This is a genomic window from Pontibacter diazotrophicus, assembly GCF_003367245.1.
Classification (GTDB): domain Bacteria; phylum Bacteroidota; class Bacteroidia; order Cytophagales; family Hymenobacteraceae; genus Pontibacter; species Pontibacter diazotrophicus.
This window is the reverse complement of the sequence record NZ_QRGR01000009.1, coordinates 115,343-230,685: the sequence shown is the minus strand read 5'-3', so window position 1 is coordinate 230,685 and position 115,343 is coordinate 115,343. Positions and strand designations below refer to the sequence as shown.

The window sequence follows — 115,343 nt, the reverse complement described above, 5'->3', positions numbered from 1 at the left end:
TACGTCAAATTTATCCGCAAGACTTTCTGGATTTGAATATGGCGTCAAAATAATCAGACTATCCCATTTAAATTGGGTTAACTCATTGAAGTCTAAGGTCTCTTGTCCAGATGATACATTTTGTTGAATAGAATTTTCTAAAGATTTATCCGATTCAAGTTTCTCAGGTCCGCTGCAGGACAAAGTAAACATTGTCAGAATTACGATTAGAGAGAAGTTCTTCATTTTTTCAAATTGTGTACAACTGCCAACTATACAGAGTTATTCGGCCTATTTGCACTATGTATGGGAGTGGTTTATCCTGTTCTGTGGTTGTTTTGAAGCGTCTCTACTCTATTTGAAATCATAGTGGAGGGTATTTTTTATTTCGAACTAAGATAAGAAACATTGACCAGGGCTTCTAACGCTGTAGGCTTTATATACTTCAGTTTGATGCTCTTCCTTCTTCAGTAGAGCTGAGAGCTTTTATAGCTAAGTCATTACAAATCAAAATCTACTAATTTACTCCCAATTCAAAATCAACTGGATTGATCTCCTTGTTGATTATTGTAATCTCTCAAACTCAGCCTTCGTCACTTTAAAGATACTGCCATGGCGCATGCCTTCGGGGAAGGAGATTTTGTCTGAAAAATCAACCCAGTTTTTCAGGTCTTCTGACTGCACCGCACCCATGCTGTGGTCGATGTACTTATCAAAATAGACAAGCCATTTGTCATCAAGCTTTAACGTGGTGGGGCCTTCTGCCCAGTAGCTACCGGTAATAGGTGGGCTGGCGGCACTATAGGGGCCTGTTAAGTTGTTGCTGTAGGCTACCTTTATATTCTTCTGGGCCGGCTCACGGGTCTCGTCTTTCAGAAACATCACATAGCGGTTATTGTCTTTTACAATCGAGGCGTCTATCACGTTAAAGCCCGGCTCATAGAGCAGCTTAGTATCGCTGAAAGTTTCAAAGTCTTTTGTAGTGACGTAGTACATGCGGTGGTTGTAGGCATCGTCTTTTTCAGACTGTGTTTCCGGGTAAAGGCCCGTGATTGTTGTGGCCCAGTAGATCATGTATTGCTTCTTCTCGTCATCGTACGTCACCTCCGGAGCCCAGGTATTGCGGGCATTTGGCTCATGCGCCATCACGGGTATAAACTGCTGCTCTGACCAGTTAAGCAGATCTTCTGAGCTGGCGTATCCAAGTCCTTTTTCATTCCAGCTTACCGTCCATACCATATGAAATCTGCCGTCTGCTCCGCGAATGATGCAGGGGTCGCGCATGAGTTTGTCGTTACCGGCGGTAGGTTTCAGGAAAACAGAGTCATTTTTGAGTGCTTTCCATTCGTAGCCATCCATGCTGTAGGCTAGGTGCAGGCCGTCTCCATTTCCTTTGAAGTAGGAGAACAGGTATACGTCGTCTTGCGCAGTTTGCTCTTGTGCAACAGCACAGGAACTGAAGGAAAATACTAATAAAACAAAGTACAGTAGTTTTCTCATATTGTGTCTGCTAGGGCAGTTTTAAAAGGTGTTAGCGTGTGCTTTGGTGGAAAGCTATTAACTCAACTATAACATGAACATTAGAATTACCGCAGTATAAAAATGATATACTTGAAAAACAAGGAGTGTGGAGGGGAGATGGAAAAGGATAGAGAGGTTTTGTGCTCATATGAATTGGTTGATGAGCAATAAAAAATAAATTCCTGGAAGCGAAATTTCCATCTTTGGAGGGGCTAGGATAGGCCAAAGCTACAATCACATTGCAATTGAATATCCTGATAATTAGCAGCTAAGCCATAACCGTATTGTCCCGCTTCTCATAAACTTAGTTCTATCGCATCTTTTAATTTGTAAAACGGAAAACGTGTGATTCTGTCTAAGCTGCCGTTGTTATAGTTTATCCAGCGGCATCAAGCCTATTGTTGCATTGTTTCTCTCTGAACTCTCAAGACCGAGAGGCCTCGTCTTGGGGGAAGGGGCTCAACCCAAAGACTGGAATCAGACTCACTTAGTGCTGACGGATAAAAGCAAAGTTCCTATTGCTTCTCCTTAACCTTGCCCTTATCAATTAGAAATAACTTTAACTTAATCTTATACCTTTATGCTCAGGCAGCGCAGCTGATTAATCACTTTCTTTGTAAGAAATTGTGTATTAAGGCTTTTGTTTCTCGATATTACCTCTAAATTTGAATATATAATTGGTAAATGGATATTAGGAATAAACCAAATAGCTGTTTTCAACTTATTTGCTTTGTCTGTTATTGACCTCTCTTAGAAGAGCAATAACAGAAATTTGCATGCATATGCCTGGTGGTATGGTGGCAAGAGAGAAAGACATGACAAAATTAGTAGAGGGAAGAAGTCTTATCTGATAGAAGTCTTACTCAAGCGATGTTTAGGTGTACAGTACTCTACGCAATACGCACAGAAACCCCAGTCTACCCTCAGGAACGAAGCCATCAAGAAGTGCGGTGCGTGTGTACGTTGCAAGAAACATACGAATGATCCGGTTGACTCCCTTTCAATATGTCGGCTACTCCTAACCAACAAAAAGGGGCAAAGGCAGACGCCTACCCTTACTCGCTTTTAAATGAAAAATAGTGATTTGTATTTTGTAAACCTTGGGTAACCCAAATAACAACCAGTATATGATTAAGAATAGAACAGCGCCCATCCGTGGTGTATTACTGGCGGGTTTAGCCTTGATATGCAGTACAGGCATGTCGCTGGCGCAGTCAGCGGCCCCACAGACATTGGAAATTCCCCTCACCGATATGTCGGCTTTCCAGAGTGCGGGCAAGAGCTGGCAGATAGCCGGCGGCGTGACGGCCAGGATGGACAAGGATAACGTGCTGAATACAGTGAATGGCACCGGCGTGCTGGTAAACGAACCCAGCCGAAGAAACAAGGGCGCCGACCTGGTGACGAATTTCGAGCACGGCGACATGGACCTGGAGCTGGATTACATGATGGCCAAAGGCTCTAACTCCGGTATTTACCTGCAGGGCAGGTATGAGGTGCAGCTCAACGACAGCTGGGGAGCCACGAAGGCCTCCTCAGGTGACAACGGCGGCATCTATGAGCGCTGGGACGAGAGCCGCCCCAATGGGCAGAAGGGCTATCAGGGCTACGCCCCGCGCCAGAACGTGAGCCGGGCGCCGGGCCTGTGGCAGCACCTCAAAATCTCTTTTCAGGCGCCCCGCTTTGATGCCAGCGGCAAAAAGATTGAAAACGCCAAAATCCTGCGCGCCGAGCTCAACGGTGTGACCATACACGAGAACGTGGAGCTCTTCGGTCCCACACGCGGTGCCATGGGAGGAGACGAGGTGGCCTTGGGGCCGCTGCGCCTGCAGGGCGACCACGGTGCTGTGGCCTTCCGCAACATCAAAGTCACCGACTACGGTAAGCCCCGCCCGGAGCTCGTGAACCTGCAGTACAAAGTGTACAAAGGCAAATACGAGGGGGAGCCGCAGTACGACAGCATCCCTCCGGAGGCCGAGGGGACCTCGGTGGCCCTTACCTCAGACATAAGCCCCTTCTCAAACGATTTCCTGGTGCGCTACACCGGCACCCTGCGGGTGACGGAGCCGGGGGAGTATACCTTCAACCTCAACCCCAGCGGTGGGGGAGGGATGATGAAAATCAACAACAAGGTGGTTATCCCGCCGGGGGAGAGAAACCTGAGGGCCTCTGTGGACCTGCCCGCAGGCGACATGCCCTTCGAGCTGGTGTACTCCAAGATTGTGGAGTGGGGCCGGCCGGGCATCGGCATCGCCGTGGTAGGCCCCGGTATCCGGGAGTACCTCATGGGTGACCCGGTGGCGGGTGGCAACGACAACTCCCAGGGCCCGATTCTGGTGGACGCCCCGGTGAACACCATCCTGCGCAGTTTCATGGACCTGCCGGTCCCGAACAAGGACGGGAAAAGAAGCACCCGGGTGGTGCACGCGGTGAACGTGGGGAGCGCCGAGCAGGTGCACTACACCTACGACATGGACAAGGGCAACATGGTGCAGGTGTGGCGCGGCGGCTTCCTGGACGCCACGCCCATGTGGTACAGCCGGGGCGACGGCTCTTCCCGCCCGGTGGGGGCCGTGCAGCACTTCGGGCAGCCTGCCTTTGCGCTGGCGAGACTGGCCTCCCCGCAGGCGGCATGGGTGGCCGACACAGCGGGCACCGGCTTCCGCCCCGAGGGCTATGACGTGGACAAGGCAGACCAGCCCACGTTCAGCTACAGGGTGTACGGCAGCGCCGTGCAGGACGCCATCCGGGTGCTGGAGGGCGGCAGGGGGCTTCGCCGCGAGCTGACGGTGCAGAACCCGGTGCAGAACCTGTACGCCCGCCTGGCAGGCGGCAGCACCATAGAGGCGGTGTCCAGAGACACCTACCTGGTAGACGGCAGGGCCTATTACAGGGTAGATGATGCCGGCGGCGCGAAGCCCGTGGTGAGAGACGCCGGTGGCCGGAAAGAGCTGATTGTGCCGGTACGGGGCAAGGTGGCCTATTCTATCATATTCTAACCTCAGACCTTTTGACTCATGAAACATACAAATAGAAAATACCGACACGCCGCGCTGGCCTTTCTGCTGACGGCGGCAACCGCAACAGGCATCAGTGCCCCTGCCATGGCCCAGGAGTCGCCCATGGAGGAGGATTACTTCAGGATTATGGGCATGCCTTCACCGGAAGGCGCCTTGCTGGAGGTGGGAGGGCTCACGGTGCTCCCTTCAGGCGACCTGGGGGTTTCCACGCGCCGGGGGGATGTATACATCGTGGAGAACCCCACGAGCCAGCGGCCCTATTTCCGCAAGTTCGCGTCCGGGTTGCACGAGATTCTCGGCCTGGCCTATAAAGACGGTGCCCTGTATGCGGCACAGCGCGGGGAGCTGACAAAGCTCATCGACACAGACATGGACGGCAAGGCAGACAAGTACAAGACCGTCTACTCCTGGCCGCTCTCCGGTCACTACCACGAGTACAGCTTCGGCCCTAAAATAGCGCCCGACGGCGACTTCTTCGTTACCGGCAACGTGGCCTTCGGGGATGAGGAGTGGTGGCGCGGGGAGAGCCGGGTGCCGTGGCGCGGCTGGACGATGAAAATCAGCGAAGACGGCAGGATGGAGCCCTGGGCCACGGGCATGCGCTCGCCGGCAGGACCCGGCCTTATTGACGGGGAGCTGTTCTACACCGACAACCAGGGCGAGTGGATGGGCTCCGGGGGCCTCTGGCATGTGCCGAAAGGCGCCTTCACCGGGCACCCGGCCGGCTTGCGCTGGACCAATATGCCGAACTCCCCGGTGAAGCTGACAACAGAGCAGATGTACGCCAAGCTTGACCCGCGCCAGGAGAAGAACGAGCAGGGGCGCTACATCAAGCCGGAGAACATCGTGGAGGAGGAGCACGTGGCCATGTACGAGATGAAGGAATCCTTCCCGGAACTGCGCACGCCTGCCGTGTGGCTGCCGCACGGCATCCTGGGAATCTCCAACTCAGAGCCTGTCAAAATACCGGAGGAGAACTTCGGCCCTTTTGGAGGCCAGGTGCTGGTGGGGGACCAGGGGATGAGCCTTATCTCGCGCGTGTTCCTAGAGCAGGTGAACGGCGAGTACCAGGGGGCGTCCTTCCTGTTCCGGACAGGCTTCCAGTCTGGTGTACTGCGCCTGGCCTGGGCAAAGGACGGCTCCCTGTTTGTGGGGGAGACGAACCGCGGCTGGGGTTCGGCCGGCGAGGCCAACTACGGCCTGCAGCGCCTGGTGTGGAACAACCGGGTGCCTTTCGAGATGCGGGCCGTGCGCGCCATGCCGGACGGGTTTGAGATAGAGTTCACCAGGCCTGTTGACAGGAAGTCGGCGGAGGACGTTGCCTCTTACTCCGTGTCGAGCTTCATCTACAAGTACCACCCGGTTTACGGCAGCCCGCCTGTCGAGACAGAGGAGAACCTTATTAAGGGCGTAAAGGTGTCAGAGGACGGCATGAAGGCCCGCATTGTGGTGGACAACCTGCGGCGCTACTATATCCACAACATCACCGTTGGCGGCGTGCGGGAGCGTGATAATTCTTACTCACTGGTGCACCCTACGGCTTACTACACGCTCAACAACATCCCGGAAGGGCAGAAACTGTCGCTGAGCGAGCTGAGCGCTGTTAATTCTGCCGCCGCGGCAGCGAATAAGGCAAAGGCGGCTACAAATGCATCCGCAAAAAAAGCGGCAACGGCAAAACAAGCCGCTGCCGCTACATCAACTGCCGGCAAAAAGACCGTTAAGGCTGCTGCCCCAACCTATGACGAGGTGAAGGGGCTGCTGGCCAAGCACACCTGCCTTGCCTGCCACAACACTGACAAGAGGCAGGTAGGCCCGGCCTATGTGGATGTGGCCAAGCGCGGGTACACGCCCGAGAAAATCGTGGAGCTGATTCACAACCCGGAGCCGCAGAACTGGCCGGACTACGCCACCGAGATGCCGCCCATGCCGCAGGTGCCCAAGGAGGACGCGCTCAAGATTGCCAGGTGGATTAATTCGCTTGCTCCTGCCGGTAGTGCCTCCTCTAGATAGCTGCCTGCACACGTAGGATGTAGCTGGCATTGAAACCAGTCTTGCTCCTCCAGAGAAAGGGTTTTCTAAACATTTCATTCCCTGGAAGGGCAAGAGTTGGTTGCTTATACCATGCCGCAGGACGCTTCGTTTCTGCTATCTTTTCAGATGCGGAAGCTGTGCACAAACCTCATCAAAAACTGAATTAGCTTAAGCAATTTTTTCTGGTTGATAGAATACTTATATGAAAAAGACAAATATCCTCCTGGCATTTATAGCAACAGCCTCTATATATGCCTGTGCCCCGAACGCCGGTGATACTACCACTACGGCCGCCGAAAATACCCCAACCGAAAACACACCGGCTCCTACTGCGCCAGCCGACAACACCCTCACCGGCGTAGAGCAATCAGAAGGCTGGGTGCTGCTTTTCGATGGGGAGAGCATGGCGCACTGGAGGGGCTTCCAGAAACAGGAAGTGCCGGATGCCTGGCAGGTAGAAGACGGTGCCATTGTGCTGACCGGCAAAGGAGGGGGCGACATCGTGACCAGGGAGGAATACCAGAACTTTGAGCTGATGCTGGACTGGAAGATTTCGGAGGGCGGCAACAGCGGTATTTTCTTCAATGTCTCGGAGGACCCGAAGTACCAGTACACTTTCCAGTCAGGTCCGGAGGTGCAGATAATTGACGACGAGCGGCACGCGGATGCAAAGCAGGGCCGGGACGGTAACCGCAAGGCGGGCACGAACTATGATTTGCACCCACTTTCGGAACCCGCTGTTAAGCCTGCCGGAGAGTATAACACCGTGCGCCTGGTGGTGAACAACGGGAACGTGGAGCAATACCTGAACGGGAAGAAAGTAGTGGAATACACCCTCTGGAGCCCTGAGTGGGAGCAGATGGTAAAAGAAAGTAAGTTTGCCGGCATGCCCGACTACGGAACCTACAGGAGCGGCCGCATTGCCTTGCAGGACCATGGCGACAGGGTATGGTTCAAGAACATTAAGATACGACCACTTTAAGCATCAGGCATGAAAATACTACTAACAGTTTGTTGCCTGCTAGGTGCTGTCCTGCAGGTAAATGCCCAAGTTAAAACCGGACATGCGGCATCTGCATCAAAAAAAGAATCTGGCCGCACTACCTCCGGCAATCCCATTTTTCCGGGCTGGTATGCTGATCCGGAAGGTATCATTTTCGGTAACACGTACTGGGTATATCCTACTTACTCGGCACCATATGAGGAACAGGTGTTTATGGATGCCTTCTCTTCGCCAGATTTGGTGAACTGGACAAAGCACAGCCGGATTGTAGACACAGCAAGTATAAAGTGGGCCAACAAAGCGATGTGGGCTCCCTCTATCATAGAGAAAGACAGGAAGTATTATCTCTTCTTCGGCGCGAACGATATCCAGAGTGATGACGAGTTAGGCGGTATAGGGGTAGCCGTGGCTGACAATCCCGCCGGGCCTTTTAAAGACCACTTGGGTAAGCCCTTAATAGACAAGTTTCACAACGGGGCGCAGCCAATTGATCAGTTTGTTTTTAAGGACCAAGACGGGCAGCGCTACCTTATATATGGAGGTTGGAGACACTGCAACATCGCAAAACTCAATAATGATTTCACCGGCTTTGTGCCGTTCGAGGACGGTGCTACTTTTAAAGAAATAACGCCTGAAGGGTATGTAGAAGGACCTTTTATGTTTATGAGAGGGGGCAAATACTACTTCATGTGGTCTGAAGGTGGCTGGGGTGGGCCGAATTACCGCGTGGCCTATGCCATCAGCGATTCACCGCTGGGGCCCTTCAAGCGCGTGGACACCATCCTGAAGCAGGACCCGGAAGTGGCTACCGGTGCTGGCCATCATTCTGTGATTCACAACACGGGTAAAGACAAGTGGTTCATCGTTTACCACAGAAGGCCGCTGGAGGAAACAGATGCAAACCACCGGGTGACCTGCATTGATGAAATGTCTTTTGACGCAAACGGGCACATCAAGCCTGTCAAAATTACGATGGAGGGTGTGCCTAAGCTCAAAGTAAAATAGCAGTGTAGCCGGTATGGTTTTGCATAAGCTACAAAAAATCGATGCGCCGTATCTATATGGCGCATCGATTTCTTCAATGAGCGGTGCATTCATTACAAAGCCAGATATCAAACCTTACAAATACCAGGCAGGTTACCACAGGATTGTGAAGGTATGGAAGTTTATTATTTTTCTGTAACTTAATCAACAGGATGTAGCGCACTTAAACCCGGCTCTCTTATACAGGCAACAGATATGAAAAAACTGGTTTCTATACTTTCTGTTTTAGTGACCGTGCTTCCTCTCTTTGTTTTTGCTCAGATCCCGAACCCCACTTTGCCCGAAGAGCTGCTAAGCAAGCCCTGGCCCGCCCAATGGATTGCAGTGGCTGGTGAGCCGGCAAAGGATTTCGGTGTGTACCATTTCCGAAAGAATATTGAACTGACAGCCAAACCCGCCTCTTTTCTGGTGCATGTTTCCGGCGACAACAGGTACAGGCTGTATGTAAACGGGCAGCAGGTGTGCTTTGGCCCCGCACGCAGCGATGTATTTCACTGGAACTTTGAAACGGTTGACTTAGCACCCTTTCTGCACCAGGGCAACAATACGCTGGCGGCCGTCGTGTGGAATTACGGAGAAACAATGCCAGTCGCGCAGATGAGCCTGCGCACCGGTTTTATTATGCAGGGCAACGGTCAGGCAGAACGCATGGTGGATACCGGGCCTGGCTGGAAAGGCATCAGAAGCAAAGCTTATGCGCCCATCAACACAAACCTGCATACTTACTTTGTTGTAGGGCCAGGCGAAAATCTGGATGCTGCTGCCTACGACTGGGGATGGGAAACCGAAGCGTACGATGACAGCAAGTGGCCTGCAGCAAGTACTATCTCTCCTGGGCTTGTTGGTGGTTTGTTCGAGCCCTGGTATGAAGGCTGGCACCTGCAGGCCCGTAGCATCCCGGCAATGGAGCTTGCGCCACAGCGCCTGGTAAGTGTTAGAAGAGCGACAGGAATCCCGGCGCCGAAAGGCTTTCCTCAGAAAGCGGCGGCCTTTACAATACCCGCCCATACTAAGGCAACGCTTATACTTGACCAGGGGGTTGAGACGACCGCTTTCCCGGTCCTGACCATGAGTGCGGGGCAGGGAGCAAGCATTTCTGTCCGTTATGCCGAATCTCTTTTCGTTGACGAAGGAAAGGGAGTGGCAGAGACAAAGAATAAAGGCAACCGCGACAAAGTGGACGGCAAGGTTTTTATAGGCTATGAAGACAGAATCGTTTCTGATGGAGGTGAAGCCCGCACTTTTATGCCGCTGTGGTGGCGCACGTACCGCTATATTGAATTAGCAGTAGAAACGAAAGACCAGCCGCTCACAATAAATGATTTGTACGGACTGTATACCAGTTATCCTTTTAAAATGCAGGCTACGTTTGAAGCCAAACGACCGGAGTTAGATAAGATACTGGAGGTTGGCTGGCGCACGGCTCGTTTGTGTGCCCAAGAAACCTATGTCGATTGTCCCTATTACGAGCAGTTGCAATACGTAGGTGATACCCGCATTCAGGCGCTGGTTTCGCTTTTTAACAGCGGAGATGATCGGCTGATGCGGAATGCAATCAATCAAATCCGCTACTCGCACGGCCTGAGCGGCATTACCCAGAGCCGCTATCCGAGCCACTTACCCCAATACATTCCGCCCTTCTCGATGTGGTGGATTGGAATGGTGAATGATTACTGGAAATACCGTGGGGATGAGGCCTTCATAAAAGAGCAGCTGCCGGTAGCGCGATCTATTATCTCTTTCTTTGAATCAAAGCAGCAGGAAAATGGCTCCATGGGAAGGGTGCCTTACTGGACCTTTACTGACTGGGCGGAAGCACCCGGGTGGAAAGCCGGTATGGCTCCAAAAGCAGCAGGAGGTGGCAATTCAGCAGTGCTGGATTTGCAGTTGCTGTTAGCCTATCAGGCGGCAATGCCTTTAGAACGTGCAGTTGGCTTGCCTGCTTTTGCGCAGCAATACGAACAGAAAACAAAAGAGCTGAAGCAAACAGTTTGAAACCTGTATTGGGATGCTGACAAAGGCCTGTTTGCCGATACGCCTGATAAAGAGAGCTTTTCGCAACACGCCAACACGTTTGCCGTGCTAGGCGGAGTGGTAGAAGGGGAAGAGGCGCGCCAGGTTATGGAGAAAATCCTGCGTGAGCCCACTATAACACAGGGTAGCATTTACTTTAAGTATTACCTGCACCAGGCTGTTGCAAAAGCAGGCTTAGGAAACAGGTATCTGGAATTACTGGATGAGTGGCGTGCGCAGCTTTCCCGGGGGCTAACCACCTGGGCAGAGCAACCGGAGCCGTCCCGTTCAGATTGCCACGCCTGGGGCTCCAGCCCCAATATTGAGCTCTACCGCATCGTACTGGGCATAGACAGCGACGCCCCTGGCTTCAGCAAAGTCCGCATCTCTCCTAATCTAGGGGAACTGAAAGAAGCCAGCGGTTCTATACCTCACCCGAAGGGCCAGGTAACAGTGAAGTATAGTGTCGACAGGAAAAACCAACTTAAGGCGGAAATAACGTTGCCAGCCGGTGTAAGCGGCACCCTCGTCTGGAACGGGAAAGAAACCCCGCTTACTGGAGGAGAAAAGAACTGTGTTGCGCTGTAGCCTGCCTGAAACGAAAGCGCATCAATACAAGGGTGAGCAGGCCATTTAATTATGCTATGAGGAATAGGAAGCAGAAGCTTTTGCTTCGCTTTTGAGTTGCATTGTGCGCTAATTATGTCCCTGATAAAATATCTTTAGAATGTAGTAGAAAAAGAAAAGAGTGAATACACACTTTCCTGAGGTCAGCGAGCAAACATTTCAGCGCGATTGGTAGTATGAGGACGAGCAGCAAAAGACGAAAGAACCAGTTTACTCTTGACACATGTTATTATCGTGCTGTTACCCAGATTGTTTAGTTAAATTGCACAACTTCTGCTTTGGAATTCCCTCAAATAAGCTTGTATGATAAGTAATTGGTCACTTTATTTTAGAAATAATTTTTTTTCTACAAACTGATGGCTATATTTAATCATCTATACAGGTTGGTTCAAGGAGCCAGCCTTGGGGAAAGAGACATTTCGCTAACCTTAATCGTGAGTAAATGAATTGTTATCACTGCTTTTTTCCGTTCCCAGAGCATCATACTATCTCTCTTGTAGAGGTTGTTCATAAATATTATGCTAGATAACAATCGATTGCAGCCTAACTTGAGGCTATCTTGATAATATGATTGTTTAATCCAGGGAGTACATTACTTTATTTACTTTGTATAAACTCAAAAAATCTTGTTTAAAACAGGTGTAAGTAAAATTTGCTTCTCAAAAATAAATATTGCACAATAGTTTTATATTTTTTTACTATACAAATACAATAAGTATGATGTAGGTGTAACAATTCAGTCAGTGTCTAGTCTCCTTTAAGTGTTACTGACACAGTTAAGCATTTTACTTAGTTTAAACATTGTTTATTCTTGCTGCTATCTACAATAGGGGGCAGTAATTTTTATATCAACTTTAATTATTACTATTTGAATTATTTTTTACACTTTAAAAACACAATCTATGCAACATTATTTACTAAAAGAGTTGAAATACCTGCTTGTATTTCCTCTTTTCTTTCTGTCTGTTGCCGTGGCGCTTGCACAGGGTGTTACGGTGCAGGGAAAGGTGACTGATGAAAGTGGTGTGCCTCTTCCTGGGGTTACAGTACTCCTGAAGGGAACCTCTACCGCAGCGCCAACTGGTGCTGACGGCAACTACACTCTTAACGTACCGGATGGCAATGGAACACTTGTTTTTACCTTTATAGGTTTTTCGCCACAGGAGGAGCCAATTAATAACCGCACCACTGTAAACGTGCAGATGGGTGCCGATGCCCAGGCATTGGAGGAAGTGGTGGTTGTAGGGTATGGTACTCAAAAGAAAGAAACCGTTACAGGTTCTGTTGCCGCAGTAAAAGGCTCAGAACTCGAAAGATCCCCAGCGGTTAACATCACCAACTCCATCGCTGGCCGTATGCCTGGTGTGGTTGCTGTAAACAGAAGCGGTGAACCAGGCTATGACCAGTCCGTTATACGGATCAGGGGCTCCAATACCTTAGGAGAGAACGGCGCGCTGATAGTTATTGATGGTGTACCAGCTCGTGCGGGTGGTATCGAGCGTCTTAACCCTGCGGATATCGAAAACATTTCCGTTCTGAAAGATGCCTCGGCAGCTATTTATGGTTCTCGTGCGGCCAACGGGGTTATCCTGGTTACAACAAAGCGGGGTACAGCAGGAAAGCCAAAAATTTCTTATTCCTTTAACCAGGGGTTTGCCCAGCCAACAGTTATACCTGATCTGGCGAATGCCACTCAGTTTGCCGAAATGCGCAACGACCTGGAGATTTACAACCGCGTACCAGTGTCTTTGTGGGAAGAAGCCTCAGCGGCTTTCCGTGAGACAGGAAGTTATACTTTGCCAGACGGTTCTACTGTAAACGCGCACTATGATCCGGAAGACATACAGAAGTTCGGAGACGGCTCCAATCCATGGACGCACCCGAATACAGATTGGTACGACGCTACCCTGAAGGAGTGGTCACCGCAGTCGCAGCATACCCTGCAGTTATCGGGCGGCAGCGACAACATCAAGTTCCTGACCTCCCTGAACTACATCAATCAGGATGCTTTCTACAGAAACTCAGCTACCGGCTATCAGCAGTATGATTTGCGCTTAAACCTGGATGCAAATATCAGCCAATATGTAAAAGCAAGTGTTGGTATGTTAGCCCGTCAGGAGAAACGCTTCTTTCCTACGGTTCCTGCTGGGGCTATCTTCAGAATGCAGATGCGCGGTCTGCCTACTATGCCTGCCCGCTGGCCTGACGGAAGACCGGGACCTGATATTGAAAACGGTCAAAACCCGGTTGTTATCACTACAAACGAAACAGGTTACGATCGTGATAACCGCACTTACCTGCAGACAAATGGCTCGATTGAGATTACTAACCCATGGATAGAAGGCCTGAAGTTTACCGGAACAGCTGCAGTGGATAACATGGCCCGCCGCATTAAAAGATGGCAGATTCCGTGGTTCCTTTATTCCTGGAACGGAACAGATTACGAAGCAGACGGAACTACTCCTTTGCTGACACCCGGTCGAAGAGGGCCAGCCGATCCAAACCTTAACATGGCCGATGAGGAGCAGTTGAACATCTTGCTGGGCGGTATATTAACCTACGAACGCACCTTTGGCGACCATGCAATAACTGTACTGGCAGGTACCAACAGAGAAACAATTGATCATGACGGTTTCTCTGCTTTCCGCAGGTATTTTATTTCTCCTGCCATTGACCAAATCAGTGTTGGGGGCAACTTAGAGCGAAACAATAACGGATTCGCATCTGAAAGAGCACGCCTCAGCCACTTTGGCCGCTTTGCCTATAACTTCCAGGAGAAATACATGGCAGAATTCTTATGGCGCTACGATGCCTCGGACATCTTCCCGGAGGAAACCCGCTATGGATTCTTCCCAGGAGTGCTGGCTGCATGGCAAATCTCTGAAGAAGATTTCTTCAAGAACAACGTCTCCTTTATTAACTACCTGAAGTTACGCGGTTCATGGGGCCAGATGGGTAATGACAACCTTGGACAAGAAGGAAACGCTTACAATTATCTTTCCACCAATACCTTCAATACCTACATCATTGGTGGCCAGGAAGTATCAACGCTGCGCGAAAACAGGGTTCCGAATCCTGGCATTACCTGGGAGGTGGCAAACAACGCCAACATTGGCTTAGACGGACAGTTACTGCAAGGCAAAATCAACTTCGAATTTGACGTCTTCTATAACAAGCGAACTAACATCCTGGCATTCCGAAACGCTTCATTGCCTCTGACTACAGGTATTGTTCCGCCGCGCGAAAATATTGGAGAAGTTGTCAACCGTGGTTGGGACGCTTTGATAGGCTACAACAACCAGATTGGCGAGGTCCTGTTCAACGTGAGTGTAAACGGTGGATATGCTAGGAATGAAATTCTCTTCTGGGATGAGGCACCGGGTGCTCCTGCTCACCAGCGCTCTACCGGCAGCCCAATGGGTACTGCTCTCCGTTACGAATATGATGGTGTTTTTGTAAACCAGGCTGAAATCGACGCCAACCCAATCGACTATAGCGCCATTGTAGGTACGCTGCGTCCGGGTGATATGCGATATAGAGACGTGTCTGGGCCGAACGGAGTGCCTGATGGTGCCATTACACCAGACGACAGAACAAGAGATCCACGAAACGACATCCCTACCTTCCAGGGTGGCTTAAACGGCCGTGCAAGCTTCAGAAATTTCGACTTCAGCGTTCTGTTCCAGGGATCAGCCGGTGCTGTGACAACAATCGGAACCGGAGAAATGGGTAGTATCGGTAACTTCCTCGAGGACATCTATGTGAACCGCTGGACTATAGAGAATCCTAGCGCTGAGCATCCACGCATCTCTGACCGCGGAAACCAGTATTTCGCTGGCGGTAATACTTACTGGATGAGAAGCACGGACTATATCCGACTGAAGAACATTGAGCTAGGTTACACGCTTCCGACTGTAGTAGGCCAAAAAATAGGCATGGAGATGCTGCGCGTGTACGTAAATGCCCTGAACCTTGCTACCTGGGATAAACTGAAAGTGTATGACCCTGAAAACGTGAATGCGAACGGCCAGTACTATCCGCAGTCAAGAATCATAAACACAGGCGTAACTGCAACATTTTAAGTGATACCGAAAATGATAAGAATACATAAAATAAAATCTTTGTCTTTAAGTTTCATTGCTGTCCTGGCGCTTTCTACCGGCTGTAATGACGACTTCTTAAATACACAGCCCTTAACAGCTATTCCTAGTGAGGTTGTATGGACAGACGCTGCCCTTGCCGATGCTTTTGTAACGGACCTTTATACCGTTGTAGGTCAGGGAGGCTTTGATGAGCAAATGCAGGCTTCTCTCACTGATGAGGCCGTTTTTACTCACCCGGGCAGGGGAATCAATATCATCACGGAAGCCCGGTCTAACCCTGCTGATCCGGGTTTCATAAACTATACCCTCAACTGGGCAGACATGTACCGCAGGATCAGGGCGGCTAACTTAGCCATAGAAAACCTGCAGGAACCCCAGTTTGACAATCCGGAAATGGCGGAAAGGCTACTGGGAGAGGCACTCTTTATGCGAGCCTACATGTATCATCAGTTACTCCGGTACTATGGTGGTGTGCCACTAGTTGATCGGGCATACGAGCTCGGAGAAGAGGATTATAGCATCGCCCGCAATACCTTTGCTGAAACTGTTGAGTTTATTGTGAATGATGCCGATCAGGCAGCCCAACTGCTGGAGGGTGAGTCAATGGCTGAAGGACGAGGCTCTAGAGCAGCAGCACTGGCCCTTAAGTCCCGTGTGCTGCTGTATGCAGCCAGCGACCTGCATGATATCCCTACTGCCAGCGCAAGATCGAGTGTTATTGCTTCCTATCCTGAGCCAGAGTTAATTGGTTATGTAGATGGTGACCAGATGCAGCGCTGGCAAAGAGCGCAGGCAGCAGCCAAAGATGTATTGGACTTGCCAGGTTATGGGTTTATGATGAACTTAACAGGGCCGGTTAGCCCCGAAGAGGGAACTCAGAACTACATAGACATGTCGTTGTTCCGCGGCAATGCTGAAAATGAAATGATTTTTGGCCGGTATTTTATACAGTCCAAAAATGAAAACGGTGGACGGGTAGGTTTGTTTAACGGCCCTAACGGATATCGTAACTGGGCGGGTAACACGCCGCTACAGGACCTGGTGGACGATTATGAAATGATGGACGGCACTGAGTTTAGCTGGGATAACCCGGAGCATGCAGCAGCTCCATACGAGAACCGCGATCCACGTTTTGAGGCTACTATTCTGCATGACGCATCTGACTGGAAGCCGCGTTTCACGACCACAGCAGACCCCGCAGATCAAATTCAGACAGGGCAGTATGAGATAATTGCTGATGGTGAAAAAACAACTCATTTCGGCTTTGATACCCGACAGAGCTCTATCGAAGACTGGAACGGTACCCGTACCGGCTATTACATGAGAAGGTTTGTTGACCCTAACCCGAACCTGGTGGATATGAACATGTGGCAGCAGGTGCCTTGGGCTTTTTTCCGATACACTGAAGCCGTGCTGAACTATGTGGAAGCCAGCATTGAATTAGGGCAGGATGCCGAAGCACAGGAGTGGTTAAATAAGATCCGCTTCCGGGTAGGAATGCCGGCGGTGACTGAAACAGGCGAAGCACTGATGGAGCGCTACCGCAACGAGCGCAGAATTGAGATGGCTTACGAAGAGCAGCGCTACCATGATGTTCGCCGTTGGATGATTGCTGAGGAGGAGTTTGGACAACAGCCTCGGATTATCGATATTATAGGCACGCTGAAGCCAGGTAAAACGGTGACTACGTATCAGTACGACCCTGAGAACTACAACTATACCTACAATGTAATAGAACTGGGAGAAGGGGTTGAGAACCGGGCATGGGACGATAAAATGTATTACCTGCCAATTCACAGGGATGAAATGAACCGGAATGAGCAATTGACGCAGAACCCGGGTTACTAAGTATTATTTTCTTATATTACACTTGAAATCTATGCCAGTCTTGTACTGGCATAGATTTCTCTTTTTTACCTTTTATTTAGATGGCTTATTTAATGAGCAAGTTCCGATCCTCTCTACCTACTATCCTATTACTCACCCTATCAGTTTTTACAGCTTGCCAGGAAAAAGCCTCCGTGGAAGAGCAGGAGCCCACTGATGCCCCTGCCATTGTCGCTAATCCGCTTTTCACCCTGCTCCCTGCCAGTAAGACTGGTGTTCAGTTCTCCAACAACCTGACCGAAGGGCTGAATACGAATGTATTAATGTATGAGTACTTCTATAACGGCGGCGGCGTAGCGGTGGGCGATGTAAACGGAGACAGCCTGCAGGACCTTTACTTTACAGGCAACATGGCCCCGAACCGGCTATACCTGAACAAAGGCAACATGCAGTTTGAGGATGTAACAACCGCCGCAGGCGTAGCCGGAAGAGAAGGCCCCTGGACGACAGGCGTGACTATGGCCGATGTAAACGGAGATGGCCTGTTAGACATCTATGTATGCTACTCCGGTAAGCTGCGTCCCGAAAAACGGGAGAACCAACTTTTTATTAATGATGGACCGGATGCCAATGGTATACCCCGGTTTTCAGAACAGGCTGCGCAGTTCGGTCTGGCAAGTTCCTCCAATAGTACGCACGCCGTTTTCTTTGACTTAGACCGGGACAGCGACCTGGATATGTTTCTCCTGAACCATAGCCCGGAGTCTTTGCCTGTATTGGACGAGGTCTCCACTGCGGAGCTGCTTGAAAAGGAAGATGTACAACGCGGGGTACGGCTTTTCAGGAACGATAACGGGAAGTTTCAGGACATAACAAAAAAAGCAGGTATTCAATCGTCCACTCTAACGTATGGCCTGGGAGCCGGAGTAGCCGATATCAACGGCGATGGCTGGCAGGATATTTATGTTTCCAATGACTATGATATCCCCGATTACCTTTACATCAACAACAAAAACGGAACCTTCACCGATCAGCTGAAGCTGAGTATGGGGCATACTTCCCACTTCTCGATGGGCAGCGATGTAGCGGATATTAACAACGACGGCTTCCCGGATATCTTTACCCTGGACATGCTCCCGGAAGACAACCGGCGGCAAAAGCTGTTGTTCGCCCCGGACAACTATGAGAAGTTCAATCTCAGCCTTAGATCTGGGTTCCATTACCAGTACATGCGCAATATGCTGCAGGTAAACAACGGTAACGGCACTTTCAGCGAGGTGGGGCAGCTGGCAGGGCTTTCTAACACCGACTGGAGCTGGGCTCCTTTGGTGGCTGATTACGACAATGACGGCTGGAAAGACATGTTCATTACCAACGGCTACCTGCGCGACTACACTAACATGGACTTTATTAAGTACATGGGCGGCTTTGTGCAGCAGCAGGGCGGCAGAATGCAGCGGGAACACGTGCTGGAACTGGTCAATAAAATACCTTCTTCTAACGTCACCAACTATATCTATAAAAATAACGGCGACCTGTCCTTCACGAACAAGGGCAGGGACTGGGGGATGAGTTCCTCTTCCAACAGCAACGGAGCGGCTTATGCTGACTTGGATAATGACGGCGATCTGGACCTGATTGTCAACAACATCAACCAACCTGCTTTTATTTACCAGAACGAATCGAACAAGCAGCTGGACCACCACTACCTGCAACTCAGGCTGGAAGGAGCCGGCAAGAACACAGCTGGAATAGGGGCCAAAGTGATGTTTTACGCCAAGGGAAAGCAGCAGTACCAGGAGCAGATGCCTTCGCGCGGCTACCAGTCCAGTGTGTCGCCTGTGCTGCATTTTGGCCTGGGGCAGGAGAACACAATAGACTCCCTTCAGGTTGTGTGGCTGAGCGGAAAGCAGCAGGTGCTGCGGAATGTAACTCCAAACCAGGTGCTTACCCTGAAAGAGAGTGAAGCAGGCGCTTCTCCCCGTTCATTAAAGCCTGGCGCTCCTGCTTTCGAGGAGGCAAGAGCCCCCGTTTCCTTTGCCCATCAGAAAAATACAACAAACGATTTTAAGCGGCAGCCGCTGCTCGTGAACCCACTTTCCTTCTCCGGACCCTGCCTGGTAAAAGCCGATGTAAACGGTGACGGCTTAGAGGATGTATTTGCCGGTGGAGGCAAGGGGCAGCCGGCGGAACTGTACCTGCAGCAAAGGAACGGCACCTTTGCACAAAAGCCTACGCCAGCCTTTGAGGCCGACAAAATGAGTGAGGATGTGGATGCTGTATTCTTTGACGCCAACAACGATCAGTTTCCGGACCTGTACGTTGTTAGCGGAGGCTACCACGACTTTGCGCCGGATGACGCATTGCTGCAGGACAGGCTCTACCTCAACGATGGCAAAGGCAGTTTCACCAAGAGCACCAACTCGCTGCCGACAATGCGTACCAGCGCCAGCTGCGCCCGGGCAGCCGACATCAACGGTGACGGATTTGTCGATCTGTTTGTGGGAGGACGCGTGATACCGGGCCGCTACCCGGAGACACCGCAAAGTTACCTGCTGTTAAACGACGGCAAAGGAAGCTTTAAGGATGCTACTGCTTCGCTTGCCCCGGCGCTGCAAAAGGTGGGTATGGTGACCGACGCCGCCTGGCATGACCTGAATGGGGACAAAGTGCAGGAACTGGTTGTGGTAGGGGATTGGATGCCGGTGATGGTTTTCAAAAATACGAATGGTAAGTTAACCGATGCGACTGATGCTTATTTCGACAAGAAGTACAGGGGCTGGTGGAATAAACTGCTGGTGAGCGATTTGAACCAGGACGGAAAGCCTGAGTTGATAATAGGCAACCTAGGCCTGAACGCCCAGGTGAAAGTTTCGGACGAACAGCCGGCAGAACTCTACTACAAGGACTTCGACGACAATGGCTCTGTTGACCCTATCCTGACCTTCTACATACAGGGCAAAAGTTACCCTTACGTAACCCGCGACGAGTTGCTGGACCAGATAAGCGTGATGCGCACGCGCTTCACAGATTATAAGAGCTATGCAGACGCCACATTGCGGGACATTTTCACACCAGAAGAACTTGCCGGGGCAGGTCATTTAACTACCAATTACCTGAAGACAGCTTACTTTGAGAGTGGCACAAATGGAAAGTTTGTAGAAAAGCCCCTGCCTATGGAAGTGCAGTATTCCCCGGTGTATGCCATTACCACCCTTGACTATAACCGGGATGGTAATCAGGATCTGCTGTTGGGAGGTAACATAAGCCAGGCCCGCCTTCGCTTTGGCAAGTACGATGCCAACTACGGTATCCTGCTGCAAGGCAACGGAAAAGGAGAGTTTACTTACATTCCGCAAGCCAAGTCCGGCTTTAAAGTGAACGGCGATGTAAGGAGTATATTACAGGTGAACAACACGCTGCTGTTTGGTATAAATCAGCAGGATGTGAAGGCTTACAAGATGAAATAGCCAAACCAGTGAGAATACTTTTCTGCCGTTATTTTTAGCTATGCAAGTTTTAGAATGAACCGCCGTACTCCGGCATGAGCAGAACTGTGTTGTAATTTTAGAAGTGGCGGTGGCGGGTGTAATGCTACTATTTCTGCTTTTAGTGTTTTAGTTACAGTTGATCTTCGGGCTAAATATTTGTTTTCTTACCTGATATACATATATTTAGAATAGCTTACAATTATGGAGTAAAGCTTGAATCTCCTTCAAGGCAAGTAGAAGAGCTTTTTCCGCTCTATAGTTTATTCAATTAAGTTCAGTACTGCTATTGTAAACATGAACAGCATTACGGAACTAACGGCTATATTGGTGAGTGATTAAACGCTTAAATTACAATGCTTGGCTTAATATGCAGTCAGCCAACATACCCTGACCGTTGCAAAACTGATATTCTTTTTTTCTGAAGAAAAGATATACTGACATTTTGAACAGTGCTTAGCACGAAGCACAGCAACATTAAATAGACCATTACCCAATGAAGAAAAACATACTTCCAGTAGCTTTTCTGATGAGTGTGCTGGCAACGTCGTCCTGCAACAATCCGCAGCAAACGACCACAGCCCAGCAAGTATTACCTAAAGCGGACCAGAACGAATCTACCCTTGCATCGCGGGAGGAGCAATACAGCAAATTAACGGAAGAGGAAAAAAGGCTTCCGGAGAATGCGCTCTTAGGTCTGGAAGTTGCGGACGGACTGGAGGCAAAGCTTTTTGCCTCTGAGCCTATGATGGGCAACCCCACCAATATCGACGTTGACGCCAAAGGTCGGGTCTGGGTGTGCGAGGCCTACAACTATCGGCCGGAACTTAACCCGGGCAACCCACAGCGTGGAGAAGGTGACCGCATCCTGATTCTGGAAGACTTGAACAACGATGGACGTGCCGATACAGCTAAGGTGTTTTACCAGGGCAAAGATATTGATGCAGCGCTTGGAGTAGCCGTGCTGGGCAACAAGGTGATTGTATCCAGCAGCCCGAATGTGTTTTTGTTTACAGATACTAATGGTGATGATGTGGCGGACAAGAAAGAGGTGCTGTACTCAGGCTTAGGCGGAGAGCAGCACGACCACGCCATCCACTCCTTCACTTTCGGCCCGGACGGCAAATTATACTTCAACTTCGGCAACGAAGGCCAGCAGATACTCGACCGCGATGGCAAGCCCATAGTAGATAAAGACGGCAAAGAAGTGAACAATTCTGGAAAGCCCTACCGCCAGGGAATGATCTTCCGGGTAAACCCCGACGGCACCGAATTTGAGGTGCTGGCCCACAACTTCCGGAACAACTATGAGGCAGCAGTAGACTCTTATGGCACACTATGGCAGTCTGACAATGATGATGACGGCAACCAGGGCGTGCGCATCAACTATGTAATGGAATTCGGTAACTACGGCTATACCGACGAGATGACAGGCGCTGGCTGGCGGTCTCACCGGACGAACATGGAGAAGGAGATACCAAAACAGCACTGGCACCTGAATGACCCGGGTTCCGTTCCAAACCTGCTTCAGACAGGCGCAGGTTCCCCTACCGGTATGGTGGTGTACGAAGGCAATTTGCTCCCTGAAGTATACCATAACCAGATGATTCACACAGACGCTGGCCCGAACACGGTTAGATCATATCCTGTTACGAAAGACGGCGCCGGGTATAAAGCTGAGATCGTACCGCTGGTAGATGGCGTACGGGACCAATGGTTCCGCCCCTCTGACCTGAGTGTAGCCCCGGACGGATCTATTTATGTGTCTGACTGGTATGACCCGGGTGTGGGTGGCCACCAAATGGGAGATATGAATAGGGGACGCATCTTCAGAATTGCCCCTCCCGGAGTACCTTACAGGACCCCCAAGCTGGACCTGAGTTCACCAAAGGGAGCCGTAGAGGCGCTGCAAAACCCCAACCTGGCCACGCGTTACATGGCTTGGGACAAGCTGCACAACTGGGGTACAAAAGCGGAGCCTGCGCTGCAAAAGCTATGGAAATCTGACAATGAGCGCATGAGAGCGAGAGCGCTGTGGCTGCTGGCGAAGATAGATGGCAAAAGCGATAAATACATTCAGCAGGCACTGCAGGATAAAAACCCTGATATTCGCATAACAGGCCTACGTATTGCCCGCCAGGAGGCAGAGAATGTTATTTCTTACGTGCAGCAGCTGGTGAAAGACCCAAGCCCGCAGGTGCGTCGGGAAGCAGCTATTGCACTTCGCCACAACAAATCGGCAGAGGCACCTGCACTTTGGGCAGAGCTGGCGCAGCAGTATGACGGGCAGGACCGCTGGTACCTGGAAGCCCTGGGTATCGGGGCTGACGAGCAGTGGGACAAGTTTTTTACTGCTTACCAGGCGAAAGCAGGAAATCAAATGACTGACAAAGCGAGCCAGGATATTATCTGGCGTTCCAGAACCGGCCTTGCGCTCCCTTACCTTTCACAGAACATTACGGATGCAGGTACTTCGTCAGCAGATCGGGCGAAGTATTTCAGAGCCTTTGATTTTATTGATGACCCTTCCAAAGATGAAATACTCATAGCCTTGCTCGATGATCAGGGGCCGCATAAGGCGGAGGTGTCGAAGCTTGCGCTATACCACATAAATCCATCGGGTATAGACAAGTCCCCAAAAGCAAAGGCTGCTTTAGACAGGACGTTGGCAGAGTTAAACGGTACGCAGGAGTATTTGAACCTGGTTCGCCGCTATAAGCTGCAAAATCAGAATGAGGCATTGCTCCAAATGGTGCTTGCTAACCCGGATAAAAACCTGGGGGTGGAGTCAGCCCGGTTGCTGCTTAATTCAGACGGAGGCAACTTGCTGAAACAAACCATTCACAGTGAGAAAGAGGCCGAATCGTTGGCAGTGCTACGGGCATTGAGCCGCGTGGGCAACAGAGAGTCTATGGATCTGATTGAGTCTGTTGTGATGGACAAGTCTGCAGACATGGCCGTTCGCAAAGTGGCCGTGAAGTCACTTGGCACAGGCTGGAGCGGAGAGGAGCGGCTGATGAACGTGGTAAGGGACGGCAAGCTTCCGAAGGAGCTAGAGCCGGCAGCATCTGTAGCGCTTGCCGGAGCCATGCGTGCACCCATACGCGACGAGGCACTGAAGTACCTCACGGTTGCCAATGCAACAGGAGGCAAGCCGCTGCCACCGATTAGTGAGTTGGCTATGCGGCCGGGTTCTGCGGTAACGGGTAAGCAGGTGTTCCTGCAGTCATGTGGTGTTTGCCACCAGGTGGGAGATGAAGGCGCCAATTTTGGCCCGGCTCTGACCCAGATTGGCAGCAAACTCACCAAAGACGCCCTTTATGTCTCCATTCTTCACCCTGACGCAGGTATTAGCTTTGGGTATGAAGGCTTTCTTTTCAAAATGAAGGACGGCAGCGAAGTAGCCGGAATTATTGCCAGCGAAACAGAGGATGAAGTAGAACTGGTCTTCCCGGGAGGCATGAAGAGTAGTTTAGATAAGTCAAACATTGCATCCAGAACACAAATGGAGAACTCTATCATGCCTTCTAACCTGCAGCAAGCCATGTCAGAGCAGGAATTGGTGGACCTGGTGGAGTATCTGTACTCCCTTAAAAAGCCAACAGCAAAATTGTAACGAGCACACGAATTCATGCCGGACCTCCGGCAACCACAAATGGATAATAGTTCAAAAGAAACATAGAAATGAAAAACCAACATACCCGGCGTAGCATGCTGAAGAACATGGCAGGTGGCGCCGCAGTGCTTACCTCTGCCATGTTGTTGCCCGAACCACTGAGAGCCGCTGGCTTAAAGGATTTGAAGTTAAAAGGCAGAATTAAGCATTCCGTTTGCAAATGGTGCTACAAGGACATGCCATTAGAGGAACTGTGCAAAGCGGCAAAGGGAATGGGCCTGTCTTCTATCGAACTGCTGGGCCCTGATGAATGGCCGATGCTGAAGAAATACGGCCTGACTTGCGCGATGGCTTGGGGAGCGGAGAAAAGCCTGACCGAGGGCTTCAATAACCCGAAGTACCACGACGAACTGGTTGCCAGCTACGAAGCGATGATCCCGAAGGTGGCTGCTGCCGGGCTCGATAACCTGATCTGCTTTTCAGGTAACCGCAACGGTATGAGTGATGAAGAAGGCTTGGAGAACTGCGCCAAAGGGCTCAAGCGCCTGATGAGTACAGCAGAAAAGCACAAGGTAACGCTGTCGATGGAACTGCTGAACAGCAAGGTGAACCACAAAGACTATATGTGCGACCATACCAAATGGGGTGTTGATTTGGCGAAGATGATAGGCTCCGATAGGTTCAAGCTGCTCTACGACATCTACCACATGCAAATCATGGAAGGAGACGTAATCCGCACAATTCAGGAATACCATCCTTATATCTCGCACTATCATACAGCTGGTGTACCTGGCCGCCACGAGATAGACAATACACAGGAGCTGTATTACCCGGCCATTATGCGGGCAATTGTTGATACGGGCTTCAAGGGCTTTGTGGGGCAGGAGTTCGTGCCGGCGTCGGGGGATCCACTTGCTTCGCTACGGGAAAGTATTGTGATCTGCGATGTATAAGCTATAATAAGTGCTACATCTGGTATAAATTATTTTGCTGACTCATAACGCAATGTATCCTGCAGCATCACAAAGTTTAGTTTGTCTGCTGCTGTATCACTAAACACCAAAATATATGAGAAGAAGTGATTTTTTAAAAAGTGGTCTCCTGGGTGCTGTAGCTCTTACAACTGGGACATCAGCCTTCGCCGGAAGTTCTTCTTCTGAGAAGCAGGCAGGCAAAACTTTCAATCTGAACTATGCGCCTCACTTTGGTATGTTCAAAGAGACAGCCGGCGACGACCTGGTAAGCCAACTCCGGTTTATGCGAGATCAGGGTTTTACTGCCCTTGAAGATAATGGCCTGATGGGACGGCCGGTAAGTGACCAGGAGAAAATAGGGAAGGAGCTTGCCCGTTTAGGCATGACCATGGGCGTGTTTGTGGTTGACAAAGGCGGTAACTCCCAAAACACGCTGGCAGCAGGAAAGCAGGAACACGTAGACATCTTTCTGGATGGCTGCAAGCGGGCCGTTGATGTAGCCAAACGCGTGAACGCAAAGTGGGTGACCGTAGTGCCCGGCGATTTCGAACGGAACTTGCCCATAGGTGTACAAACTGGCAATGTGATTGAAGCTCTGCGAAGAGGAGCGGAGATATTAGAGCCACATGGCATCGTGATGGTATTAGAGCCGCTTAGCGACTCGCCAAACCTTTTCCTGCGTACCTCCGACCAGACCTATATGATTTGCAAAGGAGTGAACAGCCCGTCCTGTAAGCTCTTGTTTGACATTTACCATATGCAGAAGAACGAGGGGCACATTATCCACAACATGAACCAGACCTGGAATGAGATTGCCTATATACAGATAGGGGACAACCCTGGAAGAAAAGAGCCAACCACAGGGGAAATCAATTATAAGAATGTGTTTAAGTACATTCATGAGAAGGGCTACAAAGGTGTAATGGGCATGGAGCACGGCAATGCAGGAAAGGGCAAAGCTGGAGAAGCAGCTGTTATCAAAGCTTATAGGGAAGTGGATAATTTTATGCAGGCGTAAATACAGGTAAACTAGCTACAGTTTATTTTGCTTAAACCAAAACGGGTAGGGTGATTTCAAAGAATCGCCCTACCCGTTTTACTTTTAGTAGCAAATGCGAATTCCGAATCAGTGTTTTCTAAATTTGTCTAAGCTGCCGTGGAGACTGTTCATCCAGTGCTTCATAAACAGCCTTTTGCATAGCTTCTTACTTGCGCTCCACTCCCGCGAGGGCGCGTTTTCCCGTTCGGCGCTGTGTAAATAAAGCTGCCATCGCTCCGCTGTAGGCTGCCTCACTTCGTTCGGCACCGCATTATTTACAAGGCGCCGAACGGGAAAACTGGAATCACTTTTCCTTCGAGCTGACAAAATGGAGTATTATACAATGTCTAAGCAATATCTCCTTCCCTCCTTTAATCAACATATTCATCTGCCAGCACGGAGTGAATGAGTTTCCAGTCTTTGGGTTGAGCGCCTGGGGGTAGAGGCCCTCTATTTGGAGATTTTTGGTGCCGCTCGCGCGGCAGCGCCCTAGCGCAAAAAACTCCCAGCGCGATGCCCATAAGAGGCAGGGCTGTTTTATTCTCCAAGACTATCCCCTTGAGGGGATTATAGGGGTGTAAATTGCGGAGCTATATTGCCTTATTTACCCTATTTGCGTTCTTTCCGCAGATGTAAACACCCCTCCCGCTCCCCTCAAGGGGAGAATTCGCTAGGAATGAAACAGCCCTACCATAAGAGGGCCCCTACCCCGAAGACGAGGCCTCTCGGCCTTGAGAGCTAAGAGAGAAACAATGCAACTCTAGATTAGATGCCGCTGGATAAACTGCAGCCACGGCAGCTTAGGCAGAGTAACTATGCATAATATCACTCTACAAAAAGATGCTACTGAACATGAGTTGATGAAGCCAAGCTATAACTTACTTCATCATCTTATAAAACCCAACTGTAGCGGTATCCGCCACAGAATTATCCGGCTTTCGGTATATAAAGTAAGCCTCCAGCTCCTTCTGGCGATTTGCAAAACGAAGCGCTTTTTCCAGTCCCATTCCCATCAGCGCATTATCATAAGCATCGGCTGTCATGGCATCCTTGGCCCAAACGGTCACGCTTATCAGTTCATTATCTAAAGGATAACCGGTTTTAGGATCTATCAGGTGAGAGATTTTTCTGGAGCCGCTCTGGTAGAACTTTCTGTAGTTGCCGGAGGAAGTTATCGCACCTTTTTCAAGTGTGATGACTTTCTGTATGGGATAAGCATCATAAAGGGTACCCTCAGCTGGTCCTTCAATTCCTATAGCCATCAGCTTGCCACCGGGTTTCCGCCCCTTCACACGCATCTCACCGCCTAGCTCTACCAGGTAGTTCCTGATGCCCTTTTTCTCCAGGAAATCTGCCAGCACATCCACGCTGTAGCCCTGCGCAATTCCGTTTACATCTATTCTCACACAGGGTGCTTGTTTCTGCAACTGATTCTTGCTGAGCTTTATTTTACCTGCACCCACACATTCCAGCAACGCTTGTATGGCGGCTGAATCTGGAAGAGCCGATACTTGTTCTGCTCCGAAACCCCATGCCTGCACCAGGGGCTGTACCGTGATATCGAAAGCGCCATCTGTTTTACGTGAAACCTGCTGTGCCTTTTTAATAACCTTTTGAAGGTGTCTGTCTGCCTGTAACCCGGAAGCGGAGCGGTTGAACTGGCTAATCAAGGAATAAGGCTTGTAAATGGAAAGCGAGCTGTCGAGTTGCGCCAGAATGTAAGTTACCTGCGCCTTTGTAATACTGCTGTCTGCGGCGTAATAGGTTATCTGGTAACTTGTGCCCTGGGCAAGGCCCCTGATGGTATACTGTTTAAGCTCTGTTTGGGTGAAAATGAAAGGAAGTGAAGCAAAAAGGCACAGCAACAATAAGCGCATAAGTCAGACAAAGTAATAGTGCATTGTGTCAGAAATCCTGATACAAGGTTTTGCACAAGTATAAGAACAAAGAAGATTGCCCCGTCAACCACACCTGAATGCTTGTCTCAGCAGCTGTGGTTTTCGGAACAATCTCCTCTAATAGTAAATCAAAGATAGATTATATCACCTTTGTTTTGCCTGGCATAGGAACCGGGTATAACCCGTTGGCGTCTGGCAGAATCTTTGGCTTGGCATCCCAGGCGAACGTGTCCGGCATCAGGTTGATGTCAGATTTCAGGGCATCCTCCCACTTGATCTCCTGCCCGGAGTAGGTGGCGTAGCGGCCTAAGAGCGACGTCATGGTACTCATCGCAGAGCGCTCTGCGTCCGCAAATTTATACTGGCCAGCCTCAATGGCAGCAAACAGCTCATCATGCTCGGCCTGGTAGGGGTTAGGGTCGTTTTTGCCGGCATGGTCATACAAGGAGTTTCCTTTATAATCCCACAGCTTTCCGTCGTTGTTGGCAGAAAGGTATACCTTGCCCTTTGTGCCCTGGAAGCTTTCGTCTACCCGGTTTTGGGTGCCTTCGTAGTGGCGGCATTGGCTTTGGATAACAGAGCCATCTGCGTATAAAAACTCTACGGTATGGTTATCGAAAATTTCACCATACTCTTTTCCTGTTCGCTGGAAACGGCTTCCTGTACCCTGTGCTGAAACCGGATAGCCGTTTTTTACCCAGTTAGCAACATCTATGTTATGCACGTGTTGCTCGGTAATATGGTCTCCGCAAAGCCAGTTGAAGTAGTACCAGTTGCGCATCTGGTACTCCATTTCGGTTTGGTTAGCTTCCCGGGGGCGAACCCACACACCACCGCTGTTCCAATAAACCTGTCCGGATACCACATCGCCGATAGCACCATCCTCTATGCGCTTGATTGTTTCGCGGTAATTTGTCTGGTAGCGGCGCTGTAAGCCTACTACCACGTTCAGCTTCTTTTTCTTTGCTTCCTCAGCTGCAGCCAGCACTTTGCGTATGCCTGGGGAGTCTGTGGCAACAGGCTTTTCCATGAACACGTGCTTGTTTCGTTTTACCGCCTCCTCAAAATGGATAGGCCTGAAACCCGGAGGGGTTGCCAGCAGCACGACATCAGCTTCAGCTATCGCCTGTTTATATCCATCGAACCCTACAAAACGCTTGCTTTCCGGAACATTGACCTTCGCTTTTCCGAACTTGCCAAACAGGCCCTCGTAGCTCTTGTCCAGGCGATCCTGGAAGGCATCCGCCATGGCTACTAACTGCACATCATGCTTCGTTGCTAATGCCTGAAAGGCTGCTCCTGTACCTCTGCCCCCGCAGCCAACCAGGGCAATTTTGATTGTGCCTTTTCCTGCTGCATAGGCACCTGCTAAGGGAAGGCTGCTCAATACTGCTCCGCCAGCCAGTATGGCAGACGCTTTCAGGAACTCTCTTCGCTTGTTCGAATCGAAATCTTTCATGCTGATTTATAGGTTAAGGTTTGATATAAACAAATTAATAGTCAGGAGTCGGCTCCTGGTTGTAGTAAGCGTTGATCTCTGCTTCTGAAGGTGGGTTCACTGGCCGTACGAGCCGTAAGCCAACAAAAGGTGCTTCCGGGAACCACCAGTTACTCTTGGGTATCTGCGGGTCTATCCTTTTCCAGTTCGGGTCTGAGCCCTCCCTGTTGGCAGAGCGTAATGCCGGCGCCTCATCTTCAAAAGAACCTCCCCTGATTACATGCGGGTACAGTTCTGTTGGAGTGGCCACAGGGTTGCTGGTGGCTTTGCTCTGAAACTTCTTATAGTAATCCGGGATGTACTGGTCTGCTGTCCATTCGGCCACGTTGCCGTGCATGTCATACAGGCCCCAGGCATTGGGCTTCTTGCTTCCGACCGGGTGTGTTTCCTCCTTGCTGTTTGCCCGGTGCCACGCGTATGCATCGAGACCGGAGGCGTCATCACCGAAGGCATACGCTGTTGTTGCGCCCGCCCTGCTGGCATATTCCCACTCCGCTTCGGTGGGTAAGCGGTAGAAAACACCTGTTCTGGCATACAGCCACTTGCAAAACTGAATGGCGGCATACTGGGTCATTCCAACTGCAGGGTGGTTTTCTTTACCCATACCAAAGGTCATGTCCAGGTAAGGCTTTGTAGGGCGCGCGACAGCATCTACTTCTGCACTTACGGTTCCGTTGCTTTGGGTTATCTCATAATCCTTGTAAACAAAAGGCTCGAAAATATCCCATGTTACCTCATACTTGCCCATCCAGAAAGGATCGACTCTTACCGGATGCTGAGGACCTTCGTCTTCATCTCTTTCCTGCTCACTGGCAGGGCTCCCCATTATAAATTCACCACCCGGAATAGCCACCATGTCAAATTTGAGCTGCGTACCAGCAATTTCCTGCGTGTAAGATTCCTTGTTAGACTGCTGGGAAGAAGCGCTGTTGGGTGTAAGAGTGCAATAAGTTAACCCAGTTAGAAACAGGCTAAAAGATAGTTTTGAAATATTCATGCAAGCTGTTATTGTTTCTATACACCACTTTGGGAATCCTGTAAACGTTTGCAGCTTTTGCAAATACCATCTTACAATAAGGAACCCAAGGGTAACTAAAAATCATAATTCATATAATTTTATTATAAATGATGAAATAAGCAAGTAATTACTCAGTATTATTTGTGAGTGTGACAGTTATGCCTGTGTAGTTGCTGAATTTTGTCCCAAGTGGCAAAGGAAGAAGGATACCATTTTGCTCTGATTCTGTTCCAGCGCAGCTTTGCTGAATTTTCCACTTTGGACAAGGAAGGGATAGGCGTGGTTCAGACTGGTGAAGCAGAAACTGGGATGAACGAAACAGCAGGATGAACAAAACGACTACAGAAACACACTAAAAGTAGAGGAGGTGCTTTATACCTGTTAAGTATACAGCACCTCCTCTTGTTAATATAAACCGGAACAGCTTATAAGCTGCAAAACCCTACGCCGTTCCTTTTATCAACTGTCTTCCTCTAAAGTTGCAAGGAAGCTTACCAGGTCCCGAATCTCTCTCTTTGTGAGGAGATACTGCATGTTAGGCATACTGGAAGCAGCATTGGTTCTTTTTGCAATATCACTTTTCTTAATGACAGTTTCAGGTTGTCCGCCTACCTTCACTGATATGCTGTCGTCCTGCTCATCCTGAAGTATACCGCTAACTGTCTGGCCGTTTTTAAGCTCTACCGTTACCACGCCATAGCCTGGGGCCAGGCGCGCGCTTGGGTTTATAAGAGCCTCCAGTAATTGTGGCCGGGTCAGCTTTTTTGATATGCCGTTCAAACGGGGGCCGGCGTTGCCGCCCAAGTCATCGTAAGAGTGGCATCGGATACACTGCGCCGTTTGATGGCTAAAGAATATCCTTCTGCCCTGATTCGGATCACCGCCATACAAGCTTCCTTCAAAAGCGGCCTCCGGAGCACCAGAAGCATGCTTAGAGCTTATCTCTTTGTGCCTTGTGATTAGTTTTGGGGAACGGGTGCTGGCAACCGCCTCTGCTAACTCCAGGTGAACTTCTGCCGGAAGCTTGCCATTCGCTAACTGTGTCAGCAAATCGTTAAACAACGGCTGCGTATGCTCTACCGGTAGTTCTCCGAGCGTCATGAGGGCAGCCTGCTTTTCTTCCGTCGTTCGCTTGTTGATGACATCAGCAAGCAGCGTCACCATCAGGTCTTTCGAAATATCCATTTCCGCTAACATATCAAGCCCTGCTACCCGAACGCTTTTCTCCTGATCTGAAATGGCCTGTTCAATGGCTTTGCCTATCTGCGCATCTTCAATGGATGTCAGCGCGCGCAGCGCTTCTACACGCACTTCCGGTTCTTTGTCGGTTTGCAGGCGGGCAAACAACTGGGGAGATGCCTGGTCAACTTTAAGTTTGCCGATGGCTTTGACAGCGCTTAGGCGTACTGGTGCTTCGGCATGTCCGGAGGCCTGTATCAGTGCATCTGCTGCTTTCGTTCTGGCCAGCGCCGGATCTCTCTCAATAACACCTCTGTAGCGCCCGTCCACACGGTCCAGTACAGAAGGTTTGGCCCAGGTGCTCAGTGCCTCCATGGCTTCAGCCCGCATGGCTACCGGAGCGCCTTCCTTGAGAGAGTAATCGATCAGGTTTTGCATGGCCTGCTCGTTGCCAACGCGCAGGTTTGCATTGATGGCGCGTCTCAGCAGCGCCTCATTTGTGAAGCGGGATTCCTGCAGCACATTGCCCAAAGCAGGCAGTGCCTGCTCTATCGACAAGTCGTCGTTAATGGCCCGTGCTGCTTCTGTTACAATGTACTCATCCTGGTCCTTCAGGAAATTGGCTACTCCGGGGTGCTGCATGCGGCGAAGCGCTACCACGGCGGCAATCCGCGCACCGCGCGATGGATCATTAGCTAAGGCCACTACCGGTTCCGCTTTTCCGATGCGAGCTAAAGCAAGGCTTCCGGCATGGCGTATGTAGGCATCTTCGTCGTTATTGTCCTTCAGCAATTGAATAAGCGGAGCGACAGCCGGTTCGTAAGCGATGCGACCAAGTGCTTCGGCGGCGAAGAAACGGGTACGGCTATTCTGGTCTTTCAGCAATGGCATCAGGTTAGCACCAGCTTCCTTATACCATATATCGCCCAACCATTTGGCAGCCTGTGCTCTTATTTCAGGGTCGCTGTCCTTTAGGAGAGGCAGCAGCACCTTTGCATATTTCTTGTCCTGGCGGGCTAACTGGCTGATGCCCCAGATGCCGTGCACCCGGGCTAGCTGATCGCGTTTTTGCCTGATGCTTCTCTGGAAAACACTGGCGCCTTTTGAGCCTCGCTTTGCCAGCTCGAACTGCGCTTTCTGTCTTACGCGCATATCCGGGTTCATGAGTAGCTCACCCAGTTCTTTCTCTCTGCGTTGGGTGAAATCTTCTGCCAAAAGCTTCTGTGTCAGTTGCCGCTCTGGCCATGCTGCCCCGTCCTTGTCATCCATTTTCCAGATGCGGCCGTGGTCTTTTGTGTTCCAGCCGTCAATCCAGTCTGCCACATATAGGGCGCCATCCGGGCCAAAGTCGATACCGGTCGCCAGTATGCCACTCATGATTTTCTCATTTTCTCCAAGCTCAAAGGAGGCTCCTTTAGGGTTCAGTTTGAAGGCATGGATGCCGGACCTGGCCGGGTTCCCCACAAATTCTGCAATAAAGAAGGTGTTTTTGTATTTAGGGCTCAGCGCTGTGCCGGGGTTATATAACATACCGGTAGGGCCGCTTACAAAGTTGGCAATGGCCGGCGTAATATAGGCAGCCTGTCCCTCAAAGCGTGGCTTGTACATGTTCTCATCCATCCATACCTTATAGGTATTGTTCTCCGGATCACGGTACTTGCCGAACTGCCAATTTGTGCGCCAGCCCGTGTCGGAGCCGTTTACGATGTATACCAGGCGCTCCTTCTCTCCCGGGTGATCACCATCGTTATCTTCGCTGATAAGGTTGCCGTATTCATCAAACACGAACTCATGCGTATTTCGGAGGCCGTGCGCAAATATTTCAAAGTCGCTGCCATCCGGGTTGGAGCGGGCAATGACACCGCTGTTCGGGTGTTCCCACTTCTGCCCGTCAGGGCCTGTTCCGTTGAAGCCGATATCACCAATGCCCCAGTATATTTTTCCGTCAGGTCCCATTTCAAGGCCGGACATGCCGTGGCCGCCAAATCCTACGTGTATGCCGTAGCCGTGGGAAATAGAAGTCTTTTCATCTGCTATGCCGTCTCCATTCTTATCCTGCATGCGCCACAGGTCAGGAGCCACGCCTACAAAAAGGTCGTCGCCATAGGACATAACAGCCCCGGCAACATCGGTTACCTCCTCATGAAAATCCTCTACCACCAGTTGTGATCTGTCTGCCACGCCATCACCGGAAGTGTCCTCGATGCGGTAGATATGTTCTTTTTCAACGGTCATATCTCTCCAGTCATGCGAGCCATCCTTGTTCAGGTCTGCCAGCCACTCGTTCTTCTTGCTGTTTTCCGGAGAAAGAACCCTTCGCAAAAAGGCGCGCTTCTCTTCAACCGTCTGCAGCTGTATAGACTCAATCTCCCAGTCCTGATGCCCCCGGATATCGAATTCAGAGTTCTTCTGCCTGTTGGTCCGGGCGTAGTATAACCGCCCCTGGTCATCTATGTCGATGGAAATGGGGTCTGCCACCAAAGAGTCTACACCCCACAGGCGGAGCGTAAGCCCGTCGGCCAGTTCAGGAGTGACGAGGGCCTCTATGGATCTGGCCATCTCGGCAGCCTCTTCAGGGGCCATTTGCTTGATTCTTCTGTCAACAGGGTCCTGTATAGTATATCCTGAAAGTAGTAAGGCAGGGAACAGGGCAGAGACCCAGATAGCCTTTCGGTTGTTCTTCAATGTTTTTAAAACAGCCTTTCTCATATTATATGACATGTAATAAGAATTGATTTTTATATGCTTTCAGGGAAATTAACAGCATGTGCTTCTTCCACCAGGTATTGTTCTTGATTTCGTTCTACTAGAAGTCAAAACATTAGAATCTGAAGGTAAGAAATATTATGCTATTTCGTAACAGAAACTGCCTGAATGTGATTGCTTACTTTGAAGAAGGCAGCAGCAAGGTCTTTTCTTGCATGACATTCGTTAAGCTTAAAAAGCAATAGAGGGAGCGCAGTTATAAAACCACGCTCCCTCTATGTATAAATCAATTTCTGCTAAATTCTATGATTCAGCTGTTTAGCAAAAGACTACTTCTTTCCTTTAGCCATTCCTTTGCCATTGTTTGTAGGCATGATCTGGCCACAGGCTACAGGCATTGTAGGTACGTAAGTGCCGTTTACAGTCAGGCCGTGTAATACGATAGCCCTGTTCTGAAGCGGCTTTAAGTCCTTGTAATCGATAACCTGTCCTTCTTCTTCAAATTCGATTTCGCCGAGGTTAAACGTACGGGTATAGTGTATGTTGCCTTCTGCATCTGCTTCCGGAAACTCATCGATTGGGAGGTAAAGCTCAAGAAGAACCGGGCCGTAAGAAGGAAGTCCTTCTACCAGATCTACAAAGCCATCTCCGTTTGTGTCATCAGCAGGTGTCGGGCAGGTTGCGTTCCTGTTGTTTTCCATAAACCCGTGGATGTGTTGTGGGTGAGGCAGGTTTGGCTCCAGTCCGGATGCCATAATTTCTACAGTAAGCACATTCGCATCCACTGTGATATTTGCTGTACCTGATACGCCTGAGTTGTTCAGTGGCTGCAGGTTCGCCATAAAAGTACGCTCAATAGCGGAGCCTTTGTTCACGCCTTTCTGGTGTGCTTCCGCTACATTCTGTGCTGAAAGATTCGCATCAGGAGAAATGTCTGACTGATCGCAGGAAACAAATGTGAATGCCATGGCAGCTGCCGCAATAAATTTTGTTGGTGCTGGGAATAAATGGTTGATATTCATAATTTTATATTTTTGTTGGTTACTATCTGTCTACGGGGGCTAATGTCTGAATCTTTTGCAAGTACCTTTTTAACTGGTATAGAGGTGTTTAAAAGGTGTGAGTGATGTGTTATGATTAGTAAGTGATAAGTCCATTGTTTTATATAAGGCGTAAGTTGTTTAGACATCTATTAAAAAAGTTAAAATTCGCTTAACAGTTCAATCTGCGCCTGCCACTATGCTTGTTTAACATTCTATAGTGTTGGGGGAGGTGTTGCAATAATAGTATTGCTATTGCACCAACACAGGATATCAGAGCTTTGCTGCTCCCCTGGTATCCAAAGGGTAAAATCGGTGATAACCTGAAGAGAATAGTTGCGTTCCGTTGTATGGGCAAAGAACCTTTTACAACGTACACTTTGGGTTAGTGCGTCGCAAGCAGTTGACGTTGCATAAACCTTGCGCCCACTCACTTATTACTATAGCGAGCTACTTGCTTTTATCATTCCTGAAAAATTTGAACAAGCCCTAAATGAATAACAGCTGATGCCAGACCTAAGGAAATATTCAATGGAGGGTGCCTCTGAGGTGGCAGATAAAGCCGCCACAGATATAGAAGCTTTATTGCGAAGGCAGCCTGCTACAGTTGAGGTGATGAATGTGGAGAGCGACCCATCCTACAGAGAAAAAGACATTGATTTATTGTGGAAGAGGAAGCTTGACGACGGGAGTATCAAGACTATCAGTATAGAGGTGAAAGGGGACAGGTGGCACAAAACCGGCAACTACTTTTTTGAGACATGCAGCAACGAAGGAAAAGGCACCCCCGGTTGTTTTATGTATACCCAAGCGGACTATATGTACTATTATTTCGTGGATGAAAAGGAGCTGCATGTGCTGCCAATGCCTGCCACAAGAGAGTGGTTTAAGAACCAAATAGCAGACTTCAGCGAAAAGAAAACGTCAACTCCTGTAGGCAATGGCAAGCACTATATCACAGTGGGGCGTCTAGTGCCAAGGCATCTTGTTGCGGCACATGTTATAGGCGTTAAGGTACTGAAACTATAGCGTGCGCAATGCTTCCTTTCCGGCAGGCTGATGGTTCCTTAGAACACTGTCGTTGGAAATGAGCAGTTCAAATATTTCACCCCGGCCGCTGCCTTTCGAATTGATGGCTCTTTTGGCTTTTACCTTCTCTATGGTGTAGTCCTGGTATAACTCCTGGAAAAAATTATTGCTCTCATCATTGTTGGTGGTGTCAGAATTGCTTTGCACAAAATACGCCTGCCCTTCGTGCACGGTATCACAAAACTCCTTTAGCCTGACCTGGTCCTCATCTACAAATCCTTCTTTTGCATAAGCGTTAAAAGAAGCTGTGGTGCTGATGGGCTTGTAGGGAGGATCTATATAAAAGAAGGCGTCCGCGTGGATGTATCTTTCAGTCTCGGTAAAATCGGTGTTCAGGATTTCTACTTTTTGAAGCGCCTCGCTGTTAGCCCGTATCACCGGGGCATTGCAGATGGTAGGATTGGCATACCTGCCAAACGGAACATTGAAGCCACCCTTGGAATTAACCCGGTACAAGCCGTTGAAGCAGGTCTTGTTCAGGAAAATCATCAGAGCGCTTTTCCTGGTCGGGTTCGCCTGGAGGTGATTGAACTCCTCCCTTTTTTCCAAAAAAAGCTTTTTCCTGTCTTCTTCTGACGCATAGGAGAAATACTGCTGTTCAAGTGCGGCAAGTTCTTTTATCAGGAGCTCCGGCGAATGCTTGATGGTTAAGTAGCAATCGGTGAGTGTGGTGTTGATGTCATTGATAACAGCATGCTTCACATACTTGCCGTACTCCCGGAGCATGAAAAACAAAACGGCACCACTGCCCGCAAAGGGCTCAATAAAGTCGATGCTGCTTTTGTGCTGTAAAAGCTGCACCAGCTTTGCCTCAATAGCCGGAAGTAACTGTGTTTTGCCACCCGCCCATTTTAAAAATGGCTTTATGTCTGCCCCTCTTGTTGTATCCGATAACATTTGTATTTCCTTAGCTAGGGGCAAAAATACTTATTTGCTGATGGTACGCAAAACCTTATTTACCCAGCTTTAAGTCCCGGCAGCACGACCTGTTGATAGCCCATGCCCCATAAGCACCTTAAAGCTCCAGCGGAGCGGCCTGTTGAGGGTATGGTAACAGGCCGCGCTGGAGCTTTAAACAAACAGAATTGCTTTCTACCTACAGGCCGTCCCGCTGGGACTGTTGCGTAATATCAATTTTCTATAAGAAGACTGCTTTATCAAAGGTGATTTATAGATGCAGCATCTGTGCAGGTAAACAATAGTAGGAGGAAAGTAGTGTTAGTTGCCGTTGTGGCTTTAGGGGCAAAAAAACGGTTGGTAGCAGCAAACGGAGAGTTACAGGAAGCTATAAAATGACTGTTACATGGGGTAGTTCCTGTTGAATCCGGGCTGTTTCTGATGCTGGTAGTTTGTTGCCCATGAGCAGCAGGGTCCTCAGGTTTTTCATTTTCTTTAAATTGGCTGGCAAGGCAGTCAGCTGGTTGTAGCTTAAATCCAGCAGTTCCAGGTTATGCAGTGCTGTCAACTCTTTGGGCACGCTTTTCAGGTGGTTGTAGCCTAGAAGAAGGGACTTTAGTTCTTTTAGCTTTCCCAACTGCCTGGGAACAGAGGTGATTTGATTGTGGTCTAAAGCAAGGCTCTCAAGCTTTTTCAACTTCGACAACGTAACAGGTACCGTATGCAGCTGGTTCTGCGATAGCGATAAGTCCTTTAGCTGGCGCAACTCACCTAGTGGAGCAGGTATTGTTTCCAGCTGATTGTAGTTTAAGTTGAGCGTTTCCAGCGATCGCATCCTGCTTATCTGTGGAGAAATAGAACGAAGCCTGTTTTCGCTCAATTGTAATGTCTCGAGCTGCCGGAGTGCTCCAAAGCCTGCACTCAGTTCAGAAAACTGATTGTGGTTCAGGTTTAAAGCTTTCAGGTTCGAAAGCCTGAAAAAGTCGTCGGGTAAGTTTCTGATGTAGTTTTCCTGGAAATTGGCATCCTGCAGGTGCTTCAGTGCACTTATTTCAGGCGCTATTTCAGCAATCTTGTTTTTCATGGCATTAACATACTGCAGGTTTTCCAGTTGGCAAATGTCTGGTGTAAAGCTGTAGTAGTTCTGTTGCCTGATGTTAAGGTGATAGACTGCTTCTTTTTGCTCCAGCGCCTTCTCCACATTATAGTATACGGGGCTCTGTTCCAACTCCTGCCTCGATAGCAAAGCAACCTGCCCGCAAACCTCCTGGCTGGCAAACAACAAGACAGCTAATAAGCCGCCCCAGCAAAGTTTAATCAACTTCAATTTCTTCTGCTTCACTTCTGTAATCCTTTAAAGCTATATTAACAGGGCTTACACTCCTGAACCTGCCGATACTGTGGAACACCTTAAACTATGTGCCGCACATCCTGGACTAATCCGTTGCTTTTGTGTAAGTGCTGTCAATGAAGCTATACTTTTGATGGATAATCAAAAAGAAGGGAGCCCACCTGTTGCGCGCTCCCTTTTCTTAACTTTGGAAAATTAATTTCCTGTGTGCATCACTTTTTGGGTAGTCACCTGGTTATTGCTGGTGATACGCAGCAGATATATGCCGTAAGCTAATCCTTTCGAGTCTAACTTGAAGGTGTGTGTGCCTGCATCCAAGGTGTTGTTAACAAGCGTCTTTACCTTATTGCCAGCCATCGAAAGCAATTCTACAGTAACCGGCGCTTTTTCAGGCATCGTAATGTCAACCTGTGTGCTTACCTGGAAAGGATTCGGGTAGACCTGTACCTGCATGTTCTTTTCAGGCTGAACCATTGGAGTCTGGGCTGCGCTGATGGAAGTACTGCTCATAGTACCAGCCACTGATTGCCCCAGGTATTCTTTTCTGGCGAAGACCAGGGTGGCAGAGGAATTGAACTGTACCGTTGTACCGGCAGCATCTGTCTGTGTCTGGGTGTTTGTTGTGCTTGGATGCTGGATAGAAAGAAATCCGTACCTGAAATCGGGGCTGAAAGTGAGCCCGGTTGCTTCAGATCCAATCGGAACGGTGGCAAAAATCTCTACCTTAGGGCTGGCAGGGGTATGGTCCGGGCGGATGACCCACACGTGATTGCGATCTCCGTCTTGTAAGGCCCATAAATTACCCTCTCCGTCAAACACCAGGTTGTCGATGCCTGTGCCAAAGCTCACTGCCTGTGTACCCGTTTCGTGCTGAATCTGGTATTCCTGGTTGGTTACCCAGGCTTCGATTTCCGAGACAGTTGTACCGTTGTCTTTAAACCGCCAGATGGTACCCGATACTTTTGAGGTGAAATACATTTTGCCGTCAGGCCCGAACTCAACGTCTTCCACGTTGCTCCAGTTGGTGCCACCCAGTGAAGATGCAATTGTTCTGGTGTTGTTACGGTCTGATTGGGTGGTGTTTGGTACCTTTATCCATTCGCCAAGTGTAGGGCTGGCCGAATTGCGTTTCAGCACATACAAGCTGCCGGAAGAAAGATCTCCTGGCCTGTCTGCCACAAATTTATACACACAGCTGGTGCCGCCGTCTTCGCCCTGGTAAACGGTTGTACCGTCCTGGCTTACGGCCACATTTTCATGCTGCATCCTGCCCAGAGCCCAGAGCTTGTCAGGCTTGCCGTCGCCGTCATAATCACGAATGGTATTGGTGGCCGGATCAAACTCCACGTTCCAACCAGCATCCTGGTATCCGTCGGCATTCAAATCGCCTGTTTCATACGTTTCTTCAGAAGTGATCACGGTTCCCCACGGGGTAATGCCGCCGGAGCAGTTCCTAGCTGTCTTTACCACAGGGGAGAAATCCATTTTATGCATGCTGTTTACCGCCCATAGCTGCGTCTGCTCATTCAGGGCCAGGTTCAGTAGAGAAACTCCTCCTGGGTTGTTTTCGTGGTTAACAGAAAGGTAACCGGCTTTACTGCTTCCATTCTGTGCTACGTAGGCCGTGAAATCATTCCCGCCCGGCATGGTGCTGGTGCTTCCGGAAGTATAGCGGGTTACCCCTGATTTGGCTATCAACTGGAAGGCGTGTGACTGCGGGTAAATAAACGTTTCCTGTTGTGCCGTTGGTGTTATGGATGTGAAACTTCCAATTTTATCAGACGGGTCCGGAGCAGGAGGAGTCACAGCCTTTAGCACACCTGTTACCTCCATGTCAAATACTAAATCAGAGCTGGTTGCATTCGCCTGGTGCAGCGACACAGCCAGCACGTTATTACCGTCCTTCAGTTGAATGGCAGGTACTTTAAAGGTATAGTAGGTCGTTTCGGCGCTCCAACCCACGGCCGTAACGGCAGTAGAGTTGTAGGTAATGACGCCCGTTGGCATGTTGGTCCGGAACTGCTCTACCCCGTTCAGGTAAACAACCGCTCCGTCGTCGCGGCGGATATTAAATACAAGTGTATCAAATTCTGCCGCATTTTCCACACTGAACGTGTGGCGCAGGTAAGATGTTGGGTATTTGCTGCTGCTGTCCGGACCATAGCTTATAGAAGTGGTGACCGGGTCGCCGTAGCCTAATGTGGCTGCGCCAGATGCCCAGGTAGCATCGTCATAGTCGGCAGTAGCCCAGGAAGAGCCCAAATCCACTCCTTTGTCATTGTACTTCCAGGTAGAGTTCTTCTCCACCGGGAAAGGATCTGCCGTTACAACCGGAGGCTCTGACGCTACAGGCTGAGCAACTTCAGTATATTCTACAACAAGTTTTGGTGCGCTGTTGGCTGATCCTTCGAATGAACGTGCTGTTCTCTTCCCGGTACCTGAAATCAAGAAAACCATTGCATTGCCATTTTGCCAACCCGGGCGACTGACAATCTCCTGTACCACTGCTTTCAAATCAGGTGTGGCCTGGGTAGCAGATGCCTCATTTACCGTGTTCCAGTTGTTGACTGTCCAATTTGTTTTTGCACTTGTCCGGGAACGGGAGGATACGTTGAAAGCTATCTCAGAAAAAGCAGGAGCATTGTCTGTCGCTTGTCCTTCAATGTTCAGAATGCATCCCTTTTTAGTAACTTCATCTGTTGTGAACTGAATATATGCTTTAGAGATGATAGCATTAGTAGGAATAGTGATATTTGTGAAGCGAATTCCCACCGTTTGGTTTCCACCGTTGCCTTTATCATAAACCAGTTCCAGGTCTGTACTGGTTATATATACCCTGCCTGCGGGTGCTTCTTCCACATCATCAGTACCGGATACTATACTTTTAGTAAATGTTTTAAGTTGAGATTGTGCAATAACATCGCTGGCTAGAAAAGGATGAGCAGAGACTGTTGCTGCAAAAAGAAGGGCTTTGTAAAAATTGCGCATATAGGAGATTTTGGTTTCAGTTATATTTGATGCGAAATATATGGATAAATTTTAATATCAAAATTAATTGTAGATTTCTTATTTTTTAAAATTTTAAAACATGCACAAATCAACAATTTTCTCTTTACTTTACGGTTAGTTAATTCTTAATTTTTCATTACCAGTTCAGGCTTGGTATTAAGCTTTTGTTTTACCTGGAAAACTTCATGTTGTGGTTATTCCGGGGCTTTATTTTAGCTGCCCTTATAGTTCCTGGATTACAATTCTAACTGTAGAATAACATGTACTAAAGAACAGCCAACAACCAACTGGTTAATTTGAATATTCAGCAGACTCTCAATTCATGGACTACAAAAGCCCACAACCCCATAAAAGACAAATCATGCCCCTGTTGCTGCTTGTGAGTATGTGTCTGTTCGGGAGTGTTGTATTGTCTTCATTCAAAGCCGAAACTGTAGCTGCCACCAATCAGGTGGCTGGCAGCGTCAGGCAAAAACTTCTGCAGGATCTGGACGCGCTGAAAAAGCAGGCGGGGGTATTTACAGGCTCGCTTCGGCAGTTTGAGCAGCAGCAGGTTAGGGTGGAACAGGTGCGGGAAGCTTTCTATCAGCTCAAGCATGCTTATAAGAAAACAGAGCACCTGGTGGAGTACCTGGACCCGGAACTGGCTAAAAGCCTGAATGGGGCACCCATTCCCAAAGTAGCAGTAGAGCATCAGCCATACCTGGCCCTCCACTTTCAGGAACCCACTCATGTCACTTTTCAGCCGGAGGGGCTACAGGTGCTGGAAGAGCTGCTTTTTGCAGAAGAACTGGCTCCTGGTCCGCAACAGGAGGCGCTGTTGCTGGCCTTCCGCCTGGAGGAAAAGATAAGCCTGTTCAACAACAACCTGCGTAACCAGCCGCTTACCGACAGGCAGCTACTGGAGAGCCTGCGGGAACAGCTGGTGCGGGCCATGACCATGGGTATCACAGGTTTTGATACGCCTGCCGCCGGACACAGCCTGGCGTACACCGCTACCTCACTGGAGCCGGTACTGCAAACGTTAAGACTTTACCGGGAAAATGCATCCGGGCAAGTGCAGGCCCGATGTTCTGAAAGTGTAAAACTTGTGCAGGACGCTCAGGCGTATCTGCAGCAGCACCCTGATTTTGACAGCTTCAACCGCCTCTACTTTATTCGGGAGCTGGCAGATCCGGCCTATGCGTCCCTTACCACGTTGCAGCATTTGCTGTTACAGCAGACGCAGGTAGCAGATCTTTCAAAACCTGTTAATGACCTTTCCTATAGTTTGTTTGATGATCGGTTTCTTCAGCCTGCTTTTTATGCCAAACAAGATCGCTCCAACGCTAACCCTGAACTGGTGATGCTGGGGAAGGTGCTTTTCTTTGATCCGGTGCTGTCTTCGAACAACCAGCGCTCCTGCGCCAGCTGCCATGCGCCCTCGAAGGCTTTCACAGACGGCCAGGTTCGGAGCCTGGCTTTTGACGCGAAAGGGAAGACGCTTCGGAATTCTCCTACGCTCCTCAATGCAGTCTATAGCACAGCTTATTTCTGGGACGGCCGTGCGCAGTACCTGCAGGACCAGGTTCCGGATGTAGTGAACAAGGCAGAAGAATTACACGGCAACTATGAGCAGGTAACAGAGAAGCTACAGCAAAGCGCTGAGTACAGGCAGCTATTCAAAAGAGCCTTCAAAAGCCAGCCTGAAAACAGCGTCAGCACGAACACGATCAACAGAGCGATTGCCGCCTATGTCCAGAGCCTGGTGGCGCTCAATTCTCCTTTTGACCAATACATGCGCCGGCAGACAAACGAATACAGTGAGGCTGCCATACGAGGTGCTAATTTATTTATGGGGAAAGCGGGTTGTGCCACCTGTCACTTTGCCCCGGCCTTCAACGGCACTGTGCCGCCCCGCTTCCTCGAAAGTGAGACAGAAGTGCTGGGTGTGCCGGCAACAGCTGATTTAACCAATACCACGCTCGACGCTGATGCTGGCAGAGGCGGGGTGATTGGGGCTGCGGCGTTTCAATATTCCTTTAAAACACCTACGGTGCGTAATGCTGCCCTTACGGCGCCTTATATGCACAATGGGGTGTTCAGCACGCTCGGGGAAATAGTGGATTTTTATGATGCAGGAGGTGGTGCCGGAATAGGATTAACTGTTCCTAACCAGACGCTGCCTCCCAGCCCTCTCAACCTCACAACCGAAGAAAAGCAGGACCTGGTGGTGTTTATGAATTCCCTGATGGATACGACGGCGACCACTTCTGTACCTAAACGATTACCGTCTTTTCCAAAAGGCTCCGAACTGAACAAACGCATCGTAGGCGGGCAGTATTAAGCTAGAGAAGTGTTCAGAGGCGGAAGAAGGGCAGAGGAAATAAAGGTTTCCTTTGCCCTCCCCTGTTTTATGTGCTGCCAAAGTAGTTCTTACAGGAGCGGTAGTCTCTGTTGTGGCCTATTCGCTACTTCTAATTATCTTTTCGCCATACTGAATCAACTTGTCTTTCAGAACTGTATATAATTTGCCTACCTAACGTTTGTTAGTTAAGGATTTATACGTATATTGGGTTAAATCCCTTCTTATGCAGTATCCTTTAGAGGGAGTAATCGGGAGGAAACAAGCAAAACAGCATAAAGAAAGTATATAAGAACTGAACATACATGAGCAAATTCCATAAGGTAAAAATTAAACGCATCAATCGGGAAACACACGATTGCGTGACGGTGTCGCTGGATGTGCCGGAGGAGCTGAAAGATACCTTCCGCTATACCCAGGGGCAGTACCTTACCTTCAGGCGGCAGTTTAATGACGAAGAGCTGAGACGCTCTTATTCCATCTGCTCCAGCCCTTTGGAAAACGAATGGAAGGTAGCGATTAAGAAAGTGCCGGAAGGTGTTTTCTCCAGTTACGCCAACGAGGCGCTGCAGGTGGGGGAGGAACTGGAAGTGATGCCGCCGATGGGGCGTTTCTATACCGAACTGAACCCGGAAAACGAGAAGTTGTACGTGATGTTCGCGGCTGGCAGCGGTATTACACCGGTGCTTTCTATTATGAAGACCATCCTGATGACGGAGCCAAAGAGCCAGGTATACCTGATTTACGGAAACAAGGGGCGCAACTCCATCATCTTTAAAGAAGAGATAGAAGGGCTGAAGAATAAGTATATGGACCGGCTGAGCGTGTACCACATCCTGAGCAGAGAGCACGGCGACACGGAACTGTTCTTTGGCCGTATAGATAAAGAGAAGACAAAGGTTTTCCTGGACAATATCATTGAACCCGATCAGATCGACGAGTGCTTTATCTGTGGGCCGGAGGAAATGATCTTTGGTGTGAAAGATGCATTGCTGGAAGCGGGTGTAGACAGTAAAAAGGTGCACTTCGAGCTGTTCACCACAGGCGACAGCGGGAAAAAGGAAAGCCGCAAAGACCGACCAGCCGGTGAGGCAGACAAGCAGAGCAAGGTAACCGTGAAAACGGATGGCGTGGTGATGAACCTGGACATGTCGTACTACGGCAACACCATCCTGGATGCCGCCATTGAGATGGGCGCCGACCTGCCTTACTCCTGTAAAGGAGGCGTTTGCAGCACCTGTCGCGCCAGGGTAATAGAAGGCGAAGTGGAGATGGACGTAAACTACTCGCTTGAACCCGAAGAGGTACAGGCTGGTTATATATTAACATGCCAGGCTCGTCCGCTGACAGAGAAGGTGATTGTTGATTTTGACCAATAATATTTAATTATCAAACCTGATAAAGGTTTTTGAAAGATAAAGAAGCTATGGAAGAGGTAGAAGTAAACCTGGAAGAACAGTTTGAGGCAAAAGTCGCCAAAGATATTAGGATAGAGCCGAAGGATTGGATGCCCGATGCTTACCGGAAAACACTTATCCGGCAGATATCGCAGCACGCCCACTCCGAGATTGTAGGCATGTTACCGGAAGGTAACTGGATTACACGGGCGCCATCACTCAAACGCAAAGCCATACTACTGGCGAAGGTACAGGATGAGGCAGGTCACGGCTTGTACCTCTACAGCGCCGCCGAAACGCTGGGTGCATCCCGCGACCAGATGATTGCCGACCTACACTCCGGCAAAGCAAAGTACTCCAGCATTTTCAACTACCCGACGCTTTCCTGGGCTGATATCGGGGCCATTGGGTGGCTCGTGGATGGTGCTGCCATAATGAACCAGGTGCCGCTGTGCCGTACTTCTTACGGCCCTTACGCACGGGCTATGGTGCGGGTGTGTAAAGAAGAAAGCTTCCACCAGCGCCAGGGCTTCGAGATAATGATGACGCTGTGCAATGGTGCGCCGGAGCAGAAGAAGATGGCGCAGGAGGCATTCAACCGCTGGTGGTGGCCAACGCTGATGATGTTCGGGCCGAAAGACGAGGAGTCGCCGAACACAGAGCAGTCGATGCGTTGGAGAATAAAGCGTTTCACCAACGATGAGCTGCGCCAGCGCTTCGTGGACATGATGGTGCCGCAGGCGGAGTTCCTGGGCCTGACTGTGCCAGACAAAGACCTGAAGTGGAACGAGGCCAAAAACGGCTACGACTATGGCCAGATAGACTGGGATGAGTTCTGGAGTGTGGTGAAAGGCAACGGCCCCTGCAATAAGCAACGCATTCAAACCCGCGTGAAAGCAGACCAGGAAGGTGCCTGGGTACGCGAAGCCGCCCTCGCCCACGCTGAGAAAAGAGCACAGCGCGAAAGGCAGAAAGCAGAGCAGGCAGCGTAGGGTATTGCCTAAGCAGTTGGCATTAACCCACCCCTGCCCCTCCCAAGAGGGGAATCAATAATGGAGAAAATTCCCCTCATCGGAGGGGTAGGGGTGGGTAAGTCATATAACAACGACATCACAAGATAAAACATATGAACACAAAAGAATGGCCTCTTTGGGAAGTCTTCATCAGAAGCAAACAAGGCCTTGACCATAAACATGTCGGCAGCCTGCACGCGGCCGATGCTGAGATGGCTGTACAGAATGCCCGCGATGTGTATACACGCCGCATGGAAGGCATCAGCATCTGGGTAGTAGAGTCGAAGCACATACATGCTTCCAACCCCGACGATGCCACTGCTTTTTATGAGCCTGCCAACGACAAAGTATACCGCCACCCGACGTTTTATGAGGTGCCGGCGGAAATCAAAAACATGTAAAAGCTATGATGCACAACCACGAAAACGCCCCGCACCTGCACGAGCAGCACTTCAATACGCCTGTACAGGAGTATGCCCCTGAAGTGAAGCAACTGGTGCTGGACTATACCTTGCAACTGGCAGATACGTCCTTTATACTTGGCCACCGCCTGTCAGAGTGGTGCGGGCACGGGCCGGTGCTGGAGCAGGACATGGCCTTGTCGAACATCGCGCTGGATTTAATTGGGGAGACACGCAGCCTGTATCAATATGCCGCTGAGCTCGAAGGCAAAGGCCGTGCAGAAGACGACATGGCGTACCTGCGTGACACGGTGGAGTATAAAAATCCGCTGCTGGTAGAGCAGCCAAACGGCGACTTCGGCGATACCATTTTGCGCCAGTTTATTTTCGATTCCTTCCATTTCTTCTTCCTGAAAGAACTTCAGAACAGCACCGACCATCGCCTGGCTGCTATTGCTGAAAAGTCTCTGAAAGAATCAAGCTACCATATTAAATGGAGCTCAGAGTGGGTAATAAGGTTAGGTGACGGCACCGAAGAAAGCAGGAAGCGCATCGAAAAAGCCATCGACAACCTCTGGCCTTTTTCCGGTGAGTTTTTCATGATGACAGCCACGGAGAAAGCCCTGCTGGAACAAGGTGTTATCCCGGATTACAGCCAGATAAAGCAAAGCTGGGATGCCCACGTAGCCAAGGTATTTGAAGAAGCAACTCTGGCCGTGCCACAGAATGTGTGGATGCAGTCAGGAGGCAAAGAAGGCAGGCATACAGAACACTTAGGCTTTGTCCTGACTGAGCTACAATACCTGCAAAGAACCTATCCCGGTCTGGAGTGGTAGCTTTGAGTTTCTACTTAGAACCACTGCTGCCAATGCTGTACGCTGTTTAGGATTTACAATCTGAAACAGCGACGCAAAGAGACTAAAATCTAATATCTAACGTCTAAAGTCTAATTTGAATAAAGAAGAAAAAATCTGGCAATACTTAGAGGATGTCTCTGACCCTGAGATCCCGGTGCTGAGCGTCGTGAACCTGGGCGTAGTGCGCGATGTGCAGGTGCAGGACGAAGAAGTGCAGGTGACCATTACACCTACCTACTCCGGCTGCCCCGCCATGAACACCATTGCCACGGACATCCGGCTGAAGCTATTGGCAGAAGGATTCCAATCTGTTCGCATCAACATGCAGTTGAGCCCCGCCTGGACTACTGATTGGCTTTCAGAAGAAGGAAAAATCAAATTAGAGGAATATGGGATTGCCCCGCCTGTAGAAGATGGCGGCGACATACACGCCCTGTTTGGCCGTGACACCACCGTGCGCTGCCCGCTTTGCAAATCAGAGAACACCAAACTTGTCAGCCAGTTTGGCTCCACCGCCTGCAAAGCGCTTTACCAGTGCAACGAGTGCCTGGAGCCTTTCGACTACTTTAAATGCCTGAAATAAAACATGGAAGAAAACAATTACATCAAGTACGCTTTTGAGGCTGGCGTCGCCACCATCACCCTGAACAGGCCGGATGTTTTTAACAGCTTCAACCGCCAAATGGCTTTAGCACTGCAGGAGCGGCTGCGTGAGATACAGCAGAACGAAGAGGTGCGGGCTGTGCTGCTAACCGGGGAAGGCAAAGCCTTCTGCGCCGGTCAGGATTTGGCAGAGGCGACGGCGGAGGATGCAATGGAAATATCAGAGATAGTAGACCAGCATTATAACCCGATTGTGCTGCTGCTCCGGCAACTGGAGAAGCCTGTGGTGGCTGCCGTAAATGGTGTAGCGGCAGGTGCCGGCGCTAACCTGGCCCTGGCCTGCGACATTGTGGTGGCAAAGGAATCAGCCAGCTTCATTCAGGCCTTCAGCAAAATCGGACTTATACCAGACAGTGGCGGCACCTTTTTCCTGCCCCGCCTGATAGGGTTGCAAAGAGCCAGTGCGCTGATGATGACAGGCGACAAGGTGCCTGCGAAAGAGGCGCAGGAAATGGGCATGATTTATAAAGCTTTCCCGGATGATGCGTTTGAGAGCGAAGTAAAGAACCTGGTGCAGCGGCTGGCACAGATGCCCACCAAAGGCCTCGCTTATACTAAAGCGTTGCTAAACTGCACCTTCGACCTTACTTTAGAAGAGCAACTGCGCCACGAGTCTACTTACCAGCACCGCGCAGGCGTAACAGCCGACTTTAAGGAAGGCGTACAGGCATTTATAGAGAAGAGAAAGCCGAACTTCAAAGGCAATTAGGAGCCCATTACCAACACCCCTACCGCATGAGCATATCAAACAAAAGTATACCCAAAGCCGAAGCCGTGCTGCACCGCATGATGGCAAAGGATGCCTTCAGTAAACTGCTCGGACTGCAGGTAGACGAAGTAGGGGAAGGCTATTGCCGCCTGCACTTTAAGGTGCGGGAAGATATGCTGAACGGCTTCGGTATCTTACATGGTGGCGTTACCTATTCAGCCGCCGACAGTGCTTTCGCTTTTGCCTGCAACAGCCATGGCCGTTTGAGTGTAGCGCTCAGTACAAACATGGACTACCTCGAAGCAGGTAAATTAGGCGATACTCTGACGGTAGAGGCCAAAGAAGAAAGCCTGAAAAATAAAGTAGGGGTATACCAGATTCGGATTACGAACCAGGAGGATGTGCTGGTGGCCCTGTTCAAAGGCACTTCTTACCGCACCAGCAAAGAAATTTAAGTTAATAACTTGATTCCCCTCCTCGGAGGGGCAGGGGTGGGTTCTTGAGATAAAAGCCTACCTCCATCAAACCAGATAAAACAATGAAAGAAGCATACCTTATAGACGGCATCCGCACGCCAATTGGCAATTTCGGCGGTACACTGGCAACCGTCAGGCCCGATGACATGGCTGCCCTTGTCATAAAAGAACTGATGAAGCGTAACCCCTCCGTAGACGGAGCGGAAATAGCTGACGTGATTTTAGGCTGCGCCAACCAGGCAGGGGAGGATAACCGCAATGTAGCACGCATGTCGTTGCTTCTGGCGGGCCTGCCTTTTTCGGTTCCCGGCGAAACAATAAACCGCCTGTGCGCTTCCGGCTTATCAGCAGCCATAGCGGCCAGCAGAGCCATACAGTGTGGCGACGGCGATTTCTTTATTGCCGGTGGCGTGGAAAACATGACGCGTGGCCCCTGGGTCATCTCCAAAGCCAGCACCCCTTTCGGCAGAGATGCGGAAATGCACGACTCCAGCTTCGGTTGGCGCTTTGTGAACCAGAAGATAAAAGAGCTCTTCGGGACAGATGGCATGGGAGAAACGGCTGAAAACCTGGCGGAGCGCGAAAACATCAACCGCGAAGACCAGGACCAGTTTGCACTCCGGTCGCAGCAAAAGGCGGCAGAGGCGCAAAAATCGGGTCGCTTCGATGAGGAAATTGTACCAGTAGAAATTCCGCAACGTAAAGGCGAGCCTAAAATATTTGACAAAGACGAGTTCATCAAGCCAAATACTACGCTGGAGGTGCTGGGGAAACTGCGGCCCGCTTTCCGGAAAGACGGTACCGTAACGGCTGGTAATGCCTCTGGTCTGAACGATGGCGCTGCAGCGCTGTTGCTCGCGTCAGAGGAAGGCATCAAAAAACACAACCTCACGCCAAAAGCACGCATCGTGTCGATGGGTGTAGCAGGTGTGGAGCCGCGCGTAATGGGTATCGGGCCAGTGCCAGCGAGCCAGATAGCCATGAAAAAGGCTGGACTTACTTTGGATGATATCGACCTGATAGAGCTGAACGAAGCGTTTGCATCGCAAAGCCTGGCCTGTATCAGGGGCTTCGGTCTGGAAGACAACGACCCGCGCATTAATCCGAACGGTGGTGCTATTGCCTTGGGTCACCCGCTGGGCATGAGCGGCGCCCGGATACTGAATTCCGCCGCCATTGAGCTGCACAGGCAAAACAAACGCTATGCTTTGGTGACTATGTGTGTGGGCGTAGGGCAGGGGTATGCGGCTATCATCGAGAAAGTATAAGCTATGATTTACGAGTTCAACGGGTATAAACCAGTCGTGCACGAAAGCGCATTCGTGCACCCACAGGCAGCCGTGACGGGCAATGTCATCATCGGCAAAAATGTCTACATCGGTCCGGGTGCCGCTATCCGGGGCGACTGGGGACAGATTGTGATAGAAGATAATTGCAACGTGCAGGAGAACTGTACCATCCACGTGTTTCCGGGGGTAACGGTGCTGCTGAAAGAGATGGCGCACATTGGCCATGGCGCTATTATTCACGGCGCCACCGTTGGCCGGAATGTACTTGTCGGCATGAATGCCGTGGTGATGGACCGGGTGGAATTAGGTGATGAAAGCATCGTAGGTGCGTTGAGTTTCATCAAAGCAGACGAGAAAATTCCGCCGCGCAGCTTAGTAGTAGGCAACCCGCACAAAATCATCAAGCAGGTAAGCGATGAAATGATTGGCTGGAAGACAAAAGGCACACACGTCTACATGCAGCTTCCCACCGATTGTCACGCCACCCTAAAGCCGTGTGAGCCCTTAAGAGAAGTACCTGCGGATAGGAAAAAGCAGGTAGGTGGTTATAAAACCTGGAATGAGAGTAAAGGGTAATGATAAAGCCCCAGCGGGGCGTACTGTCGATAGTTTCAATCGCTGAAAAGAAATTAGCCCCAGCGGGGCGGCCTGTTAAAACATCAATGGCAAATACTTATACACAGCTCTACATCCAAATTGTTTTCGCAGTGAAAGGCAGGGAAAATCTGATTTCTAAAGAACATAAGGAAGAGCTGCAGAAGTATATCACAGGTATTGTTCAACAGAGGAATTGCAAGCTAATTGCCATTCACTGCATGCCTGATCATTGTCATATTCTGGTTGGCCTGAGGCCGGATATACCCTTATCGGACTTAGTGAGAGATATAAAGGCTAACTCCTCAAAGTTCATCAAGGATAAAGAATGGGTTAGAGGCAATTTCGAATGGCAGGAAGGCTTTGGCGCATTTTCTTATGCACATTCCCAATTGCAGGATGTAATACAGTATATCCTAAACCAGGAGGAACATCACAAGAAGCGAACATTTAAAGAAGAGTACCTCGCATTTTTGGAGAAGTTTGAGGTGGAATATAATGAGAAATACCTGTTCAGTTGAGTGTGAAGTTAACAGGTCGCTCCTCTGGAGCTTTGCGGTGAAGTGTATCCATTCTATCAACAGGACGCCCCGCTGGGGCTGGTGTGATTCCTGTCAAAGCTGCTGTACATTGCAATAAAAACAAAAAGAACTAAGAAAAGACTTAAAACCATATGGCAAATCAACTGCAAAACTACGCCTTAGGGCAATGGACTCCCGGTTCAGGACAAGAGAGCCAGCTACTGGATGCCGTGACCGGTGACTTGATTTATACCGCCTATAGCGGTGGGCTTGATTTTGAAGCAATGATGCAGTATGCCCGCAGTAAAGGCAACAAAGCGCTTCGGAAGATGACCTTCCAGGAGCGCGGCCTGATGCTGAAAGCGCTGGCGCTGTACCTGATAGAAAAAAAGGAGGCTTTTTATAAACTCAGCTACCGCACAGGTGCCACCCGTGCCGACAGTTGGGTGGACATTGAGGGCGGTATCGGTAATTTATTTGCCTATGCCTCCCTGCGCCGCAAATTCCCGGACAAACCGCATTATGTAGAAGATGAACCCATTGGCTTGTCGAAGGGCGGGACGTTTATGGGGCATCATATCCTGGTGCCGAAGGAAGGGGTAGCCATCCACATCAACGCCTATAATTTCCCGGTGTGGGGAATGTTGGAGAAAATAGCCGTGAACCTGCTGGCAGGTATGCCCGCCATTGTAAAACCGGCTCCCATCACGGCCTTTCTCACAGAAGCGGTTGTAAGAGAAATCATCAATTCAAAGATATTACCGGAGGGTGCGCTGCAATTGGTAACGGGCACCGGAGAAGGCATCCTGGACCATGTGACCTATCAGGATGTGGTTACGTTCACGGGTTCTGCCAGCACAGGGCGCAAGCTGAAAGCACACCCAAGGCTGATAGAGGAAGCGGTTCCTTTCACCATGGAAGCAGATTCTCTGAACAGTGCAGTATTGGGGGCGGATGCAGTGCCCGGGACGCCTGAGTTTGATTTGTTCATCAAGGAAATACGCAAGGAAATCACGTCTAAAGCAGGTCAGAAATGTACGGCCATCCGACGGGCCATAGTACCGGAGAAGCTGGTGGAGGACGTACAGATAGCCCTGGGAAAGGAACTCTCTAAAACGGGCATCGGCGATCCGCAGGCAGAAGGCGTACGCATGGGCGCTATTGTGGGAAGAGAACAGCTGGAGCGACTGCGAAGCAATGTGAAGGAACTGGCGAAGCAGACGCCCATTGTGTATGGCGACCTGGAGAAAGTAGATCTGATTGGGGCAGACCCTGAAAAAGGCGCTTTCATTTCGCCTATCGTGATGCTGAACGAGCAACCGTTCCGCTACACCGACACCCATGAAGTAGAAGCCTTCGGACCGGTAGCGACTATCATGCCTTACAAGACCTTAGACGAGGCAATTGAAATAACTAAAATGGGCAAAGGCTCCCTGGTATCCTCCATTGCCACTGCCGACCCTGCCATCGCGCAGGAATATGCTATTGGCGCTGCCACACACCACGGCCGTATTCTGGTGCTCAACCAGGAGTGTTCCAAGGAAAGCACCGGCCACGGTTCTCCCATGCCCATGCTGATTCATGGCGGACCGGGCAGAGCAGGTGGTGGCGAGGAAATGGGCGGCATACGGGGTGTAAAGCACTTCATGCAGCGTGTTGCCATACAGGGTTCTCCCACTATGGTAACGGCTATCACAGGCGTGTACCAGAAGGGCGCAAAGCAGGTAGAATATGATAAGCATCCTTTCCAGCGGTACTTCGAAGAGCTGGAGATAGGGGAAACATACGTCACGCATAATCATACTGTGACAGAGGCGGATATTGCGAACTTCGCAAACGTGTCAGGAGATCACTTCTATGCGCACGTGGATGCTACTTCCCTGGAGGGAACACTGTTCGAAGGTAAGGTGGCCCACGGGTATTATATCCTGTCGAAGGCGGCGGGCATGTTCGTGCATCCAAAAAAAGGACCGGTATTGTTGAACTACGGCCTGGAAGAGTGCCGCTTCACGAAACCAGTGTATCCGGGCATGACCATCGGCGTGAAGCTTACGTGCAAAGAAAAGGTGGGCCAGGAGAAGCGCAGCGAAGACGACGTGGCAAAAGGCATTGTGAAATGGCTGGTAGATGTAACCGACGAAACCGGCGAGACCGTAGCGATAGCCACTATATTAACAATGGTGAAGAAGTTAAATCAAAAATAAAGAGATACAGGGCACCAGTAGCAAGACACAAAACTTTTGCTCTTTCCTTAATCAGGTTGGAGTTCTTCATTAGTAAAATGAAGCAATAAGTGCCAAGTACTTATAATCTAAAGTCTAATATCCTGTGTCTTGCTACTTGTGTCTAAATAAAAAACGATGAGCATATCAGATACAACAGCAACCGGTACAGTAGAGGCAACAACTGATGAGCAGGGTGTTACTACCATTACATTTTTTCACCCATCGCATAACTCCTTGCCAGGTGCGCTACTCGATGAATTAGCTGAAACGATTACAAGAACAAGTCAGGAAGAGCAAACGAAAGTGATTGTGCTGAAAAGTGGGGGAGAACGTACGTTTTGCGCTGGTGCCAGTTTTGATGAGTTGATGGCTATCGAGAACAAGGAGCAGGGCCTGGCGTTTTTTTCCGGCTTTGCAAAAGTTATTAATGCCTGCCGTACCTCCGGCAAGATCATCATCGGCAGGGTGCAGGGAAAAGCAATTGGCGGGGGCGTAGGGGTAGCGGCCTCCACTGACTACTGCTTTGCAACACAGCATGCGTCCATCAAGCTAAGTGAACTGGCACTAGGCATCGGCCCTTTTGTAGTGGGATCGGCAGTAGAAAGAAAAATCGGACTATCCGCTTTTTCCCAGCTTTCACTTGATGCAGCAGAGTTCCGCTCAGCGGAGTGGGCCAAAGAAAAAGGTTTGTATGCAGATGTGTATGAAACAACAGAAGCGATGGATGCCGCCGTACAGGCCTTTGCTGCCAGGCTGGCCACCTACAGCCCTGCTGCACTCAAGGCAATGAAGGAAGTGTTCTGGCAGGGAACAGAGCACTGGGACAAACTACTTATAGAACGGGCAGGCATTAGTGGCACTCTTGTTTTGTCTGACTTTACCCGCAATTTCATCCGTTCTTTTAAAGAAAAGAAATAAGCAGCGTTCTGCTGATAACTGCATCTTCTGCTTTAAAGACAGCGAATTCAGCCACATCACTTCCTGAAACGCTATGACCTGTTATGGGGGCATAGCGTTTCTGTTTTTATGATAGAATGCACCTGTTTAACCTGTTTTCGTCACTTTTATAATACACCTCCTAAAGGTTCCTCCATAGTACCTTTGTTTTTTCTGTTGTACCGGGTCCAACCACCCCTGCCCCTCCTTGTCCAAGGAGGGGAGTCTGCTTCTTCAATTTGCTTTAGACCTTTTTCATTGTTATTCTTGAAAGCAAAACCAGTCAGCACGGAGTGAAGGTGTTTCCAGTCTTTGGGTTGAGCGCCTTGTATTTGATGCGGTGCTGAGCGATAGCGAGGCAGCCGGAGCAGAGCGGAGGCAGCTTCAAATGCACAGCGCGATGCCCGAAGACGAGGCCGCTCGGCCTTGAGAGCTAAGACAAGCACTATGAAACAGTGGGTATGATGCCGCTGGATGAACAGTCACCACGGTAGCTTAGACAGAGTAAATGTCTCTGGAAAATATGGGTGTTGTATAAGATAACAGATAGTGTGATCTCTAAAAATCAGCTACATTTCAGCTACTCAATCTGTACTTATAAATTTAATTAAATTACTGATTTTAAATGATTTAATATTTGTGAAAGCCTAATTTGTTCTACATTCGGTATAGGTGAATTGCTGTTGTTTGTAAAGTCCCGGTTCTTTGTAAGTGAGTACTTATATAGTTAGTGCTGTCATCATCATTTTTTTTAAGAGTGGATCAACAAATCACAATCACAACATGACTATAAAGATAGCAGCAATGTATATAGACCCTACCCGCCAGCTCGTGCGCGGGTTATGCACCCTACTCCTTATCTGCACATGCTTCATGCAGTTGCATGCACAAGTTATCACCTCTCCTGATAAAAACCTGACGCTAACTTTTGAGCTGGCCGAAAACGGAACACCAACCTATCGGCTAAGCTACAAAAAGAAGCCGGTCATAAAGCCGAGCAGGCTTGGTTTGGAGACCAATGATGCCGGTTCGTTTATGGAGGGCTTTACCGTGTCTAATACAGAGCAGGCCACTGTGAATGATACATGGCAGCCTGTGTGGGGCGAGCAGAGCACTATACGCAATAACTACAATGAGCTACTGGTAACCCTGACACAGAAAGAGCAACAGGATCGCTCCATCCGTATCCGCTTCCGTTTGTTCAACGATGGCCTGGGTTTCCGCTACGAATTCCCGGAACAGGAGCACCTGAACTACTTTATTGTTAAAGAAGAAAACACAGAGTTCAACCTGACAGGTGACCACAAGACCTTCTGGATTCCGGGAGACTATGACACGAACGAGTATGCGATTACAACTTCAAAGATTTCAGAAATACCGCAGCTGATAGAGAAAGCCACGATTGATGTGCATGCGCAGCATCCGATTGATACGTTGGCGGTACAGACACCTTTGATGATGAAATCTGCCGATGGTCTGTACATTAACATTCACGAGGCGGCATTAGTGAATTATTCTGCCATGCATCTGAATGTAGATCCACAAACGTTCAGGATGAGCTCTCACCTCACACCTGATGCGGTGGGGAACAAAGCCTACATGCAGACGGACACGAAAACGCCATGGCGCACCATTGTGGTGAGCGATAAGGCCACCGACATACTTGCCTCTAAACTCATCCTGAACCTGAACGAACCTACGGCCTATGAAGATGTGTCGTGGATAAAGCCTGTTAAATACATTGGCGTATGGTGGGAGTATTTTGTAGCAGGCAAGAGTACCTGGGCCTATGGAACGGAGACAAACGTGAAGCTAAGTGACGACTTCACCAAACTGACGCCGAGCGGGCGCCATGGAGCCACAAACGAAAATGTAAAAAAGCACATCGACTTTGCCGCCGAGCATGGCTTTGATGCTGTGCTTGTAGAGGGCTGGAATGTTGGCTGGGAAGACTGGTTCGGCAACTGGAAAGAAGATGTGTTCGATTTCATAACGCCATATCCTGACTTTGATGTAAGGGAGCTTTACAAGTATGCTTTATCAAAAGGAGTAAGGATTATGATGCACCACGAAACCTCCGGTGCCGCTACCAATTATGAGCGCCGCTTGCACCAGGCCTTCCAGTTCATGAAAGACTATGGGTATAACTCTGTGAAGACAGGGTATGTAGGCAAAATTATTCCGCGTGGGGAGCACCACGACGGGCAGTGGATGGTGAACCACTACATTCATGTGGCCAGAACGGCAGCTGACTACAAGATAATGGTTAATAGCCATGAGGCAGTTCGGTCTACCGGCTTGCACCGCACTTACCCGAACTATCTGGCACAGGAGTCTGCACGCGGTACGGAGTTTGAGGCCATGGGTGGCCTGGCACCCGATCATGCGACCATTCTTCCTTTCACCCGCCTGATGGGTGGGCCGATGGATTATACCCCGGGAATTTTCCAGACTGACCTATCTTACTACGGGACCGGCAATCAGCGGGTAAACACCACGTTGGTAAAGCAACTAGCCTACTACGTAACCCTGTACAGCCCGCTGCAGATGGCCGCGGACTTGCCGGAGAACTACACCCGCTTTCCAGATGCATTCCAGTTTATTAAAGATGTGGCCATTGATTGGGATGATACCTATGTGCAGGAAGCAGAGCCAGGCGATTACGTGACTATTGCCCGCAAAGCCAAGGGCAAGGAGGAGTGGTATGTGGGAGGCATCACGGATGAAAACCCACGCACAGCAGTTATCCCATTCAATTACCTTCCGAAAGGCAAGAACTACGTTGCCACTATTTATGCCGACGGAAAGGATGCCAGCTGGAACAAAAACCCACAAAGCTACACCGTTCGCAAAGTGCTTATCACTCCCAAGAGTGTGCTGAAACAGCGTTTAGCTGCCGGGGGTGGCATTGCCATCAGCGTCAAAGAGGCAACCAACGAAGACAGGAAAAACTTTAAAAGACTGTAAAATGCAGCCATAATCAACCAGAGAGGGTGAAGGGTATAAATCCTTCACCCTCTCTGGTTTTGAAGATATTTAAAAGTATTCGTACTTATGGCCGCTGCATTTTATACTGTTACTAAGCTTGTTTTTCTTAATTTAAGGGGATGTTACAATTCATGTTAAGAACGACCCTTATCGTATTATGCGCCTTTGTACACTCTCTGGCGCTCTCACAATCCGTTTCCGGGCAGCTTTCTGCGGCCTTTGAGGCATTCCAGAACGACCCGCAACTCCGCAATGGCATAGCGTCTTTGTATGTGATGGATGCTAAAACCGGCAAAGTGGTTTATGAGCAAAACGGGCTGCTTGGCCTGGCACCGGCTTCTACTATGAAGGTGATAACCAGTGCAAGTGCCTATGAGCTTTTAGGAGAAGGCTTCCAGTATAAAACGAACTTTGCCCTTCACAAAGCAGGGGAGGATGCCTCTCTATTAATTGTGCCTGCCGGAGACCCAACCTTCGGAAGCTGGCGGTGGCGCACCACGAAAGAAGATGTTGTGCTGAAGGGAATAGCACAGGCTATTCAGAAGCAAGGTATAAAAAACATCAGCTCTGTTTTGGTAGACAATGAAGCTTGGGATGAGGAAACCATTCCTGATGGCTGGATGTGGCAGGACATTGGAAACTACTATGGGGCAGGACCTGCAAAGCTGAACTGGCGGGAAAACCAGTATGATGTTCTCCTGAAATCTGGTTCGAAGATAGGCGACCCGGTGACAATTGTGGCTATGCTGCCCAAAATCGAAGGGTATACCCTGCGCTCAGAGCTTACTTCTGCGGCGGCGGGTACTGGCGATAACGCCTATATTTACTTCCCGTTAAATGCCGCCTCCGGAGTAATCAGGGGCACTATACCAGTAAACGAAAGCAGGTTCAAGATATCAGGTGCCATCCCTGCTGCTTCAGACCAGTTTGTTATCACGTTGCAGCATGTCTTATCCGGGGTGGGTATCAAAAGCCCGGGAAAGGCATTAGCGGGTGGTAAGACTCCATTAGCGAAGCATACTACATTTTATACCATAACATCTCCTCCACTGGATAGCATCATCTACTGGTTTAACAGGAAAAGCGTGAACCTGTATGGCGAGGCCCTGGTGAAAACGATTGCCGCTAAAAGCAGTGGTGCTGGTTCTACAGATAAAGGAGTAGAGCAAATCAGGAAGTACTGGAAACAGCAAGGTATACCGGATACGGAACTGAACATAGTGGATGGTTCAGGTCTATCGCCCCAAAACCGCGTGACAACACATGCCCAGGCCAGCATTCTGCAACATGCCAGAAAGCAGCCCTGGTTTGGTGGTTTTTATGCTTCGCTGCCGGTCTACAACGGTATGAAAATGAAAAGCGGTACCATCCGTGGAGTAAAAGGGTATTGTGGCTATCACAAGGCGAAAGACGGGAATGAGTATGTTTTCGCCTTCCTTGTCAACAACTATAATGGTTCTTCAGGATCTGTTGTCAGGAAAATGTATAAGGTACTGGACGTACTAAAGTAAGCTGTGTCAGAAGATCGTCAGGCGGCAGGATGCCGGTAAATGCTTCCCTTATTCGAGACTTTATAATTTTTTATGAAGTTCTGGAGATGAGATACCATCATAAACGCTTTAGCGCTTATCTGAGTTATATTATAGGTTTTTTCTATAACGAGATAGCTATTATTGATTTGGTATACTGGCGTGTATATCGTATGTTTGTACATTAAGTTTGTTTTCATAGCTTGGAAAGGCACTCTATCCTGTAGAGTGCTTTTTTATTTTCAATCCTTTTCTAAAACAGGGCTCGTAGCAGGCTCTTTTATCTTTTGTTGCAGGTGGTAAGCAGCAGGATTAAAGTTTTTCATCTGCTTTTGGAAGGTAGTGACAAGCCTGGGATATAAGGTGGTATTTTTCCCGTTCTTGTTCACGTACCAGCTTTTACAACCAGAAGTCCAGACGGTACCCTCGAATTGCTCCTGCAGCCTTTCATTATATGCCTGCTGTTCCTGCTCTTTCACATCCAGGTAAAGGCCATTTCCGCTTTCTTCCAGGTAAGCTATGTACTGCATGATATAATTCATTTGCGCCTCCATCATGAGTACAACGGAGTTATGGCCCAGGCCTGTGTTTGGGCCCAGGATAAAGGCGAGGTTAGGATAACCGGAAACGGTGGTGCCCAAGTAAACTTCCGCACCTTTATCCTTCCATTCAGCAATCAGGTTACGCCCGTCTCTACCAATAATTTGGGTATAAAAGTCCATATCGGCGGCGACAAAGCCGGTTCCGAAAACAACAGCATCCAGTTGGTGCTCGGTGCCGTCTGCCGTCACAATGCCCTGCGGCGTAAACCGTTCGATGCTTTCTGTTACCAGTTTTACATTTGAGCGGTTAAATGTCGGATAATAATCATCAGAGCGGAGAATGCGCTTGCACCCGATGGTATAGTTTGGCGTGAGCTTTTCACGTATGGCAGGGTCATTTACTTCTTTTTTCAATTTGCGTAACGACACGCCCGCAAAGAACCTGTTTATTCTCTTGTGGCCTGTAAAGCCAAGTCCAATAAACTCATTCGCCCATTAAATAATCTCCCGCTGAAGTCTTTGCAGCAGAGGGATTTTTTTGAACAGCCACCTGCTAAACCGGCTGAACCTTGTATCGTGGCGGGGAGTAACCCATGCTGGTGTTCGTTGCAGCACGGTGAGGTGTGCTACCTCTGGGGCGATACTGGGTACAATTTGTATGGCACTGGCTCCTGTGCCAATTACGGCTACTCTTTTTCCTCTTATATCATAGCTAGTGTCCCATTCCGCAGAGTGAAAGTAAGTGCCTTGATAATACTCCAGACCTGGAAAGGCAGGAATGTTTATTCGGTTTAAGGGGCCCATTCCCAATAGCAGCATCGATACAGTGGTGCTGTTTCCCTGCCTGTCGGTTACCAGCCAGCAGGCCTTATCTTCCAGAAACCTTGCCTCTACCACATCGGATCCGAAGCGGATGTGCGGGTACAGGTTGTTTCGGACGACCACGTTCTTAATGTATTCCAGAATTTCAGGCTGTTCAGAATACAATTTGCTCCATTGTGGGTTTTGCTCATCGGCAAAGGAGTAAAGCGGAGAGGCTATGTCGCAGGCGCAGCCGGGGTATACATTGTCGCGCCAGGTGCCACCTACTTCTGCCGCCCTTTCAAAAATCACAAAAGAATCTCTGCCACTTTTTTTCAAACGCAAAGCCGCCACAAGCCCTGCAAAGCCGGCGCCTATTATTCCAACCTGTAGTCTGTTCCCATACTTCGTTCACACTACAACTGCTTTTTATGACCATACAAATCTGTTAAAGAGCAAAGAATATTTCTGTGTTAGGTGCGTTTGCGGTTAGCTCTCGTGCTCCTGTTTTTATACGGGTTCGCGAATACTTGTTCAATCTGCTTTTTGAGTATGCTGGTATAAGAAACAGGGAACAGCCGTGTCACCAGGTCTATGATTTTTCCGTCGCTCCCAATAACCAGCCGCTGCTTCTTTTTTTCCACAGCATCCAGAATCAGTCTCGCGGCCTCTTCAGGTGTCGTCTTTGCCATTTGTTCAAAGCTTTTAACTGAGATCCTGTGCATCGCGGCAGTCGCTATAGGGCCTTTGGGTAGGGCGGCTTTCACAATATTTGTTTTGATGCCTCCCGGATGGACAGCGGTCGTAAAGACGTTAGTGCCCAGCAACTCCATCCGGAGTGTTTCTGTAAAGCCCCTGACAGCAAATTTAGAAGTGCAGTAAGCAGTCTGGTTGGCGACGCCTCCCAGCCCGAAAACACTGGAGAGATTAACAATATGTCCTTCATTCATTTCCATGAAGTAAGGGTAAAAAGCTTTTGTCATATGAATGGTGCCCCAGAGGTTAACCTGAAGCAGTGCTTCAAAGTCTTCCAAATATGTGTGGTGGAAACTGCCGGAAAACAAGGCCACACCTGCATTGTTGATGAGGACCAGCCTGTGCCCTTTTATTCGGGGAATTATCGTTTGGGCGAAAAGTAATACCGCCTCTTTGTCTGCCACATCCAGTTGATGAATAACCATGGCGGCGCCCTGCTGCCAAGCGATTTCTCTCATGGCCTCCAGGCCTTTGTAATTGATATCTGCTGCTACGACCACGGCACCCCGTGCGGCAGCCTGTAAAGCAAGCTCCCGGCCAATGCCGGAGGCAGCTCCTGTAACAATAACTACTGTATTAGAAAAGCTGGATGATGTCATCATAACCTGTTTTATGGTTTGATAATAAGTTTGGATGTAGCATTTTTATAGCCTGCCATCTGCTTCCTGTGCACATGAGGCTTTTTTGATTTTTAGTAAATGTGTGCCATTCTTTTACGGCGTTTATCAATAGGAAAGGCATAAAAATTCTGTTAAGCTAGACTTGAATTATTACACAGATGCTATACAGCAGCAAGTGTTTTTTGCTCTAGTCCCATCGAGACGCCCTGGTAAAAAAAATAATAGCGCTGCTTCTTAAGCTCGAGAGGACACCCTATAAGGCTTTTTCTTATAAACCGCTCCTCCGGAGCCTTGCTTCTCCTGGCCGCTTGCGCTTCAGGTTCAGCCTCTCATCTTTGTAGAGACGGTACACTCGCTTATGATTTTCGCTCCCGCCCTCCCGCCTGAGCAAGGCTAAAATATGTCAGAAGCCGTAGCGAATCCTCACTTGAGCGATCGCGTGCATTTGCTTCCTGAACGCTGGACTGTCCCTGTACTTGGAGCGGAAATAATAGCCGAGGTGGTGGAACTGCACCACCTTCCACAGCGCTTAACTCTATACCTATTATATATTGGACTTTAATTAAAATATTTTGTAGTTTATTTCTCTGAGATCTTGAGGAAAGAAACTTAATCTTCAATAAATATGAACCGTCTGTTCCCTCTTCCCATTTACACTTTACTAAGATTAGTGACAAAGAACGGCGGCGTTTCTCTTCAGAACTTCAAAAACCTACCACCATGGATGATAAAAACAATCTTGTTCGAGCCCTTAAGGTGGTTTGAACTGGCATTATATGATAAAAAGATCAGGCATTTGGAGATTCGAAAGCATCCTTTGTTTATCCTTGGCTACTACCGCAGTGGCACTTCCTTTTTACACCAGTGTTTAATACAAGACGACCGCTTCGGCTACCATACCAACTTTCAAATGGTACTGCCTGAAGTAATGCTGAGTACTGAAAAAGCGCTACTGCCGGTATTTGAGCTTATCTGCCGCCTTTTCAACTTGCATGATTCAGTTCACAGAGTGCCCTTGTCTTTCCGTTTTCCCGGTGAAGAGGATGCTACCATGACTACATACCTTGATCCCAGGGGAGCACAATGGGGGTACTTTTTCCCAAAGATGATGCAGGAACAGTTTCAAAAATATGTGCTGTTCGAGAATATATCGAAGTCTGAGACAGAAGCCTGGAAGCAGTCTTTTATTTACCTGCTCAAGAAAATCTCATTGGCCAATCAGCAAAAGCAGTTGGTGCTAAAGAGCCCCCCGCATACAGCCAGAATAAAACTATTACTTTCCATTTTTCCGGGCGCCAAGTTCCTTTTCATTCACCGCAATCCATACCAGGTCTTTGCTTCTAATAAAAGGTTTTGGCAAGTGGTACAGAAGGTATATGCTTTACAGGGCACGAAATCTGTTGACGTCAATGCAACTATCCTGCATACCTACTCCCAAATGATGCACCGTTATCTGCAGGAAAAAGATTTGGTACCGCCAGGACAATTAGCCGAGTTAGCTTATGATGATTTTGTGCAGAACCCTGTGGCAAGCCTGAGAGATGCTTATGCCGCACTCCATCTGGATGATTTCGGCTACTGCGAAGAAAAACTGAGATTGTTTACAAGTCATCAAACAAAGGAATTCGTGCCTTTGAAACATGCCTTACCTGAACACGAAAGAAACTTAGTTTCCGAAACATTAGAACCCATTATCAGACACTGGAACTACCCCTTGCTTTGAGTGCCGTTGATGGAAGCAGCAAGTTCGGCGATGGTTTGATGCTCAAAGATATTCTCCACACTAACCCGGAGCCCATACATATTGGCTCTGGCTATCACCTGCAGGCTCTGAAGGGATGCACCCCCAAGGTCAAAAAAGTTATCGTGGATACCTACCTGCTCCATTTTGAGGACATGTTGCCAGATCTCAGCCAAAAGCTGCTCTTCCTCGTTGCGCGGCGCAATATATGTATGGAGTGGACGAACATCCTCAGGCACTGGCAGCGCTTTTCGGTTGATTTTTCCGTTGGGCGTCAGGGGAAGGGAATGCACCCTAACGAAGGAAGAGGGTATCATATAGGCAGGAAGCTTCTTTCCCAGGAATTCCCGGAAGTGACAGGCTTCAGGAGACGGGTCATCCTTTGACACGAGATAAGCCACTAGTCGTTTGTCACCGGAGCTTTCTGTACGGGCTATCACAATGGCATCCTGTACGGCTGGATGCTGCAGCAAAATGGCTGTGATTTCGCCCGGTTCCACTCGATGGCCATTGATTTTTTCCTGGTCATCTGTCCGACCTAAAATCTCGATAGAACCATCTGCCAGATAGCGTGCGCGGTCTCCGGTCCTGTACAAGCGTACATCGGGTTGGGAGGAGACAGAGATTTGAATAAACTTTTCATCGGTCAAATGGGGTAGGTTCAGATACCCCCGTGCCAGTCCCCCGCCCCCAATGTGCAATTCTCCCACCACATTCACCGGTGTGGGTTGATTATAACAATCCAGGATATACAACTGGGTATTACCAATCGGTTGCCCGATGGTAACAGGCGCATCTCCTTTTTTTAGCAAACCAGCCGAAGACCATATAGTAGTCTCAGTAGGGCCATACATGTTCCATAGACTGCCGACGCGATCCAGTAACTGATCAGCCAGTTTCAACGTCAACACGTCTCCACCACAAAGTGCTTTTAGGCCCAGCCGACCTGTCCAACCTGTTTCCAGCAGAACTTGCCAGATAGCTGGTGTTGCCTGCATGATTCTCACCTGGTGGTAATCTATTGCTTCAGCTAGCAGGTGGGGGTGCGTTAGCTGCTCTTCACTGGCCAGCACAACAGTCGCCCCTGCGATCAGAGGCAGGAATAACTCCAGGGCTGCAATATCAAAAGAGACCGACGTGACGGCCAGCAGCACGTCATCCTGTTTGATACCAGGTCTTGTATACATGGACCAAAGGAAGTTCACCAGAGAACTATGGTTAATCATGACCCCCTTAGGGTTTCCGGTAGAGCCAGATGTATAGATGACGTAGGCAAGATGGGCTGGGGTGGCAAGAGGGGCAGGATTTGAAAGGCCGCCATCAAAAGGAAACGGTACTTCTTTTAACGAAACAACACGAACACCAGGTGCGTCCAGCGCAGGCTCCAAGTTCGTCAGCAATACCTTTACGTGTGCATCCTTCAGCATATACAGCAGGCGTGCGGCCGGAAAGGAAGTATGCAGGGGTACATAGGTTCCACCCGCTTTCAGAATGCCCAGAAACGCTGCCAGCATTTCCCATGACCTTTTCATATATATTCCAACCCGCACCTCCGGACCGACACCCAATTCCCGCAGATGCCTTGCCAAAGCGTTTGCACGTCGGTTAAGTTCGCCATAGGTTACCTGCCTTTGGTCGTATATGACTGCAACGTCATCCGGTGTTGCTTCCACCTGGGCTTCAAAAAGCTGATGGAAACATTTTTCTTTAGGGAAATGCAGTTGTGTCTGGTTGCGTGCGTGGACAGTCCTGTGAAGTTCGTCCGGGGGAATGCAGGGAAGTTTGGATACAGGGCGATCAGGGTGGTCTAAAGCATTTTTCAGCAGCATTTGGTAAGACTGGAACATCCTGGCGATAGTGGCGGGTTGAAAGAGTGCAGTGTTATATTCCACTGTTGCATGGCATTGTCCTCCTGTTTTGGAAACCATCAACGTAAGATCAAACTGGGAAGTCCCCCGATCAATATTTATGAAAGAGGCTTCCAGGCCGTCCATTTCCAGTTGGGGCATAGGCGCACTTTGCAGGTTAAACATCACCTGAAAAAGGGGGGTACGACTGAGATCACGTCGGGGCTTGAGTGCCTCTACAAGTTTTTCGAATGGCAGGTCCTGGTGCACAAAGGCATCCAGCGAAACCCTTCGCACGCGTTGGAGCAGTTCCCGAGAACTTAAGTCGCCGGAGAGGCTTGTGCGCAGTACCAGCGTGTTGATGAAAATACCTATCAATTCCTCCTCCTCCGGAGAATTGCGGTTAGCGACGGGTGTTCCAATGCTGATATCATCTTGCCCGCTATATCGATGGAGTAGTATGTAAAAGGCGGTCAGCAAGGTCGTGAACAGGGTGCTGTTTTCCTGCCGGCTTAGCTGCTCCAGGGCCTCAGTCAAGTCGCGGGAGATCACAAAGCGATAAGTTCCTCCTGCGTAAGCGCGCCTGGCACTTCGTTGCTGGTCCGTCGGCAGTTCCAGCACGGGAAGTTCTCCACCCAATTGCTCTTTCCAATAAGCCAGGGACGGTTGCAGTGCCGCCTGTCGTTCTTCACGCGTTTGCCAATACGCGAAGTCAGCATACTGAAGGGGCAGTTCAGGCAGCCGCACAGGCTGCCCAGTGGTTTTTGCCTGGTAAAATGCCATCAGTTCCTTCAGGAATATGCCCAGCGACCAGCCATCTGCAATTGTGTGGTGGATTACCACAAGCAGGAGGTGTTCCTGTGCGTCGGCTCGGTAAATTTTGAGGCGGATCAAAGGTGCCAGGGATAGGTCGAATGGCTGCAACACCTCCGTTTCGGCCAGACGACGCGCTTCTGTCTCCCGCTGAGCAACCTCCAGGTCGAGCAAACTAACGATGGGAATATTGATCAGGAGTTGCTCCCAAACGTGCGGAGCAGGCAAACCTTGTGCAAATGAGAAACTTGTGCGCAGGCTATCGTGACGCGCGAGGATCTGATTAGTACTCTTTTCCAATGCACTCAGATTCAGGGGGCCTTTTAACCTGATGAAGACCGAAAGGTTATTTACCGCAGTGCCTCGTTCGAGCAGTTCGAGGAATAACTGGCGCTGCTGTGGAAATGAAAGCGGGTGCGGGCTACTAGGCGGACGTAGGGGGATGGACGGCTTCTTCTTATCTGATTGCCGCCCTTGCAGCCACTTTTCGAGTAGGGCGCGTTTTGCCGGTGAGAATTCCTTTTCTGTCATTGCAGTTGCGCTATTCAAGTTGTCTTTCAGCTTCCTCCTCGCTCATTTCTTCAATTTGCTTTAAGATCTCAGCTTCCAGTAGTTCCGCAAGCCGCTCGATTGTAAAAGCCTGGAAAGCCTCCTGGACGTTTATATTAACACCATATGTTTTTCGGGCTAATGCCAGTATCTGTGCCGCAAGCACAGAGTCGCCGCCGAGTTCAAAGAAGGAGTCGTGCATGCCCACACGGTCGATGTGCAAGGTTTGCTGCCATAGCGCCGCAAGTTTGTGTTCCACCTGCGTTCGGGGGGCAACATACTGCTGGCGCAGGTTGGGCCGCGCATAATGACGGGCAACATGGGTATCACTTCCTCTCACTTCTTCAAAAAAAGGCATAGCGGCGGCCGCTGGGTAAAGCTCGAGCAAATACTTCAAATTAAAAGGCAACACCGTCATTTGGGGCGCCGGTTCTGCCAAAAAAGACTCCAGCGCTTCCAGGCCCTGCTGAATCCCGATCACCTTGACGAGATGCTGCGCAGCAGCATTTTGCTCCTGTAGTTTTTCTGCTGTCTCCGCAGCTAAACCGACTTCAGCCCAGGGCCCCCAGTTAATGCTGATGGCCTGGAGCCCCAGGTGGCGACGATAGTGAGCCATCGCGTCCAGGTAGGAGCTGGCAGCAGCATAATTCCCCTGCCCCGGAGACCCCAGGACAGAGACCGCAGACGAAAAGAGGACGAAGAAATCGAGGGAGAGGCCGGAAGTAGCACAGTGTAGGGCCCAGGTACCTTCCACCTTCGGCGCCATGACCGTTTTCATCCGCTGTGCGTCCAGGTTGAGCAGAGCGCCATCATCCAGCACGCCTGCGGCGTGTACAAGGCCACGCAACGCAGGCATATCCTGTTCTAACTTCTCAAATACCTCCTTCAGTTGCGCCTGATCACTAACGTCTGCTTGTACTATGACTACTTGAGTGCCTGTGTTCCGCATCTGATCTATCACCTGCATAGCCGAACGGGATGGTTTATTTCTTCCCACCAAAAGCAGGTGTCGTGCTCCCTTTTGTACCATCCACTTTGCGGTTGCGAGCCCAAGCCCACCCCAGCCGCCGGTAATCAAATAAGTCTGGTCAGCGCGCAGTTCCACTTCGGTAGTGCAGGATGGAATCGTTGGCTTGAATGGTAAAAGCCGGAGCACAAAGCGTTCGCCGGCTCGGAATGCCACCTGGTCTTCCTGATCAGCTACCAACAACTGCCTGATAAGAAGAGGCACTGATTCTGAAGGGGACTGTTGGGGATCAAGGTCGATGCGGGTACAACTGAACTCGGGAAGCTCAAAGCTGATTACTTTTCCCAGACCCCACAAAGGGGACTGCTCTACAGTAATCGGCTCACCAGGCCGGATGGCCTGGGCGCCTCGTGTCACCAGCCATAATCGGGGCGTTCCGGCAAAGTGAGTGGCCAAAGTCTGCACGAGATACAAGACACTGTTGCACCCGTAGAAGCTCATGGTTTCAGAGGGAACTGAAGATGGCGGGGGGATGGACAGGCTCCACAGATGAACGATGCCGGACAAGGGCAAAGTAATTACTCCCATAAGTCTTTCCATTGTTTCCCGTAATGCACCCTCACCTTCGTGTAGAGTTTCCGCGGCTGGCAATAGATAGCATGTATCACCTTCTGCTTCCAGTTGGATGGCCAATGCTGCTCCGAAGCCCTCTTCGTCCGCCAAGATCAACCAGTTCCTTTTTTCGCGGCTCGTTGCAGGCTCTATACCTGAGATGCCCCGCGCCTGCCAGTCTAGCCGATACAGCCAGGTGTCCAGTGTAGAGAGGTTGCGCCTGCGGCCTCCCATACGCTGCAGGCGCAAGCCTTCCAGCTCAGCAACGACTTGTTCGTTTTCATCAAATAAAACAATGTTCCCATGGATGCTATCTGCACCTGGGGCCGGTTCCGATTGTAAGGTTACATAACTCCACAGAAGGCTGGTAGGTCGCGAAAAGAACCTAATATGCCTGCATTCAGCTGGGATGTAAAGGCCATGAACATTTGGGACGGCGGGTATCGCGGCCAGCACCTGCAGACAGCTGTCTAACAGTGCCGGATGTATTTGAAAGGCATCCTTTTCATGTTGCAGGGCCTCCGGTAACCTGACCCGCCCTAGTGCCTCCTTGTCTTTGCCCCATATGTGTTCTACGCCGCGAAAAGCGGGTCCGTACTGTAAACCACGAAGCTGGAGCGATTGATAGAATTCTTCCGAAGAAAGCTCCGATGACAAATACTGCCGAAGTTCGCCCTGGCGCTTTCCGGCTGATGCGCTCGCAGCGTTATTTTCATGGTGTTGAGCGAACGTGACGGAAGCGTGCTGTGCCCAACCTGCTTCCGGACCGGTCCAGCTAAAAACCTGGAAGGTAAAGCTGCTATCCTGAACCGGCGTCAAAAGCGCCTGAATGGTCATGGGGGTCCTTTCCCGCAGTATCAGTTTTTTTGTGAAAAAGAAGTCAAGCATCCCGTGCGAGCGGCTTATGCCTGTTTCGTCAGCAGCTTGTAAGGCCATTTCCATGAATGCAGCAGCAGCGAACACTATATCGTCTCCGATACGATGGTCTCCAAGGAACCTGAGCATTTCCACGTTAAGCTCCTTTTGCCAGATTCGGGTGGAAGGGGAACTGGCCAGATCAATCCAGGCACCTAGCAATGGGTGCACTAGCGGACCCTCCTTTTGTCTCTGATACGGAGTAAGGTTTGTGCTGGTAGGAGTGGGGTCCATCCAGTAGCGCTGCCGTTGCCAGGGAATCGGGGGGAGCTGTACATACTTGCCGGCTTCAGGATAAAGGTTCTTCCATCTAACGGTTAAGCCCTCTGTATAAAGGGCACCCAAAGTACTGAACAGGGTTTGCTGCGTCGGTGCCTCCCGACGCAGCGAAGGCAGCAGCCTGACGCGCTGGTGATGGGGCTGTAGGGACTGTTGAATGGAACTGAGAAGAATTGGGTGGGGGCCAAGCTCTACAAAAAGGGAATAGCCGCTTTCCAGCATGTGCCCAATCGCATCTGAAAATAAGACTGGTTTTCGGATGTTATCGACCCAGTATGCAGCATCGAAAAGCAGTTCGTCTCCCCGGGCGCCCGTCACTGTTGAGTAGAAGGGGAGCCGCGCTGGTTTCGGGTGCAGTCCATCCAATGTCTTCATTAAACCAGTACGCAACTGCTCTATTTGCGGGCTGTGGGAGGCAACATCCACCTTGACCCACCTGCAAAACAGGTTTTGGCGGCCGAGAGTGTCCATGATGACCTGCAATGCCTCTGGATCTCCCGACAGAATGGTAGCAGCAGGACCGTTTATTGCAGCTATGGAAACTTCGTTTTCGCGCCCTTTTAGCAATTCTTCAGCCTGATCGGGTGACAGTTCTGTTGCCAGCATCGCTCCCCGCTGGCGCAGGTCCTTTAAGCGCTGGCTGCGCAGGCATATGATCCGTATTGCGTCTTCCAGCGTCAGTATCCCCGCCACATGGGCGGCGGCGACCTCGCCCATGCTATGCCCGATGACAGCATCGGGTATTATGCCCCATTCCTGCCACAACCCGGCCAGGGCAACCTGGATAGCGAAGATCGCTGGCTGCACCACGTCAACCTCCTCGAGCCGCTGCTCCGATGGTTCTGCCAGTAGCGCGTCCTTTAAGGACCACTGGAACTGTTTCTGAATCTCACGGTCTACCCGGTCAATGGACCGGGAAAAGCTCGTCTCCTGAATCAGCAGCTCCCGGCACATACCATACCATTGCCCACCCTGCCCCGAAAAAACGAACGCCAGCTTTGGTGGTTGAACCGCCGCCATGCCACTGTGTAAAAGGCCCGGGTGCTGTTCCCCTTTCATAAAAGCCTGAAGGCAGTTGGCTAATTCGCTTCGGGATTCACCTATTGCCGCCAGACGGACAGGATACTGGCTGCGTCTTTTACCGGCGGCAAGGCAGAGGTCTTTCGTTGAAACACTAAAATCAGAGGCCAGTAAGTCCTGAAAGCTGCCAGCCAGCGATTGAAGATCTTCCTGGCTGTTAGCCGAAAGAGGTAGAAGATGGCAAGGGGATTGCGCGAATTGGGTATGCTCATGTTCCTTGTCCTTATAATGATGCCCCGCATCCCGCACGACCACGTGTACGTTGGTACCCCCAAAACCAAATGAACTCACGCCTGCGATGGCCGGGCCTGAAGCCTTAGGCCATGGGGCTGCTTCCTGCTGTACCCGGAGATGGAGCACATCGAAGGGAATGTGGGGATTGGGAGCGTGATAATGCAGGCTGGGGGGAAGGGTTTGGTATTTCATGGATAATATCACCTTAATCAAACCGGCTATTCCCGCGGCAGCTTCCAGGTGCCCGATGTTGGTTTTGACAGAGCCTATGGCACAAGGGGCCTGATCACGCTCCGCCCCGATGACTGTGCCGAGAGCCGCGGCTTCCATGGAATCGCCCAGCAGCGTGCCTGTTCCATGCGCTTCTACATATTGGGCACTGCCCGGAGACATACCCGCTGCCCGGTAGGCTTCCCGCAACAGGGCTTCCTGCGATTCCCGGTTCGGGGCCATCAATCCATTGGTACGGCCATCCTGGGCCATAGCACTTCCGGCGATCAGGGCAAGGATAGGATCACCATCCGCCAAGGCCGAAGAGAGTGGCTTCAGTACAACCACACCGCCCCCTTCACCACGTACATACCCATTGGCATCCGCATCAAATGTTTTGCACCTGCCGTCTGGTGCAAGCACACCAGCCTTGGTAAACGCAATGGAGTGCGCTGGCGACAGAATAAGATTCACTCCCCCAGCCAGGGCCATGGAACACGCACCACTTCTGAGGCTTTGACAGGCCAGGTGCACCGCCGCAAGCGACGAGGAGCAGGCCGTGTCAATGGCTATGCTCGGTCCCCGGAGATTGAAAAAATAAGAAATCCGGTTGGCCGCGACAGACAAGGCGTTTCCCGTGCCCGAGTGGCTGGAGATCGCCTCAGGGTTGTTGAAGTGGATATGGCTGTACTCATTAACGGAAATCCCGATGAACACGCCAGTGGGGGTTCCATCAAGCTGTTCCACCCCTTGGCTGGCATTATCCAGGGCTTCAAAGGACAGCTCTAACAGCAACCGCTGCTGCGGATCCATGTGTTTGGCTTCATTTGGCGAAATGCCAAAAAAATAAGGGTCAAACTGATCGATGTTGTCCAGGAAGCCGCCCCACTTTGAAATAGATTTGCCGCGAACAGCAGGATCGGGGTGATAAAATGCCTGCTTCGGCCAGCGATCTGCTGGTATTTCGGATATCGCATCCACCCCATGGAAGAGCAACTGCCAGAAAGATTCAGGATCTGCGGCACCCGGAAACCGGCATCCCATGCCAATGATGGCAATTGGCTCGTTGGCATCAACTATTGGTGCGGTTTCACCTGCGGCAGTTCCTTCGGTTTCCGCTTCTTCGGCCAGGTGACGGGAGAGCTCAAAGATGCTGGCATATTCATACGCCAGGGTAGGGGAAAGCCGACGCCCTAACAACGTTTCCAGGTCGCCTGAAAGGGTCACGGCATCACGCGAGGTAAGCCCATAATTTGTGAAGGGTTCATGAACATCGATCTCACCCGGACCAATATTAAATTCCTCCACGAGTTGAACTACCAGCCAATCCTGAATTTCTCTTGCATTCATACCTCAGTGCATTGTTCAAATAACCATCTAAAACCGGCCCTTCAGATTTAATTCTTCGGGCGTTTCCCACTTACCTGCATTTGCCAGAATGCTGTCATGCCGGGCCGCCGATCCGGTGTGCCCTGGGGGCTGCCGGAACTCAATTTTTCCCATATAAGGGGGTAGGCTTCAACAGGCGGCACTTCTTTCATGAGCTCCGGCACCTGAATATGTCGCTGTGCCTCAGAGATAAATGGTTCCAGTTCCTGTTGCTTCACCTTTTCTCGTTTCGCCTCCCTTTCCTTGAATTGCGGCAGGACCTCAGCCGCGAAAAGCTCCAGGGACTCGCAAATATGCTCATGCTGGTATGACCCGCATTGTTGCAAAAGAATCAACTGGTCGACTCCGGCAGTTTCGAATGAGCGGAAGTTCTCAATCAGGTGCTTTGGGTTTCCAATGCCCCGCATGCCGGCCTTCTTGCGTTCCCTTTCAAGTTTTTGATCTGCGGAAACGGGTCTTTTTTGAAACTCACTCCACAAGTCGGTATGGCCGGGAAAGTGAATGCCGTCGCGCCAGTAGTGTCCTAGCCCGTAGGCGAAAAACTGAGCGCCATCCTGGCCACGGCTGATCGCTATTTCATGATCCGGATGGCACATGAAGCCTGTTAGCATGGCTACGTTGGGGTTCACCGCCTGCCCAAGGGGCCTGCACTCCTTTTTGAAAGTTTCATAATACTCATCCACCCAGAATTTGGCTTCTTCCGCGTTGACAAAAGCGAAAGTCAGCGCCCCAAGGCCCAATTGGGCGGCCAAATGCAGACTATCGCGGTTGGAGCAGGCGGCCCAGATTGGGGGATGGGGTTTCTGCAGGGGCTTCGGCACCACGTTCCGGTGCGGCATCGAAAAGTACTTCCCCTGGAAGCCAGGGTAGGGGGTCAGGCGCATCATTTTTGCCGTCTCCTGTAACGCTTCCGCCCACATGGCCCGTTTGTCCACGAAGTCAACCCCAAATCCTTCCAGTTCCATGCGAGACCCCGACTCCCCGGTTCCCCATTCCACACGTCCGCCACTGAGCAGATCGAGTGTGGCAAGACGCTCTGCGACTCTTGCGGGGTGATTGAACCGGGGGGACATCGCCACGATGCCGTGCCCCAGGCGTATATTTTTCGTGCGTTGGCTGCAGGCTGCCAGGAATACCTCCGGGGCAGAGGAGTGGCAGTACTCTTCAAGAAAGTGATGTTCCTGCACCCAGACGTAGTCGATACCCAAGCGATCTGCTAACGCTACCTGCTCCAAAGCTTCCTGGAAAAGCTTGTATTCATCCCCTTCCTGCCAGGGGCGTGGCAACTGTAAATCAATGAATATTCCGAATTTCATGCTGGTATGATCTCATTTAAGGTGCCGGATAAGTAGTTCTTTTTGCAGACGAAGTGCCTTGTTTTGCCACTGGTGGTTTTCGGGATGCTGCCAGGAAAAACTAGCCTGATGTCGCAGACAGGAAGTTCATGCTGTTGGGCAACAGCATTACGGATCGCTTTTATGACTTCTGCTGTGTCTGTAACTAGTTTAACCTGCATTTCAGCCATCACAATGACTTGTTCACGCCCGGCATTTTCGATGGCAAATACGGCGCATCCTGACGGCTTTATACCGGGATGACAGGCTTCCACTGTTCTTTCTATATCCTGCGCATCGTAGTTTTTCCCATCAATGATGATCAGGTTTTTAAGGCGACCGGTTATATAAAGTTCCCCATCAAGTTGAAAGCCTAGGTCCCCGGTACGCAGAAAGGGACCTTCCTCACTGCCAGGCAGGCGTGCGCCAAAAGAGCTTGCTGTCTCCACAGGTTTGTTCCAATACCCGCTCGCAATGCTGGGGCCACAGACCCAGATCTCTCCGACCCGACCCGGTAGGCATGGGCGCAGCGTTTCTGCATCAACAATTCTGATCGTTTGTCTGCCCAGGTTTTGCCCGCAACTTACCACCGTCTGCATGCCGCTGCTGGTTTCCGGAGAAACTATTGCCATGTTGTGCTCAAGCCCTGCCTTTTCCAGGTTTTTCATCACAGGTCTTCTGGCTTTCGGTCCTCCTGTAACCAAAAGGGTCGCCTCTGCCAGTCCATAACACGGAACAAAGGCCTCCCGGCGAAAACCGCAAGGGGCAAAAAAATCAGCAAAGCGCTCCAACGTCCTGTTACAGACAGGCTCAGCCCCGTTGAATGCGACTTCCCAGGTGCTGAGATCAAGCTGTTCTCTTTGCGCTGGCCTGATCTTCCGGATACACAGGTCGTAAGCGAAGTTAGGGCCTCCACTGGTGGTAGCCTGGTAACGCGTGATGGCCTGGAGCCAACGAACAGGCCGCTGCAAAAACATCAGGTGGGGGATGAGGGTAACAGGGTTGCCTGTGTATAGTGGTTGCAGTATGCCTCCTATAAGTCCCATATCGTGGTAAGGGGGGAGCCAGATGACCGTTTCGCTTGCACTTGACTGACCGAAAGATGCTTCGATCAGGCCCAGGTTATGCAGCAGGTTTTGATGGCTTACCATGACCCCTTTGGGCAAGCTCGTTGAGCCGGAGGTGTACTGGAGAAAGGCAAGGTCATTATCCTCGATTTCCGGTTGTTGCCATTTCTCACCGTCATCTGTTATGCCATCTGCCGCTGCTACTAACAGTTCGATTCCCCTGAACTGCTCCTTTACTTGCTTCTGAAGCGCTATTGCTTCGAAGAGAGAGGAACTTACCAGCGCGACTGCCGGTTTGGCATCACCGGCTATTCGAAGCGTTGCCGCAAGCGTTGCCTCCAGACGGGCAGGATGGGGAGGAGGTACCGGAACGGCAATAACCTTCGCATACAGACAACCCAAATAGGCCGCAACAAAATCCAGTCCCGCCGGAAGAAGGATCAGCGCCCTTTCTCCAACCTTAGTGGATGCCTGCAGGATGGCTCCGATAGTTCGTGCCCGTTCATCTAATACTTTATATGTTATGCTAACCTCCTCGTCTTCTCCATCCTCCAGGAACCGTAAAGCCAACTTATCGGGCTGCTCAGTCGCGCGATAATGTAGAATATCAACCAGTGATGTTGGCAGAACTATCATGTTTAAGGAGATGAAAGCAGTAAAAAGTATCGCTGAACCGTCAATTGAAGATGTTGCTCCTAACTAAGAGAAAATAGTTAGTGACATGGTGCGTAGAAGGAAATCTCTCCTGCTCTCCTATAAGAGATGAAGAGCCTTGTGGTTGGTCGAATTAAATTAGCAAGTGTTGACCATCCGAGAGGCTAGTGTATTGCCTTGAGCTGGAAGAGCTAAACATTGTCCAGCTCTTCCAACCTTATTTATAGGTACTTAACGGTAATAAGTAAAAGAATATTTGTTTTTATTTTGATCCAATATATTTTATATTTATGAAAATAACAAGTTGTAATTATACAGGCACCACAAAACCCAACGTAATTTGGGATGATATTATCTTCCGGTCAGAGTAAAGGACAAAACCGCCTGTCTGGCCTATAAGGGAATACCTATCATATCATTCATCACGATGTTCAACTTCGCAGGGAGGGGTATATGGACCAGGAGCAAAACACCATTATTGAGAGTATCGGCATCTATCTTCCACCCCAATCTGTCTCTACTACGGAGGTGTTGCAGGGCTGTAAAAGCCAAAGTTGCTTCCCCCTGGAAAAAGTTTCCGGTATTATAAGCAGGCGCATGGCGGGGCAGCAGGAATTTTCCATTGATTTAGCTAAAAAGGCTGTCTCCGACTGCCTTGAAAAATCAGCCTATCTTCCGGCAGATATAGATCTCCTGATTTGCTGTAATATATCCAGGTATGATGCGCTGGATACAGTTTCCTTTGAGCCCTGCACATCCGTCAAACTCAGAAATCTTTTTGGGTTTTGCAATGCCCTAGCCTTCGACATCACCAATGCCTGCGCCGGAATGTTTACCGGTATCTATCTCGTCAATGCTTTGTTACAAACAGGGGCCATCCGCCGGGCCATGCTGGTCAGTGGGGAATACATTACCCACCTTACCCGTACGGCCCAAAGAGAGATGGACGGTTTCATGGATCCTAGGCTCGCCTGCCTGACCCTGGGAGATGCCGGTGCAGCGCTGATCCTGGAGAAGTCCGCTGATAATAAATCCGGTTTTCAGGGAATTGACCTTCAGACGTTTGGCCGCTACAGCCCTTACTGTGTCGCCAAAACATCAGCACATGGAGGGTGGATCATGCATACGGACTCGGTAAACCTGACAGATGTAGCCATTAAGTCCGGCGCGGCCGCCGCCTTGGATGTGCTGCAACGGGCCGGTTGGTCACCCGCTGACATCCAGCACCTGGTCTTGCATCAAACCTCTAAGTTGACGCTGAACAGTGCGAAGAATGAGATCAACAGTCTGTTGAGCAACGATATCCTGCATGATGGTAACACGGTGAATAACCTGGAGCAGCGCGGCAATACCGCCTCCACTTCTCATTTTATTGCCATAGCCGATCAAATTCGGGAAAATAAAATGCAATCCGGGGATAAAGTGGTTTTTGGCATTTCGGCCTCTGGTCTCACCGTAGGTACAGCGCTGTATGTTTTCGATGATTTGCCGGATCGACTGCGTCAAACGGGAGCACAAAAGGGTAAAATAATAAAAGAGCCTGCTACGGTGCATGCAAATCCCCAGAGCAAGTGTCATACTCCCGGTATCCGAATGGAAAGTATAGGGACTCTTCCGGAAGGAACCATCAACAATACGGACTCCCTGGCTTTACAGCAGAGTGCAGCAACCAATTGCTTGGAGAACTCCTCCTACCAGTGCAACGATATCGGGCTGCTCATACATAGCGGTGTTTACCGCAGCGATTATCTTTTGGAGCCGGCTTTTGCTGCTTTATTGGCAGGAAAGCTGAACATGAATGCAAGTTATGGTGGGCAGGAACAGAAAAAAACGCTTGCCTTTGATGTTTTCAACGGTTCCGTAGGATTTCTGAATGCTTGTTATGTAGCGCAGCAGACAATTCAGGCGGGAATGAGCAAAGCGGCTATGATTGTAGCTACGGAAGTTGAAAACAATGCCACTCTATTTCCCGATAAACTGCTGGGCGTGTGTGAAACTGCTTCTGCCGTCATTCTGGATGCTCATCCGGAAAATAACAGGGGATTTTCACGCTTTCTGTTTCATTATCATACAGAATCGCTCGATGCCTATACGTCCTATTGTTCTACCGCTGACGTCAAGCCCTTTCTGCATTTTGAGAAAGAACCGGATATAGAGGATAAGTACCTGGCTTATATTGAGCCTGCTGTAGAGGAGCTATTGCAGCTCGAGGGGCTCAAGGCCAGTCAAATTGATAAGGTTTTCCCTCCCCAAATCTCCTCCGCGTTTATTGCCAGATTAGGCACTCAGTTGGCGCTACCTTCCGAGAAATTTGTAGATGTAGTGGGGGCGGGGTCCGACCTGTTTTCTTCTTCTATCCCTTACGGGATGGCGTACGCCCTAGAAAACGGGCTGGTCAAGCCTGGCGACACCGGGCTACTGATTGCAGTAGGCTCCGGAATACAGGTAGGTTGTGCTGTTTATCGTTTTTAAGCCAAAAGAAGCATGAGCAAAGCGGCAAACAGCTCCCAACTCCCCCCTGGGCCAAAGCCTACTATCTCTTTGGTAAACCTCCTTCGATTTCGACGGGATAGCCTTGGCTTTCTGAGCAAGCTGGCAGGGCAATACGGCGATATTGTTCATTTTAAAATAGGCCCGCTTCGGGTTGTTTACCTGAATCACCCTGATTACATAAAGGAAGTACTCTCGAAGCAACATAGCAATTTTGTGAAGGGCAGGCCCTTGGAAATGGCCAAGGTACTGTTGGGGGAGGGACTTCTGACTAGCGAAGGGGAGTTCCACAAGCGTCAATCACGCATCATACAACCAGCTTTTCACCGCCGGATGATGGGTATATATGCGCCTGCCATGACTGCGTATGCCACGCGCCTGATGAATGGCTGGGAAGATGGCATGCGCGTGGATGTGATGAGAGAAATGATGAAGATGAGTACAGGGATCGCGGGTAAGACCATGTTCAATGTAGACATAGAAGAAGAAGCCCCGGAAATTGATCAGGCCCTGGAATCTATCATGAGCCTTTTTGGAAGGATCACGCTACCCTTTGCAGAGTTGTTGCTGAAGCTTCCGCTTCCAGGAACCCTTCGTTTTTTCAGAGCGAAAGCTCAACTGGATAAAACCATTTACAGGATCATTGCTGAACGCAGGAGGAGCATGTTGAACAATGGAGATTTACTCTCCTTGTTACTACAGGAACAGGGGGAAACTGATGGCGGCGGCCTGAGCGATCAGAGCATAAGAGATGAGGCCCTGACCCTTTTTCTGACTGCATTTGATACCACCTCCATAGCCCTCACCTGGACCTGGTACCTGCTTTCGCAACATCCGGAGGTAGAGGCTGATTTGCACAAGGAACTGGATAGCGTACTACAGGGAAGGCTGCCAACGCTGGATGACTATCCTCAACTAAAATTCACCCGGATGATTTTTACAGAATCCATGCGGATGTACCCGCCTATTTACATTATTGCCCGCCAGGCGCTCGAACAATTTGCTATAGGCAATTATGTTGTGCCGGGTGGTACCATCGTTTTGATGAGTCCGTATCTGATACACCGGGATTCCCGCTTCCATCCGGATCCCCAGCAGTTCAATCCTTATTCCTGGGCTCAGCGTCCGGACGGGCACTATCCCAAATTCGAATATTTCCCGTTTAGCGAGGGCCCACGCTCCTGTATCGGGCAACATTATGCCTGGCTGGAAGGGATACTGGTGCTCGCCTCTATTGCACAATTCTGGCGCATGACCTTGGTGCCTGACCATTCGGTTGAGATGGCACAACTTCTTAACCTGCGCCCCAAACACGGCATGATGATGCAGCTTCACAGAAGAAAATAAAGAGGAATACTTTATCAGGCATGGCAGCAAATAAGCAGCAATGGCAGCAGGTACTACCTGGGGCACTGGCCCACGCAGAAGAGGTGCATGTGTGGTGCGCATCCCTTGATCTTTCCGCGCATCAAAGAGAAAACCTGTTGCACACTCTTTCCGCAGACGAAGTGGCAAGGGCCGGTCGTTTCTTCTTTCGAAAAGATCAGGACCGGTTCATCGCTGCGCGTGGCATATTGCGTAACATCTTGGGGCACTACCTGGGGGAGGCACCGCGCAGCATAAGATTTGCCTACTCTCCTCATGGCAAACCAGTACTTGAAGCGAACTCCGGTGGCGATTCACTTTGCTTTAACCTGTCACACTCCGACAGATTCGCACTATACGCTGTGGCTCTTAACCGGAACATGGGGGTTGATATTGAACATATCCGCTATGATGTTGCTGTTGAGCAAATTACCCGGAGGTTCTTTTCACCAGGCGAAGCTAGTTTACTGGGAGGGATTCCTGAAAAAGAACGGTATGAGGTGTTTTTTCAATATTGGACCAGAAAAGAATCCGTTCTGAAGGCGAAGGGGGAGGGGCTTTCGTTTCCAATGGAACAATGTGATGTCTCCTGCATACATGGGGAGCTTTCAGCAGTGACCTTACCAGGCAAAAATGGGGAAGCCTCCTGTTGGTATGTGCAGGACTTGTTTCCGGGTAAAGGGTACGCTGCTGCCATTGCCGTTGAGGGAGGGGATTGTAAGCTTTCGTGCTTCCTATATAATTTACCTAAGTTCCCTTGACAGCTTAATGGGCACACATACAGACGGATTAGCAAGAAGTAATTAAAAACATCGAAATTAAAATCCCTATTTAGGCTATATAAGCAGGTTTTACAAATATGTATTATATTGGTGCGGGTGACTCATAAGCATAATCATCCATTAAGAGCGGGAGACGGGAAAGACATGTCAAAGAAGTTTGGAGTACTGACCATACACGGAATGGGCAGTCAGCGGCCGGATTATGCCAATGCCCTGCAGCATAACCTTTATAAAAAGCTCAGGGAAGAGACAATTGCCGACCTGAGTTTCAAATCCATCTGGTATCACGGCGATTTTCAGGTGCACCAGGACAGGGTGTGGGAGAACATGGTGCAGAGCGGAAACCCACTGGATCAGCAAAGGCTGCGGAAATTCTTTCTAAACTTCCTCAGTGATGCCGCCACTTCCGAGTTCAGGCCAAACGAGGCAGACAGTTCCTACAGGAGAATACAACACACTATCCTGCGGCAAATAAACGCCCTGCGCGTAGAGCTGGAGGACCAGGACCGACCTGTGATAATTATAGCCCACTCTTTAGGCTGCCAGATTATCTCAAATTACATATGGGATGCGCAGCAAAACAAGGGAATCTGGGAAGGGCAGGAGCCAATAGAATTCCAGAAGTTAGGAACTGCCAGGCTGCTGGTAACATCAGGATGCAATATCCCACTTTTTGTTTCAGGCCTGGAGCAGATAGTGGCAATCAGCAAACCAAACAACCTGTTTGAGTGGCATAACTTCTACGATCGGGATGACATACTGGGTTGGCCCCTCAAGCCGCTGAGCAAAGGCTTCCCAAATGCCTACGACAATATTGTAACGCAGGACCGCGAAATAAACACAGGCTGGACACCCCTCAGCCATTCAGACTACTGGGAGGATAAGGACTTTATAAATCCGGTTGCAGACCTCATTCAGGCTGTACACGATAGTTTGCCTAACGACACCAGAACTACGAATCACGTATAGCGAATTGCGTATTAAGAAATAACACCAAAACCGACATCAGCTAAAAGACAAATTTCCTTCAGTGAGCATCGCTTCATACTGCGCCTTGTTAAACCGGTACAGGTAAGGGGCTTTGTGGGCACCACCCTTTCTCCGGGTTTCCAGGCGTTCTACTATTCCCAGGCCCTGTATTTTCCTGTGGAAGTTACGCGGGTCCAGCGTCCGCCCAAGTATGGTTTCATAAAGCCGTTGTAGTTCAGGCATGGTGAATTCCTCCGGCAGCAGATTATAGCCGATGGGCTGCCAGCTTAACTGGATGCGGAGCGCCTGCAGCGCAACAGTTATGATGTGGTTGTGGTCGAATAACAGCTGGGGTATATTCTTTATATCCCACCATTGGCATTCTTCCGTAAAAGCATCCGGTGTGGGACTTACTTTGGAGTAGTCAACCAGGGCATAGTAGCCAATAGATACTGCCCGCTCATACCACTTCTCCGGGTCTATAACGTGCTTCAGCTTTTTCTTAATCTCTTCCCGGTTGTAGCGTACTACATCACCGAACACGTGGAACTGTTGCAGAAACAGCTGGTCCAGACCTGTTCGTTCTTTTAATATGCGATGGGCAGCCGCATCCACTGACTCGTTTTGACGAACCGGCCCACCAGGTAAACTCCATTCCTGGGTGTCTTTCCAGCGGAGCAGCAACACCCGCAGCTGGTCTTCGTGAAAACCCAGGATGATACAGTCCAGTGTGAGTTGTGGTAGTAGGGGAAATTGAGCCGCATCAGGTTGCTCAACAGGGTTTCCTGGGTCAGGCATAGAGTTAAAAGCTTAATGTGTTATTTTGACATAATGAAAATAATGTCTATCATTATGTCAAAATAACATAAAGTACAGGCATTTTACAAACTGATAAGAATTTATGATACGTCCCCTCAAACTACTTTTAATATTGATGCTGCTGAGCGGCCAGGCAATGCCAGAGGCATCTGCACAAACAAAAAAAGCAAAGACCAGCCAGGGCAAGCAAACTGCTACACAGGCGAAAACAGTGAATGGCATTGTGGAAGGAACCACAGAGCAAAGCGGAATTCGTGCTTTTAAAGGAGTGCCTTTTGCCGCACCGCCTGTGGGCGACCTGCGATGGAGGGAGCCGCAGCCTGTTCAGAACTGGCAGGGGGTGCGCGAGGCAAAGCAGTTCGGGCCACGGGGTATGCAGCTGGCTGTGTTCGGTGACATGGGCTTCCGCTCTGACGGCATGGGCGAGGACTGCCTTTACCTGAACGTGTGGACACCTGCAAAGTCAGAAAAAGAGCGCTTGCCGGTGCTGGTGTACTTCTATGGCGGCGGCTTTGTGGCTGGTGACGGCTCGGAGGCACGTTACGATGGAGAAAGCATGGCGCAGAAAGGTATTGTGGCTATAACTGTGAATTACCGGCTCGGAGCATTTGGCTTCTTCGCCCATCCGGAGTTAACAAAGGAGTCACCCCACAACTCGTCCGGCAACTACGGTTACATGGACCAGAATGCTGCCCTACGCTGGGTGCAGCAGAATATTGCTGCTTTCGGTGGCGATCCGTCTAAAGTGACGATTGCGGGCGAGTCAGCCGGTTCTATTTCCGTTAGTGCTCAGATGGCCTCTCCATTGTCCAAGGGCCTGATAGCAGGGGCAATCGGTGAGAGCGGTGCATTGGTTAATTCAAGCCTGGACCCGATTCCGCTAGCTGAAGCAGAGAAAAACGGAGTTGAATTCGCCTCCAGCCTTGGAGCCAATTCATTGGCAGCACTACGTGCCATGCCGGCGCAGCAACTTTTAGAGGCTGCAGGCAATCAGGGTATGGGATACTTTGTCGCAACAATTGATGGCTACTTCTTCCCGAAGTCACCAGCGGCTATTTACGCAGCCGGTGAGCAGGCAAAGGTGCCGCTGCTGGCTGGCTGGAATTCGGAGGAGATGAACTATATGATGGTGATGGGGCAAGAGAAGCCTACAGTAGAAAATTATGAGAATGCAGTGCGCAGGCTGTATGGCGAGAAAGCAGACGAGGTGCTGGAGGTATACAAAGCCACTACGGACGAGGAAGCACTACAGGCTGCCACAGACCTGTCAGGCGACCGGTTTATTGCCTACAGCACCTGGAAGTGGATGGACCTGCACAGCCAGAGCTCCGGAAAGCCGGTGTACCGTTACCTGTTCTCCCGCCCCCGGCCACCTATGACAGCGGAAATGGGCAACGCTTCCTCTGGCTTGGCCGGAGGCGTTGTAAAAGAAGAGGACCCGAACGCTTTTAAAATGCCTGCTGCTCGTGGGGCGGTACATGCCGCAGAAATCGAGTACGCCATGGGTAACCTGGCCTCAAATAAAGTATATGCCTGGACGCCGGAGGATTACCAGGTGTCAGAGGTGATGCAGAATTACTTTGCCAACTTTATTAAAAGTGGCAACCCGAATGGGAAAGGCCTGCCAACCTGGCCAACTGCCAACAATGAAGACAAAGTGCAGGTGATGCACATTGATGTGAAGACGGTAGCCAAACCGGAAGAGAACCGAGGGCGCTATATTATACTGGACAAGCTTCAGACGAAGTAGGTATTGCTTTGTTTATACAGAAAGTCCTATCATAATGAAAAAACTATTTCGTTTCTATCTGCTCATTTGCCTTTCGGGCCTGAGTTTACAGTCCTTCGGGGCTAAAGTAGACTCGCTGGATATTCCGAGCGCGGCGATGCAAAAAACTTACAGGGCGGCGGTGGTGCTGCCTGAAACCTATACCAAAAGTAAAGCCACTTACCCTGTGCTGTACCTGCTGCATGGGGGAGGAGGGCAATTCAGCGACTGGCTCAGACAAACGCCTGATAAGAAGCTGCTACACAAACTGGCTGACCAGTACAACCTCATTATTGTAACGCCGGAGGGCGAGAAATTAGGCGGGTACCTAAACAGCCCTGTGCAGAAGGACAATCAGTTTGAGACCTACATCACAAAAGAGGTGGTGGATAAAATTGATAACACGTACCGTACCATCCGCGACCGGAAAGGGCGTGTTATAACTGGTTTGAGCATGGGAGGGCATGGTGCTTTTTACCTGGCAACACGCCATCCCGAACTTTACTGTGCCGCCGGTAGTATGAGCGGGGCTTTAGACCTCAACATTGGCAATTGGCGCATACCCCCTGAGTTTGCGAAACAAATTGCACCCGGGTTTGAGCGTATACTTGGCCCGGTAGGAGCCACACCTGATCAGTATGCCGCTAACTCAGTGGTGAACATGGCAGACCAGATGAAGGCAAATGATGTAAAACTCATCTTTGACTGTGGCGTGGATGATTTCCTGATAGAGCCGAACCGGGAACTGCACCGGCGACTGATATATAAAAAGGTACCGCACGACTACACAGAGCGCCCCGGTGGCCACACCTGGGACTACTGGGAAAATGCGCTGGGCTACCACATGCTGTTTTTTGATAAGGTCCTCAAGGCTAACGGAGCTGTTGCGATGAGCAGGAAATAGGCTTTACTCCATCCCTCAATAAAAAAAGACTGCCAAAGCTGGCAGTCTTTTTTTATTGAGGGATGGCTTGTTCTTGATTCATGTCGTAAAGAAGCAGCTAATACCGTAAGGACAGTGAAATGAACAAGAAAGAAGTGTAGAGAGCGGAATCACTGATTGACTATTATAAAAAATATAACGGCGGAAGTAGAAAAGGGAAAGTTAAAGTACAAGCAGGCCCGGCACAATACAAGTACTTGCGAAAGGGATAGCGTTCGAACCATAAACTGCTGTTAATAGGTTAGATAGTGATATTTTGGTTTGCTTATATCAGATAAAAAAGACAAATCCTGCATTAATTTTTGACCTACTCCTTAACTACTGCTAAATTTACATAGGGTATTGTATCGTAAGGAGGATTGTAAAGCAGTTCTCCCTTTATCTAATTATATGAAAACAGCATGTTTATAGCGTTAAGTGTATTTGAGGTTGCCAATGGAATGGAGGATGAGGTGAAGCAGGCGTTTGTGAAAAGACCTCACCTTGTAGATGATGCGGCCGGGTTTCTGGAGATGAAAGTGCTCTCGCCGCAGGACAATGGCAGCGAGATATGGGTGATGACGTACTGGGAGGATGATAATAGCTATAACGTCTGGTACAAAGATCATATGAAGGAGGCACACCAGGGCATTCCAAAAGGGCTGAAGCTTGTTCCCGGAAGCATGAAAGTCCGTTTTTTCGACCAGGTGAGCAGATAGTATATTGAGATAATCGGCGGCTGGTCTAAACAAAAAGCACGTATGGCAATTATCAACTTTAAAAAAGAACAGCTGTAAAGCCCCGGAGGGCAGGCATCACCCACTAGACTGCATGGAAAAAAAAGCGGCAACAATTAATGTAAGTATTGAAAAAAACTACGACTCGGAGTTCTGCGGAAGTATTCCCCTACACCTGGTCAACCTGATACAGCCCCACGGCATGCTGCTGGTGGTAAATAAGCCGGAGCTGCGCATTGTGCAGGCCAGTGACAATGCCGATTCTTTTCTGGGCATCCCTGTCGATGAGCTGCTGGAGCAGCCGCTTTCAGCCTATCTGCCGGCCGGGCAGTATGACGATATCCAGGCGAAGATTGCAAACCAGAACAGCCAGGCGAAGATTCCGCTAACACTTACATTTACAGTGCAGGACGCGTCACGGGCATTCACTGCATTAGTGCACCCCAGGGAAGAGTATGTAATCATTGAACTGGAGGAGAACACAGCTCCTTCAAGTGAGCAGTCGTTCCTGGGCCTCTATCAGCAAATCAAGTACATTACCTCTTTGCTGAAACAGGCAAACTCCACTGCGGAAGTAGCGCAGCTGGCAGCTGATGAGATGAAGAAGTTCACTGATTTTGACCGGGTGCTGGTATACCAGTTTGATCCGCAATGGAACGGTATCGTGATAGGACAGGCCAGAGAGGATGACATGGCGGATTATATGGGCCTGCGCTTTCCTGCCTCCGACGTGCCAAAGCAAGCCAGAGACCTGTACTTCAGCAACCCTTACAGGCTTATCCCTACCCGCGATTACGTACCTGTGCGCCTCATTCCGGTTATTAACCCGCTGACACAGCGCTTCACCGACCTCACAGATAGCAACCTGCGCAGCGTGGCCACTGTGCACCTGGAGTACCTGGCAAACCTGAACATCATGGCCTCTATGTCGCTGCCCCTGATCATCGACAATAAGCTTTGGGGGCTTATCTCCTGTCATCATAAGTTGCCAATGCACCCCAGCTATGAGCTGCGGTCAGCACTGGAACTGCTTTCAGGTATTGTGTCTGCTCAAATAGCCTCCAAGGAGAGAGAGAATACCGTCCTGCTACAGGCGCAGCTGCGAGGCGTACATGCCCGGCTGCTGGAGCAGTTATATACCAACTCTAATTTTGCGGAGGGCCTGTTGTCTGGTACCACCAATTTGCATGACCTGCTACACCTTACGGGTGCTGCGGTTTTGTTTGAGGGCGGCATCCGGACGAGCGGGAGCACGCCCGGCAACCAGGAGATAAAAGAACTGGTGGCTTGGCTCCGGCGAAACAGGAAAGACGGCTTGTTTATGACGGATTCCTTGCCTAAACAGTACGCGCAAAGCAAAGACTATAAGGATGTGGTGAGTGGGCTAATCGCTCTGCCAATTAATGCCGAGCAGGGGGAGTATATTTTAGGGTTTCGGCCTGAAGTGCTGCAAACCGTCAGTTGGGGCGGCAACCCGAACAACGCCATTCAGATGGAACCTGACGGGAAAACATACCACCCCCGAAATTCTTTTGCCACATACCAGGAAACGGTTAAACATACTTCGCTGCCCTGGCTGGCCGAGGAAACAGATGCCGCAGAAGCGCTGAGAAGTGCTGTGCTGGAAAAGATAATTAAAGAAAGACATTAAGAGCATGCCTATTTCAGCCTTATTCAAGGTTTGAGCTTTATGATTGATATGAATAAACAGGCGCCTGTACGCAAAGAATCATCCCGTCCGGCAGATCACTACTTGGTGGGTATAGGTGCGTCTGCAGGTGGCTTACAGGCCATTCATCAGCTGTTCGACCATTTTCCGAGCAACTCAAGCTTCTCGTTTGTTATTATACAGCACCTCTCGCCCGACCACAAGAGCCTGATGGCGGAGCTGCTCTCGAAGCATACCCAGATGCAGGTACAGGAAGCGGAGGACAATATGCTCACCAGGCCAAACTGTGTGTATGTGTTGCCCAGCGGCAAACAACTGACCATGGAAAAGGGCCGGCTTCGCCTGGCAGATAAAACCCGGGACCGGGAGCCGAATTTTGCCATTGATGTTTTCTTTGCGTCCATGGCGAAAGACCTTGGCCGGTATGCGATTGGCGTTATATTGTCGGGCACAGGATCTGACGGGACAAAGGGGGGCAGGGCCATCAAAGAGGCCGGTGGCATGGTGGTGGTGCAGGACCCGAAATCAGCCAAATTCGATGGCATGCCCCGCAGCGCCATCGAGGCCGGGTTCGCAGATTATGTGCTGTCACCGGAGCGTATGCCGGAAGAAATCATCGGCTACACCCGCAAGGTGCCGTTGGTAAAATCGCAGGAGAATGGTGAAGAGGATGGCGCCGTACTACAGGAAATACTGGACCTGATCTATACCCATACACAGACTGACTTTACGGATTATAAGCAGGCGACAATTAACCGGAGGCTCCGGAAGCGCATGGATACCCTGCTGTTGAAGACGTTGCCGGAATACCTGAACTATCTGCATGAAAACCCTGCGGAGATCAACCTGATAAGCCAGGACTTCTTTATTGGTGTTACCCATTTCTTCCGCGACCCGGAGGCATTCGAATTACTGAGGCAGGAGGTTATCCCCCAGATTATAGAAAGCAAGGCAGCGGATGAGCCTGTTAAAGTATGGGTAACAGCCTGCAGTACGGGCGAAGAAGTGTACTCCATGGCCATTCTCTTTAAGGAGTGCTTTGAGGAGATGGAGAGAGAGCCGAACATAAAACTCTTTGCCACAGACATAGACAAGCGCGCTATCACGCAAGCCTCAAAAGGCTCATACCCGGCCTCCATAGCGAAGGATGTTTCTGCTGAAAGGCTGGCGCGCTTCTTCCACCAGCGCGGGGAACGGTATATCGTGAATGAGGAAATCCGGAAGCTGGTTGTATTTGCACAGCACGACTTGCAGAAAGACCCGCCTTTTGGCCGGATCGACCTGATCAGCTGTCGTAACATGCTCATTTATCTTAACCCGAGCCTTCAGAAGAAAGTCCTTTCCCTGTTTCCCTATGCCCTGAACCAGAACGGTTATCTGTTGCTGGGGCCCAGTGAGAACATCGGGGAGATGAAAGCCTTCTTTTCTGAGGAAAACAGAAAGTGGAAACTATTCCGGAAGATAAAGGAAAGCCGCAGCATACAGCAAAACTACGGTATCACAGACTATGCCCCCGCCTTGTCTGCGGATAAGCAGTCTACGTTTAAGGTTGCCCAGCTCAACCGCTACAGCGAATCTTTTATGGATTCAGTAGCGGAGGATTTTAAGGTGACGGGGCTTTATGTGGATGAGAACTACCAGTTGCTGCACGGCATCGGGGACATCAGCCGGTTCTTAAAGTTCCCTAACAGGCGCCTGCACTTTAATCTTCTGAAAATGGTACCGGAAGAACTGGCGGTAGCGATAAGCGTAGGCGTACGGAAGGCGCTGAAGCAGAACAGGAAAGTACTGGTCCGGCAGGTGGCTGTGAAAAACGGGAAGAAAGACTGGTTTGTGAATGTCTCCATCCGGCCCATCGCTGCTGACAAAAACCAACCGAAGGTAATACTCATCCTGCTGCAGGAGATTGCGCAGACGAACCTGCTGCCGAAAGCCACAGACTTGTCTATGGTATCGGATTCGGACTATTACCAGCAGCTTTCTGCCCTGGAGATGGAGCTGAAGGAAGCTCGGGAGGGCCTGCATTTAACGGTACAGGATTTAAGCACCTCCAACGAAGAACTGCAGTCCACGAACGAGGAACTGATGTCTTCTAACGAGGAACTGCAAAGCTCGAACGAGGAAATGCAGTCCCTGAACGAGGAACTACATACCGTAAACACCGAGCATCAGTTAAAGATAAAGGAGCTGCATGAACTGAACGAGGACCTGGATAACTATATCCGGAGCTCGAACATTGGGCAGCTCTTCCTTGACCACCACCTTATTATCCGGAAGTTTACGCCTACGGTGAAAGAGTTGATCAACATTATCGACAGTGACCTGGGGCGCCCTATCCATCACCTGTCTCACAATCTGAGGCACGCTGATTTACTCGAGAACATACAGAAAGTAAACAATACGTCCGGTGAGGTGGAGCAGGAGGTAGAGACAAATGAAGGCAGGTGCTTTCTCATGCGTATTATTCCGTACCTGAAGCATGATGGCCATAAAGATGGCATTGTGCTCAGCTTTGTGGATGTTACCACGCTAAAGGAGCTCAGCAATGTGGTGCAGGGCGTGCTGAACAGCTCCCTGAACAATATCATGGCTTTCCGGGCTGTGCGGGATGAGCAGCAAGAGGTAACAGATTTTACCTGGAGTCTGCTAAACAGGAAGGCGGAGGAACTACTGGGTAAGTCAAACGCGCGGCTTGTAAACAATAATGTGCTGGCAGACCTTCCCTTTCTGAAGAAAAGCGGTCTCTTTAAAAAGTTTGTGAGCGTGGTGGAGACTGGCCAGCCACTACACATCGAGCAGCAACTGGAGGTAAATAACCATAAAGCCTGGTACGAAATTGCTGCTGTGAAAATGGGAGACGGGGTAACTATCACCATGGCCGACATCACAGAGAAGAAAATCACGGAAGAAAAAGTCTTACTCGCTTATGAAGAAATTAAAAAGGCAGAGGAAGATTTAATCAGGTTGAACAATGAGCTGGAGAAAAGGGTGGCAGAGCGTACGCAGGCGCTGGCCGATAGCGAAGAGCGTTTCCGGCTGGTATCCATGGCGACAAATGATGTGGTGTGGGACTGGAACCTGGTAACAAATGAAATCTGGTGGAGTGAGAGCCTCAAAAGCATACTGGGCTACGAGACAGCAGAGATGAACCCGGGTGTGCAGGGATGGTTTGATATAGTGCACCCCGATGATAGGGCACAGATGGTAAAGGAGATAAACAATGCTGTGAACTATGGCAAAGACCAGTGGTCGGGGGAGTATCGTATTGCCAGAAAAGACGGAACCTACGCCTATGTAGCAAACCGTGCTTATATCCTGCAGAATGAGTACCAGATTCCATACCGGGTGCTGGGTTCCTTTATCGATCTCTCAGACCTGAAGGCCACTCAGGAAAGCCTGCAGAGCACTAACGAGCATTTGCTAAAAGTAAACGCTGACCTGGATACATTTGTGTACACGGCCTCGCATGACCTGAAAGCACCGGTAGCCAATATTGAAGGTTTGCTGTTGTTACTGGAAGAGCAAATAGAGTCGTCAGACCCTTTGCCAGGGGAACCGACAAAGCCTCTTTTTGAAATGACAAAAGATTCTATCCGCCGTTTTAAGGATGTTATCAAAGATTTGACAGACATTGCCAAGGTGCAGCGGGATATAGACGGCGAAGCGGAGTTGGTAGAGCTGCAGGAGGTTTTCAGAAATGTAGCGGCTAACACCCAGGACATGGTTTCACAGGCGAAGGCCCAACTGCATACCGACTTTGAAAAGGGGACTCATGTTCGCTTCTCAAGGAAGAACCTCTACAGCATCCTGTATAACCTGGTAACCAATGCCATCAAGTATAGTTCGCCAGACCGGCAGCCCCAGGTGCGTATTAAAGCGGAGCAGGTAGAGGACCACGTACTGCTAACCGTGGCGGATAACGGGTTGGGAGTTAGTGAGGAAAACGTTGGTAAGATGTTCACCCTCTTCAAGCGCTTCCACTCCCATGTAGATGGCACAGGCATGGGGCTTTACATTGTGAAGCGCATGATGGACAATGCCGGCGGTAGAATAGAAGTGGAGAGTGAGGAAGGAAAGGGAACAACTTTCAGGTTGTATTTCAGGAATGATAAAGCATAAGAACATCTCTGCTTCCTAACAAAACAGGATACCTGATTGAGGGATCCGGCTAAATCTAAAAGAAAAATCAGCGGTTCATGCGTATTATATTTTGCCTGTCTGCAGATTCCCCTCCCCTCCTTGGAGGGGCAGGGGTGGGTTCTGTAGGACAGCTTCGTACGCAGTATTTAGTTAATAATGGTCTAAAAGAAAAATCAGCGCCCTCATCATACAGTTTTAAACTATATGATGAGGGCGCTGATTTACTTCAGTATTTACAGCAATCAGTTCCCGGAACTGAAGTCCTTGAATGTTTTGGTCACGTTTTCGTTTGTTGGCTTAGATTTGTTTTGCCAGCCAGCATCCAGCTCCAGGGCTACCATGCCTTTCAGGCTCATCACGGCCACAAAATTATCAACGTCTTTCATAAACTCCGGGCTGCGGCGTGATGATTTAAGCGCATACTTGCGGGCAAAAATGTCGCCCTTTGTCTGCAGCTCGTTTCGCTTCTCAATAATGTAGTTCAGGCGTTCTATCAGGTCTTTGGTAGAGCGTCCGATTACTTCGGTTGCTTCCAGCGTTCCAATCGTCATCACCATGGTGCCCCCAACGGCAGTTATCTTTTTAGAAGTGCCAGGCTCCTCTACTACCACTGGCGAAATGCCCGTTACGGCTCCTAAAGAGGCATTGGTAAGTGATCTGCCTTTTTTCCCTCTCTTAGCCCGGTTGTACTTTTTCTTAAGGTCCTTTTCAGCCTCCTTTAACTGCTCCATCAGATCCCAGGCCTTTACCAGCGACGACCGATACTCATTATAGAGCTTTTGGTCCATTTCTTCCTCATTCACTGCGTTCTTTATCGCGAAAGTCACTGTGCGGGTATCCCGCTGGTTCGATCTATCCATCACAAAGAAGGTGACATCAAACGTAAGAGAATCCAGAGGGTCTTTCACAAAATCGTAACCCGGTCTCCAGATAAACTCATACTGGGAAGGTGTGTTCTTCACAAGCGCGGTGGCAGGAACATTTGTGTTTTCAGAAATAAAACTAAACGAGGCTATATCGCTTTCCCCGTTTTCGTCGGTCAACTGAAACATAATGTTGATGGTGGCATTCTCATCATAGGCGAATCTCTTCTGAGACGGAATCATCTGTATGCTGGGAGGCAGATCCTGCTGGGTTGCTGCAATTTTAAAAGTACCTTTCGTACGGGCTTTTGCCGGCTGGTCCTCTACATAAAACTCCAGCATAAGCGGCTCTTTCTGTAGCTGCCTGAATTGGCTGGTGGACGGCTTCCAGGTAAACTCTCCCTGTGCTGAGAGCTTGGCTCCCTGTGGCATTGCGTTTGTAACAGGCACAAACACAATGGGGTCATTGTCCTCGTCCTTTACCGCTGATGATTCTATGGTATAGGTGTTCTGCGTGCTATACCGGACATAGAACGGCTTCAGTTCGGCAACAACAGGAGGGCGGTTAACATGCTCTACTTTTAACTCCACTACCTGGTTCACACTCTCACCTTTTTTGTTTCTTGCCTCAAAAAGAAGCTGAACTGTACGCCCATCGCTCAGGCGGTCTACAAAATCGTAGCTGGGGGTCCAGGAGAAGCGGCCAAGGGAGTCAAATTCCATTCCCTCTTCCCGCCCCTGTGTGAGGGCATAGGTATAAGTGCTGTCAGCACCACCGGAGGCTTTTGCCTCAAACTGGAGTCTTTCTCCCTCTTTCAATACGTTCCAGTTCGGTTGTTCCGGGAAATTAAGTTTCAGGGGAGTATTTATAACAGTCGGGGGAGAGGCTATAACAGTAGGAGCCGGCACTCTTACCGTGTCATTCTGTGCAGATACTTTGGTGATGAACAATAAGAAGACAGAAAAAAACAGGATACTTTTTTTCATATAAAGAAAACAGACGTATGATTCAGGCTTTGAGAAGCTTTAAAGTTAGCAAAGGTTGATGTACTGCAAAAGTGCAGTGGCATTAATAAATTTTGAACTGGCCATTATAAGTTTTCAGCACTATAAACTTGATGTGTACTGCCAGGAATTTGATTGAAAGTACAACGTAATTCTTTCTTCAGTATTTTTCCTTTTCCGCTTCCTATATGGAGAAGTTCATAAAAGTCTGTACCTTGATATTAGAATATCCACGGCTATTATGAGTAAAACCGATCGGCGCAGCAAGTTAAGGCTGCCAGTGCTTTTGTGTTTGTTGTTCCTCCACGCAAGTTTATTTCTGCACCAAAAGGCTGCCTCTGCACAGACGATGAAGTCAAAGAAACTAATTCAGAAAGTCCTGAAGGAACACCCGGAGAAGTTTCAGGAGATACTGGATAACCCCGATAAGTACCGGGTGCAGATCCTGTACACGCAAATAGACCGCGACGCTCAGAACCAGCCGCACTTTACCTCCTATAATTATCGGCTTAACGAGAAGGAGTATTTTTACCCGGCCAGCACCATCAAGCTGCCGGCGGCGCTGGTAGCGCTGGAGAAGTTGAATGAGTTAAATATTGCAGGCTTAAACAAATACACGCCTCTGCAGATAGACAGTGCATACGCCGGCCAAAGTGACGTAAAAGTCGACAGCAGTTCGCAAAATCAGCTTCCTACTATTGCGCATTATATCAAAAAGGTGTTGCTTGTGAGTGATAACGATGCCTTTAACCGCTTATATGAGTTTATAGGGCAGCAGCAGCTTAACCAGGCGCTGCACCAGAAAGGCTATGAGGATGTACGGCTGGTGCATCGCTTGTCCATCTTCCTGAGCCCTGATGAAAATGCCCATACCAATCCTTTTACTTTTTATGAAGGTGACAATATCCTATACCGGCAGCCACTCAACAGGAATCCTGCACCTGTACCAACCAGGTTGAGCAACGTCATGTTGGGGAAAGGCCATTATAAGGACGACAAGTTTGTGAATGAGCCGATGGATTTTTCAGGTAAGAATTACATATCCGTAGAAAACCTGCAGGGAATTCTGAAAGCCACGCTGTTCCCGGAGTCAGTTCCGGAAAAGCAGCGGTTTAACCTGACGCCCGATGACTATGCCTTCTTGTATAAGTATATGTCGATGCTTCCCCGCGAAAGCGACTACCCCGCCTACGACCCACAGGAGTATCCTGACAGTTATGTGAAGTTTCTGATGTTTGGAAATGGAAAGGAACCGATACCGGACAATATCCGGATTTTCAATAAGATAGGGGATGCCTATGGCTTTATAATTGACAATGCCTACATCGTGGACTTTGAAAACAAGGTGGAGTTTCTTTTGACGGCCGTTATACTTGTGAATGAAGATGAAATTTTCAACGACGACAACTCTGAGTATGAGGAAGTAGGATTTCCCTTCATGAAAGATTTAGGGCAGGTGATGTACCAGCATGAGTTAAAACGAAAAAAGAAGCACCTCCCGAACCTGGAGAAGTTCAGGATAGATTACAGTAAAGACAGCAGTAGCAGGAAAACGGTCCTGGATGCAAATGATTGATAGCAACTTATAACCAGGCTGCTGTCAATGTTCCTCCACTATGATATGCACCTTATCGTCTTTCTTCACCTGAAGGCTGATATTGCCGCCAACGGGCAGGGTGCACATGGGAGCGGTATGGCCAAAGTCTACGTTAGCGGCAACCGGTACATTTTTTAGCTCTTTTTTGCTGTGGATCATGGTGGTGAGTAATTCACGGGTCATGCTGGTGTCTTTCTGAAAGCGGCCAATGATCAGGCCCTTTATCTTATGGCTGTCGGGCTGGTTGAGGATGGCCTGCAGGTAGTTTTGTACGTCTCTGAATTCGATGACCTTGTTTGCTTCCAAGAAAACGATGGAGTCAGTCAGGTCCGGCATAAATTCACTGCCCATTAATAAATTGAGGGTAATGAAATTCCCGCCAATGCTCTTTCCCTTCACCTCGCCCTCATTTATTGACCAGAATCCTTCATTAACTATCACCTGGCTGTCCCATTCAGAATCGATGTAGTATTCAGAAGGATTTATCCGGACAGCGGCATCGGAGAAAAAGGTCTTCTTCATGTACTCAAAAGAATAATCTACAATTTTACTCGCTCCCAACATCGTGAAATGGGGCCCATAATAGGTGACCAACTTTGTTTTTGCATAAATCGCATTGGCCAATGCCGTAATGTCTGATAGGCCACAAAGGATCTTCGGGTTCTCCCTTATCAGTTCATAATCAATATACTTTAACAGTTGATTGGCGCTTGAACCACCCATCGCCGGGATAATGGCCTGAACATTGGGATCTGTAAAGGCATCGTGCAGGTCTTCCAGCCGTTTCTCAATGGGGGTAGTATTGAATTCATCCCGCTCATGCACATATTTACCATAGCTGACCGTAAGCCCAAGTTCGCCAAATCCCTTTATCGCCTGCTCTTTGTTTTCCTTCGTTAATTTCGGCGACAGGCCGTGTGCCGGTGCAATGACCCTTACATGGTCGCCGGATTTTAATTTTGGTGGTATCATAAGCAAAAGTTTAAAGCTGGCATGAACACGAAAGAGGTAGGTAAAGATATGTCCGGGACTGAAAAATCAGAATTTCAGATAAGTTTGCTCCAACTGCCCGGCCAGCGCATGAAGGTTGGCCAGTGTTTTTTTTAGAAAGTCTACTGTTGATTCTGCCTGATCCCCTGGAGTGAAATCCTGGCATTGTGAAAGAATGGTATGTGAAGTAGACTGGAGAGCGCTTTCCTGTTCCTGCCGGGCAGCATGAAGGTCTTTCAGTATCGTGTGGATGGAGGTGAGGGTATGCACAACAGATTTCGGAAATTCTGTATTTAACAACAGGAAGTCGAGTGCAAGCTTACGGGAAGCATTCTTTTGATATCCCTGTTTAAACATTTCGTAGCCCCCTATGCTTCCAAGCAGGAGGGCAAACTGGTAGCTTTCATCAGGCCCGTTCTGCCCGGAGCTTTCCTGCGTGGCAATGGCCTGCATCTGGTGCAAGAGCGTCCGGGTTATCAGGAAGGCCCTTTCCATATACATCCCCAGTGAAAACAGCATCCATGCCTCATTCCGGAGCATGTTGTTATGTATATAACCTTTAATGCGGCAGCTGTTAGACTCTATTGCCCCGGCAAAACCCTGTATACCCTCCCGGTGTAGTCTTTCAGTGCTATAGCTGTTCATGGTATGGTAGAAACGGTTAACGTACTCCCAGAGCTCAAGCGAAAGGCCGTCACGAGCGCCCCTTGCCATTTCCCGAACCCTGTCTACATAAGCTAAAACCGAATTGGGATTCGCTTCTTCAATACATATAAAGGTAAGCACGTCCTCTGCCTTCAGTTGTGAATGAACAGAAAAATAATTCTCCTGTGCATCTGCCACATGCAGTATAGATTCCAGTAAATCTTCTTTCGATTGCCTTGCTGGCAAATCCATCAGGTTTTCATATTGCACTCTCGAATAAAGAGCTACAAACTCAGCCCATTCCAGGTCGCGCCCCATCCAGTATATCTTTTTTGCGCTTCTTGATAGCATCATGCTTTGCGTTTTAGTACTCAATTAGATTCTTTATACCTCCTGCGTTCCCGCTCTGCTTCCAACAGGTTCCGAGAAGTAGTTTACTCCTCCAGCACCCAGGTATCCTTGGAGCCACCACCCTGGGATGAGTTGACAATCATGTTACCTTCCGTCAGTGCCACCCTGGTTAGCCCTCCCTGGAGCACATACTGCATGTCTTTGCCAAGCAGGGTATAGGTGCGTAAGTCTACATGGCGGGGCTCAAACCTGTTGTTTCCTTCAATGTAGGTGGCATGGTTTGACAGCGACATAATTGGCTGCGCGATGTATTTGCTCCGGTCCTGGGCAATCTTCTGCTTGTATTCGCTTAACTCCGCTTTTGTGGCAGCGCTGCCGACCAATATGCCTTTGCCCCCGTATTCATCTACCGGCTTAATCACCAGCTTGTCCATGTTTTCGATGACGTATTTATAGTCACTTTCCTCCGAACACAGGTACGTGTGCACATTGTTGAGAATAGGTTCTTCGCCCAGGTAGTACCGAATCATAGCGGGCACATAGCTGTAAACTGCTTTGTCATCCGCGGCTCCGCAGCCCGGCGCGTTCAGCATGTTGATGTTGCCTTTCCGGTACGCTTTCATGATACCCGGTATGCCAAACACTGAGTCGGCATTAAATACCTCGGGGTCCAGGAATTCATCGTCCAGGCGCCTGTACATGACGTCTATGCGTTTGGGGCCAGCCACTGTTTTCATATATACCTTGTCCTTTTCTACGTACAGGTCCTTTCCTTCTACCAGCGGAACCCCCATACTATGGGCCATATAGGCATGTTCAAAATAAGCCGAAGCCTGCATCCCATCTGTCAGTACCGCGCCGTTGGGCTCGTCTACACCGGCTGGCGCCACAGATCGCATCAAGGTCAGAAAGTACTCCGTAAATTCTTTCACCGGTTTTAATGCGTACTTGCCGAAGAGTTGAAACATGGTTCGCTTCATTACCTCCCGGTTAGAAAGCACATAGCTCATACCAGAAGGGGTGCGCACATTGTCCTCCAGGATATAATATTCCCCGTCGCTGTGTTTCACCAGGTCTGTGCCGGATATATGGTTGTAAATGCCTCCAGGCGGATCTAAGTCGACCATCGCCGGGCTGTAGTGCACAGAGTTTGTGACCAGTTCCTGCGGTATCAGCTTGTCTTTGAATATATGCTTCTGGTGATATACATCGTGGATAAACGCGTTGATGGCCATGTTCCGCTGGATAGCTCCCCGCTCAAGCTTCTCCCACTCCTTGCTGTTGATCAATCTTGGTAAAAGATCAAAAGGAAAAACCCGTTCGCGTGTTTTGGGCTTGTCAGATGGAAGTTTAAAGGTTATTCCCTGCTCAAAAAAGGCTTGATGGGCGCGCTCATAAAGTTCAGCTAAGTCTGCTGTCGAATACTGGCTGAGCTGCTCAATTATCATGGCGTAGGCAGGCTTCACTGCGCCGTCCGGGGAAAAAACCTCGTCCAGAAAATCAGGGTTCAGGCTGTAATCATCAAACATCCCGTTTGTTGTATCGCTGTTGTTATGCTGCATCTGCTATTATATTTATCAGCACCTGGTTTTCCTCAGCAGGAGAAACACATCTGCTTTCTGTTCTTTGATTATGTTGTAGTTTCCAGCCGGACACATGAAAAGGAGCTTCATTCTAATGGCTTCCGGAGAAAAGTATTGTTTTCAACGCATCAGCTTCGGTAGTGTTTAAGAGCATGTTTAAATTTTATTTTTGAAAGCGCGCGTTTGCAGCTCAGGAGATGAGTCTGAAATATGCTCTAAATAGAAAAAGCCGCTGTACTTACAGCGGCTTTTTCTATTTGTTTCTACTCGTTATCTTACACAAAATCAGGTTTTACTCGTCCCACCAAAGCTCTTCCGACAAAACCGGGCTATCAGGCGTGTTGGGGTTCTTGGATGCCTCTCCCTGCGGATAAGCTACCCGGCGAATAAATGTCGATAAGTCTGCATTAGCAGGTAACTCGAAGCCTTCATAAGCATAATCATACCGTCTGGCATCGTTCCATGCTTCCGGGTTCAGATAAGTTACCACATACTTCTCATTAAAGATCAGGTCGAGCGTGAGGTCGGAGGCACCTACAGCTACAGCCGGGTCAGAGAGGTATTCCTCCGCAGCAGCCGGATCTACCTCCAGCAGGTCCATGCTTGCCTCGATTGCTTCCAGGTAGGCAGCATAAGCTCTGTCTGTCTGCCCGGCTCGTAAAGCTGCCTCTGCTTCAATCAGCTTCACTTCCGGGTAGGAAATAATTATCAAGGGAGACTCATCTCCTGAAAGAGGTGAATTACGGGAAATATAAGACTCGTCTCTGACTGTGTTACTGGCTGACCCTACATTGCCTACTCCGTTAGGTGTGCCGATATATTCTCCAGTAATAGTTGTGTCTGTAATCTGGGCAATCCGGGGATCGAAAACGCCGGTCGTTGTTCCTTTCAGGTGCTCCACAAACTGCTCAGACAGCCAGCCGCCTAACACCAGGTTTTCATTGTTCAGCGCAACAGTAGCCCAAGGGTTCCGTGTCTGGAATACGCCCATCGTTGCATTGTCAGCATTTGAGGTATAGGCGTTATCTACAGCGCTCAATACAGCTTCAGGATTATAAGAGGAGGTTTCGCTTACCTTGTTCAGGAACCTTGCTTTGAGCGCGTAAGCTGTTTTTATCCAGTTCTCCTTGTCCCCTCCATGTATCAGGTCACTGTCCGGATCTAATAACACATTCGAATCTGTTTTGGATAACTCCGCTATGGCTTCGTCGAGCAGTTGTAGCGATGTGTTATACAGTTCCTCCTGCGAGTCGAAGCCTGGCGTGAGGGTGGTGCTAACAAAGGCTTCACTGTAAGGCGCATCTCCCCAAAGGTCAGTTACCAGGCTCAGGTTGTAGGCCATCAGCACGTTGGCTACGCCTACATAATCACTGGCTCCCGCTTCTATGCCTTTTTGCTTCATGTCATAGATGTCGGCCATGGCCAGGTACAGTGCATCCCAGGTGCTGGTGTAATCCGTTACCTGGTAGGTGTCTGTTGAACCTCCTGCTACAGGGCCAGCCAGGTACTGTACAAAGTAGGACGTAATATTAGCCACCCGCTGGCTGTTGAGGCCGGTCTTTTGAGTGGTGGTAGCCAGCATGGTAGCCAAAGGAGGGTTGTTTACCAGGTTCGGATTCTCATCCAGGTCAAAATAATCCTCGCAACTCTGTAAGCTGAATAGTGCCCCCATCATGACAAGGGCAAACGTATATCTGAATATCTTTTTCATACCGCTTCTAATTAGAATCCAAGATTAAGGGTGAATAGGTAGCTTCTAACTGCCGGATAAGTAAAACCGGCAAAGCCATCCACGCTGCTGCCGCTAGGCGTAGAACTGTTTTCGGGGTCATAGCCGGAAAAGTTTGTAGACAGCAACAGGTTATTGCCGGTGAGCGAAACATTGGCATTTTTTATGAAAATGCTGTTGAACCACTGCTCCGGAAGACTGTAGTTCAACGTCAGGGAACGTAGACGAACCCAGGAGGCGTCTTCCACAAAGTTCTCCGACACGCCCCGGTGCACGTTGCGGTAGAAGCCGTTACCATAATTTACGCCATCAGGTCCTACACCCTGTCCTAAGTACACAGGTTGTGTGTTAGGCGTGCCATCTGCCAGCACCCCATCAAACACAATTACATCGTCACGGTTTTCGGTGTATTCCGCTATACCGAAAGCAGAGAAGAAGTTGCCCATCTGGTTGTATTTTTCATGGCCTACGCGGGCATCAATCAAGCCTGTCAGGCTAAGGTTTTTGTAGGTAAAGGTGTTGGTAAAGCCTCCAATCCAATCGGGCTGAGAGTTACCCAGTATTTTCTGGCTTGAAAGCGGTGCCCGCACCGGGAAACCGTTTTCCCCGATAACAATAGGCCTTGACTCATCAAGGAACAGCGGGTCTTCCTCTTCACCGGGGCCATAGTAGCGCTGGTAATGTGAGCCGTAGATATTACCGTAAGCTTCCCCTGGTATCAGTTTCATAGTAACAGTGGAGCCAACATAGCCGAACTGCGAGGCATACGTAATCTCTTCCAGTCCTTCCCTGATGCTCAGGACTTTGTTGCGGTTAGCAGAAAAAACCAGTGACGAATTCCAGCTGAAGTCATTGGTTTGTATTGGAGTAGCATTTAGCGCTAGCTCTATACCTGCGTTTCGCATTTCACCGGAGTTAACCGCTGCTCTTATAAAACCGGTAGTGTTTGCCACGTTAATGCTCAGGATCTGGTCCTTGCTTAGCGAGTAGTAATAGGTAAGGTCAAAGCCCAGGCGGTTGTTGAAGAACGACATTTCAAGGCCTGCTTCATAGGTGTTTGTAAATTCCGGACGGAGTTCCTCATTACCCAGTAGGGCAGATCTGGTATAGCCGGTATAGCCTGTTGGGAGCACAGAGTAAGTGCCGTAGCCAGAGGAGGTAGCATAAGGTAGTGCATCTTTACCTATCTGGGCATATGATAACCTTAACTTGCTTTGGTTGATAAATGCAGGTAGCTCCAGGTGCTCGCTGAACACATAACTCAGGCTGGCAGAAGGGTAAAAGAAGGTCCGGTTAAAATTCTCAAGCGTAGACGTAATATCATTCCGGCCCGTCAGGGTCAGAAAGAGGAAGTCTCTGTAATCAATAGAAGCTTCTCCGAAGAAACCCATCAGCCGGTACTCTTCCTGCTGCTGGCGTGGTGTTAGAAACTGCGCGTTTGTCAGGTAAAAGTAATCATAAACAGCCAGGTTGGAGCCTTCCACTCCAAAGCTTTTCGTGCTCCTGTCATACAACTCATGGCCAAGCCGCAGTGTTCCGTTAAAGTTTTCGCCGAAGGAAGAATTCAGCGTGGCAATAAAAGTAGAGTTGATGGCTCTGAATTTGGTAGTATACTCGTTTACAAAACCCTGATCATTGTCTTCATACACGCGCTCACCGGCCAGTCCACGCGGACCTGGCGCTGTAGCGGTGCGGTCTTCGTTATAAGTGTCCAGGCCGATGCGGTAGCTGAAATCCAGCCAGCTAAGCGGAGAATAACCAAAGCTCAAACCCCCGATAAACCTGTTTACGTCGTCCTCCAATTGGTTTGTGGCAGCGCCATAAATCGGGTTGTTGTTGCCGTACGTGTTCATGGTGCCATCCGGCGTTCTGAAATCCCTTACGTCCCAACGCGGCGACCAGTAGCTGAGGCTTTCGTTGAAGCGGTCGGCGTTGTAGCGGTTTCCGCCGGAGTTGATGTAGTTGAAGTTGGCCCCGGTCCTGAACTTATCGCTTACCTTGATTTCTGCATTCAGGCGGGCAGAAATATTCTCATAGTCTGTAAAAGGCAATACTCCCTCGTGGCGCAGGTGTGAGATAGAAGACAGGAAGGTGAAGCGCTCCGTACCGCCTGCGAAGGAAAGCGAATTCCTGAACTGGCTGCCCGTTTCATAGGCGTCCTGGAAGTGGTTGTACAGTTCAGTCGGGTGTGTCGGATCTATCTGCCGGGCCTCTGCCACGGTTGGTCCCCACGATGGCCAGAAGCTCTCAGGGTCATATTCGCCTAAATAACCTTGCGTGTAGGTGTCCTGCACATCAGGGAATTTGTTAACTTCTTCAATGCCAGCTGTACTGGTAAAGTTAACCCGCAGGGCACCTTGTGACCCTTTTTTAGTTGTGATAACCACTACGCCGTTGGCCCCTCTCAATCCATATAAAGCAGTAGCCGCACCGCCACGCAGTACGTTTATACTTTCTATATCATCCGGGTTTAAATCAGCTAACCTGTTGCTCATGCCCCGGAGCTCTGTGCCCTGGCCAAAAGTAGAGGTAGAGTTATCCATCTGGATTCCATCAATCACAAAAAGTGGTTGGTGAGGCCGGTTTGGATCGATAGAGTTTATTCCACGGATACGGATGTCGGTTCCCTGACCCGGAGCGCCTCCTGTGCTGGAAATAACGGCTCCGGCCACTTTACCCTGCATGGCATTCAGTACGTTCGGCTGGCGGTGCTGTGTCAGTTCTTCTGAACCTACAGACTGGGCGGCATAACCCAGCGCCTTTTTCTCACGCGAAATACCCAAAGCAGTCACTACCACTTCCTGTAGCTGCTCGCTATCAGTTCCTAAGCTCACATTGATAACCGACTGGTTTCCTACCGGCACTTCCTGGGTTTCGTAGCCCAGGAACCGGAATACGAGTACCGCGTTATTGTCCGGAACCCTGATTTGGTAATTACCTTCAGCATCGGTTGCGGTGCCTCTGGTGGTCTCTTTCACAATCACGCTAACACCTGGCAGCCCCATGCCATCTGCGGCACTCGTGACCCTGCCGGTAATTACGCTCTCCTGCGCAAAGGCACTGGTTACACAGCACACCAGCAAGAGAAAAGTAAAGATTTTTTTCATAATGTAAGAGATTAAACTTTGAACGATAATAAAACTTTGGTGAAACTATTCTGCTAAGATATTTCAATAATTATATCTATTTAAAGCATTAGATGCTTTTATTGAAATAATGATAATGTCACTGAAAAAATGTTTCTTGCAGGGAGGATTGCCTGCTGTAAGTGAAATGGAATATATCCAGAAAACGTGGTTTTTGCTATCAGAAGCAGGAAAATTTTTCTGAGTCAGGTAATTGCTGCGCATCAAAGAAGGGGTAAATATTACAGTCAGGTACCTCGTGGTGTGGCTCAGGTGATAGAAGCTTAAGCACTGAAGTGGCTGCCAGAGAATACATTATCCTTAAATATGTAGAATACAGGAGGAGACTTCAGGGCTTCTGCTGCTTTGCCTTTCAAATAAAATGTTGACTACACATTAAAATTTTAGCACATTTAGGCAGCTGTAATAGTACGCAATCCTGTCCTTAGACAAGTCAACTATGAAAAAACATCGTTTTTATCTATTCCTGTTAAGTATTTTCTTTCTGCTGTTGCTACCGGGCGTGCCACTGCAGGCGCAGGAGTTTACATTTGAGGCCGTTCGGAGTTTTCCTTTCCCAAGCAGCCTGACAGCCTCCGCGAAAGGTTCCCGGGTTGCCTGGGTGTTTGACGAGCAGGGCAGGCGTAACGTGTATGTGGCGGAGGGGCCGGCCTTTACTCCCCGCAAACTCACAAACTATTCCGTTGACGACGGACAGGAAATCACCAGTTTATCTCTTTCAGCAGATGGGCAGTGGGTGGTGTACGTAAGGGGAGGAGAGCACGGAGCAATATGGGACGAGGGTGTAACTGTGAATCCACTTTCTGATCCGGTGCCACCCAAAGTGCAGCTGTGGTCTGTACCATTTGCCGGAGGAGAGCCAAGAGCCTTGGCAGAGGGAGATGACCCTGTTATCTCCCCAAACAGTGACCGGGTTGCCTTTGTCAGGAATGGGCAGGTATGGGAGGCGCTGTTAAAGAAAACAGCTGCTGCGAAGCCGCTTTTCAGAGCAAGAGGTTCTATCAGTTCGTTGGAGTGGTCACCTGATGGAAAGAGTTTAGCCTTTGTCTCAAATCGGGGAAGCCACGCATTTATAGGAGTTTATACAGACAGCAACACACCTATCAAATGGATTGCCCCATCCTTTTATAAAGACACGTCACCACGCTGGTCACCAGACGGGAAGCGGCTTGTCTTTGTACGCACACCCGGCACAGGAGGCGCTCCTGAAGCCTACCTGGAAAAGCACCACAGGCCCTGGGCTATCTGGACGGCCGATGTAGCTTCCGGAGAAGCTAGCCAGCTATGGAAAGCACCGGAGACGCTGCCTGGGTCTGTGCCTAGCACACAAGGTGGCTATAACCTACACTGGGCGGCGCAAAACCGTATCGTGTTTCTTTCTTACCAGGACGGGTGGCCGCATCTGTACTCCATGCCGGCAGCAGGAGGAGAGCCGCTGCTGCTCACAAAGGGGGAGTTTATGGCCGAACACATCAGCCTGAGTCAGGATAGAAAATGGCTGCTGTTTACTGCAAACACGGGACCAGACAAAGAAGATATAGACCGACGGCATATCGTGCGTGTTCCGGTAGACAAGGCTGCGATGGAGTTACTCACACCCGGGGACGGCCTGGAATGGTCGCCGGTGTTAACGGGTGATGGTGCCACAGTGGCTTTGATAACGGCTACAGCACAGCGCCCGCCGCTTCCGTCTGTGATGGCCTTCAACAAGGGCAAGGTGAAAGTGCTTGCCCAGGATCTTATACCTGCTTCATTCCCGCAAAAGCAATTGGTAACGCCGCAGCAGGTTACCTATAAAGCGCCGGATGGCCTGACCATTCATGCGCAGCTATTCGAGCCAAAATGCGGTGCGGGCAAAAAACCAGCTATCGTGTATGTGCATGGTGGCCCATCGCGGCAGATGCTCCTAGGGTGGCACTACTCCGATTACTATGCCAATGCCTATGCCATGAACCAGTACCTTGCCAGCCTGGGCTTTGTGGTGCTGTCAGTGAACTACCGCCTGGGTATTGGGTACGGGCATGCCTTTCACCAACCTGAAAAAGCAGGGCTTACCGGAGCATCTGAATACCAGGACATACGGGCAGCGGCCACTTGGCTGGCAAAACAGACACAGGTAGATGCCAGCCGCATCGGCATTTACGGCGGCTCTTACGGTGGCTACCTCACAGCGCTGGCATTGGGGCGCGACTCAGACCTCTTTGCTGCAGGCGTGGATATCCATGGTATGAGCGATCGTTCTGTCGGGCGTATCGCTGACCTTGTTGCACCAGACCGTTATGAGCGTGCACCGGATGCTGATCTGGCGGCCAAAGTGATTTGGGAGTCTTCCCCGGTCTCATCTGTCGGCACCTGGAGGTCACCGGTTCTGCTCATACACGGAGATGATGACCGCAATGTGGCGTTCAGCAGCAGCATTGATTTGGTGCGACGCCTTGAAGCCCAAGGGGTTCCTTTCGAAACGCTTGTGCTGGTAGACGATACCCACCACTGGATGCGATTTTCCAATGCACTGAAAGCGGGAAATGCCACAGCAGAGTTTTTCCAGCGGAAACTATTCAGAAAAGGGATTGGGCAACGGTAGCTACACCAACTGATGGTGGCGTAGAATTTTTTACACTAGAAAAACTAGAATACTCCTTATGAGACTGAATACACGCAGGTTGCTTTTTCTGCTGCTGGCAGGTATGGCGGCTTCCTGCTCATCTAACCCTTATGCAGCTACGAACAGGGCACACAAAAAGCAGGTGAAGGCACATACGCAGGCGCTTCGTACATTCCCGGCGCTGAACCCTGAAGAGGAAACACTGCAGCAGGGGAATTACTGGGTCGGCACCACCAATTTCAGCATGCGCAGGCCAAACTATGTGGTCATCCACCACACCGCGCAGAATTCTACAGAGCAAACACTGAAAACCTTTACAGAGCCGGCAACACAGGTAAGCGCCCATTATGTGATTGGCAAGGATGGCGCAGTTTACCACATGCTGCACGATTACATGCGGGCATGGCACGCCGGTTCCGGCAAATGGGGCAATAACACCGACTTGAATTCCTCCTCTATCGGTATAGAACTCGACAACAATGGTGCGGAGCCCTTTACGGGAGCACAGATCAACAGCCTGCTGAAAGTGCTGGCTATTCTGAAGAAGACGCACCACATCCCAACAGCCAACTTTATCGGCCATTCCGATATCGCGCCTGTCCGGAAAGAAGATCCGAACCCGACATTCCCCTGGAAGCTCCTGGCTGAAAACGGGTATGGCCTGTGGTATGATGAAGGAGTTCTGGACGACTATTTCCTGCATGCTGCAACGCTTGCCCCGGACACGACAGTCACAGTGCTTACACCCGACACGATGGCTATTGCGCTTGCTCCTGACAGCACTGCCACGGTTGACAGTATGGCTATTCTTGACAGCGCCACCGTTGTGGTACCTGAATTTTATCCGGCGCATTTCAATCCGCAGGAGGCGCTCCGCATCATTGGCTATGATGTACAGGACAAGGAAGCCGCTATCCGTGCCTTTAAGCTGCATTTTATACAGACGGATATCACGCCTGTACTAACAGAGCAGGATAAAATCGTGCTCTACAACCTTTACAAAAAGTACCTTTAAATCTTCGCCGCAAAAGAATCTATGATGTTACCTAAACCCTTTCTTTTCTGCCTCCGGCAGTACGTTCTCTCTTTCCTGTGCTCCTGCCTGCTGTTGGCTTGCAGTACCCCAAAACATACACCAGTTGCCTCTGCCCCGTATGGGCCGGCTGAAATCAAACGACAGGTGCTGGAGTCGGAGGTGCTGAAGCAGCGTTTTGTAGGTTTTGCATTATACGATCCGGAATTGGGGCAGATGGTGGTGGAGCACAACGCGGACAAATTCTTTGTACCCGCCTCTAACACGAAACTCTTTACCTTCTACGCCTGCCTTAAAATGCTGGGAGACTCTATCCCGGCACTAAAGTATGCGGTGCGGGGCGACTCGCTGCTGTTCTGGGGGACCGGTGACCCTACCTTCACCCACATGGATGTAAAGAACACCATCGCGTATGATTTTCTGAAGAACCGGCCTGAGAAACTGTTTTACATAGAGGCGCCATTTGCCAGTACGCCCTTCGCAGTTAACTGGGGCTGGGATGACTATAACTATTACTACCAGCCGGAGCGGAGCGTGTTTCCCATACACGGCAACATTATCAAGTTTGCCAGGAAAGAAGCAAACCCTTATACCACTGCTCCTGCATGGTTTGAGCCGCTCGTGAAAGCAGATACTGTAGGCGTTTCGCGGAGCGGTGCTTTTGTGCGGGAGTTGCGCACAAACGACCTCACATTTTACCCGAAAGCCACCAAGGATGATTTCTCAGTAGAAGTACCTTTTATCACCTCGCCTGAAATGACAGTGCAACTGCTGGCAGATACCCTGAAGCGCCCCGTGGAGTGGCTGAAGCGGCCTGTGCCGCAAGATGCGCAGACGCTATACGGTTTGCCTGCCGACACAGTTTACAGGCGCATGCTGAAGGTGAGTGATAACCTGCTGGCAGAGCAGCTCATGGCACTATGCTCCGGTACTATCTCCGATACCTTATCGGTGGAGCGCGGCATTGCGTATGCGCTGGAGACGTTTCTGGCTGATTTGCCGGATAAACCGGTGTGGGTGGATGGTTCGGGTTTATCTACCATGAACTTGTTTACCCCGCGCAGCATTATTGCCCTGCTGCAAAAGCTGCGGCAGGAGCGGCCTGACGATCGTTTGTTGCCCCTTTTAGCTACCGGAGGCCAATTAGGGACCTTCCGCAATATCTATAAAGCAGATGTTCCTTATGTGTTCGGTAAGTCGGGCACACTGTCGCATGTGCACAACCAGAGCGGCTACATCTTCACCAAAAGCGGGAAAATGCTGCTCTTCAGTTTCATGAATAACAATTATGCTGTTTCAACTTCCGAAATTCGTGAAGAAATGGTGCGCATTATGACGGAAGTGCATGAGAGGTATTGATAGAATTTTTGTGCTTCCTGGTATGCTTTGTGCTGTTCCTTTTGCTGTTCCAAGCAAAGATTTTTAGCTGTTTCGGACATCTTTGTCCGGAACTTTACCTGAAGCGGACTTCCTAGTCCGCGTTAGTAGTAGCCTGCGTGTAGTACAGGGAAACAGATATCTTCAGCAGATTACATCCGAATAGGATGTCAGGATGATTATGGAAGTTATGTTGGAGCACGGGGATTAGGAAATCCCCTTCAGGTAGCTTTCGGACAAAGATGTCCGAAAGAGCAAGTGTGTCCGAAAGAGCAAGTAGAGCAGCTAATGACATCCTGAGAGTTTATTCAGCTATAGCCTCCCTAAAAGCGGCTTTCCCTGGCCAATTATAAGTTAAATACAGGCCTGATGTGGCAGATATAAATAAAAGTGCATATTTTCCCTATCTCAAACAGAACTATGATGAAACTGACCATTCGTAATTTCAATCTCCCGCTCAAACACACCTTCACCATCTCCTACGACTCACGTGATGTGCAGGAAACCCTGATTGTGGAGTTGCAGCAGGGGCAGCATAAAGGGTATGGCGAAGCCACCAGTAATCCTTACTACGGCTTCACAATTGAGAACATGACCCAGGCCCTGGAGAATATCAGGGAGCAGATAGAAGCAGCAGAACTTACCAGCCCGGAGGAATTCTGGGCGCAGATGCAGCCCTTGCTGTCGGATAATCCCTTTGCGCTCTGTGCCCTCGATATGGCTGCGAATGATCTTTTCGGCAAAATGCACGGCAAACCTTTGTACCAGTTGTGGGGCCTGGAGGCGAACCAGCTGCCGCTGACTGATTATACCATCGGCATTGATACCATCGAGAACATGGTGAAAAAGCTGAAGGAATGTCCGTGGCCGCTCTATAAAATAAAACTGGGCACTCCGGACGATGTTGCCATAGTGAAAGAACTGCGCAAGCATACGGACGCCGTTTTTAGGGTAGATGCCAACTGTGCGTGGGGTGTGGCAGAAACAATTGAAAACTCGCATCAGCTGAAGGAGCTGGGCGTAGAGTTCATAGAGCAACCAATGAAGGCCGACGATATGGAAGGCATGAAAGAAGTATACCAGCACTCTGCGTTGCCGCTTATTGCCGACGAAAGCTGCATTACCGAAGCCGATGTAAAGAAGTGCCACGGTCATTTCCATGGGGTGAATGTGAAGCTGGTAAAATGCGGCGGACTGACACCCGCCCGCCGGATGATTGCTGAAGCCAAAGAACTGGGCATGAAGGTAATGGTCGGCTGCATGACAGAGTCCACAGTCGGTATATCGGCCATTGCACAGCTTTTGCCGCTGCTTGATTATGTGGATATGGACGGTGCACTGTTATTGCGAGAGGACATTGCCTCGGGTGTGACCATCGACTACGGCAAAGTAAGCTACAGCACCGAAAACGGAACCGGAACCACCCTGCTTGCCTGATGTCTGAACCTGATCATGTACATACTGACCAGCTACCGGGACGCACGCTAATGGTAGACGGAGCCGAATACCTGTATTACAGCGGCACTTCTTACCTCGGCATCTCCTGCAACGAGGCATTCCGGCAGTGCCTGGTGGAAGGGATGCGGCAGTATGGCACCAATTACTCCAGTTCCCGCCGTTCAAATCTTCGGCTGAAGGTGTACGAAGAGGCGGAAAGCTATCTGGCGGCATATACCGGGGCGGAAGCAGCTCTAACCATGTCCTCCGGCTTTCTGGCAGGCCAGACGCTGGTACAGACACTGCAGGGCAGCGGGCGATTCCTGTATGCCCCCGGTACGCATCCGGCGGTATGGCGCAGCCCGAAAGATGCGCCAAATACAACTCATGAGTTTGAGGAGTGGGTGGATTGGCTGCTACAGGAGGTGCTGGCTATGCCGGAGCATCACATTGTGCTTGTCTGTAATTCACTTGATCCCCTGCAGGCCCGGAACTACTCCTTCAACTGGTTAACTTCTCTACCTCCGGAAAAGCAGTTTACCCTCATCATCGACGACTCCCATGGGTTTGGCGTAACCGGAGCGGGTGGAGCCGGCATATACAGCCAACTGCCACAAATGCCGCACGTGCGTCTGATAGTGGTAAGTTCTTTCGGGAAAGCCTTTGGTATTCCGGCCGGCGTTATTCTGGGAGAAAGGCAGTTGATAGCAGCTTTGACGGCGAGCCCCTACTTTGGTGGAGCCTCGCCTGCTGTGCCATCCTACCTTTTCGCCTTCAACCATTGCGAGGAAGTTTTCGCGGAGGCCCGGCAAAAGTTATTCTACAATATTGCTTATTTCCGGGAAAGGCTCGAGCGGCCTGAAATGTTTAACTTCTTTGACCATTATCCTGTCTTTAGCACGCACAGAGAAGATCTCTGCGCATACCTGCAGCACCACCACGTGCTCATTTCCAGCTTCCGCTATCCGACGCCCGCTCATGAACCTATTACGCGCGTTATTTTGAACAGCCTGCATACAAGCCAAGATCTGCAGCGCCTGACGGACCTGATCAACGATTTTAGTTCTGCACCCACATAGGCCGGAACAGGTTTTTATCCAACAACAGTACCTTCTGCGCTTAAAGCTCAGGAATTCTTTTATTTTTCTGATACTAGAACTTTATGGAGCAAGTCTCTGAACAAACACCTCTTATCACCAACGATGCCGTTGTATTGGGCATCTTAGTATTGATTCTGGCTTTCGTTTTCAAAACATCTTCCAGCAAGCATCCTTTTTTCAGGAAGTTCTATTCCGTAGTACCCTCTGTATTGATGTGTTACCTGCTTCCGAGCCTTCTAAACTCTTTCGGAGTGATATCCGGGGAGCAGTCGGGGCTGTATCATGTCGCTTCGCGCTACCTGCTGCCAGCCAGTTTGGTGTTGTTCACCGTCAGTCTTGATCTGAAAGAAATCTGGAAACTGCGGCACAAGGCTGGCGTCATGTTTATTACCGGCACCTTCGGTATTCTGATTGGTGGCCCGCTGGCTATACTGATTGTATCTTCCTTTGCCCCTGAAATAGTGGGAGGAGCCGGACCCAACGCAGTATGGCGAGGCTTAGCCACCATTGCCGGCAGCTGGATTGGAGGCGGCGCCAACCAACTGGCGATGTTTGAAGTGTTCCAGCCCGACCCAAACCTCTTTTCTGCTATGATTGCGGTGGATGTGATTGTGGGAAATATATGGCTGGCAGTGCTGCTGTTCGGAGCTGGTAAGGCAGAGAAGCTAGACAAATTTTTTAGAGCGGATAGTACCGCTGTAAACGAACTTCAGGAAAAAGTGGAGAAGTACAGGCTCAGCATTATGCGGATCCCAACTATGCCTGATACCATGCTGGTCATAGGAGTGGGTTTAGGCATTACGGGTATCTCCCATTTTTTTGCCGATATCATTGCCCCCTGGATTGAAACCAACGCGCCTTACCTGGAGCAGTTCAGCCTTACCTCCGGCTTTTTCTGGCTGGTGGTTATCGCCACCACGCTTGGCGTGCTGCTGTCTTTTACCAAAGCCCGTGAGTTGGAAGGAGTAGGTGCCTCGCGTATTGGTTCTGTTTTCCTGTACTTGTTAGTGGCCACCATTGGTATGCAAATGGACATTACTGCTATTGTGAGCCAGCCTGGCCTGTTCCTGATCGGCTTTATCTGGGTTATCATCCATTTAATTTTGTTGGTCATCGTCGGAAGGCTTATCAAAGCCCCTTTCTTTTTCCTGGCGGTGGGAAGTGAGGCGAACATTGGCGGAGCGGCATCTGCGCCCATCATTGCCAGTGCTTTTCATCCTGCGCTGGCCCCGGTTGGTGTGCTCTTGGCTATTTTCGGCTATGCCATCGGAACGTATGCCGCCTATATTTGTGGTATTCTGATGCAGATGGTGGCCCCATAAAGAAAGAATGAACTGCATACCCTGCATAATTCGTTAAAGTATTATATCAAACCCCTTGTTTCATGCGAAAGAGCCCGTTTTTACTTCTGTTATGCTTTCTGATGTCATGTGCTGCAGGCAATACCACGCTGCAAACATCTGCTCCGGAGGCTACTGCCTTACAGCCTCATGTGGATGCCGTACGCCAGCAGTATGCGCCTGACAAACGTGTAGCGCTGTTCCAGGTGGAACAGCATGGCAATGTGCTTCGTGGCGAAACCAACATACCCGAGGCGAAAGCGACGCTGCTGAAGCAGCTACAGGAAGCTAATTTGCCCTATGTGGATAGCATACAGGTGTTGCCCGAAGCAGAATTGGGAGGGGAGCAACAGGCTATTGTCACCATTTCGGTAGCCAACCTGCGCTCACAGCCGAAGCATTCAGCAGAACTGGCCACACAGGCCACGATGGGTACCCCGCTTCAGGTCTGGAAAAAGGAGGGGAGCTGGTATTTGGTGCAGACGCCGGATAAGTACTTGGCTTGGGTAGATGAAGGAGGGATTACGCTCATGAACAGCAGTAACTTCAGTAACTGGCAACAAGGTAATAAACTACTCTATACAAACCCTTATGGGTTTGCCTATGCCGCGCCAGATGCTGCAGGAGCTACCGTTTCTGACCTGGTATATGGTGATGTGATGCTGTTAGAGGAGCAGGCACAGGATTTTTACGAGGTTTCCTTCCCGGACGGGCGCACAGGGTATGTGCCTGCTAGCACTGCCATCAGGTATAAAGATTGGGTAGCCAGCCGCCAGCCAACGGAGGAGAACCTGGTACAGACAAGCAAGGGACTTCTCGGGCTGCCCTACCTGTGGGGCGGTACCTCCTTTAAAGGTGTAGACTGCAGCGGTTTTACAAAGACAGTATATTTCATGAATGGGTTGGTGTTGCCGCGCGACGCTTCGCAGCAGGTACACCTGGGAGAACTGGTAGATACCTCAGAAGGCTGGCAGAATATGCGCCCGGGCGATTTACTTTTCTTTGGTATACCTGCCAAAGACGGCAAGCCAGAGCGCGTGGTGCACGTAGGCATGTGGATTGGCGGCGATCAGGAGTTTATTCATTCATCCGGAAAAGTGCGTGTTAGCAGTATGAATCCAGCTTCTCAGAATTTTGAGGCGAGTGAACTGAAGCGCTTCCTGCGGGCAAAGCGCATTTCTCCACAGGAAACACTGGATTTACGCACCGCTTCGCTCTACGAGTAGGCTTGTTTAAGTTTTTCTGTTCTTTCATCCAGCAACGGATCTTGTGGCCCACTTGTAAGTAATGCACAAGATCCTTTACAGGGTGACAGGGACAAGTAACAGTTTTTTTCTACCTCTCTTCCTGCTACAAAACACACAACATTCAGCTTACACAAGCGAGTCTGGAGACTCGCACCCACTGCACGTCACGGGATAGATTCCCGCGCCAGGTCAGGCCTCATTACATCAAGTATCGCTTTCTTAATGAAAGAACAGATAAGCTATAAAGATGGCGGCAATTACGCCCGCTAAGTCTGCCACAAGCCCGCAGGTAAGCGCATATCTCGTTTTCCGGACACCTACTGAGCCAAAATACACCGCCAGCACATAGAAGGTAGTTTCCGTAGAGCCCTGGATAGAAGCAGCCAGTCGACCCACAAAAGAATCTACGCCGTAGGTATTCATGGCTTCCACCATCATACCCCGGGCTCCGCTGCCACTCAAAGGTTTCATAAAGGCAACCGGTAAAGCTGGAACAAAATCAGTATCAAAGCCTGCTGCGGCAATAAGAAATCCCAGGCCATCTACTAACATATCCAGTGCGCCGGAGGCTCTGAATACCCCTATGGCCACCAGAATGGCTACTAAGTAAGGAATGATGGTGATGGCAACCGAAAAGCCTTCTTTAGCACCCTCAATAAAGGCCTCGTACACGTTTACTTTTCTGATTAAGGCCAGCGTGATAAAAGAAACAATGATGGAGAACAGAATCACATTACTGGCAACCATAGAAATAACGCTGATCTGCTCCTGTGGAATGGTGCTGAAATAGTAGATAAGCCCACCAATCAACAACAACAAGGTGCCCAGGTAAGCCAGAATAACGGGGTTAAACAGGTTGATGCGCTGGTAAAGCGCCACAGCTATCAAACCTGTCATGGTAGAGAAGAAGGTGGCCAGCAGAATAGGGATAAAAATATCAGAAGGATCGGCAGCACCCAACTGTGCCCGGAACACCATAATGCTGATAGGGATGATCGTCAGGCCAGAGGTATTCAGCACCAGGAACATAATTTGGGGGTTGGAAGCAGTATCTTCACTGGGGTTCAGCTCCTGCATTTCCTTCATGGCTTTCAGGCCAAGTGGCGTGGCGGCATTGTCCAGGCCCAGCATATTGGCGGAGAAGTTCATCAGGATAGAACCAAACACCGGGTGGTTTTTGGGGATCTCAGGAAACAGGCGGTTAAAAAACGGGCCTACTATCTTCGCAAAAATGGCGATGATGCCTCCGCGCTCTCCCACCTTCATCAACCCCAGCCAGAGTGTCATAACGCCCGTGAGGCCGAGCGAG

71 protein-coding genes (2 of these 71 running past the window's edge) are annotated in these 115,343 nt (G+C 49.9%); 46 read left to right on the top strand and 25 right to left on the bottom strand.

From position 1 onward, the window contains the following. Nucleotides 1-225 carry the 5' portion of a hypothetical protein gene (locus DXT99_RS10150; protein WP_115565429.1) on the bottom strand. The gene continues 231 nt to the left of window position 1, outside the view, so only the first 225 of its 456 coding nucleotides appear in the window; its start codon is at nucleotides 223-225; its stop codon lies off the left edge, out of view. A gap of 318 nt (nucleotides 226-543) precedes the next feature. Next, nucleotides 544-1,479 (bottom strand): glycoside hydrolase family 43 protein, encoded by a 936-nt coding sequence (locus DXT99_RS10145; RefSeq protein ID WP_115565428.1) that lies wholly within the window; start codon nucleotides 1,477-1,479, stop codon nucleotides 544-546. Nucleotides 1,480-2,627: 1,148 nt separating this feature from the next. Between DXT99_RS10145 and DXT99_RS10140 the strand changes: the two genes are divergently transcribed. The 12 genes from DXT99_RS10140 (at nucleotide 2,628) to DXT99_RS10085 (ending at nucleotide 26,267) form a co-directional block, all read left to right on the top strand. Further along, nucleotides 2,628-4,499, top strand: a complete 1,872-nt coding sequence (locus tag DXT99_RS10140) for a family 16 glycoside hydrolase (RefSeq protein WP_115565427.1) — start codon at nucleotides 2,628-2,630, stop codon at nucleotides 4,497-4,499. Nucleotides 4,500-4,517: 18 nt separating this feature from the next. Continuing rightward, nucleotides 4,518-6,533 (top strand): hypothetical protein, encoded by a 2,016-nt coding sequence (locus DXT99_RS10135; protein ID WP_394851323.1) that lies wholly within the window; start codon nucleotides 4,518-4,520, stop codon nucleotides 6,531-6,533. A 223-nt stretch (nucleotides 6,534-6,756) separates the two neighbouring features. Further along, on the top strand, nucleotides 6,757-7,536 hold the full coding sequence (locus tag DXT99_RS10130) for a 3-keto-disaccharide hydrolase (RefSeq protein ID WP_115565426.1): 780 nt from the start codon (nucleotides 6,757-6,759) through the stop codon (nucleotides 7,534-7,536). A 9-nt stretch (nucleotides 7,537-7,545) separates the two neighbouring features. Then, nucleotides 7,546-8,562, top strand: coding sequence for a glycoside hydrolase family 43 protein (locus tag DXT99_RS10125; RefSeq protein WP_115565425.1), 1,017 nt, complete (start codon nucleotides 7,546-7,548; stop codon nucleotides 8,560-8,562). Nucleotides 8,563-8,796: 234 nt separating this feature from the next. Beyond that, nucleotides 8,797-10,596: an alpha-L-rhamnosidase-related protein gene (locus DXT99_RS10120; RefSeq protein WP_115565424.1), complete on the top strand. Its 1,800-nt coding sequence runs from the start codon at nucleotides 8,797-8,799 to the stop codon at nucleotides 10,594-10,596. 126 nt (nucleotides 10,597-10,722) lie between these two features. Next, nucleotides 10,723-11,202 (top strand): alpha-L-rhamnosidase C-terminal domain-containing protein, encoded by a 480-nt coding sequence (locus DXT99_RS10115; RefSeq protein ID WP_181885084.1) that lies wholly within the window; start codon nucleotides 10,723-10,725, stop codon nucleotides 11,200-11,202. Nucleotides 11,203-12,143: 941 nt separating this feature from the next. Further along, nucleotides 12,144-15,323 (top strand): SusC/RagA family TonB-linked outer membrane protein, encoded by a 3,180-nt coding sequence (locus DXT99_RS10110; protein ID WP_115565422.1) that lies wholly within the window; start codon nucleotides 12,144-12,146, stop codon nucleotides 15,321-15,323. 12 nt (nucleotides 15,324-15,335) lie between these two features. Continuing rightward, nucleotides 15,336-17,192 (top strand): RagB/SusD family nutrient uptake outer membrane protein, encoded by a 1,857-nt coding sequence (locus tag DXT99_RS10105; protein ID WP_115565421.1) that lies wholly within the window; start codon nucleotides 15,336-15,338, stop codon nucleotides 17,190-17,192. Between the two features lie 92 nt (nucleotides 17,193-17,284). Further along, nucleotides 17,285-20,641, top strand: a complete 3,357-nt coding sequence (locus DXT99_RS10100; protein WP_115565420.1) for a VCBS repeat-containing protein — start codon at nucleotides 17,285-17,287, stop codon at nucleotides 20,639-20,641. 514 nt (nucleotides 20,642-21,155) lie between these two features. Further along, on the top strand, nucleotides 21,156-24,275 hold the full coding sequence (locus DXT99_RS10095) for a PVC-type heme-binding CxxCH protein (RefSeq protein ID WP_115565419.1): 3,120 nt from the start codon (nucleotides 21,156-21,158) through the stop codon (nucleotides 24,273-24,275). Between the two features lie 68 nt (nucleotides 24,276-24,343). Further along, nucleotides 24,344-25,228, top strand: coding sequence for a hydroxypyruvate isomerase family protein (locus DXT99_RS10090; RefSeq protein ID WP_115565418.1), 885 nt, complete (start codon nucleotides 24,344-24,346; stop codon nucleotides 25,226-25,228). Between the two features lie 115 nt (nucleotides 25,229-25,343). Next, nucleotides 25,344-26,267, top strand: a complete 924-nt coding sequence (locus DXT99_RS10085) for a hydroxypyruvate isomerase family protein (protein WP_115565417.1) — start codon at nucleotides 25,344-25,346, stop codon at nucleotides 26,265-26,267. A gap of 899 nt (nucleotides 26,268-27,166) precedes the next feature. Here DXT99_RS10085 and DXT99_RS10080 read toward each other — a convergent pair. The 5 genes from DXT99_RS10080 to DXT99_RS10060 form a co-directional block, all read right to left on the bottom strand. Next, nucleotides 27,167-28,165: an FAD:protein FMN transferase gene (locus DXT99_RS10080; RefSeq protein ID WP_115565416.1), complete on the bottom strand. Its 999-nt coding sequence runs from the start codon at nucleotides 28,163-28,165 to the stop codon at nucleotides 27,167-27,169. Between the two features lie 160 nt (nucleotides 28,166-28,325). After that, nucleotides 28,326-29,645 (bottom strand): Gfo/Idh/MocA family protein, encoded by a 1,320-nt coding sequence (locus DXT99_RS10075; protein WP_115565415.1) that lies wholly within the window; start codon nucleotides 29,643-29,645, stop codon nucleotides 28,326-28,328. A gap of 34 nt (nucleotides 29,646-29,679) precedes the next feature. After that, nucleotides 29,680-30,681, bottom strand: a complete 1,002-nt coding sequence (locus DXT99_RS10070; protein ID WP_115565414.1) for a formylglycine-generating enzyme family protein — start codon at nucleotides 30,679-30,681, stop codon at nucleotides 29,680-29,682. Between the two features lie 480 nt (nucleotides 30,682-31,161). Further along, complete coding sequence (locus DXT99_RS10065; RefSeq protein WP_115565413.1) at nucleotides 31,162-34,590, bottom strand: HEAT repeat domain-containing protein; 3,429 nt, start codon at nucleotides 34,588-34,590, stop codon at nucleotides 31,162-31,164. 326 nt (nucleotides 34,591-34,916) lie between these two features. Further along, a complete protein-coding gene (locus DXT99_RS10060) occupies nucleotides 34,917-35,555 on the bottom strand; it encodes a CHRD domain-containing protein (RefSeq protein ID WP_147294198.1) in 639 nt (212 codons plus the stop codon). Nucleotides 35,556-36,134: 579 nt separating this feature from the next. Between DXT99_RS10060 and DXT99_RS10055 the strand changes: the two genes are divergently transcribed. Then, nucleotides 36,135-36,656, top strand: a complete 522-nt coding sequence (locus DXT99_RS10055; protein ID WP_115565411.1) for a hypothetical protein — start codon at nucleotides 36,135-36,137, stop codon at nucleotides 36,654-36,656. Here the strand turns inward: DXT99_RS10055 and DXT99_RS10050 are convergent. From DXT99_RS10050 to DXT99_RS10040, 3 genes are all read right to left on the bottom strand, one after another. Continuing rightward, nucleotides 36,651-37,613, bottom strand: coding sequence for a DNA adenine methylase (locus tag DXT99_RS10050; protein ID WP_115565410.1), 963 nt, complete (start codon nucleotides 37,611-37,613; stop codon nucleotides 36,651-36,653). The two genes, DXT99_RS10055 and DXT99_RS10050, sit on opposite strands and share 6 nt — an antisense overlap. A 388-nt stretch (nucleotides 37,614-38,001) precedes the next feature. Further along, nucleotides 38,002-38,940 carry a leucine-rich repeat domain-containing protein gene (locus tag DXT99_RS10045; RefSeq protein ID WP_147294197.1) on the bottom strand — a complete coding sequence of 313 codons (939 nt, stop codon included), beginning with the start codon at nucleotides 38,938-38,940 and terminating at the stop codon, nucleotides 38,002-38,004. A gap of 219 nt (nucleotides 38,941-39,159) precedes the next feature. After that, the gene (locus DXT99_RS10040; protein WP_115565408.1) at nucleotides 39,160-41,952 is read right to left on the bottom strand and encodes an alkaline phosphatase PhoX; all 2,793 of its coding nucleotides are present in this window, start codon (nucleotides 41,950-41,952) and stop codon (nucleotides 39,160-39,162) included. Between the two features lie 343 nt (nucleotides 41,953-42,295). Here DXT99_RS10040 and DXT99_RS10035 point away from each other — a divergent pair, with 343 nt between their 5' ends. The 15 genes from DXT99_RS10035 to dacB all read left to right on the top strand — a co-directional run bounded on the left by DXT99_RS10035 (nucleotide 42,296) and on the right by dacB (nucleotide 59,897). Further along, nucleotides 42,296-44,299: a cytochrome-c peroxidase gene (locus DXT99_RS10035; RefSeq protein ID WP_115565407.1), complete on the top strand. Its 2,004-nt coding sequence runs from the start codon at nucleotides 42,296-42,298 to the stop codon at nucleotides 44,297-44,299. Between the two features lie 323 nt (nucleotides 44,300-44,622). Then, the gene (paaE, locus tag DXT99_RS10030; RefSeq protein WP_115565406.1) at nucleotides 44,623-45,696 is read left to right on the top strand and encodes a 1,2-phenylacetyl-CoA epoxidase subunit PaaE; all 1,074 of its coding nucleotides are present in this window, start codon (nucleotides 44,623-44,625) and stop codon (nucleotides 45,694-45,696) included. Between the two features lie 29 nt (nucleotides 45,697-45,725). Continuing rightward, complete coding sequence (gene paaA, locus DXT99_RS10025; RefSeq protein ID WP_220273370.1) at nucleotides 45,726-46,706, top strand: 1,2-phenylacetyl-CoA epoxidase subunit PaaA; 981 nt, start codon at nucleotides 45,726-45,728, stop codon at nucleotides 46,704-46,706. A gap of 134 nt (nucleotides 46,707-46,840) precedes the next feature. Further along, a complete protein-coding gene (paaB, locus tag DXT99_RS10020; RefSeq protein ID WP_115565404.1) occupies nucleotides 46,841-47,128 on the top strand; it encodes a 1,2-phenylacetyl-CoA epoxidase subunit PaaB in 288 nt (95 codons plus the stop codon). A 5-nt stretch (nucleotides 47,129-47,133) separates the two neighbouring features. Beyond that, entirely contained in the window at nucleotides 47,134-47,964 is an 831-nt protein-coding gene (paaC, locus tag DXT99_RS10015) for a 1,2-phenylacetyl-CoA epoxidase subunit PaaC (protein WP_220273369.1), read from the top strand. A 115-nt stretch (nucleotides 47,965-48,079) separates the two neighbouring features. Next, entirely contained in the window at nucleotides 48,080-48,568 is a 489-nt protein-coding gene (gene paaD / locus DXT99_RS10010; RefSeq protein ID WP_115565403.1) for a 1,2-phenylacetyl-CoA epoxidase subunit PaaD, read from the top strand. Nucleotides 48,569-48,571: 3 nt separating this feature from the next. Further along, complete coding sequence (locus tag DXT99_RS10005; RefSeq protein ID WP_115565402.1) at nucleotides 48,572-49,357, top strand: enoyl-CoA hydratase-related protein; 786 nt, start codon at nucleotides 48,572-48,574, stop codon at nucleotides 49,355-49,357. Nucleotides 49,358-49,383: 26 nt separating this feature from the next. Beyond that, nucleotides 49,384-49,812, top strand: a complete 429-nt coding sequence (gene paaI / locus DXT99_RS10000) for a hydroxyphenylacetyl-CoA thioesterase PaaI (RefSeq protein WP_115565401.1) — start codon at nucleotides 49,384-49,386, stop codon at nucleotides 49,810-49,812. An 83-nt stretch (nucleotides 49,813-49,895) separates the two neighbouring features. Next, nucleotides 49,896-51,101 carry a 3-oxoadipyl-CoA thiolase gene (pcaF, locus tag DXT99_RS09995; protein ID WP_115565400.1) on the top strand — a complete coding sequence of 402 codons (1,206 nt, stop codon included), beginning with the start codon at nucleotides 49,896-49,898 and terminating at the stop codon, nucleotides 51,099-51,101. A 3-nt stretch (nucleotides 51,102-51,104) separates the two neighbouring features. Then, complete coding sequence (locus DXT99_RS09990; RefSeq protein WP_115565399.1) at nucleotides 51,105-51,698, top strand: acyltransferase; 594 nt, start codon at nucleotides 51,105-51,107, stop codon at nucleotides 51,696-51,698. Nucleotides 51,699-51,784: 86 nt separating this feature from the next. Continuing rightward, the gene (gene tnpA, locus DXT99_RS09985; RefSeq protein WP_115565465.1) at nucleotides 51,785-52,237 is read left to right on the top strand and encodes an IS200/IS605 family transposase; all 453 of its coding nucleotides are present in this window, start codon (nucleotides 51,785-51,787) and stop codon (nucleotides 52,235-52,237) included. Between the two features lie 152 nt (nucleotides 52,238-52,389). Then, nucleotides 52,390-54,441 (top strand): phenylacetic acid degradation bifunctional protein PaaZ, encoded by a 2,052-nt coding sequence (paaZ, locus tag DXT99_RS09980; RefSeq protein ID WP_115565398.1) that lies wholly within the window; start codon nucleotides 52,390-52,392, stop codon nucleotides 54,439-54,441. 156 nt (nucleotides 54,442-54,597) lie between these two features. After that, a complete protein-coding gene (locus DXT99_RS09975; RefSeq protein ID WP_115565397.1) occupies nucleotides 54,598-55,380 on the top strand; it encodes an enoyl-CoA hydratase/isomerase family protein in 783 nt (260 codons plus the stop codon). Between the two features lie 891 nt (nucleotides 55,381-56,271). After that, nucleotides 56,272-58,365: a glycoside hydrolase family 97 protein gene (locus DXT99_RS09970; RefSeq protein ID WP_246000633.1), complete on the top strand. Its 2,094-nt coding sequence runs from the start codon at nucleotides 56,272-56,274 to the stop codon at nucleotides 58,363-58,365. Nucleotides 58,366-58,517: 152 nt separating this feature from the next. Next, nucleotides 58,518-59,897, top strand: coding sequence for a D-alanyl-D-alanine carboxypeptidase/D-alanyl-D-alanine endopeptidase (dacB, locus tag DXT99_RS09965; RefSeq protein ID WP_246000628.1), 1,380 nt, complete (start codon nucleotides 58,518-58,520; stop codon nucleotides 59,895-59,897). A gap of 260 nt (nucleotides 59,898-60,157) precedes the next feature. On the opposite strand, the gene DXT99_RS27530 is transcribed toward dacB, so the two are convergent. The 3 genes from DXT99_RS27530 to DXT99_RS09950 form a co-directional block, all read right to left on the bottom strand. After that, nucleotides 60,158-60,871: a flavin-containing monooxygenase gene (locus tag DXT99_RS27530; protein WP_246000626.1), complete on the bottom strand. Its 714-nt coding sequence runs from the start codon at nucleotides 60,869-60,871 to the stop codon at nucleotides 60,158-60,160. Between the two features lie 81 nt (nucleotides 60,872-60,952). Then, entirely contained in the window at nucleotides 60,953-61,636 is a 684-nt protein-coding gene (locus DXT99_RS27525; protein ID WP_262511357.1) for a flavin-containing monooxygenase, read from the bottom strand. A gap of 95 nt (nucleotides 61,637-61,731) precedes the next feature. Continuing rightward, nucleotides 61,732-62,616 carry an SDR family NAD(P)-dependent oxidoreductase gene (locus DXT99_RS09950; RefSeq protein ID WP_246000624.1) on the bottom strand — a complete coding sequence of 295 codons (885 nt, stop codon included), beginning with the start codon at nucleotides 62,614-62,616 and terminating at the stop codon, nucleotides 61,732-61,734. Between the two features lie 742 nt (nucleotides 62,617-63,358). On the opposite strand from DXT99_RS09950, the gene DXT99_RS09940 reads away from it, so the two are divergent. After that, on the top strand, nucleotides 63,359-64,357 hold the full coding sequence (locus tag DXT99_RS09940; RefSeq protein ID WP_181885082.1) for a sulfotransferase family protein: 999 nt from the start codon (nucleotides 63,359-63,361) through the stop codon (nucleotides 64,355-64,357). Here DXT99_RS09940 and DXT99_RS09935 read toward each other — a convergent pair. Genes DXT99_RS09935 through DXT99_RS09920 form a run of 4 tightly spaced genes read right to left on the bottom strand, consistent with a single transcriptional unit; the run spans nucleotide 64,342 to nucleotide 76,307 of the window. Beyond that, nucleotides 64,342-67,566, bottom strand: coding sequence for a non-ribosomal peptide synthetase (locus DXT99_RS09935; RefSeq protein ID WP_115565390.1), 3,225 nt, complete (start codon nucleotides 67,564-67,566; stop codon nucleotides 64,342-64,344). The genes DXT99_RS09940 and DXT99_RS09935 overlap by 16 nt on opposite strands. Nucleotides 67,567-67,576: 10 nt before the next feature. Continuing rightward, nucleotides 67,577-73,231, bottom strand: a complete 5,655-nt coding sequence (locus DXT99_RS09930) for a type I polyketide synthase (RefSeq protein WP_115565389.1) — start codon at nucleotides 73,229-73,231, stop codon at nucleotides 67,577-67,579. A gap of 47 nt (nucleotides 73,232-73,278) precedes the next feature. Further along, the gene (locus tag DXT99_RS09925) at nucleotides 73,279-74,586 is read right to left on the bottom strand and encodes an LLM class flavin-dependent oxidoreductase (RefSeq protein ID WP_115565388.1); all 1,308 of its coding nucleotides are present in this window, start codon (nucleotides 74,584-74,586) and stop codon (nucleotides 73,279-73,281) included. Continuing rightward, entirely contained in the window at nucleotides 74,583-76,307 is a 1,725-nt protein-coding gene (locus DXT99_RS09920; RefSeq protein WP_115565387.1) for a fatty acyl-AMP ligase, read from the bottom strand. The genes DXT99_RS09925 and DXT99_RS09920 overlap by 4 nt, the downstream gene beginning before the upstream one ends. 471 nt (nucleotides 76,308-76,778) lie before the next feature. On the opposite strand from DXT99_RS09920, the gene DXT99_RS09915 reads away from it, so the two are divergent. The 4 genes from DXT99_RS09915 (at nucleotide 76,779) to DXT99_RS09900 (ending at nucleotide 81,931) form a co-directional block, all read left to right on the top strand. Next, nucleotides 76,779-78,797, top strand: coding sequence for a 3-oxoacyl-[acyl-carrier-protein] synthase III C-terminal domain-containing protein (locus tag DXT99_RS09915; RefSeq protein WP_115565386.1), 2,019 nt, complete (start codon nucleotides 76,779-76,781; stop codon nucleotides 78,795-78,797). Nucleotides 78,798-78,809: 12 nt separating this feature from the next. Beyond that, a complete protein-coding gene (locus DXT99_RS09910) occupies nucleotides 78,810-80,162 on the top strand; it encodes a cytochrome P450 (protein ID WP_115565385.1) in 1,353 nt (450 codons plus the stop codon). A 20-nt stretch (nucleotides 80,163-80,182) separates the two neighbouring features. Further along, a complete protein-coding gene (locus DXT99_RS09905; protein WP_115565384.1) occupies nucleotides 80,183-80,941 on the top strand; it encodes a 4'-phosphopantetheinyl transferase family protein in 759 nt (252 codons plus the stop codon). 165 nt (nucleotides 80,942-81,106) lie between these two features. Further along, nucleotides 81,107-81,931, top strand: a complete 825-nt coding sequence (locus tag DXT99_RS09900) for a hypothetical protein (protein ID WP_115565383.1) — start codon at nucleotides 81,107-81,109, stop codon at nucleotides 81,929-81,931. A gap of 36 nt (nucleotides 81,932-81,967) precedes the next feature. On the opposite strand, the gene DXT99_RS09895 is transcribed toward DXT99_RS09900, so the two are convergent. Continuing rightward, complete coding sequence (locus DXT99_RS09895; RefSeq protein WP_115565382.1) at nucleotides 81,968-82,729, bottom strand: NUDIX hydrolase; 762 nt, start codon at nucleotides 82,727-82,729, stop codon at nucleotides 81,968-81,970. Nucleotides 82,730-82,832: 103 nt separating this feature from the next. Here DXT99_RS09895 and DXT99_RS09890 point away from each other — a divergent pair, with 103 nt between their 5' ends. From DXT99_RS09890 to DXT99_RS09870, 5 genes are all read left to right on the top strand, one after another. Further along, nucleotides 82,833-84,500 (top strand): carboxylesterase/lipase family protein, encoded by a 1,668-nt coding sequence (locus DXT99_RS09890; RefSeq protein ID WP_115565381.1) that lies wholly within the window; start codon nucleotides 82,833-82,835, stop codon nucleotides 84,498-84,500. Between the two features lie 34 nt (nucleotides 84,501-84,534). Next, entirely contained in the window at nucleotides 84,535-85,422 is an 888-nt protein-coding gene (locus tag DXT99_RS09885; protein WP_115565380.1) for an alpha/beta hydrolase, read from the top strand. A gap of 440 nt (nucleotides 85,423-85,862) precedes the next feature. After that, nucleotides 85,863-86,159, top strand: a complete 297-nt coding sequence (locus DXT99_RS09880) for an antibiotic biosynthesis monooxygenase family protein (protein ID WP_115565379.1) — start codon at nucleotides 85,863-85,865, stop codon at nucleotides 86,157-86,159. 112 nt (nucleotides 86,160-86,271) lie between these two features. Further along, on the top strand, nucleotides 86,272-87,828 hold the full coding sequence (locus tag DXT99_RS09875; protein WP_115565378.1) for a GAF domain-containing protein: 1,557 nt from the start codon (nucleotides 86,272-86,274) through the stop codon (nucleotides 87,826-87,828). Nucleotides 87,829-87,867: 39 nt separating this feature from the next. Then, on the top strand, nucleotides 87,868-91,965 hold the full coding sequence (locus DXT99_RS09870; RefSeq protein WP_115565377.1) for a chemotaxis protein CheB: 4,098 nt from the start codon (nucleotides 87,868-87,870) through the stop codon (nucleotides 91,963-91,965). Nucleotides 91,966-92,228: 263 nt separating this feature from the next. Here DXT99_RS09870 and DXT99_RS09865 read toward each other — a convergent pair whose 3' ends face one another. After that, entirely contained in the window at nucleotides 92,229-93,836 is a 1,608-nt protein-coding gene (locus DXT99_RS09865; protein WP_115565376.1) for a hypothetical protein, read from the bottom strand. A gap of 367 nt (nucleotides 93,837-94,203) precedes the next feature. Between DXT99_RS09865 and DXT99_RS09860 the strand changes: the two genes are divergently transcribed. Then, nucleotides 94,204-95,430, top strand: a complete 1,227-nt coding sequence (locus tag DXT99_RS09860) for a serine hydrolase (protein WP_115565375.1) — start codon at nucleotides 94,204-94,206, stop codon at nucleotides 95,428-95,430. Between the two features lie 24 nt (nucleotides 95,431-95,454). On the opposite strand, the gene DXT99_RS09855 is transcribed toward DXT99_RS09860, so the two are convergent. The 5 genes from DXT99_RS09855 to DXT99_RS09835 all read right to left on the bottom strand — a co-directional run bounded on the left by DXT99_RS09855 (nucleotide 95,455) and on the right by DXT99_RS09835 (nucleotide 103,856). Continuing rightward, nucleotides 95,455-96,423, bottom strand: a complete 969-nt coding sequence (locus DXT99_RS09855; protein ID WP_115565374.1) for a S66 peptidase family protein — start codon at nucleotides 96,421-96,423, stop codon at nucleotides 95,455-95,457. 66 nt (nucleotides 96,424-96,489) lie between these two features. After that, nucleotides 96,490-97,440, bottom strand: coding sequence for an alpha-E domain-containing protein (locus tag DXT99_RS09850; RefSeq protein WP_115565373.1), 951 nt, complete (start codon nucleotides 97,438-97,440; stop codon nucleotides 96,490-96,492). A gap of 80 nt (nucleotides 97,441-97,520) precedes the next feature. Then, nucleotides 97,521-98,999, bottom strand: coding sequence for a circularly permuted type 2 ATP-grasp protein (locus tag DXT99_RS09845; protein ID WP_115565372.1), 1,479 nt, complete (start codon nucleotides 98,997-98,999; stop codon nucleotides 97,521-97,523). Between the two features lie 313 nt (nucleotides 99,000-99,312). Continuing rightward, entirely contained in the window at nucleotides 99,313-100,731 is a 1,419-nt protein-coding gene (locus tag DXT99_RS09840) for a SusD/RagB family nutrient-binding outer membrane lipoprotein (RefSeq protein ID WP_115565371.1), read from the bottom strand. Between the two features lie 11 nt (nucleotides 100,732-100,742). Then, complete coding sequence (locus DXT99_RS09835) at nucleotides 100,743-103,856, bottom strand: SusC/RagA family TonB-linked outer membrane protein (RefSeq protein ID WP_115565370.1); 3,114 nt, start codon at nucleotides 103,854-103,856, stop codon at nucleotides 100,743-100,745. Between the two features lie 478 nt (nucleotides 103,857-104,334). Between DXT99_RS09835 and DXT99_RS09830 the strand changes: the two genes are divergently transcribed. From DXT99_RS09830 to DXT99_RS09795, 7 genes are all read left to right on the top strand, one after another. Further along, on the top strand, nucleotides 104,335-106,479 hold the full coding sequence (locus tag DXT99_RS09830; protein ID WP_115565369.1) for a S9 family peptidase: 2,145 nt from the start codon (nucleotides 104,335-104,337) through the stop codon (nucleotides 106,477-106,479). 58 nt (nucleotides 106,480-106,537) lie between these two features. Further along, on the top strand, nucleotides 106,538-107,515 hold the full coding sequence (locus tag DXT99_RS09825; protein WP_115565368.1) for an N-acetylmuramoyl-L-alanine amidase: 978 nt from the start codon (nucleotides 106,538-106,540) through the stop codon (nucleotides 107,513-107,515). Between the two features lie 21 nt (nucleotides 107,516-107,536). Continuing rightward, the gene (locus DXT99_RS09820; RefSeq protein ID WP_246000623.1) at nucleotides 107,537-108,892 is read left to right on the top strand and encodes a D-alanyl-D-alanine carboxypeptidase; all 1,356 of its coding nucleotides are present in this window, start codon (nucleotides 107,537-107,539) and stop codon (nucleotides 108,890-108,892) included. A gap of 441 nt (nucleotides 108,893-109,333) precedes the next feature. Further along, nucleotides 109,334-110,347, top strand: coding sequence for a dipeptide epimerase (locus DXT99_RS09810; RefSeq protein WP_115565463.1), 1,014 nt, complete (start codon nucleotides 109,334-109,336; stop codon nucleotides 110,345-110,347). After that, nucleotides 110,347-111,426 carry an aminotransferase class I/II-fold pyridoxal phosphate-dependent enzyme gene (locus DXT99_RS09805; RefSeq protein ID WP_115565366.1) on the top strand — a complete coding sequence of 360 codons (1,080 nt, stop codon included), beginning with the start codon at nucleotides 110,347-110,349 and terminating at the stop codon, nucleotides 111,424-111,426. The genes DXT99_RS09810 and DXT99_RS09805 overlap by 1 nt, the downstream gene beginning before the upstream one ends. Before the next feature lie 83 nt (nucleotides 111,427-111,509). Beyond that, nucleotides 111,510-112,769 (top strand): DUF819 family protein, encoded by a 1,260-nt coding sequence (locus DXT99_RS09800; RefSeq protein WP_115565365.1) that lies wholly within the window; start codon nucleotides 111,510-111,512, stop codon nucleotides 112,767-112,769. A gap of 62 nt (nucleotides 112,770-112,831) precedes the next feature. Beyond that, nucleotides 112,832-114,013, top strand: a complete 1,182-nt coding sequence (locus DXT99_RS09795) for an SH3 domain-containing C40 family peptidase (protein ID WP_115565364.1) — start codon at nucleotides 112,832-112,834, stop codon at nucleotides 114,011-114,013. A 240-nt stretch (nucleotides 114,014-114,253) separates the two neighbouring features. Here DXT99_RS09795 and DXT99_RS09790 read toward each other — a convergent pair whose 3' ends face one another. Next, nucleotides 114,254-115,343, bottom strand: the 3' portion of a protein-coding gene (locus tag DXT99_RS09790) for a nucleoside recognition domain-containing protein (RefSeq protein ID WP_115565363.1). 143 nt of this gene lie beyond the right edge of the window; only the last 1,090 of its 1,233 coding nucleotides appear in the window; the start codon falls outside the window, past its right edge; its stop codon occupies nucleotides 114,254-114,256.

Excerpts from the sequence above, each read along its gene's own strand:
- DXT99_RS09825 (WP_115565368.1), top strand. The coding sequence starts at position 106,538 with ATGAGACTGAATACACGCAGGTTGCTTTTTCTGCTGCTGGCAGGTATG.
- DXT99_RS09890 (WP_115565381.1), top strand. The coding sequence starts at position 82,833 with ATGATACGTCCCCTCAAACTACTTTTAATATTGATGCTGCTGAGCGGC.
- DXT99_RS10125 (WP_115565425.1), top strand. The coding sequence starts at position 7,546 with ATGAAAATACTACTAACAGTTTGTTGCCTGCTAGGTGCTGTCCTGCAG.
- DXT99_RS09850 (WP_115565373.1), bottom strand. The coding sequence starts at position 97,440 with ATGATGCTATCAAGAAGCGCAAAAAAGATATACTGGATGGGGCGCGAC.
- DXT99_RS09875 (WP_115565378.1), top strand. The coding sequence starts at position 86,272 with ATGGAAAAAAAAGCGGCAACAATTAATGTAAGTATTGAAAAAAACTAC.
- DXT99_RS09835 (WP_115565370.1), bottom strand. The coding sequence starts at position 103,856 with ATGAAAAAAATCTTTACTTTTCTCTTGCTGGTGTGCTGTGTAACCAGT.
- DXT99_RS09920 (WP_115565387.1), bottom strand. The coding sequence starts at position 76,307 with ATGATAGTTCTGCCAACATCACTGGTTGATATTCTACATTATCGCGCG.
- paaB (WP_115565404.1), top strand. The coding sequence starts at position 46,841 with ATGAACACAAAAGAATGGCCTCTTTGGGAAGTCTTCATCAGAAGCAAA.
- DXT99_RS10090 (WP_115565418.1), top strand. The coding sequence starts at position 24,344 with ATGAAAAACCAACATACCCGGCGTAGCATGCTGAAGAACATGGCAGGT.
- DXT99_RS10060 (WP_147294198.1), bottom strand. The coding sequence starts at position 35,555 with ATGGCATTCACATTTGTTTCCTGCGATCAGTCAGACATTTCTCCTGAT.
- DXT99_RS10040 (WP_115565408.1), bottom strand. The coding sequence starts at position 41,952 with ATGCGCAATTTTTACAAAGCCCTTCTTTTTGCAGCAACAGTCTCTGCT.
- paaZ (WP_115565398.1), top strand. The coding sequence starts at position 52,390 with ATGGCAAATCAACTGCAAAACTACGCCTTAGGGCAATGGACTCCCGGT.
- DXT99_RS10135 (WP_394851323.1), top strand. The coding sequence starts at position 4,518 with ATGAAACATACAAATAGAAAATACCGACACGCCGCGCTGGCCTTTCTG.
- DXT99_RS09805 (WP_115565366.1), top strand. The coding sequence starts at position 110,347 with ATGTCTGAACCTGATCATGTACATACTGACCAGCTACCGGGACGCACG.
- DXT99_RS09870 (WP_115565377.1), top strand. The coding sequence starts at position 87,868 with ATGATTGATATGAATAAACAGGCGCCTGTACGCAAAGAATCATCCCGT.
- tnpA (WP_115565465.1), top strand. The coding sequence starts at position 51,785 with ATGGCAAATACTTATACACAGCTCTACATCCAAATTGTTTTCGCAGTG.
- DXT99_RS10070 (WP_115565414.1), bottom strand. The coding sequence starts at position 30,681 with ATGAATATTTCAAAACTATCTTTTAGCCTGTTTCTAACTGGGTTAACT.
- DXT99_RS10095 (WP_115565419.1), top strand. The coding sequence starts at position 21,156 with ATGAAGAAAAACATACTTCCAGTAGCTTTTCTGATGAGTGTGCTGGCA.
- DXT99_RS09940 (WP_181885082.1), top strand. The coding sequence starts at position 63,359 with ATGATAAAAACAATCTTGTTCGAGCCCTTAAGGTGGTTTGAACTGGCA.
- DXT99_RS10120 (WP_115565424.1), top strand. The coding sequence starts at position 8,797 with ATGAAAAAACTGGTTTCTATACTTTCTGTTTTAGTGACCGTGCTTCCT.
- DXT99_RS09975 (WP_115565397.1), top strand. The coding sequence starts at position 54,598 with ATGAGCATATCAGATACAACAGCAACCGGTACAGTAGAGGCAACAACT.
- DXT99_RS10075 (WP_115565415.1), bottom strand. The coding sequence starts at position 29,645 with ATGAAAGATTTCGATTCGAACAAGCGAAGAGAGTTCCTGAAAGCGTCT.
- paaC (WP_220273369.1), top strand. The coding sequence starts at position 47,134 with ATGATGCACAACCACGAAAACGCCCCGCACCTGCACGAGCAGCACTTC.
- DXT99_RS10080 (WP_115565416.1), bottom strand. The coding sequence starts at position 28,165 with ATGCGCTTATTGTTGCTGTGCCTTTTTGCTTCACTTCCTTTCATTTTC.
- DXT99_RS09895 (WP_115565382.1), bottom strand. The coding sequence starts at position 82,729 with ATGCCTGACCCAGGAAACCCTGTTGAGCAACCTGATGCGGCTCAATTT.
- DXT99_RS09885 (WP_115565380.1), top strand. The coding sequence starts at position 84,535 with ATGAAAAAACTATTTCGTTTCTATCTGCTCATTTGCCTTTCGGGCCTG.
- DXT99_RS09900 (WP_115565383.1), top strand. The coding sequence starts at position 81,107 with ATGTCAAAGAAGTTTGGAGTACTGACCATACACGGAATGGGCAGTCAG.
- DXT99_RS09795 (WP_115565364.1), top strand. The coding sequence starts at position 112,832 with ATGCGAAAGAGCCCGTTTTTACTTCTGTTATGCTTTCTGATGTCATGT.
- DXT99_RS10105 (WP_115565421.1), top strand. The coding sequence starts at position 15,336 with ATGATAAGAATACATAAAATAAAATCTTTGTCTTTAAGTTTCATTGCT.
- DXT99_RS10085 (WP_115565417.1), top strand. The coding sequence starts at position 25,344 with ATGAGAAGAAGTGATTTTTTAAAAAGTGGTCTCCTGGGTGCTGTAGCT.
- DXT99_RS09970 (WP_246000633.1), top strand. The coding sequence starts at position 56,272 with ATGCAGTTGCATGCACAAGTTATCACCTCTCCTGATAAAAACCTGACG.
- DXT99_RS10145 (WP_115565428.1), bottom strand. The coding sequence starts at position 1,479 with ATGAGAAAACTACTGTACTTTGTTTTATTAGTATTTTCCTTCAGTTCC.
- DXT99_RS09905 (WP_115565384.1), top strand. The coding sequence starts at position 80,183 with ATGGCAGCAAATAAGCAGCAATGGCAGCAGGTACTACCTGGGGCACTG.
- DXT99_RS09930 (WP_115565389.1), bottom strand. The coding sequence starts at position 73,231 with ATGAATGCAAGAGAAATTCAGGATTGGCTGGTAGTTCAACTCGTGGAG.
- DXT99_RS09860 (WP_115565375.1), top strand. The coding sequence starts at position 94,204 with ATGAAGTCAAAGAAACTAATTCAGAAAGTCCTGAAGGAACACCCGGAG.
- DXT99_RS09810 (WP_115565463.1), top strand. The coding sequence starts at position 109,334 with ATGAAACTGACCATTCGTAATTTCAATCTCCCGCTCAAACACACCTTC.
- DXT99_RS09830 (WP_115565369.1), top strand. The coding sequence starts at position 104,335 with ATGAAAAAACATCGTTTTTATCTATTCCTGTTAAGTATTTTCTTTCTG.
- paaI (WP_115565401.1), top strand. The coding sequence starts at position 49,384 with ATGAGCATATCAAACAAAAGTATACCCAAAGCCGAAGCCGTGCTGCAC.
- paaE (WP_115565406.1), top strand. The coding sequence starts at position 44,623 with ATGAGCAAATTCCATAAGGTAAAAATTAAACGCATCAATCGGGAAACA.
- dacB (WP_246000628.1), top strand. The coding sequence starts at position 58,518 with ATGTTAAGAACGACCCTTATCGTATTATGCGCCTTTGTACACTCTCTG.
- DXT99_RS09935 (WP_115565390.1), bottom strand. The coding sequence starts at position 67,566 with ATGACAGAAAAGGAATTCTCACCGGCAAAACGCGCCCTACTCGAAAAG.
- DXT99_RS09840 (WP_115565371.1), bottom strand. The coding sequence starts at position 100,731 with ATGAAAAAGATATTCAGATATACGTTTGCCCTTGTCATGATGGGGGCA.
- DXT99_RS09845 (WP_115565372.1), bottom strand. The coding sequence starts at position 98,999 with ATGCAGCATAACAACAGCGATACAACAAACGGGATGTTTGATGATTAC.
- DXT99_RS10115 (WP_181885084.1), top strand. The coding sequence starts at position 10,723 with ATGGAGAAAATCCTGCGTGAGCCCACTATAACACAGGGTAGCATTTAC.
- DXT99_RS09855 (WP_115565374.1), bottom strand. The coding sequence starts at position 96,423 with ATGATACCACCAAAATTAAAATCCGGCGACCATGTAAGGGTCATTGCA.
- DXT99_RS09910 (WP_115565385.1), top strand. The coding sequence starts at position 78,810 with ATGAGCAAAGCGGCAAACAGCTCCCAACTCCCCCCTGGGCCAAAGCCT.
- DXT99_RS10140 (WP_115565427.1), top strand. The coding sequence starts at position 2,628 with ATGATTAAGAATAGAACAGCGCCCATCCGTGGTGTATTACTGGCGGGT.
- DXT99_RS09950 (WP_246000624.1), bottom strand. The coding sequence starts at position 62,616 with ATGATGACATCATCCAGCTTTTCTAATACAGTAGTTATTGTTACAGGA.
- DXT99_RS09820 (WP_246000623.1), top strand. The coding sequence starts at position 107,537 with ATGATGTTACCTAAACCCTTTCTTTTCTGCCTCCGGCAGTACGTTCTC.
- DXT99_RS10100 (WP_115565420.1), top strand. The coding sequence starts at position 17,285 with ATGAGCAAGTTCCGATCCTCTCTACCTACTATCCTATTACTCACCCTA.
- DXT99_RS09990 (WP_115565399.1), top strand. The coding sequence starts at position 51,105 with ATGATTTACGAGTTCAACGGGTATAAACCAGTCGTGCACGAAAGCGCA.
- DXT99_RS10130 (WP_115565426.1), top strand. The coding sequence starts at position 6,757 with ATGAAAAAGACAAATATCCTCCTGGCATTTATAGCAACAGCCTCTATA.
- DXT99_RS10050 (WP_115565410.1), bottom strand. The coding sequence starts at position 37,613 with ATGTTATCGGATACAACAAGAGGGGCAGACATAAAGCCATTTTTAAAA.
- DXT99_RS10035 (WP_115565407.1), top strand. The coding sequence starts at position 42,296 with ATGGACTACAAAAGCCCACAACCCCATAAAAGACAAATCATGCCCCTG.
- DXT99_RS10110 (WP_115565422.1), top strand. The coding sequence starts at position 12,144 with ATGCAACATTATTTACTAAAAGAGTTGAAATACCTGCTTGTATTTCCT.
- DXT99_RS09880 (WP_115565379.1), top strand. The coding sequence starts at position 85,863 with ATGTTTATAGCGTTAAGTGTATTTGAGGTTGCCAATGGAATGGAGGAT.
- DXT99_RS10055 (WP_115565411.1), top strand. The coding sequence starts at position 36,135 with ATGCCAGACCTAAGGAAATATTCAATGGAGGGTGCCTCTGAGGTGGCA.
- DXT99_RS09925 (WP_115565388.1), bottom strand. The coding sequence starts at position 74,586 with ATGAAATTCGGAATATTCATTGATTTACAGTTGCCACGCCCCTGGCAG.
- DXT99_RS09800 (WP_115565365.1), top strand. The coding sequence starts at position 111,510 with ATGGAGCAAGTCTCTGAACAAACACCTCTTATCACCAACGATGCCGTT.
- DXT99_RS10065 (WP_115565413.1), bottom strand. The coding sequence starts at position 34,590 with ATGAGAAAGGCTGTTTTAAAAACATTGAAGAACAACCGAAAGGCTATC.
- DXT99_RS10005 (WP_115565402.1), top strand. The coding sequence starts at position 48,572 with ATGGAAGAAAACAATTACATCAAGTACGCTTTTGAGGCTGGCGTCGCC.
- DXT99_RS09865 (WP_115565376.1), bottom strand. The coding sequence starts at position 93,836 with ATGAAAAAAAGTATCCTGTTTTTTTCTGTCTTCTTATTGTTCATCACC.
- pcaF (WP_115565400.1), top strand. The coding sequence starts at position 49,896 with ATGAAAGAAGCATACCTTATAGACGGCATCCGCACGCCAATTGGCAAT.
- DXT99_RS09915 (WP_115565386.1), top strand. The coding sequence starts at position 76,779 with ATGGACCAGGAGCAAAACACCATTATTGAGAGTATCGGCATCTATCTT.